Source organism: Clostridium sp. AM27-28 (assembly GCF_003480955.1).
Lineage (GTDB): Bacteria > Bacillota > Clostridia > Lachnospirales > Lachnospiraceae > Otoolea > Otoolea fessa.
In genome coordinates this window covers 705-110,784 of record NZ_QUJT01000012.1, presented here as the reverse complement: position 1 = coordinate 110,784, position 110,080 = coordinate 705, and the positions used below count along the sequence as shown (strand labels likewise).

The following is a 110,080-nucleotide window of genomic DNA, read 5'->3' as shown; positions in this document are numbered from 1 at the left end:
GCGCCGCCCTGTCACGGCGGAGGTCGTGGGTTCGAACCCCATCCGGGTCGTTTAGATACGACTATTTCAATTCTTTGAAAAATGAATATGGACTGGTGCAGTATCGTAGATGGGGTCTTAGCTCAGCTGGGAGAGCATCTGCCTTACAAGCAGAGGGTCACAGGTTCGAGCCCTGTAGGCCCCATTGTTACCAATGTTTTATGCCGATGTGGCTCAATTGGCAGAGCAGCTGATTTGTAATCAGCAGGTTATCGGTTCGAGTCCGATCATCGGCTTTTTAAAATGGATGGGTTCCCGAGTGGCCAAAGGGGGCAGACTGTAAATCTGTTGCGTCTCGCTTCGGTGGTTCGAATCCACCTCCATCCATTATTATTTTTACAATAATGGTTGTATTTTTCCAGAAATTGTATATAATAATAGAGTAAGAATTAGCGCGGGGTGGAGCAGTCTGGAAGCTCGTCGGGCTCATAACCCGAAGGTCGCAGGTTCAAATCCTGCCCCCGCAATTTTTTTATGCAATGAGAAGTGCACAGATAAAAATATAGAAGTTAAAAACATGCTTGCATGTTTTTTAACAGATATATTTTTAGATGTATACGGCGAATGCCGTAAGCGAAAGACCGCAGGTCTTGAGCTGAGCACTTCGGACTAAAAAAAGCGACAAGCAAACTTTTAATCCGCATAAAACCAAATAACCATTACGCCCAGATAGCTCAGTTGGTAGAGCAGAGGACTGAAAATCCTCGTGTCACTGGTTCGATTCCGGTTCTGGGCATATGGGGTATTAGCTCAGTCGGTAGAGCACTTGACTTTTAATCAAGTTGTCCGGGGTTCGAATCCCCGATGCCTCATGAAGATGAGAAGCCGTCACACTGGAGACAGTGTGGCGGTTTTTTGTGTAATAGGGAATTCCAAGGAATTTCCTATTACACAAAAAGGCACTAACGTGCCAATGATGCGCACTCGCGCGAAGCAGAAATAGGAAACTTCGTTTAACATTCATGTAAAGTAAAAAAGCCATTCAGACAGGAGTCTTTCTTGAATATATAATTTCTTGTTTTCGGATATGGCAGCTGTTATAATTGATTGAAAACAGAAGCAAATAGAAAACCAAAATGGAAGTAAGAATAGAAATAGGCAAATGCAGAAATTTTAAAATGGAGAAGAAAAATGGAGCCAAACAAGATGAAACAGAAACGCCGGAAATATTTATATGCAGCGGCGGCGCTTGGCATGACGTTCCTTTTGAACTTGAGCGGATGCAGCCACCGGTTCACGAACTATCCGGAGACAGCCGGAACGGTAGCAATCGTGGACAGTACAGAGCGGGAGGCTGTCCGAGATGAAAATGGAGAAAATCCAGATCAGCCGATTGATTTAGATAACCTAGGGGAACAGCAGTCGGCGGCAGAAATGGAAGCGTTAGCTGCGGCGGAGGCGGCGGAGCCGGGCGTGGAGGAGCCGTATCTGGACGGGGGAGAGCTTCGGCTTTTAGCGTGTGCGGATATCTGGCAGAACCTCTCCTGCGTCATGAAGACGAAGGAAGGCGCGGTGATCGTGGTAGATGGCGGTCGTGATGTCGATGCACCGCATTTGATTGAGGTTATTCAGGAGTTGGGCGGTCATGTGGATGCATGGCTTTTAACCCATCCGCACAGCGATCATGTGGGGGCGATCACGGAGATTTTAAACATGGATCCGATGCCGATCTCGATCGGTAAGGTGTATTATTCATTTCTGAATAAAGAATTTTTAGGTCAGGAGCAGGTTTCAAGACGGGATTCAGATTTGGAGTGTTATGATCGGATCACGGAAGCGATTGCGAAACTGCCGGAAGCAGAAAAATGCGGGACGCTTACGAAAGGGCAGAAGATTTCAGTGGCGGGCGCGGAGATCACAGTGATGAACGAGCCATTTGCCTGCACGGAAAATAGTTTTAATAACAGCTCGGTCGCGTACCGCGTGGAGATGGGCGGAAAACGGATCCTGTTTTTGGGTGATATGGGCTGGCAGGCAGGGGAAGATTTTCTTGCCAATCATACGCAGGAGGAACTGAAATCGGATGTGCTACAGATGGCGCACCATGGGCAGAGAGGTGTGGAAGAGGAGCTCTACCAGGAGATTTCACCGGAGGTCTGCTTATGGCCGACGCCGGACTGGCTCTGGGATAATGTGCAGGATGGCGTCGCGGGCGCTGGTTCGTATAAGACGCCGATTGTCCGTGGATGGATGGTAACATTAGGTGTGAAGAAAAATCTTTGTGTCAAGGATGGCGATCAGATACTGCGGTAGTTTTTTATAAAAGATTAAAATAAAATTTTAAAAAGTTGTTTTCAGGGAAATGAAATGCTTTTGGGATGCGGTGCAGCGGATAGAAATAAGACATGAACGAAAAAAGAGAGAAACAGAAGGAAGAAGAAAAAGTGAATAAAGACAGGAAAATGCGGTCGGAAACAATCATCCTACGTCCGGAAGTGCCGCTTTTAGAACGTTTATCCACCTATGCGGCGTCGGATGCCTACCCGTTCCACATGCCGGGCCACAAACGCCAGGTGAAAATGGGGATAACTTCCGTCCCGAATCCATTTTCGGTGGATATCACGGAGATTGATGGATTTGACAACCTGCATCATGCGGAAGATATTTTGAAAGAGTCGATGAATTCGGCGGCTGCGGTGTACGGAGCAGACCGGGGCTGGTATCTGGTGAATGGCAGTACGTGCGGGATTCTGGCGGCGATCGCGGCGGCGGTGAAGCCGGGGGAAAAAATCCTCATGGCTCGAAATTCCCACAAATCGGCGTATCACGCGGTGGTTTTAAACCAGCTGGAACCGGTATATTTATATCCGGAGGAGGTGCCGGAGTTTCAGATTCCGGGAGGGATCGAGCCAGAGCAGGTGGAACGAGCACTTTTGGAGCATCCGGAGATCCGGGCTGTGTTTGTGACTTCCCCGACTTATGAGGGGATCGTGTCGGATATCCAGGGGATTGCAGCGACGGCGCACCGGCATGGAGCGGCGCTGATTGTGGATGAGGCGCACGGCGCGCATCTGCCGTTTGGGGATGGGAACTATTTCCCGGATGGGGCGTTACAGGAGGGGGCGGACCTGGTGATCCAGAGTCTTCACAAGACGCTTCCATCTTTGACACAGACGGCGATTCTGCATCTGAAAAGCCAGATTCTGGATGCGAAGAAGGTGGAACAGTATTTATCGGTTTACCAGAGTTCCAGCCCGTCGTATATTCTGATTGCGTCGATGGAGAACTGCGTCCGGTATATGGCAGAAAAAGGAGCCGGGGAGATGGCGCGGTATGGCGCGCGATTGCGGGAACTCCGGGAAAAATTGGCGAAGCTAAAACATTTCCGGCTTCTGAAAGAGGAAATCTGTGGTGCGGCAGGTGTGTATGGATATGATCCGTCAAAACTGGTGCTATTTCCAGATTTTATGACGGGAACTAGACTGGCAGAGGTTTTGCGGACAGAGTACCATCTGGAGGCGGAGATGTCGAGCGGGCGGTATGTGCTTCTGATGACTTCGTTTATGGATACGGAGGAAGGATTTTCGCGTCTGGAGCGGGCACTTTTGGAGCTGGATGCGCGGGTGGAAAAGCTGGAGGCGGAAAGTGTTGGGCTGAAAGATGCAAAACAAGGCAGGCAGGAACCGTTTTCGGGAGCACAATTGAATCAGAAACCGAACCAAGAAAATGATTCAGAAAACTATCCACAGCAGATGTGTCTCCCCTGGCAGGCATGGCATGGGGATGGCATGCTGGTGCCGCTTGAGGAGGCGGAAGGAAGGACGGCGCGGACCTGCGTTACCATTTATCCGCCGGGGGTGCCGATGCTGATGCCGGGAGAGCGGATTGGAACAAGGGAGATCGCGCGGATCCGTGAGGATTGGAAGCTGGGACTTACGGTGGAAGGAATTTGTGAAAAATCAGACAAATTGAATTTGTGGATAGAGGTTGTTATTTAGCAGGTTCGCACATTTGCCATAAGAAACAGAGAAAAATCGGATTTATATATACGATGGAATGCGTGTGAAAATACTGGCTGGAAAGGCATAATAGGAAGATGGGACATATATTTTACGTGATGGGAAAGAGCGCGTCCGGGAAGGACACGATCTATAAGATATTGAGAGAGCGGCTGCCGCAGATCCGGACGGTGGTGCCGTATACGACCAGACCGATCCGGGCAGGCGAGCGGGACGGTGTGGAGTATTATTTTGTGACCGGAAAAAGGCTTGCGGATTTGGAGAAACAGGGAAAGATCATTGAAAAGAGAACCTACCAGACTATTTATGGACCGTGGAGTTATGCAACGGTGGACGATGGGCAGATCGATCTGGGATCGCATGATTATTTCATGATCGGGACGCTGGAATCGTATGAGGGGACGCGGAATTATTTCGGTGCGGATGTGCTGGTGCCGCTTTACATTGAGGTGGAGGACGGTGAACGCCTTCAGCGTGCGCTTGACCGGGAACGGCAGCAGACAGAGCCAAAGTATGCGGAGCTGTGCCGCCGTTTCCTGGCGGATGAGGCAGATTTCAGTGCCGAAAATATGGAAAAATGTGGGATCCGGGCGGAAAACCGGTTTGAAAACCGCGAGCTGGAAGCGTGTGTGGATACGTTGGTAAGGGAAATTCGGGCTCAGGGATTGGCACTTTTGGAACCGAAAGTGCCGTAAGAAAACGTGGTGGCAGCAGGAATTTGCCGTATTTAAATGCGAAGCCACGGCAAATTCCGTTACTGGGCACGTATGCGTGAACAGTAACAAATTCGGAATTTCATCGTACTAGGCAGAGGTTAAATCTTGTGTTATACTAAGATGATAGAGATTTACAAATAATAAAAGAAGGGCATGATAGAAGGGATCCCAACCGATCCATACGATTGAAACGATTTTAGAATTAAAATTCAGAGTCCAGCCCTGAAAGGAGCATCAAGATGGCAGGTTTTCACGATATTATTGGACATGAGAAGATAAAAGAGCACCTTCAGAAGGCGATCGGGTATCAGAGAGTTTCACATGCCTACATATTGTCGGGCGAGGAAGGAATGGGACGCAAGACGATCGCGAAGGCATTTGCCATGACGCTTTTGTGCGAGAAACATGGGACGGAGCCATGCATGGAATGCCATTCCTGTAAGCAGTTTTTGTCGGGCAATCATCCGGATGTGATCTGGGTGACACATGAGAAACCTGCGAGCATTGGTGTCGATGATGTCCGGATTCAGATCAATGATACGGTTTCGATCCGTCCGTATAGCAGTCCATATAAGATATATCTGGTCGATGAGGCGGAGAAAATGACGGTGCAGGCGCAGAACGCTCTTTTAAAGACGATTGAGGAGCCGCCGGCCTATGCGGTGCTGGTGCTTATCACGACGAACCCGGAGGTATTTCTGCCGACGATCCTGTCCCGCTGTATCCAGTTGAAACTTCGTCCGCTCAAGGATTCGGTGGTAAGCGATTACCTGACGGAGAAAATGGGTGTTTCGGATGGTCAGGCGGATATTTATGCGGCGTTTGCGAGAGGAAATTTAGGAAAAGCGATTCATCTCGCCTCTTCGGAGGAGTTTGCACTTTTGTACCGAGAGGTGCTGACGTTGCTTAAAAATATCAAGGACATGGATATTCCGATGCTTCTGGATTATATCCGCAAGCTGCAGGAGGACAATCTGGATCTGTATGAGTGCCTGGATTTCATGCAGCTCTGGTACAGGGATATTCTGATGTTTAAGGTCACAAAGGACATGAATTCGCTGATCTTTAAGGAGGAGTATTCGGCGGTCAGCAGTTGCTGCCAGAAGAGTTCCTATGAGGGGCTGGAAGAGATATTGAGTGCGATTGAAAAGGCAAAAGTCCGGCTGAATGCTAACGTCAACACCGATTTGGCGCTGGAGCTGATGCTTTTGACGATGAAGGAGAATTAAATTTATGATAAAGGTAATCGGAGTCCGGTTCCGCAAGGCCGGAAAGGTATATTACTTCGATCCGGCGCAGATGAAAATCAAGATGGGCGATCATGTGATCGTGGAGACCGCCCGCGGAATCGAGTTCGGAGAGGTAGTTCTTGGCGTCCGCGAGGTGGATGAGAAGAAGGTAATCCAGCCGCTGAAATCGGTCATTCGTATGGCGACGAAGAATGACGAGGAGCTGGAACGGAAGAATAAAGAAAAAGAGCATGAGGCATTCCAGATCTGTCAGGAAAAGATCCGCAAGCATGAATTGCAGATGAAGCTGATCGATGCAGAATACACCTTTGATAACAATAAGCTGCTGTTTTATTTTACGGCGGATGGAAGAATCGATTTCCGTGAGCTTGTCAAGGATCTGGCGGCGGTCTTTAAGACGCGGATCGAGCTGCGCCAGATTGGCGTCCGGGATGAGACGAAGATTTTGGGTGGCGTCGGTATCTGTGGTCGTCCGCTCTGTTGTCATTCATATTTATCGGAGTTTATTCCGGTTTCAATTAAGATGGCAAAAGAGCAGAACCTGTCCTTAAATCCGACGAAGATTTCGGGTGTGTGCGGTCGTCTGATGTGCTGCCTGAAATACGAGGAAGAGACGTATGAGGATCTGAACAGCCATCTGCCGAGTGTCGGCGATTACGTCACAACGGATGACGGGCTGAAAGGCGAGGTTCACAGCGTCAGCGTCCTGCGCCAGCAGGTAAAGGTGGTTGTGACGGTAGGACGGGATGAGAAGGAGATCCGTGATTACCGTGTGGATCAGCTCAAGTTTAAGCCGAAGCGCCGCCGTGACAGGGGAAATGTCAACGATGCGGAGCTGAAAGCGCTGGAGGCACTGGAGAAAAAGGAAGGAAAGTCGAAGCTGGATGATAATTAAAGAGGGCGAGCGGATCGATGAACTGCAGCGGAACGGATACCGGATCATCCAGAAGACGAACGGGTTCTGTTTTGGCATGGACGCGGTGCTTTTGTCCGGGTTTGCATCGGTGAAGCCGGGCGAGAAAGCGCTTGATCTGGGAACGGGAACCGGTATTATCCCGATTCTTCTGGAGGCAAAGACGGAAGGAAGCCATTTTACAGGTCTGGAGATCCAGGCGGAGATGGCGGAGATGGCATCCCGGAGTGTGGCGCTCAACAGGCTGGAAGAGAAGGTTTCGATCGTGCAGGGCGATATCAAGGAGGTTCCGACGCTGTTTGAGAAGGCATCCTTTGATGTGGTAACGACGAACCCGCCGTACATGAACGACAGCCACGGGCTGAAAAATCCCGATCTTCCCAAGGCGATTGCCCGCCATGAGGTTCTCTGCAATCTGGAGGATGTCGTGCGCGCGGCGGCTTCGGCACTTCGTCCCGGCGGACGACTCTATATGGTGCACCGTCCGAGACGGCTCATTGAGATTCTGATGGCGATGAAAAGTCAGAAATTGGAGCCGAAGCGGATGAAATTTGTCCATCCGTTTGCAGATAAAGAGGCAAATATGGTTCTCATCGAGGCGGTGCGCGGCGGCGGCGCGCTGATGACAGTGGAAAAGCCGATCATTGTGTACAAAGAGCCGGGCGTGTATACGGATGAGATTTATGATATTTACGGATATTAATGGAATAGGAGAACGATGGAAGGAACATTATATTTGTGTGCCACGCCGATCGGCAACCTGGATGACATCACATTCCGGGTGCTGGAGACGTTAAAGCAGGTGGATCTGATTGCGGCGGAGGACACGCGGCACAGTATTAAGCTTCTGAATCATTTTGATATTCATACACCGATGACGAGCTACCATGAGTACAATAAGGTCGAGAAGGCGCGTGTGCTGGTGGAGAAGCTGAAATCGGGCATGAATATTGCCTGCATCACGGACGCCGGGACGCCGGGGATTTCGGATCCGGGCGAGGAGCTGGTGCGCCAGTGCTGCGAGGCGGGAATTAAAGTAACCGCGCTTCCGGGAGCGGTGGCGTGTGTTACGGCGCTGATTATTTCGGGACTTCCGACGAGACGGTTCTGTTTTGAGGCATTTCTTCCGACGGACAAGAAGGAGCACCAGCGGGTGCTTGCAGAGCTTCAGAATGAGACGCGCACGATTGTGCTTTACGAGGCGCCGCACCACCTTCTGCGGACGCTCACGGAACTTTACGAGGCGCTGGGGGATAGAAAGGCGTCTATCTGCCGGGAGCTGACGAAGAAATACGAGACGGCATTCCGGACGACGCTTTCGCAGGCGGTGGCGTATTATACGGAAAATGAGCCGAAGGGCGAGTGCGTGATCGTCATCGAGGGCAAATCCGTCCAGGAGATCAAGGCGGAGGATCAGGCGCGCTGGCAGCAGATGTCCCTGGAAGAGCATATGGAACATTATGAATCACAGGGAAACAGCCGCAAGGAAGCGATGAAGCTGGTGGCGAAGGACCGCGGGGTTTCGAAGCGGGATGTGTACCAGGCGTTGCTGGAGGCGGAAGAGGCGTAGACACAAACGGAAAGCTGAAAAATGGGTAAGTGGAGTGGCGTTGGTGGAATGCCGGGGCGCTCCGGTTTGTGCAGATAAAAGAAAAATAGAATAAGATTTGAGAAAAGAACAAACTGTACTGATTAAAATATTTAAAAGTGTATATTTTAATCAGTACAGTTTTTGCTATAATTCCTACTAAGTTGATGCGGAAATGAATGTAAAAATACAGAATGTCAGTGAATTGTTTTTCGCAAGGCAGAATAGAAAGGCAGAAGAGGCGCTTGCCTGTGAATGATTCAGTGGATTCGGGTATTGATTGCAAGGATCGTAAGGACGCTTGGCTTACAAAGAAAAATCATATTCAACCACGGGAGGAATAAAAATGGCAGAGAATCGTTATGAACTGAATAAACAGCTGGCACAGATGTTAAAGGGCGGCGTTATCATGGATGTCACAACCCCGGAGCAGGCGAAGATCGCGGAGGCGGCAGGCGCGTGTGCGGTTATGGCGCTGGAGCGGATTCCGGCGGATATCCGGGCAGCGGGCGGTGTGTCCCGTATGAGTGACCCGAAGATGATTCGCGGCATTCAGGAGGCAGTTTCGATTCCGGTTATGGCGAAGTGCCGGATCGGTCATTTTGTGGAGGCGCAGATTCTGGAAGCGATCGAGATTGATTATATCGATGAGAGCGAGGTATTATCTCCGGCGGATGATGTGTACCATATTGACAAGACACAGTTCAAGGTTCCGTTTGTCTGCGGTGCGAGAGACCTGGGAGAGGCGCTGCGCCGGATCGAGGAAGGTGCTTCGATGATCCGTACCAAGGGCGAGCCGGGAACGGGCGATGTCGTACAGGCAGTCCGCCATATGCGTGCGATGAATTCGGAGATCCGCCGGGTTCAGAACCTGCGTGAGGATGAGCTTTACGAGGCAGCAAAACAGTTAAAAGTTCCGGTTCATCTGCTCCGCTATGTACATGACAATGGACGTCTCCCGGTTGTCAATTTCGCGGCAGGCGGTGTGGCTACCCCGGCGGATGCGGCTCTGATGATGCAGCTGGGCGCAGAGGGAGTCTTTGTTGGATCTGGTATCTTCAAGTCAGGCAATCCGGAGAAACGTGCGTCGGCGATCGTGCAGGCAGTAACGAATTACAAAGATGCAAAATTACTTGCTGCGATTTCTGAGGATCTGGGCGAGGCGATGGTTGGTATCAATGAGAATGAGATTGCGATTTTGATGGCAGAGCGGGGACAGTAAGATGGAGAAAAAACAGATAGGCGTGCTGGCGGTGCAGGGCGCGTTTGCCGAACACATTGCCATGGTACGGAGACTGGGCGCAGAGGCGTTTGAGATCCGGCAGCTTCCGGATCTGGAGCGGCCGATGGACGGACTGATTCTGCCGGGCGGCGAGAGTACCGCGATGCGTAAGCTCCTGGATGAGCTGGGGCTTTATGAGCCGCTTCGGGCAAAGATTGCGGCAGGGCTTCCGGTGTATGGAACGTGCGCGGGGCTTCTGCTTCTGGCCAAGGAGATCGAGGGCGGAACGCCGTGCTTTGCGACGATGGATGTGTCGGCGGTGCGGAATGCCTACGGGCGTCAGCTCGGAAGTTTTTACACGGAGGCTGAATTTGCCGGTCTGGGGACGATTCCGATGACTTTTATCCGCGCGCCGTACATCGCTTCGGTTCAGGAAAATGTTAAGGTGCTGGCGACAGTGGACGGAAAGATAGTCGCAGCCAGACAGGGAAACCAGTTTGCGACGGCATTTCATCCGGAATTGAATGAGGATGTGACGGTGCACCGGTATTTTCTAGAGGAAGTCTGTAAAGGAAAATTAAGAGGGTAATTGGTAGAAATTAGTGTGTGGTTGATGAAAAGTGAAACCTACTGGTAAGGGGAGCGAGAACTGCAGCCATTTAAAGCGGTCAGAATGGATGATATATTTCTGAAATGTGGGAAGATGTCATTGATTCTGACCGTTTTTTTATTTGTTTGGAAGGTACGGTCTGTGAAAAAACAAAAAATGTACCTTGATAGGTTTTTGCGCTGAGAAAGGAAAACGCCCGGTAAAATGGCGGACTGCATGGAATTCCTATTGACAAAGTAGGAATTCCGCATTACAATCACTGATAAACCAATTAAAACAATATGAAATAAGAAAATTATATAAAAAACGAATTTGCTGATATAGCAAATAGACACAGGAGGATGACATCGTGGCTTATCAGATAGAGACAACTTGTATTTGCGGAGATCCGGAAACTTCTAAAAACCATTCTTTTGGCGCTGTTTCAGTGCCGATTTACCAGACGGCGACTTTTGCCCACCCGGGTATTGGGGAATCAACCGGTCATAATTATACGCGTGAGAGCAACCCGACCAGAGACGAGCTGGAAAAGACTGTTTCGGCGCTGGAAGGAGCGGTTGATACCGTTGCCTGCACATCCGGTATGGCGGCGATCTCGCTGATGATGGAGCTGTTTGACAGTGGCAGCCATTTTGTATGTACCGAGGATCTGTATGGCGGTTCCGTCCGTATTTTTGAGGCACTGGAAAAGAAGCGCGGTTTTTCATTTTCCTATATAAATACAGCCGATGTGGAGGCGGTTGAGAAGGCGATCACGGATCAGACGAAGGCACTCTACATCGAGACACCGAGCAACCCGACGATGCAGGTGACCGATCTGGCGGAAATGAGCCGTCTGGCGACGAAGCACGGACTGCTTCTGATCGTGGACAATACCTTCCTGTCCCCGTATCTGCAGAATCCGATCGCGCAGGGCGCGGATCTGGTTGTCCACAGCGGCACGAAGTTTTTAGGCGGTCACAATGATACGCTGGCTGGATTTTTATGTACGCCGATCAAGGCGCTGGCAGAGCAGATCCGGTATCTGTTCAAGACGATCGGAAGCGGACTTTCTCCGTTTGATTCTTTCTTAGTCCTGCGCGGCATCAAGACTCTGTCAGTGCGTGTGGAACGGCAGCAGGAGAATGCGATGAAGATCGCAGACTGGCTGAAAGAGCAGAAAAAGGTAACGGATGTCTACTATGTAGGACTTCCGGAACATCCGGGTTATGAGATCAACCAAAAACAGAGCCGTGGCGCTGGCAGCATGATTTCGTTCCGTACAGATACGGAGGAGACGGCGAGAAAGGTGCTGGAGCGTGTGAAGCTCATCTCTTATGCGGAGAGTCTGGGCGGCGTGGAGTCTCTGATTACCTATCCGATGCTGCAGACACACGGCGATGTGCCGGTTGAGATCCGGGAGCGCCTTGGAATTACGGAGACATTTTTACGTCTGTCTGTCGGTATTGAAAATGTGGATGATCTGATTGCGGATCTGGAGCAGGCGTTAGCGTAAAAAGAGGGTAACTGTTCAGTAGGTCTGCGCATTTACTGCGCTGACCGTACGAAAACATGGGCCAGCAGGCAAAAATCCCATTGCCGTAGGCAATTTTTAATGGATTTTTGCGCGTGACTGTGAAGGGACTGAACAGTTACAAAAGAGGATAGATATGTCTGGTATCGGTTTTGCATGGGCAGTGGGATATGGGCATGGATGACAGGATGCCAGAGTGAAAACCGTTCATTGACAGGAACGATGGATTGGGAGGAAAATGCATGAAATACGATTTTGACAAAGTGGTGGACCGGCATGGTACCAACTGTTTAAAATATGATTTTGCCATCGAGCGAGGAAAACCAGCGGATATTTTACCGCTTTGGGTGGCTGATATGGATTTTCAGACGGCTCCGGCGATTTTAGAGCGGCTGGAAGAGACAGTAAAACATGGTATTTTCGGCTACAGTGATGGAAAAGAGGGCTATTTTGCGGCAGTCCAGAACTGGTACCGGGAGCGCTTTGGCTGGGAGACGAAACCGGAGTGGCTGGTGAAGACACCGGGCGTTGTATTCGCGCTGGCGGCGGCTGTCCGGGCGTATACAAAGGAAGGTGACGGCGTACTGCTTCAGCAGCCGGTGTACTATCCGTTTTCGGAAGTAATTACGGACAATGGGCGTAAGATTGTCAACAGCCCGCTGAAAATCACGGATGGCTATTACACGATGGATTTTGACGACCTGGAAACGAAGATCGTCGAAAATAAGGTAAAATTGTTCCTGCTTTGCAGTCCGCACAACCCGGTCGGACGTGTCTGGAGCGAGGAAGAACTGCGCCGGGTTGGCGAGATTTGCCTGCGTCACGGTGTGCTCGTGGTCAGCGATGAGATCCATAGTGATTTTACCCGCGAGGGACATCCGCACACAGTATTTGCGAAGCTGGGTGCAGAGTTTGAGCAGAACTGCCTGATCTGCACGGCACCATCCAAGACGTTCAATCTGGCGGGACTGCATATTTCCAATATCTTTGTGCTAAACCCAGAGCTTCGGAAGAAACTCTTAAAGGAGATCGCGGCGGCAGGCTACAGCCAGGTCGGTCTGATGGGACTGGTAGCATGCCAGGCGGCGTATGAAGAGGGAGCGGAGTGGCTTGCACAGCTAAAAGCGTATCTGGAGGAGAACCGGAAGTTTGTGAAGGCGTATCTGGAAGAGCATCTGCCGGAAATCCGTCTGATCGAGCCGGAGGGAACCTACCTTCTGTGGCTGGATTTTAAGGCGCTTCATTTGAATGAAAAAGAGCTGGAACATCTGATCGTGGACAAGGCACATCTGTGGCTGGACAGCGGCGCGATGTTCGGACCGGACGGCGAGGGCTTCGAGCGGATCAATATCGCATGCCCGCGGGTGACGGTGGAGAAAGCGCTGAAGCAGCTGGAAGCGGCGATCCGCGGATAAAATTGATTGGGTCACGAATCAGAACCCGTATAAATAAAACCTGCCGCAGGCAGACTGTATCCCCCATATAAACAGTCTGTCTGCGGCAGGTTTTTTGACTTCATAGGAACATTATTTTATGAGAACCGGAACACCGCAGTTCCATACGCCGGAAGCGGGTACGCGAAGGAGTATGGCTGTCCGTCACATTCGCTCTTGATGGAGCGGTAATGGCTGATCTTATCGCCGCGCTTGTAGTAGCCGTGTTCCTGGTCAAGCAGCAGCGTGTAGGTGCCGCGTTTCGGAACACCGACGCGGTAATCGTCGCGGTCTACCGGGGTGAAGTTGCAGATGAAGAGAAGATTCTTTTTCTGTGTTTCATCGCGGCGGATAAAGCTGAAAATACTGCGGTCTCCGTCGTTGGCGTTGATCCACTGGAAGCCGTCATACTCCTCGTCCAGGCGGTAGAGCGCCGGATATTTGTGGTAGAGCGTCAAAAGCCCTTTCACATAATTCTGGAGGTCGGCATGGAACGGCTCTTTCGTAAGGTACCAGTCGAGGGAGACTTTTTCATCCCATTCATGGAACTGACCGAAATCCTGTCCCATGAAGAGAAGTTTCTTGCCCGGATGTCCGAGCATGAAAGTGTAGCCGACTTTCAGGTTGGCAAATTTATCCTCGTATTCGCCCGGCATTTTGTTGATCATCGAGCATTTGAGGTGGACGACCTCGTCGTGCGAGAGCACCAGAATGAAGTTTTCGCTGGTGCAGTAGGTGATGCCGAAGGTCATTTTGTTGTGGTTAAATTTACGGAAATACGGGTCGAGCTTCATGTATTCGAGGAAGTCATGCATCCAGCCCATATTCCATTTGAAGGTAAATCCAAGACCGTCCTCCTCCGGGCTCTTGGTAACGTTCGGCCAGGCGGTGGATTCCTCGGCAATGATGATGGCGCCGTCCTTCCGGCCGCGGATCACGCTGTTTAAATGTTTGAAAAACTCGATGGCTTCGAGGTTTTTGTTGTCGCCATATTTATTTGGTACCCACTGTCCGTCCTGGCGCCCATAGTCTAAGTAAAGCATGGAAGCGACGGCGTCCACGCGCAGACCATCGATGTGGTATTCATCGAGCCAGTAGAGCGCGTTGGCGATCAGAAAATTGGATACCTCGTTTTTGGCATAATCGAAGACCTTGGTACCCCAGTCCGGGTGCTCGCCTTTGCGCGGGTCGGCATACTCATAGAGCGCCTGTCCGTCGAAATCGGCAAGTCCATGTGCATCCTTCGGAAAATGCGCCGGAACCCAGTCTAGGATGACACCGATGCCTTTTTTATGTAAGTAATTGACGAAATACATAAATTCCGTCGGGGTTCCGTAGCGGGAGGTCGGGGCAAAATAGCCGGTTACCTGATATCCCCAGGAGCCGTCATACGGATGTTCGGCGATTCCCATGAGCTCTACATGGGTGTAGCCCATTTCCAGGACATAGTCAGCCAGCTCATGCGCGGCTTCCATGTAAGTGTAATAACCGTCCTTTTCCGGGCGGTTTTTCTTTTTCCAGGATCCTAAGTGAACCTCGTAGATAGAGATTGGCGCCTTGACCGGATCGGTGCCCGCGCGCGATTCCATCCATTTGGAATCGTTCCATTTGAAGCCGCGGATATCGGCGGTCACGGAAGCGGTTCCAGGACGGTATTCTGCCGAAAATGCATATGGATCTGCCTTAAATAAAATCGTTCCTGTGTGCGTGGTGATGGCGAATTTGTAGAGCTGTCCCACGCCAAGTCCCGGTACGAAGAGCTCGTAAATGCCGCTGTCTGCGACCGGCTTCATCGGGGTTGCATCCGGATTCCAGGCGTTGAAGTCGCCGACCAGGCTGACGGCGGCTGCGTGCGGCGCCCAGACCGCGAAATAGTAGCCGTCCTGTCCGCGATATGTATAAGGGTGTGCGCCCAGCTTGTGGTAGAGCTGGTAGTGGCGGCCTTCTCCGAAGAGATACCGGTCAAGCTCGCCGATCACGCCGAGTCCCTCTGTCTTTTGTTTTTTCGATGTGGTTCGTTTAGTAGTGGAAGCTGCTTTTTTCATAAGGTTACCCCTCCGTGATTCCGAGAATAACAGCGCTGTTACCCTCTAATTCTATCTGAATTTTGTTTGTATTCTTATCGATCAAAAACGATTTTCCGGTAATCAGATCCGTAGCTTGTTCCGCTGTCGTGTGGAATGGAAGCGGAACTTGTAAATAAGCGGCGTTGTCATCGTTGTTGGCAGCGGTAAGGATCGCCTGGTGGTCACCGTGTCTGGCAAATGCGTACTGCCGGTTTGTCAGCAGAAGTTCCTGATAACGCCCACCGTGAAGCGCCGGTTCGGCGGCGTGGATGGCGGCGAGTTTCTGGATCAGAAGTGTAAGCGGTGTCACGGTGCCTGCGCTGGTATCTGTGTTTGAGTCTGTGGTGCTTGAAGTGGTTTGGCAGCAGGTGTTTGCGCCTGTGGCGCTCGAAAAGCTCTGGCAGTTGCCATCTGTGCGGATGCCTGTGTTTTGTCCGTCGCTGGTCTGCATTTCTTCTGCAAGCGGTCTCGGCGGCAGGATTTTCGGACGGAGTTCCGTATCAGAGTTGTGTCCGCGGCGTCCCTGAATGCCCCATTCACTTCCATAATAGATGGATGGAATTCCCGGAAGAGTGAACAGCAGCGTGTAAAGCGGCGCAAGATGTGCCGGATTTAACAGTTTGCTTGCGATCCGGTCTTCGTCGTGGTTGTCCACAAAGGTGTAGAGATCCCGCCCCACCGCTTCGAGGCGGCGGACATTGTGTGCCAGTTCGAAATAATTGTGGTCGTTGTGCGCGGAATAGATACTTTTGTGCATCTCGTAGTTGGTGACGGAATGAAGCATCTGCGGATTGACCCAGCGGGCGTATTCGCCGTGGATGACTTCGCCCATCAGCCAGAATTCCGGCTTGATTTCATTTGCCAGCCGGCGCAGTTCCTGCATAAATTCAAAGGAAAGATCGCCCGCGCAGTCGAGGCGGATACCGTCGATGTCAAATTCCTGCACCCAGAAACGGACAGTGTCAAGCAGATAGTTCCGCACTTCCGGGTTTCCATGGTTTAAGCAGGGAAGCTCCCAGATGCCGTGCCAGGATTCGTAGCCGAAGGAATCGCCGAGCGGGCTGCCCCAGCCGAAATTGACGTTCCTGTACCATCCGGCGTAAGGAGACTGGTCACGGTGCGCCTGCAGGTCGCGGAAGGCGAAAAATTCGCGACCGGTGTGGTTGAACACGCCGTCCACGACGACGCGGATGCCATGCTCATGGCAGCAGTCCACGAAAGATCGGAACGAGACGTTGGTCCCCAGCCGCCGGTCGATGAGCCGGAAATCGCGGGTATCATAGCCGTGCGTGGATGATTCAAACAGCGGTCCGATGTAAAGCGCGGAAATATGCAGGCTCTCTAAATAGGGAATCCACTGCATCAGTTCGTCCATGCGGGAATCGGCGGAAACGTCCCTGTTTGTGCCATCCGCTGCCCCATCGGAGACGGGGTAGGGATTGGCAAACGGTGCTCCGGTCATTCCCAGAGGATACATATGGTAAAAGATAGCTTTGTCGTACCAGGCTGTCATGAGAAAGGCCCTCCTTGTGTCGGTTAAATGGTATTTTCCTGTTGTTTAATATGTCGTAAAAGGAACTGATACCGGAGATGTGCGGCTTTCAGTTCGTAGATATAGCAGTCAATCAGAGTCGGATCGACGACCTCTTCAAAATGGTTGAAAACGGTGTTGATCGTGCTCATGGTCTGTCGCAGTTCTGTCAGCAGCTCTGGGTCAGGGTGGGCGGAAAAAATGTCCGTGCTGGTGATACCGGAGCAGTGGGTGCGGTTGTGCTTCATGGTTTGATGCTCTCTTTCTGAATCCTATAAATTGGTACAACGATCAGTATATTCAGAAAATGGAAAGATATGCATCCTGGTTCAGGCGTCCATGGAAAGCACGGATTCCAGCAGATGTCCGAGCTGCATCAGTTTCCGGGTGCTGTCTTCGATTGAGAGATAATAATAATTACAGGTTCCCTCCCGGTGGACATCGATCAGCCCGGCTGTCTTTAAGATCTTCAAATGGTGGGAAACTGCCGGGCGCGACAGGCTGGTCTGTTCGGTGATCTCCCGGACGTTTAAGCCATGCGGACGGGACTGGGCGGGCAGGCTGATTGGACGGTCATTGTTCTTATCAGGCTGATTTTTGTTCACATCGTTGTTTTTTTTGCGCCCCGTGAGGGCTTCGTCCGTCAGCGCTTCGATGATCGTCAGCCGTATTTCATCGCCCAGCGCGATAAAAAGAGGCATACAGGTATGAAAATGCTGTTTGAGTTCTATTCCTTTTTTCATCGCGGCTCCTCCTTCTATAATGGTTTAAAAATTTAAACTAATAGTATTTTACCATTTTTTGTTTCGTCAGTCAATGGAAAGGAAAATGCTGGAATGGGTATTTATAGATAAAAAATAAAGAGATATTTTGGCAATTATTTTCAAATAACGAAATTGTCTAGCTAAAATAATGGGTTCAGATGCACAAAGTTTTTGAGATGTTTTTGGCGCATATTTCGGGTGTTTTGGGATTGACTTTTGATCAAAAACTGTTCATAATGGAGGAACATTCATGGATGGGTTCTTCCATCTGTCACGGGAATCCGGATTTCCCGTTGATCTATTATTAAGATTCTAAAAGTTAAGTTCAGAGAAATGTTCGATAATTTTTCAGGAATGTTTGAAGTGCATACAGGAAATGAATGGAAAAAGGTGGCGGTAAAAGCTGGCGCAGGACTGGCAGCTATCGTTTGCGGCAGGAGTTTTGAAAAGAGGACATACTGTGCAGAAATTGTTCGTTTCATGTATGCGAAAGAGAAGGAGGGGATGGATTGACCTTTTTGCTGCTGTTGTTTACTGGCGGCTGTGCGTTTTGGGATTTGAAAAAACGCCGTATTCCCAATGGGATGCTTCTGCTTGGCGGCCTGTTGTTTCTTTTGATTCGGTTTGGTCTGGGGATGAAGATGGGATATACGGCCGGATGGGACGGGCGGCTGCCGGGATATGGGGCGGCGCTTATGATGGGGATTGGCGAGACTTGTGGATATTTGATTCGTAGCGGGAGTTTACTGATTGTCCTGTTCCCTCTGTATCTGTTTCGCATGATAGGTGCGGGGGACATCAAAATGGCAGCCGTCCTGTTTGGTGCCGCCGGGCTGCGGCAGGGCGGGCGGATTTTCCTGTGCGGGCTGGCAGCTGCCGGAATATGGTCACTTGTATTACTTATCCGGCGTGGGATTGCCAGGCAGCGGCTTACATATCTTGTGTTTTATTTGTACCGGTCCGCGCTTGGGGGAAGCGTCGAGCCGTACTATCTGGAAGCGCGGGATGGAAAAGAGGCATCTTTTTGTCTGGCACCGTGCCTGTTTTTGGGAGTGATTGGGGCGGAGCTGATTCGGTATCTGTAAGGAAAATGGCTTGTGATTAGGGAGGTGGCGGTGCGATGAAGCATATTCTGGCGGTGTATGATGTGGATCCGGTCTATGCGGCGCGGTTTGCAGAGGTAGTTAACCAGAAGGAAAAAATACCGTTTGAGGTGGTGGCGTTCAGCTCGATCGAGCGGCTGCGGGCATTTGCGGCGGAACACCCGGTAAAGCTTCTGTTGTTGGGCGAGCATGTTCCGGCGGAAGAAAAGGAGTCCATCCGGGCGGAAAAGGTTATTCTTTTATCGGATAATGGGGGAAAAACGGTCAGTCCGTCAGTTCCCTGTGTTTACAAATACCAGTCCAGCGATGCGATTGTGCGCGACGTGCTGACCTGGTATGGGGAAAGCCCGGGGGAGCTGCCGGAGGTGTCCGGGCGGGGGCTGGCGAAGGTCTTGGGGGTGTATTCGCCGGTTGGACGGTGTTTAAAGACCTCGTTTGCCCTGACAATGGGAAAACTTTTGGCACAGGAGGAGCGGGTGCTGTATCTGAACCTGGAGGAATTTTCCGGTCTGTCGGTTTTGATGAAAGAAGAATATAAGAGTGATTTGTCGGATCTGCTGTATTTTTACAACGGTGGAAGCTATAATTCGCTTCGTTTGAGCAGCGTTGTCCACACGATGGGGGAGCTGGACTATATTCCGCCGGTGCGCTATCCGGAGGATCTGGATCAGGCGGGAGAGGAGGCAATCGCGGGGCTTATACGGGCAATTGCCGGGGAGAGTGCGTATGATACGCTGGTAGTGGATATAGGAAGCGGGCGCAGGACGGCGCTTTCGGTAATGAAGCTGTGCCGGGTAATCTATATGCCGATCCGGGAAGATCTGGTGTCTTTGGCAAAGCTTAAGGAGCTGGAGCAGTATTTTTCACAGACAGGAAATGGCATGCTAAGGGAACGTATTAAACGCCTGAAGCTTCCGTATCACGGCAGTTTTGGACGGGGCGATTATATTGACCAGCTTTTATGGGGAGAACTGGGTGATTATGTACGGCAGCTGCTGCGGGGAAGCAGTGTGGGCGGATAATGTTCATTGTGGGTTAAATTAGAAGGGGCAAAGTCTTTTGACAGGGATAAATGGAGCGGGATTTTGCCAGTCATTCTAAAGAGTAAACGGTTGTGAGAGAAACAACTGGCAGGGGGAAGTATGCAGGAGCAGAAAATGGTTTTGAGGCAGCGTCTGATGGAGCAGATGGAGAGCCGTATGCAGGTGGAGGATGAGGAGCTGCGCGACCTGATCGACATGGCGATTCTGGAAGCGGCAGAAGGGGCGTATCTGCCGTTAAAAGAGCGGCTTTGTTTGAGAAAAGAGCTGTTTGATTCATTCAGACGGCTGGATATTTTGCAGGAGCTGGTCGATGATCCGACGATCACGGAGATCATGGTAAATGGCGCGGAGCACATTTTTGTCGAGCGGCAGGGGCGTGTGGAAGAATTAGAAAAGCACTTTGATTCGGTAGGGCAGCTAGAGGATCTGATTCAGCAGATTGTAAGCCGTGTCAACCGGACGGTCAATCTGGCGTCTCCGATTGCGGATGCGAGACTGGAAGATGGTTCGCGTGTTCACGTGGTGCTGGCACCGGTGGCGTTAAATGGTCCGATTTTAACGATCCGGAAGTTCCCGGAACCGATCACGATGGAACGTCTGATTGAGTTAAAAAGTATCAGCCGGGAGGCAGCGGCATTTTTGCAGAAAGCGGTCGAGCAGGGGCTCAATATCTTCATCAGCGGCGGAACCGGATCGGGAAAAACGACGATCTTAAACGCCATGTCCGGCTATATTCCACAGGAGGAACGCATCATCACGATCGAGGATTCGGCAGAGCTTCAAATCCGCCATGTAAAGAATCTTGTCAGCCTGGAAACAAGGGTGGATAACCGGGATGGTTCGCAGGAGATTTCCATGCGCGATCTGATCCGGGCGAGTCTCCGAATGCGTCCGGACCGCATCATCGTTGGGGAGGTCCGGGGCGGCGAGGCGCTGGAAATGCTGCAGGCGATGAATACGGGGCACGATGGCTCGCTCTCAACCGGACATGCAAACAGCGCAAAAGACATGCTCTCAAGACTGGAGACAATGGTTCTGATGGCGGCAGAGTTGCCGCTTGCGGCGGTCCGGAGCCAGATCGGTTCAGCGCTCGATCTGATGGTCCATGTCGGGCGGATGCGGGACCGGAGCCGGAAGGTACTGGAGATCACGGAGGTGATAGGCTATGAAAATGGGGAAATCCGCCTTTCTCCCATCTATCAGTTTCAGGAAAGCGGGGAGGCTGATTCCGGACAGGTGGAAGGAGCACTTATCCAGGTTGGCAGATTTGAAGGGCGGCGCAGATTCGCGGGAGGAAGTGCTTTCTGATTACCGGGTTTACCACCTGACGGGGCAGGAGTGGATACGTTACCTTCTGGAGGGAACAGCGGTGTGCGCCGTGACGGCGTATGTATTCTACCGTTCATTTCTGGCGTTCGTTCTGATGCTTCCGGCGGGGATGCTGCGGCCGTTTTTTAAGAGGCGGGAGCTCTGCCGCCGGAGAAAAGAGGAACTGCGGCTCCAGTTTAAGGAAGCGATTCAGATTGTGGCTTCGGCGCTGGCTGCAGGCTATTCGGTGGAAAATGCGTTTATCGCGAGCGTGCGCGATCTGGAAGAACAATACGGAAAAGAGGGGATGATTACCCGTGAGTTTTCATACCTGGCAAGTCAGCTTAAAATGAACCGGACCGTGGAGGTGCTGCTTTCTTCCTTTGCAAAGAGGAGTGGTCTGGATGAGGTGGAAAATTTCTCTGTTATTTTTACTGTATCCAAACGGAGCCGGGGTGAGCTGGCAAGCGTGGTTCACCATGTCGTTCACGTGATTTCGGATCGCATACAGGTGCGGGAGGAAATTCTCACGATGACGGCAGAAAAGCAGTTTGAACAGAGAATTATGAACCTGATGCCGTACCTGATTGTGCTCTACGTGGATTTGTCATCGCCGGGGTTTTTCTCACAGATGTATGAGACAGCGGTGGGGCGGGTGGTGATGACCGGGTGTCTGGTGGTCTATCTGCTGGCATGGAGGGTATCGGGGAAAATTCTTCAGATTGAGGTGTGAAACATAATGGGGAAAATGGGGAAAAAGCAGGTTTTATGCATTCTTTTGGGGATAATTCTGGCAGTTGTGGGATATCTGGTGGAAAAAAGGGATGGGGCGCTGGAAGAGGGGAACCGGCTGAACCGCTATGCATACGGAGAAGGGGAACGGCAGCAGGAAGTGTGGGTGCGCGGACTGTGGGAGAAGGAGATTCCGGTGGAGATTGCGCTCGGAGAGCGGGAATATGCGGAAGAGGATGCAAAAAAAGCATTGCTGGAGGCGGGAGGTAAACTGGCGGATTTAATTCGGGGAAACAATCCGTCCCTGCAGGAGGTAAGGGAAGATCTACATCTCGTTGGCTGGCTGGAAGAAGAGGGCATCCGGGTCCGCTGGACACCGGAGGATGCGGAATGGATTCAGACAGATGGGACAGTTTTAAATGAAGAATGCCCGGAGAAGGGGATTCAGACAGAACTGACCGCATCCCTGCAGGCGGGGGCATTCAGCCGGGAGTACCGGTTTCCGGTCATGCTATATCCGCCGCTTCGGACGAAGCAGCAGGAAAAAGAGGCAGGTTTTAAGCAGCTGTTAAAGCAGATGGATGAGGCGCAGAGAACGGAAGGTCAGCTGGTTTTGCCAAAGATGTATGAGGGGAAGAATTTATCTTACCGGGTGCGCGGAGACAGGGAATATCTGCTGTTTCCGGTGCTGGGGATTGCGGCGGCAATTCTGCTTCCTCTTTATGAAAAACAGAAGGAGAGTGAGGAGAAAAAGAAGAAAAAGCGGGAACTGATGGAAGACTACCCGGAGATTGTGTCAAAGCTGACCGTATTTTCCGGGGCGGGGCTTCCGGTCCGCCGGGCATGGGAACGGATTGTGCTGGAATACGAGGCGGCATGCCGGGCGGGAACACAGACGGAGCGGGCGGCATACCGGGAAATGGCAGCGGCATATCACCGGATGCAGCGCGGTGTCCCGGAACTGCAGGCATATGCGGAATTTGGTGCGGGCTGCCGTCTGAGACCGTACCGGAAGCTTTCCGGGCTTTTGGAGCAGAATGTCAGAAATGGGGCAGAAGGACTTCGAAAGGCGCTGGAGACAGAGATGGAGTCGGCGTTTGAAGAAGAGAAAGCACTGGCAAGACGCCGGGGGGAAGAGGCGTCCACAAAGCTGATGCTTCCATTGTTTCTGATGTTGATGATTATTATGGTGATGGTTTCAGTCCCGGCGTTTCTGGCGTTTGGGATCTGAAAAATGGGGAGAAAGGAGAAAAAGTATATGGATAAAGCGTATCTGGTAAGAGAAGTAAAATCGTTTCTGATGGACGAGGATGGCGTGGGGGTCATTGAATTAGTGCTGATTCTGGTGGTGCTGATAGGTCTGGTCATTGTCTTTAAAAAGCAGATTAATACGCTTCTTACAAATATCTTTAAACAGATCAACAGCAAGTCGAAGGAGGTATATTGATCCGGGCAGAACGGCACGTTGAAGCAGAAATGGACGTTTGCGGGGGGATCACAGTTTTCCTGAGTTTGATTCTGACCTGTATCTGTGCGCTGATGGGCGGGCTGTTTGAGTCCGCCCGGGCAGCCGGAAGCGGCTGGTATATGCAGATGGCGCTCAATTCCTCCCTGGATTCGCTGATGAGCTGTTATCACCGGGAGATTTGGGATAAATACCGGATTTTTGTGCTGGAATGTGCGGATAAAGAGCGCCTGGCGGCGGAGATGGAGCCGCAGATGGAAACATATCTGGCGGCAGCGCCCTTTTATCCGGTCAGCGGCGGCAAGGCACAGATCGAAGCGATGGATGCGATCACCGGCCATAATGGGGATTTCTTTGCGAAGGAAGTTACCGATTATATGAAAGTGGGTGTCTGGACGCTGGAAAGTGAGGAGTCTGAACTGCCTGAGATGGAAAAACGGATGACGGAAGCAAGGGCGGTTCATGGAATTGCGGAAGGATATCAGGAAAATGGCAGAAAAGTGCTGCGTCTGGAAGAGTCGATCGAGGCGATCGGAGCCTGCCTGCAAAAACAGGAGAAACATCTGGAGGAGATGGAGGCAGCGGTCAGCCAGGCGGATGGAAGCTCGTTCTTTCAATCGGCGGAAAGCTTAGAGAAAGAATTAAAGCAGATTCCGGGGCTGGTTGCGGCGTATGAAAAACAGGCGGACCGGCTTGCGAAAGAATTGCAGGGATCGGAGCAGGGGGCGCAGGAAGCCCAGCCGGATCTGGAAGAAGGCTCCTGGGGCATGGTACAGGAGGAGATGCGGGGGTATCGTTCGTATTTGGATGCGGATGGAGCGCGCCGCCAGGAGGTAAAAAAGACAGAAGAGACGGCTCAAGGAAATGAAGAGGTGGTTGCAGAAGCAGTCCGGAAAGGGAAGGAGATACAGGATTATATCGATGATTGGGAGCCTGACGATGAGGACGATGAGCTGGACGAGGAAGCGCTGTGGGCGCCGGTTCTGACGATCACAGCGGGTTTTCAGAAGGATGGACGTTTCCGGGCTCCGGCAGTCCGAGACAAGAAAAAAATGAATGTGCTGGAAGCAGTCAGCCGCCTGTCGGGGACGGATCTGCTGAGTCTTTGTGTGCCGGCGGGAACTGTGATTTCAGAAAACTGGATTTCGACCGCGGCATTTCCGTCGGCGTTGTATGCAGGCGGAGAGAGCGGAAAGCGGGGGACGACTGGGGATGTCTGGACAGCGGGGCTTGAACGGGCTCTTTTAGATGCGTATGCGGCGCATTTTTTTACCCGGTTCGGGCAGGAAAAGACGGGAAGTATCCATTATGAGCAGGAATATCTCTTACAGGGAAATGCGTCGGAGCGGGAAAATTTAAAACGCACCGTCAATGAACTTCTGGCTGTGCGCGAGGCGGTGAATCTGGCAGCTTTATATGCGGATTCTGAAAAACGGTCGGAGGCGGAAGCATTGGCGCTGGCAATCACGGGGCTGGCGGGAATCACACCGATCACGGCGGCGGCATCCTTCTTTATCATGACAGTCTGGGCGTTTGCAGAGTCGGTGGCAGATGTGAAGGTTCTGCTGGCTGGCGGAAAAATTCCTTTTTTCAAACAGCCGGGGGAGTGGCAGATTTCGCTTTCTGCTCTGACGGAAAAGGGCGCGTCCATCTTTCTGGAAACGGGGACGGATCCTTCATTGAAAAACGGGACAGACGACAGAGGGCTGGACTACCAGGACTGGCTGAAACTCTTTTTTCTGATACAGGGAAAGAGCCGTTTCTGTTACCGGATGATGGATATGATTCAGAACCGCATTTCAGAAAAAGAGCCGGGATTTCGGATGGATCAGTGCCAGTATGGGGTAAGTGTGTCCTATGCGGCACAGGGAACGTTGATACCGCTTCGTAGAACGTCCCAGAAGGAATATTAAACACAATTACAGGGGAGTGGAGGACAGTGTCCTTTTTCAGGAGATGATGCAAGTGAATGTGCCTCTCCAAGTACATAAAGAAAGCCAGTAAAAAAGATGATGACAACTAACCTAACAAAACGAATAAATGAAAGTATCTGTGCGGTCTGGATACCTGTCCTTCGGCGGCATAGAGCCCAAGTAACAAAACGACCCTGGAAAAGGGCATTGTCCTCTGCTTCCCTGTGTGCGAGCCTGACGATTGAGGCGGCGCTTAGTCTGACATTGTTTATGTTTACGGTGATTCTCCTGTCAGTTCCGATGGAAATACTGGATACTCAGAGAAAGGTGCAGACGGTGCTGGAAGTGACGGGGCGGGAACTGGGATGGCAGGTGTATCGGACATCCCATACGGTGCATCCGGCAGAAATGGAGGCGGGAAAAGCGGCAGAGGCAGAAGAAAAGGGAACGGGGGGCTGGTCAGAACTTCCGTCCGGGCTTATCCTGCAGGGATATTTAAAGGAGAAGATTCAGACAGCGGGCGGGAACAAAGTGTCCAATATCCAGTGTGGTGCCAGCCGCGTATCGGAAGATGGAGAATGGATTGACCTGCGCGCCTCCTATCAGGTGCGGCTGCCGTTCTCGGTATTTGCGCTTGACCATGTGACGCTTACTTCCCGGAGCCGGAAGCGGGGATGGATTGGGGCGGAAGGCGGGTATTTCTCAGAGAAAAACGCTTCAGAACCGGAGGAAAAATGGGTCTATGTGGGGCGGGACAGTACGCGCTACCATCTCTCACCTTCGTGCCATTATATATCGAATCAGATCACCGCGGCTGCGTATGCAGATGTAATTTCGGGGGTGCTTAGAAACAGCGGGGGATGCCGTTATAAGGCTTGCAGATACTGTGGAAAGACGGTGTCGGCGGGAGGTCTGGTGTATATTCTTCCGTCCGGCGAGGTTTACCATGGAAAGCAGGACTGTTCGTCATTGGCATATTATGTGCAGAAGGTGCGGCGATCAGAGGTGGAATATATGGGGGTGTGTTCATACTGTGGAAGTGGATAGGTGCGGATGGCGGAAAGAATCAAGGAGGGGTGAGAGGGCGGAGTGATGGAAAACAGTGCAGAGATAAGTTTCATGGGATTTACGCGGATGGATTTGGAAAGTGCAGTATGTTTCCTCTGTGCGGTTGTTTTTTCACTTTTTCTGATGGTCTTTTCCTGGCAGGATTTTCATAGAAAACGGATACGCGTAAGCTGGCTATATGGATTTGGAACGGCAGGAATGGCGCTTACGATGATACGGTGTGTGCTGTCGGTTATAAAAGATGGATGGGATTGGAAAAAAAGTGTGTTGCAGATAACGGTATGGCTTTTGGGAATGCTGCCGGGGATTTTTTTGTTCTGGATGGAGCGGCAGACGAAAGGTGCGGTCGGACTGGGAGATGGCTGCTTTTTTCTGATCACTGGGTGCTATCTGGGGGGATGGCGGACGCTTGAACTTTTGATGGGAGCTGTATTTGTGAGCAGTCTGGCAGGAGGTGTCTGGATGCTTACGGCACTGCTTGGCGGAAAGGGGAATGGTCTATGGGAGAAAATGCGGAAAAAGAAGTTGCCATTTCTGCCGTGTGTGCTTCCGGTGTGGATTTGGATGCTGATAGCATCTCTTGGATGAAGCGGGAGGTTTCTGCCAGTTATACGGTGGAAGCCTCGTTTGTGATGGCGGTTGCATTCTTTTTTATCGCGGCACTGTTAAATGGAGTGTTTGAGGTGCATGGCAGGATTACGGGGCGTTTTGTCCTGCAGGAGGCGATGGAATGGTGCCTGTATCGGGAGGAAAAAACGTTGCGGGGAGATGGAATGACTGTGGGGGAGATAAGCAGCAGAGCTGGACAGCGCCTGCATGGATTCTTCCGGTGCGGAGATGCAGTTTTGACGATCCGGGAAGATGGGGGAGACTTGGACGGAAGGGTAAAGAGCAGTACAGAGACGGAGATATCCCTGCGCGGACAGGAGCCGGAGCGGGCGATCCGTTTGCTGACAGTGTTGGAAAATGCAGAGTGATGGAGGATACGGGATGGAGATTCGGTACAGCCGGGAAATGAATCATAATTATATGATAATCGAAGCGCCGGAGGAAGAAACGGGCTATGCGGTACAGATGCTGTCGGCGAATGCCATCGAAGGGCTTTTGAAGTTCCGGGTCCGCCAGACGGAGGAGGCGAGAGAATATTATTATGAGATAACGTCGAGACAGCCACTTAGACGGGTGTTGGAAAAGCGGACCTTGTCGGGACAAGAACTCCGGTCGATTCTGCTTGGTGTGTTGGCGGTTCTGAAGCGGGTGGAAGAGTACCTGTTAAAAGAGGAACAGCTTTTGCTGGATCCGGAATATCTGTATCTGGAACCCGATCATTTTACTGTGGAATTATGTCTGGTTCCGGGGCATCGGGAAGAGGCGCCGCAGGCGCTCTCAAAACTGCTGGGGTATCTTCTGGAACGTGCGGATCATCAGGATCGGGAGGCTGTTGTATTAGCTTATAATCTGTACCAGATTAGTCTGCGGGAGAATTACGGAACGGCAGATCTGCTGCGCCAGCTTTCGGGGGAAGATCGGATCTTTTCGGCAGAAAAACGAAACGAGGATGAGGGGGATCCTGAGACGGCGGGAGTGTGGGCGGATCGGCAGGAGTGGCTTGAAGCGGAGCAAAATCGGAGGGATACGTTGGAATCTGGATCTGGGAAAATGGCTTTTGACACTCAAACGCCAGCCAGGAAGGATTGGAAATATAGGCAGGAAGCGTTGTATCAGGAGAAAACGACGAAAAAGAACCTGGAGTCGGTAGAGAATTCAGATGAAGTGGGGGAAAAGTCTGAAAGGGCAGGTGGAAAACAAAAGGGACAATGGCAGAACAGGTGGATAAAGGTACTTGGAAGCGTGGTGGCAGCTGGCATTGTGTATTGGTACGTGACAGGAGAAATGGATGTATGGCTGTATGCAATCAGCGGCGGCATCGGGGGAATCGTGTTTTTGAGGGAGACGTTGGCAGCCCGTAGAAAATGGCAGGTATATGGTGGCAGGAAGAAAAATCGAGGTCAGGGAGAGGATAGAGAGGAAAGCACGGAGGTGGATCTATCATATCAAGACTGGCATCAGACAACGCCTGAAAACCGCTGGCAGGTCTATCCGGAGAGTGAAGAAGCTTATCGGCAGGAACTTCGAAGAGAAGAAGAAGCACAGATAGAGCGGGCGAGAGAAGCGGGGACTACGCTTCTGTCTGCCTCAAAGAATGGGGAAGGAACGGTGCGCTTAGAGCCGGTGGAAGCCGGAGGAACAGTGATTCAGATTTCCTATATTCCATTTACACTTGGAAAACATCCGGGGCTGTCGGACGCATGTATTGACCGTCCGACCGTCAGCCGTCTTCATGCGCGGATCGATCAGAAGGAGGGCGTATACATTCTGACAGATCTCAATTCAACCAATGGAACATCGGTCAATGGCTATCCGCTTCAGGCAAATGAAACAGTCAGTTTGGGGAATGGGGATTCCATTTATTTGGCGGATGTCGGATATAAATTTTGGGAACACCGATAAATTGTCTGAAAATATGAAATAATAACCAAAAACACGAAATTGATGTGAATTATTTTGCAAGTACATCAATTTCGCGTTTCTGCAAATTTACATAGAACAAGCCATGGGGATATGCTATAATAAAGGCACTTGACATGGAAGTTTCAAGCCAAGTGACAAAAGAAAATACCGCTTTTCCAGGGAATGGAGAAGCATAGAGAGAAGGAGAGACCGACATGACAGACAAAGAATGTATTTTTTGTAAGATCGCTGGCGGAGAGATTCCATCCTCAACGGTTTATGAAGATGACGATTTTCGTGTGATTCTGGATTTAGGACCGGCATCGAAGGGACATGCGCTGATTCTGCCGAAGCAGCATTTCAAAGATTTATGTGAGCTGGATCCGGCGATTGCGGCCAAAGCTCTTCCATTAGCTGGAAAGATTGGTGCGGCGATGAAGAAAGCACTGGGCTGCACGGGTTTCAATGTGGTTCAGAACAATGGCATATCCGCAGGACAGACTGTTTTTCATTTCCATGTACACATTATTCCGAGATATGAAAATGGACCGGATATGGTGACATGGGCGCCAGGAAAAGCAACGCCGGAAGAGCTGGCAGAAATTAGCAGCTCCATCCGCGAAGAACTGACGCGATAGGAGTTTGGATATGCACCATGAGAATGAAAAAATGGCGCTTTTTGAAGCGCTTTACAGAGAGTACCTGGTACCGCTGAAGAAATATGCGTATAGAATTGGAGTAGGGTACGATGACATTGAGGATATGGTGCATGAAGCTTTCATTGAATATTACAAGCGCTATTCGTTAGATCTGGATCATAAAGTAAAGTTGGTTTTACTGATCCGCATTTTACGGAGCAAGTGGATCGATAACCGGAGGCAGATGCGGCGCCGCGAGATGCTGCATCTGGAAGATCCGGATGCGGAAGAAGAGATTATGAACCTTCTTTTGGAAGGGGAGATAGGAATTCAGCTTCTGGATCAGGAGGTTATCGATAGGGATATCTATTGGAACGTATGGAAGATTGTCAAATCTATGAAGAAGGACTGGCGGGATGTTTTGATTCTCCGTGTTCTGGAGGGCTTGACGGCGGAAGAAGCCTGTGCGGTTTTGAAAATCAAATCAACGGTATGCTGTACACGTCTTTACAGGGCAAAAGCAGAATTGCAGAAGCGCGTGTTGAGGGCAAAGCTGTTTGATATTTAAAAATCACATCGAAGCAGAGCCGTTTCGAATCTGTCCGATGTGATGATAAGCTTACATATTCAGTGTTTTAGTCTTGTACTATACAAACGTAGCAATGCTACTAACTGCGTGTGCAATCATGAATCAGCCCCATGATGGTTTTGACAGCATTGTTTAAGTGGCTTTCAGACATTTTATCAATGAACTGCTGGCGATTTTTATAGGTCTCTTCGATTGCCTGGCTGAGAGTATCTGCGGTTAAAACTTCTTCTTCCAGAACGGTGCTGAATCCCTGTTTTGCAAAGGAGTTGGCATTTAAGATCTGGTCGCCGCGGCTGGCAGCAGCCGACAGAGGGATCAAAATGTTCGGTTTGCGGAGTGCCAGAATTTCGCAGATGGAATTTGCACCCGCGCGGGAGATGATCAGATCTGCCGCTGCAAAGAGATGGCGGAGTGGTTTATCCACATACTCATACTGAACATATCCTTCGGTGCCGATGAGAGACTCATCGAGATTGCCTTTTCCGCAGATATGTATTACCTGATAGGTTTTCAGAAGCTGCGGAAGAATGCCGCGGACAGCCTGATTGACCGTGACGGAGCCGAGACTTCCGCCGATGATCAGAATTACTGGGAGATCGGCAGAAAGATGGGCGTACTGGAGTCCCGCCAGACGATCCCCGTGCAGAAGCTCTTCACGGATCGGGGAACCGGTCAGAACCGCCTTATCTTCCGGAAGATATTTAAGTGTTTCCGGAAAGTTGCAGCATACCTTAGAAGCGGCTGGAATACAGATTTTATTTGCCAGTCCTGGGGTCATATCGGATTCATGGATGATGACAGGCACTTTATAATGCTTGGCAGCCAGAACGACCGGAACAGCGACAAAACCGCCTTTGGAAAAGACGATATCCGGTTTGTATTTTTTCATAAGCTTGCGAGCCTCAAAGTATCCTTTCAGAACGCGAAGCGGATCTGAAAAATTCTTAAGGTCAAAATAACGGCGCAGTTTTCCCGATGAGATTCCATCGTAAGGGATGCTGGCTGCCTCGATCAGGCGGCGCTCAATGCCGTTATAAGAACCAATATAGTGAATCTCAAAGTCTTCCTCGCGCAGTGCCGGAAGCAGGGCGAGATTCGGTGTAACATGACCTGCAGTACCACCGCCGGTCAGAATGATTTTTTTCATAGTAGTTTCCTCCACACATCAGCCGCTGGTTACGGTGTGAGGGGACAACCATAACCTGAAAACAACTGTTTTTATGCTTTATCATACCCGCAAAGGGTTACATTTAGTATAGTAAACGGAAAAAAAGAAAAGTCAACCTAAAAGTTAGGACGAGGACAGAGAGGAGGGATAAAAAGTGAGCAGAAGCCGGCGCGGAAAAAAAGCTGGAGAAGATGCAGAGCGCCTGCTGCAGGAAGCGTTTGGAGTCAGCGAAGATCAGCTGTTGAAGGATTTTATCCTTGCACAGACGGAAGTAAAAGACAGCGACATACCTCCAGAACCAGAAGACGGCTTTGAGAGGTTGATGGCAAAGTTAGAAGCGGAGGTGGGAACAAGCCCGGAAAGTGAAAAAGAATCATCCAGCGAGAACATTGTCAAACTGCACGAAGAAGCTCGCAAACCACGCCGGCTGAAAACGATTGTGAAAGTCTCTGTAGCAGCCGCCGCTATCGCAGTGATGGTTGTGGCGATGGGGATTTCGGCTGGGGCGAAGAGGGAGTATCGGTATGTGGTTAGAGAAGAGGGGAGTGTGCGGAGTGATATTGTATTGAATAATGTGGATATGATTCAAACAGAAGATGCATTAGAAAAAGCATACACAGAAATAGCGAAAAAGACCAAAATCCAAGCGATTAGATTTGCATATATACCTGAAAAAATGCATTATATTAAAACAGATATAGCAAGTACCCGAGTTGTAATGTATTTTGAATATGATAAATATAGGGTAAAGATAATTCAACAGTTTCGGGATGGCGGAAATTCAACCAATATTATTTCTGATCGAAAAAAAGCAATGAAAGTGCATAATGACCTTTTGAATGAAGATATTAATATTCAACAGGCTAAAATAGATAGTGGAGAAATGGAATATAGCTCCATAGTGATAAAGGGGGCTACATACTATCAAATTTCAGGAATTATGCCTCAAAAAGAGTTTAAGAAAATAGTAGAAAATATGTATTTAGAGAAGTAGTACGGAGGGTTTATGAGAAAAAAATTAGTTTCATTTATTTGTGCGGCAGTTATGATGGCAGCAATACCAATGCAGGCTAATGCAGCGGAATTGACGAATGTTAATGGGGTTTCGATCGAAACAGCTGATTATAGTGATTCATATTTTTTGGAAGATGGATCCGCAGAAGGAATTGCAAAAGGTATAGAACAGAGAGGAAGTATCATTGATACAGCAACGGTTCAGATAAGTAATTTGGGAAAGGGAGATATTGGAATTATTATCGAAACATTAGCGCATGTAGAGTGTGATAAAATCAAAAATATTGCAATACTGCAAAGACAAGAGGACGGTAAATGGGTGGAGGTTTCAAGATATATATATGATGCCAAAAAAGAAGATTTTCCAACAGAAGATTTATCAGGAATGACAAATGAATTTACTGTGAAAAATCAAAAGACGGGTTATTATTATAGAGTGGTTGGCGTCCATTACGTTGAATCAAATGGAAAAGGGCAGTCTTTCATGACCAAAACAGATGGAATCAAAATCACCGAATACGGCGACTAATTCTAAACGGGGACCGTGTTACTAAATCTATATTTACAATACTAAATAGTATGAAAAAAGCGATCACATAAATACCCCCACCTGCAACCATCCAGGAATTTTTGGATTCAAAATTCCAGATGTTTTCAGGTGGGGGTTCTTAAACGGTTTTTCATTATGCCAACAGGCGTGAAAGAATCTCCTCAAAGATTCCTATTTCACGTTCGCCTTATACTCCTTCAACGCCTGTGCCAGCTGATCCGGGCAGGAAGTTGGGCGGAAGCCGCACTGGATGCCTTCGATGCGGGAGATTGCCTCGTCAATATCCATGCCATCGATCAGGCGGGCAACGCCCTGTGTGTTGCCGGAGCAGCCGCCGACGAACTGCACATTCTTTACTTTATTATCTTCTACTTCAAAATTAATCTCACGGGAACAGACTCCCTTTGTCTTGTATGTCATGGTAAAACCTCCTCAAAATGGTATGTGTTTTAATCTGCTGTGGCGGGAATCCACCGCAGTAAAATGATTATAGTCTGCCAGTAAAGGTGTTGTCAAGATAACAAAAATCCAGTATACTCATGAAAAGATACGGTGTTACTGTTTGTACAAGGTATACATGGTAACGATGCGGCTGCGCTATTATAAAGTAAATGAACGATTTTCAAATGGAAAATGATGGTGCAGGCACACACTGACTGTAGAGCCGAGTCAGCCAATGGATTTGAGGAAAGAGATGCAGGGGTATAAGCGCAGAAGATCAAATAGTAAGAATTTCTTTTTCTATAAATCTATAAAAGAAAGGCAGAAGAATAAAGAACAGAAAAACAGGAGGGCAAACAGATGTTAGGAATCATCGGAGCGATGGATGAAGAGGTGGCTCAGATCAAGGAGAAAATGACGGATGTTACCGTGACAAGTGTAGCCGGTATGGATTTTTATCAGGGCAAACTGGGCGGAAAGGACGCAGTTGTGGTTCGCTCTGGTATCGGCAAGGTAAATGCAGGTATGTGCAGTCAGATTCTGGCGGATCGGTTCCATATCAGTGCGATTGTGAACACAGGTATCGCCGGTTCCCTGCGTGCAGAGATCAACATTGGCGATATCGTTGTATCGACGGATGCGGTGCAGCATGATATGGATGCGAGCGGATTTGGATACCGGATCGGACAGATTCCGCGTGTAGATACCTTTGCATTTGAGGCGGATGAGAAGCTGCGCGAGCTGGCGATTGAGTGCAACCAGAAGGTAAATCCGGAGATTCAGGCATTTCCGGGACGCGTGGTAAGCGGCGATCAGTTTATCTCGGATAAGGCAAAAAAGGAGTGGTTGATCGAGCAGTTTAGCGCAAGCTGTACCGAGATGGAGGGCGCAGCGATCGCACAGGCGGCATATTTAAACGGAATCCCGTTCCTGATCATCCGTGCCATTTCGGATAAGGCAGATGACAGTGCGGGTATGGACTATGCGGCATTTGAAGCGCAGGCGATCAAGCATTCGGTAAACCTCTTATTAGAGATGGCATCTCGTTATGAGGCATAATTAAATTCATAAGCACGAAAATTTGAAAAACGGCACACCGCATTCTCGTTACTTTCGTGATGAGTTAGGTGTGCCAAATTTTTTGCAAAATACAGAACGTGTGTTTGCCATATGTGGAAACATATGGTATAATTTAATGATATTGCATGCTTAAACACCCATTAAAAATCGAATTAAGGCAGAATTTGACGAACGATTTTCCCCTTTCTCATCTTCACAAAGACTCTTTCGGCGGATATAATAAAGCCACGATGCAGGCGGGATTTGACAGGCGCAAAAAGCAGAATGCAAAAAGCAGATTGTAAAAAGCAAATTGCAAGAGATAAACTGCGAAGCGCCTAAACCTGACCTGTGGCAAGCCACCCGGAAGTGATCCGGAAGTAGAGAAAGGGGAGCTTTTTTATGCTGGAATTTTTACAAACTGGAAAAGCGCTGTCCGTTCTTGCGGCAATCGGAATGATCGGATTTGTCAGCAAGTTGATTACACGGAGCCTCTACAAAAGATTATTAAAAGAAACTGACAACATGGCGATGACCCGGAACAAGAATCTTCAAAATCTGAAGCAGCGGTTGGAAAATACCTGCCGCCTGGGACAGAACATCGTGAACACGCAGGCATATCTGGACAAGCAGATTGACGGATTTTCATTTTTACATATTTCGCTGGATGCGTGGAACGGCGTGTCAATGGAAATGGTGCTTTTAGGGCTTCTGACCGGAGCAGCGGAGGCATTTCTGGCATACTGGTATGAGCTGGATGCGAGCTATATTGTGCTGTATGCGTCGGCAGCTGTCATGAGCGGTCTGTTTCTGGCATTTATCGAGAGCTGTTTCCAGATTGACCAGAAACAGCAGCGGCTGGAAACGGCGCTTTTGGAGTATGTGGATAATTCGGTGTTTCTTCGGGCGGCACGTGAGAAGGAGACACGCGGACAGGAAATGTCCGGAGCTTCTGGTGTATCCGGCGGAATTGCTGGCGTGGACTCGAATGTGCGGGAAATGCCGAAATGGCTGCAGAGTACTCCGCGGGCAGATCGCGGCGTGAGTGGTCGGGATGGTGCTGAAACGGATAACCGGGATCTGGGAGAAACGGAGTTTGAAAAAGGAAAATCGCGGACAGCGATGAGAGTGAATCCGTTCCGTGAGCGGGATGCACGGGCACAGAATCTGATGCGGGCAGTTCGCACTGCACCGCGCGAACCGGAGGAACGGGACAAGCATGAGACAGATGGGCATCTTACGGATCGCCGGATGGTATCAGGAAATGAAACGGAAAACAATACGGGTCCCAGGCAGGAAGCGAAGGAGCGTCCCGGCGACAAGGAAATGGAGTATTTGAAGCAGAGCCTCGACCAGATTGCAGCAAGCCGGGATACGCGGAAAACACGAAATGGCGAGGCAAATGCGGGTGACTGGATGAAAGGTTTGAGCCGCGAGGAGGCGCAGGTTCTGGGGGATATTATGAGGGAGTATTTATCGGGGTTGTAAATGATGATTCCAACTGAAAACTGGTTGCACACGGGTGTCCAGATTGCTATAATAAAGATAAGTTAAGTTTTTGACAAAGTAATCACGCCGCCTGCGGACGGCTGAAATGCAAAGGAGAGGAAACATATGGGAAAAGATGTGATCTTTGATTATTCAAAAGCAGCTGCATTTATTCATGAGGAAGAGATCGCCGGTATCAAGGCGGGCGTGCAGGCGGCAAGAGAGACGCTGGTAGAAAAGACCGGCGCGGGCAATGATTTTCTTGGATGGATCGACCTTCCGGTGGACTATGATAAGGAAGAGTTCGGACGCATCAAAAAAGCGGCGGAGAAGATTCAGAAGGATTCCGATGCCCTGCTGGTAATCGGTATCGGCGGTTCGTATCTGGGCGCAAGAGCGGCGATCGAGTTCCTGTCCCATAGTTTTTACAATAATCTTCCGAAAGAAAAAAGAAAAACACCGGAGATTTACTTCGTTGGCAACAGCATCAGCAGCAAATACATCCATGATCTGATGGATTTGGTCGATGGAAAAGATTTCTCTATCAATATTATTTCCAAGTCCGGTACGACAACGGAGCCGGCGATCGCATTCCGTGTATTTAAGGAGATGCTGATTGAGAAGTATGGTAAAGAAGAGGCAAACAAGCGAATCTACGCGACGACAGACCGGGCGCGGGGCGCACTCAAGAATCTGGCAAATGAAGAGGGCTACGAGTCCTTCGTGGTTCCGGATGATGTTGGCGGTCGTTTCTCCGTCCTGACGGCAGTCGGTCTGCTTCCGATCGCGGTCAGCGGCGCGGATATAGATGCGTTGATGCAGGGCGCGGCAGACGCGAGAAAGAATGCACTGGAGACTCCGTTTGAGAAGAATTCTGCTCTGTTATATGCGGCGGTCCGCAACATTCTGCTCCGGAAGGGCAAACAGGTCGAGATTGTGGCAAACTATGAGCCGAGCCTGCACTATGTATCGGAGTGGTGGAAACAGCTCTACGGCGAGAGCGAGGGCAAGGATCAGAAAGGTATTTTCCCGGCAGCGGTTGATTTAACGACCGATCTTCATTCGATGGGTCAGTTCATCCAGGACGGCGCGAGAATCATGTTTGAGACAGTTCTGGAAGTGGCTGAATCTCCGGCGGAGATCATTTTGAAGAAAGAAGATGTTGACACGGACGGTATGAACTATCTGGCTGGCAAGAGCGTGGATTTCGTCAACAAGAGTGCGATGAACGGCACGATTCTGGCACATACCGACGGCAGTGTGCCGAACCTGAAAGTGACGATCCCGGCGATGGATGCGTACAGCTTAGGACAGCTCTTCTATTTCTTCGAATTTGCCTGCGGCGTCAGTGGATACCTTCTGGGCGTCAATCCGTTCAACCAGCCGGGCGTAGAGAGCTATAAGAAAAATATGTTTGCATTGCTTGGCAAACCGGGCTATGAGGAAGCGAGAGAGGCGCTGCTTAAGAGACTGTAAGGGGCAGGTCTGTAAAAGAATATGCGTTCTGCGGCGTTCACTCTGGCATGTTTCATGAAGGAAACTGCAGCCCGGATCTAAAAATAGAAAACGGAACATAGAATAAAAAACGCTTTTATCAGCAAAAACTGATAGAGGCGTTTTTTGTGTATAATAGGAAATTTCTTGGAATTCCCCATTACACAAAAAGGCACATTCTTTTATGCCGCAGAACCTCGAAAAAACAATTTTCAAAAATTATAGATAATTTTTACATAAATCGCCTCCTGCATTTTACAGACCATCTTTAAGATAGAATCTGGACACAGCACAAGTGATTTGACAGAAGAGAAGCGCGGCAAAGGACTCCCGATCACGATTTTGACATAGATGGCTGGTTCCAAGGTAAGAGAGACTGGGAGATGGGACACCGCAGCAGGAGGAGAACGAATGAAGGTAAGTATGAGACGTCTGATGGCGCTTGCGATGGCAGGCACGATGACATTGATGGCAGGATGCAGCCAGGCATCCAGCTCGGCGACAGGAAGCAGCGACACACAGATCGCGTCCGGAGAGAGCGGGGCAGAGAAGACGGCATCCGGCGATAAAACGGTGATTGAATACTGGCACTGTAACGCAGAAACCCAGGGAGGTCTGGTCGTAGACGATCTGGTAAAGAAATTTAATGAGGAAAATGACCACATCGAGGTAGTAGCGAAATACAACCCGGATATGTACAAAGGTCTGATGCAGAACCTGCAGGCGGAAGCGGCGACCGGAAATACACCGGCGCTTGTTCAGATTGGCTGGGCATTTCTGGATTATTTCTCCAATAACTTTGACTATGTGGCGCCGCAGGATGCGATTGATAAATTCGACAGCGAGGATGCAAATTTCTTAACCGACAATTTCCTTCCAAATGTCTTAGACCTGGCAGTCAACAGCAACGGCGAGCAGGTCGGAATCCCGTACTCCTTAAGCAGCCCGGTTCTCTACATTAATAAAGATCTCTTAAAAGAAGCGGGCCTTTCCGAAGATGGACCGGAGACCTGGCAGGAAGTACAGGAATTTGCCGAGGCAGTCAAAGAGAAGACAGGAAAATATGGTTTCTATATGCAGGAACCGGCAGACTTCTGGGCGCAGCAGGCATTGGTTGAGAGCGCGGGAGCGGATATGTTGACTGCGGATGCATCCGGCAAGAAAAAAGCAAGCTTTGCAACCGAGGACGGCATTGCGGCAATGCAAATGATGCAGGATATGGTAAAAGATGGTTCTGCCCTTCATGTTTCATGGGAAGAGGGCTGCCAGAGCTTTATCGACGGCAACTGCGCGATGCTTTACACCACCATTGCGAGACGCGCTTCCGTACAGAAGGGGGCACAGTTTGACGTAGCAACTGTGAAATCCCCGCTGTGGAACGACAAGGAGCGCAAGGTTCCGGCAGGCGGCTGTTTCTTAGCCATCACCGCGCAGAGCGACGAGCAGATTCAGGCGGCATGGGAGTTTGAAAAGTATCTTTACAGCGTAGAATCAATGGCAGCATGGACCGAGGGAACCGGTTATGTACCGCCGAGAAAAGATGTGGCAGAGGCAGAAAATGGATTGAAAGATTTTCTGGCTGAGAACACAATGATGAATGCAGCGATTGAGCAGATGGACGGCGTTGTATCATGGACCGCATTCCCGGGCGATGCAGGCCTTGAGGCAGAGCAGCTTCTTCTGGATATGAGAGACCAGATTCTGGGCGGTCAGGTATCTGCGAAAGATGGTATGACGAGCACACAGGATGCGATCAACCAGCTGCTGGATGCACAGTAGGGACAGGCAGCCTGACGCTTGGAACAGCTTTCGGGTGGCAGAAAAATCATTACAAAATTTAGGACAGAAATGAGAATGGGGTTGTTGCGGAATAGCAGAACGTGTTTTGGCAGAATGGACTGCGTGCAGATAAGACGCAGGAAGCGGCCGGAGCGCGAAAGAGCTGTTTGGCGGCAGCCCCTTCATAAAATGCAGGCTCAGGGTCTTTCCAACACCTGCTGTTGTGGCTGGGCAGGCGCCGAAAGATTCCGATAGTACATTAGAATGGAGGAAATAGTTTGAATCGGGAGGACAAAAAACAGGCAGCGCTTGGATATGTTTTTTTGCTGCCGTCGCTCGTCATGTTTGCGGTATTTATGTTTTATCCGCTTTTTTACACGCTGTATTTGAGTTTTTTTGAGTGGAACATGGTAAAGCCGGTCAAGAAGTTTGTGGGACTGGGGAATTATATTTCCGTTTTGAAGGATCCGAATACATGGAAAATCTTTGGCAATACATTCTGGTACATCGTGATTCTTCTGGTGTTTAACTTTGTGATGCCGTACATTTTATCATTCATTCTTTCGTGCGTCATCAAAAAGGGACAGAGTTTTTACAAGGCGGTTTTTTTCCTGCCGAGTGTGATTTCGCTGGTCGTCGGCTCGATTCTGTATACATGGATTCTGAATCCGATTTCGGGTCCGGTCGCGATTGTGGCAGGCTGGTTTGGGCTGAAACTGCCGTTTTGGTCGAAAACGGAGGGCTGGGTCATCGCGGTACTGTGCATTATCACGACCTGGAAGACGTTTGGCTACAATTTCATCAACATTCTGGCGGGCGTCTCCGGTGTCTCAATGGAGGTCATCGAGGCGGCGCGTCTGGAAAATGTGCCGATGTGGAAGATTTTTAAGGATATCGTCGTGCCGATGAGTTCTGCAACTGGGATCTATGTGTTTATTACGACGATCGTGCAGGGACTCCAGTATGTGTTCACGCCGATCAAGGTCGTCACACAGGGAGGACCGAACTATGCCAGCTCGAACCTGATTTATATGTCGTACCATGAGGCGTTTACACTCTATAAAACAGGAACTTCCTCGGCGGTATCGGTCATGACGATGGCACTCTTTATCATTCTTTTGGTGCTGGAATTCCGGTTTGTAGAAAAGGGGGTTTACTATGAAAACTAAAGACAGACAGATCGGCTGGCATCTGTTTCTGGTGGTGGTCGTTTTCCTCCTTCTTATGCCGATCGTATTTGCAATTTCCAACTCTTTCAAGACGATGCAGGAGGCGTTCAACACAGTTTTTCAGGTGATTCCGCTGCATCCGACGCTGGAAAATTACCGGCATGTATTTGACAAACTGCCGTTTGTGAAAATCACGCTGAATACGTTTCTGATTGCATCGACGGTCACGATTTTTAAGACAATCACGGGACTTCTGGCGGCGTATGCGTTCGTCTATTTCCGGTTTAAGGGAAAAGGATTTTTGTATTTTATTATGTTAAGCACGCTGTTCATCCCGTTTACGGTCACGATGATTCCAAATTATCTTCTGATCTCTAAGATCGGTCTGCGCGATCGCATCTGGGGCGTCGCACTGCCGCAGCTGGCGGATGTGCTGGGAATTTTCCTGCTGCGCCAGGCAATGCGTGGAATCCCGCTGGTACTCATTGAGGCGGCGCGGATGGAAAATATCCGGCACATGAAAATCATGCGCGACATTGTGATTCCGCTGGTGCGTCCGTCCATCATTTCCACCGGCATCATTTTCTTTATCAATTCGTGGAATGAATATGTGTGGCCGGTGCTGATCTTAAAATCCAAGGAAAATTATACGCTGTCGCTGGCATTGCAGATGTACATCAGTGCCGAGGGCGGTACGGAATTTACGATCGCGATGGCGGTGTCGGTGCTCACGATGCTGATTCCGCTGGTACTGTATATCATTTTCCAGCGCTATATCGTCAATACATTTGCGGCGTCTGGATTGAAGGGATAACGGGAGATTGCGCTGGACATAAGAAAGGGATAGATTAATTCGATGAAAAATATTGTATTTGAAAATGTTAAAAAAGCGTATGGCAAAAATGTGGTCGTGGAGGACCTCTGCATGGAGGTAAAGGAGGGCGAACGCCTGATTTTATTAGGTCCGTCCGGCTGTGGAAAATCGACGACACTTCGCATGATTGCGGGACTGGAAAATGTGACTGCCGGAAACCTATGGATGCGCGACCAGGTGGTAAATGATGTGCCGTGCGGCGAGCGCGGTGTCTCGATGGTGTTTCAAAACTATGCGCTGTTTCCGCATATGAGCGTCAAGAATAATATCATATATGGTTTAAAAGCGCACAAGATGGATGAGAACGAGATCAATGCGCGCTTAAAAGAAGTCCTCAAAATGCTGGAATTGGAAGGGCTGGAGGATCGGAAGCCGAAGGAGCTTTCCGGCGGACAGCGCCAGAGAGTGGCATTGGCGAGAGCCGTGGTAAAGCGCGCCGACTATTTCCTTCTGGACGAGCCGCTGTCAAACCTGGATGCACAGCTTAGGATGCGTGCGAGAAAAGAACTGGTAAAAATCCATGAAATGTACCACCCGACGTTAGTCTATGTTACGCACGACCAGATCGAGGCGATGACGGTTGGCGATCGGATCGCGCTCATGTACCGGGGCAAGATGGAAATGCTCGATACCCCGTCACACGTGTACAATCGTCCGGCAAGCGTGTTCTGTGCGAAGTTTATCGGTTCGCCGTCCATGAATATCGTGGAGGCGGAATATCATAACGGGGCGCTTGTCATCGGGAAACAGAAGGTAGAACTTCCGGGTATCTGGCAGCGGATCGCCGCGCAGTGCCCGTCGGGACTGCTGTACGCCGGTGTCCGCCCGGAACACGTGATGATGAGCCGCACCCCGCAGGAGCGGTCGATCGAGGGCGTGGTCCGTTACGTGGAGGATTACGGAAACCGGTACGGTGTTTATATTCAGGTTGAGGGAGACAAGAACGAGCTGATTGCCATCCGCGAGGGCGAGATTCCGCAGCCGGGTGAGAAGGTATACATCCATGTGGAGACGGAAAAGCTGCATCTGTTTGAACGCGGGACGGAGAAATCGCTCGGTTACCCGGAGATGGTGATCCGCGCACAGGAAAAGCTGGCGGTGCCGAAATTGGAAAAGGCGATCGCCCAGTAAGAATAGAGATAATAGAGCGAAAAAAGTGTTTTCAAAACAAGATTCTGAACGTATATTTTGAAGAGGAGACATGCAATCATGAGAAAAATTCTTATCAGTACTAATATGTATAAAGGCAGCGAGTTCGGTCAGGTTCTTCCGTACCTCAAACGGTTTCCGGGACAGGTGGGAGTCGAGGTGTTCCCGATGTTTCATGAGGAATGCTTTGAGAAGAACCTGCGGGACGCCATGCCGCTCTTAAAGGAAGTCCCGGTCAGTTTCCATGGTCCATATTATCAGGCAGAGCATTCGGCAGCGGAGGGGACTGTAGAGTATGCGCGCACGATGGAGCTGCTTGAAAAGACGCTTTCGTATGCGAAAGAGCTTTCAAGCAAATATCTCGTTTATCATCACAACAACTGCCGCATCATACCGGGCGAGAAGGAAGACCGCGTCCGCGTTTCCTGTGAAAATTATTACACCGTGAAACAGCTGTGTGAGGAGGCGGGAACCCAGGTGGTCGTGGAGAATGCCGGAGTTCTGGAGCGCGGAAACCGTCTCTTCGATGAGCAGGAATTTATCGATCTGTGCCGCCGGGAACAGTATGCAGTGCTTATCGACATCGGGCACGCCTGGGCGAACGGCTGGTCGCTTAAGCGGGTCGTAAACGCGCTGGCGGACCAGATTGTGGCGTACCATCTCCACAACAACGACGGTGTCCACGACAGCCATCAGAGGATTCATGAGGGAACACTTGATTTTGACGGCTTCTTAAAACTGGCAAAGCAGGCGACGCCGGATGCCGAGTGGGTCATGGAGTATGCGATGGATGTTTCTGGAAATGTGCGGGGGATTGAGGACGATCTGCAGTTTCTTTTGAAAATGGGAAGTGCTGCACGATGACACAGTGGCAGTGAATTTTGCCGAAAAGCCCCGCCTTGTCAACTCTTAAAAAAGCTGATATACTGGACATAAGATTGTGAGAAAAGATGTCCGGAGAGAACATCCGGACACGGTAAAAATGAAATTTGACAGCGGGAAAGGAACGGCAGGATGTTTCGTCTTTGGGGAAAAATGATGAAGGAAAACCGGATGCTTAGGGATATTGTGATCAGCAACGGTGATTATACAATGTCGAGAACGGCGATGGTGTTTGACGCGATCGACCAGATTTGCTATGCCTTTGATCTGGGGCATCCGGTCTGGCTGGATAAGACGATCGAGGAGTTCAAACGCCACGATAAGGCGCGTTTTACCCAGGACAACTTTATCGAGAGCATCGATTTCGATTATCTGGAGATACAGGTGCTGGAAGAATAAAGGGCAGGCAGCCGTTACAAAAAGACAAAGACCGGGAGGGGCGAGATGGCACAGGCGATAACGGATGTGAAAACATTTCTGGAAGACGCCAGACAGGCAGTGGTGGAGCTGGCGGAGTTTGAAAAACAGGAGGAGACGCTTGCTCAGGAAGAGAAAAAGCGTCTGCGCGTGCTGGAGACGGAGCGGAAAGCGGTGGCGGATGCCGTGAATTCGACCGTGAAAAAGCGCCGGGATGAGATTGAAAAAAGCTATGACGATGAGCTTGGGAAGCTGCAGGATAAGCTGAAACGCACGCGGACACGCCGCGAAAAGGCGAAAAACCAGGGCATCAAGGAGCGGATTAAGGAAGAAACGCAGGAGCTTCACGCGCACAACCGAGAGCTTGCCGTGCGGATGCGGACGCTGTTCCAGTCGGATCGTGTTCCATTTGTCTGCAAAAGCCCACTGTACTATGCGCTGTATTTTCCGAGGGGATTCAAAGAATTTCTGACGGTGTTGATTACCTTTGCGATCTGTTTCCTGTTGATCCCGTGCGGCATCTACAAGCTGCTTCCAGAACAGAAGACTTTATACCTGGCGATGATCTACGGCGTGGATGTGGTTGTTTTTGGCGGACTGTATATCCTGATTGGAAACTGGACGAAGGATCGCCATCTGGCGGCGCTGCAGGAAGGACGTTCGATCCGCAGTCTGATCGCGGCGAACAACCGCAAGATCGCGGTGATCACCTCCTCGATCCGTCGGGATCGCAGTGAAGCGCTCTACGATCTGGAAAAATACGACGATGAGATCTCCCAGATGGAGCAGGATCTGGAGGAGACGGCGAAGAAGAAAAAGGACGCATTAAACACCTTCGAAAATGTGACAAAAACCATCCTGACCGATGAGATCACCAGCAACAGCCGTGCAAAGCTCGAACAACTCAAAGAAGGCCATCAGGAGGTCGAGAGCCGCCTGCACTATACCGAGACGGTAATCAAGGAAAAGAGAATCTTTATCACAGATACCTACGAGTGCTACTTAGGCAAGGAATTTCTGAATCCAGAAAAGTTGGACGCGCTAAAACATATTCTGGATAACAGCACAGCCGTTAATTTAAGCGAGGTCATCGCAGAGTACCGCGAACGCGGCGGAAAGTAAACTGTGGAAATTATTTCATAAAAATAAATAATTAGATATAGGAACAACCAGAAAAAAGATGTGACACCGGGCGCTGTAAAGCTGCCTTCTGTCACATCTTTTTTCGTCCGTGTATATATCCTTCAATTTTCGCATAATTTCCTGCCACCCCGCCTATAATAAAGGTAAAACAACCCCTGTCCAACAGGCAGGGAGAAAACAGGACGGTGTGGGAGATGAACAGACGGGGACGCAGCCGGTTCGGTGGCAGTCCGGAGATATATTACTACAATTCAGCCCGCCGGGACGCGGTGGGAGAGCTGGCAGGGCAGTTAAGTGGGCTGATTCAGGAAGAAATGACCCGAAGGCATAAAAAGAAACTGGTTTTCCTCTGCATCGGCACGGATCGCTCGACCGGAGACAGTCTGGGACCGTTGATCGGATATAAACTCAAACAGGAACGGCGGCGCGGTACGCTGGTATTCGGAACACTTGATCGCCCCGTGCACGCGATGAACCTGGAACATTACGTGCAGGTTTTAAAAAATGGGTACCCGGATGCGCTGGTGGTGGCGGTCGATGCCTCGGTTGGCGATGAAAGCCACGTCGGCTATGTCACGCTGGGGCGTGGGGCTTTAAAGCCGGGGCTTGGCGTCTGCAAGGAGCTTCACGCGGTCGGAGATCTCTTTATCACCGGGATCGTGGCGGGCTGCAGCCATTACGATCCGATGATGCTGCAGAGTATCCGCCTGGCACTCGTCATGCAGCTGGCAGACTGCATCAGCGCGGGGATCGGGCTTGTCGAAAATTTTTGCCTGGATGCTGCCTCCGTTTGACAAATTTTGCATGCAATCGGCGTTATGATAGGCGGAAAGAAATTCATCATACTCCTGAAATTACGGAAAATCATGTTACTGTATTTGAGCAGGTATTTTCAGCACTGAAAATGCTGCACGGTGCAGCAATCAAATCATGGAAGCAAGTACAGACCCGGTTTCAGGAGAATCTATCATAGTGGGGTGAACATATGGGAGAATATTCTGGTTCCCGCGCAGAACTGCCGAAAAATATCCGGCAGATCGGCGAGCGGGATGAGGTGGTCCGGTTGTATGTGGAAGATTATGTAAACACGTATTTGAAACAGGTATATCCATCCGGCGGACCGGGACTCCGGGTCGGGCTGCTGCTCGGAAATTCGGATCCACAGCAGGAGGTTCCGTGCCTCTTTGTGGACGGGGCGCTGGAGATGGAGGAGGTTGTGCCGTCCGGGGAGAAGATTGTCTTTTCGGAGGCGGCATGGAAAAAGGCATACCAGCGGATGGAGGAGACATTTCCGAAAAAGACCGTGCAGGGGTGGTTTATCTGCGGCGCGCCGGGGTGTATGTTAAGTCCCCTGACCTACTGGCGGCTGCACAAGCAGTATTTCGGTGGGAAAAACCAGCTCATGTACATAAACAGCGGCGTGGACGGTGAGGCGGCATACTATGTGATGTCGGAGGACGGGTTTTACCGTTTGAAAGGATATCATATATACTACGAGAAAAACCAGATGATGCAGGATTATATGATTCTGCGGAAGGACGCCCGCCGGGTGGAGACAGGCACCGGCGATCGGGTGATCCGCGATTTCCGTAACCGGATGGAAGAGCGGCAGCAGGAGGCGGCGTCGCGTTACGGGACGATCCGGGCGCTGGGGACGCTGTGCGGCGTGCTTTCGGTCGCGGTGCTTGCCGGCGGCGTGGTGCTTTTCGGCAATTACCAGAAAATGCGCGAGATGGAGAGTGTGCTGGTATCCGTCCTTCCGGATGGTGTGCGGGGCACTGCGGACGGGAAAGAGGCGGTCACGGTGGAACAGCTCCGCGGCAGTGTGACGCCGCTTGAGAGCGGCGAGGCCGGCGCGGATGTGGATGCAGACGGAACAACAGCGCAAAACGGAGGACAGGCGCATAAATGGACACTTGAGAGCGCGGCGGATGGAGACACAGAGGGCACTGCCATAGCAGGCAGACAGAATGGACAGGCTTCCGGCGGGCAGAGCGAAGAGGACGGAAAAATGGCGGAGACGAAAGCCCCGTACATTTTGCCGGAGCCGGAGGCACAGCGCGACCTGCCGAATCCGGGCGGCAATTCGACGGCGGGACAGGACTATCCGGTCACAAACTTGAAGCCCGGCGGCACGTACACGGTCGGGGATGGGGAGACGCTCTATGGGATCTGTTTTAAGCTTTATGGCAATATCCGTCATCTGGACGATATCCTTGCAGTCAACCATCTGACCGATGAAAACCGCATTATCGCAGGGCAGACGCTGGTGCTGCCGGATGTGTCCGGAGAATAGCAAAAAGATAATGCCAAACCATCTAAAATAGTGTATAATCAAGATGGCAGTCCAGCTACAGGAGATAAAAAAATGAGTGAGATGAACCCGATTGAACGGGAACAGAAGAAAAAGCAGCTGAGAGGGCGTGTGATCGACACCGCCACGCAGGACATGTTTCCCCGCCGGGGCATAAGCCACGGGGAAAATGAGGAAGAGGTGGCGGAGAAAGCCGAGCGCCATTCCAGACGGAAACGTCTCCGCAAGGTGCTGACGGCGGTGTTAATCGCGGCGCTTTTGGCGGTTGGTTTTATGTATTATAAAGATAACCATGCCTACACGGACTATACGGTGGCGTGGGAAAAAGAGATTGCGGCGAGTGAGAGCAGCACGACGGAATTTGTCCCGTTTGGGGAAAATGTCCTGAAATACACGAAGGACGGAGCTTCCTATCTGGACAAGTCCGGCAAGGCAGTCTGGTCGATGAGTTATGAGCTGAAATCACCGATCTGCTATGTCAACGGCGATTATGCCGTGATCGGGGACCAGCAGGGCAATGATATTTATATTGTGGACAAGACCGGAAGCCAGGGACAGGCGACGACGCTTCTGCCGATCCTGCGCGTCAGCGTATCGGCATACGGCATCGTGGCGGCGCTGGTGGAGGACAGCAATGCTTCGTATGTGACCTTTTTCAAGAAAGACGGCAGCGAGCTTGACTGGGCGATCAAGACGGTTATGTCGGGAAATGGTTACCTGATGGACGTTTCCTTATCGCCGGATGGTACGCAGGTCATGCTTTCCGACCTGTATCTGCAGGACGGGGCACTCAAAAACCGGATTGTATTTTACAATTTCTCCGAATATGGAAAGAATTATCCAGACCGTCTGGTCGGAGGTTTTGATGAGCTGGGAGACAGCATCTGTCCGCGCGTCCGGTTTCTCGACGAGGATCACGCGTGTGCATTTGCGGATGATCAGGTGGCATTTTTCTCTTTGGAAAATGTAACAAGCCCGGCGCTGGTGCGCCAGGCGGAGATCGACGGGGAAGTCCGCGGCGTGGCATGGTCGAAGGACTATGTGGCGGTCATCTCGGACAACACCGAGGGCGGAAGTGAGAGCCGTTTGAGCATGTTTAAATCCGATGGAACCGCTATGGGTACGGCAGATTTCTCGTATTCGTGGCGTAACATAAATATACAGGGCGATTTCGTCATCCTAAATAACGAAAATTCCTGTCGGGTCTACAGTCTGTCCGGCAAGGAGCGGTTTGCCGGGGAGTTTGATTTCTCTGTGGCGCAGGTAACACGCGGCCGCGCGTTCAATTCATTGATTATCAGCGGCGGCGACCGGATGCGCGAGATCCGCCTCAAATAACACACGTTTAGTTTTTAAAATTAAGATACATAGCAGGAGGTTACTTATGAATCAGATTGACACATTATCCGTAAACGCGATCCGGATTTTATCCGCAGACGCAATCCAGAAGGCAAATTCCGGTCATCCGGGACTTCCGCTGGGATGTGCAGCAGCGGCTTATGAACTGTGGGCACATCATATGAACCATAACCCAGCTAACCCGAAGTGGGAGAACAGAGACCGTTTCATCTTATCCGGCGGTCATGGTTCCATGCTGCTGTACTCTCTGCTGCACCTGTTTGGCTACGGAAATCTTTCCAAAGAAGATCTGATGAACTTCCGCCAGTTAGATTCCAAGACTCCGGGACATCCGGAATATGGTCATACCGTTGGCGTTGAGGCGACGACCGGTCCGCTGGGCGCAGGTATGGGTATGGCAGTCGGCATGGCGATGGCTGAGGCACATCTGGAAAGTGTATTCAACAAAGAAAATTATCCGGTAGTTGACCATTACACCTATGTATTGGGCGGCGACGGATGTATGATGGAAGGCATTTCCTCTGAGGCATTCTCTCTGGCAGGTACCCTGGGACTTTCCAAGCTGATTGTTCTCTATGATTCCAACCGCATCTCCATCGAGGGAAGCACCGACATCGCATTCCGTGAGAATGTACAGGAGCGTATGCAGGCATTTGGTTTCCAGACGATCACTGTAGAAGACGGCAATGATATCGACGCGATCGGCAAGGCGATCGAGGCTGCAAAGGCAGATACCGAGCATCCGTCCTTTATCACCATCAAGACGCAGATCGGCTTCGGCTGCCCGGCAAAACAGGGCAAGGCGAGCGCACACGGCGAGCCGCTGGGCGTGGAGAATGTGGAAGCACTCAGAAAGAACTTAAACTGGCCGAGCGAAGAGCCGTTCTTCGTACCGGAAGAGGTATACAAAAACTACTCCGAGATCGCAGAGCAGAAGGCAGAGGTAGAAGCTGCATGGAACGTGATGTTTGCCGCTTACTGCGAGGAATATCCGGAGATGGAAGCGCTCTGGAACCAGTATCACAATGCAAAGGCGGGCGAGGCGCTGAAAGATGACGCCGGATTCTGGGCAAAACAGGAGAAACCGGAAGCAAGCCGTGCGATCTCCGGACGCCTGATCAACTACATCAAGGATGTTCTGCCGAACCTGTTTGGCGGTTCTGCTGACCTAGCACCGTCCAACAAGACTAACATGAAGGATGCGGGCGACTTCTCCAAGGAGGACAGAGCTGGACGTAACCTGCACTTCGGTGTCCGCGAGCTTGCGATGGCAGCGATCGGAAATGGCATCATGCTGCACGGCGGTCTGCGTGCGTATGTATCGACCTTCTTTGTATTCAGTGATTACTGCAAACCGATGGCAAGACTGTCTGCACTGATGGGCGTGCCGCTGACCTATGTATTTACGCATGACAGTATCGGCGTTGGTGAGGATGGACCGACCCATGAGCCGATCGAGCAGATGGCAGCGCTGCGTGCGATGCCGAACTTCCATGTATTCCGCCCGTGCGATGCGACCGAGACAGAGGCAGCTTGGTACAGTGCTGTTACTTCCGAGCACACACCGACCGCACTGGTGCTGACCAGACAGAATCTGGAGCCGATGGCAGGCAGCAGCCGTGAGGCATTAAAGGGCGGCTACATCATCGACGACTGCGAAGGCACACCGGAGTTAATTCTGATTGCCAGCGGTTCCGAGGTAGCTCTGGCGGTTCATGCAAAAGAGACTCTGGCAGCAGAAGGTCAGAAAGTCCGCGTTGTCTCCATGCCGTGTATGGATCTGTTCGAGGAGCAGAGCGAGGAGTACAAGGAGTCCGTACTTCCGAGAGAAGTACGCCGCCGTGTAGCAGTAGAGGCGCTTGGAAGCTTCGGCTGGGACAAGTACACCGGCTTAGACGGCAAGATCATCGCGATGGAAAGTTTCGGCGCCAGCGCACCGGCAGGGCTTCTGTTCAAGAAGTTCGGCTTTACCGTTGAGCATGTGGTAGAGGTGGCTAAGAGCCTGAAATAATGCTGATTTTGGTAAAAAAATAAGATAAAAGACAGGCACCTGTCTGTCGGCAGAAAAGAATGCGGTACCGCTTAAGCAGAAATGCGCCTTTCTCCGGCAGGCAGGTGTATTTTGCTTTCCAAACCTTGCAAAACGGGGATGCATTGCGTATAATAAGAGCCAGCGCAGAAAAAAGATGAGGGCATAGAAGAAAGGCTGCCGGTGCAGCCGTAAGGGAAGGGATCCAGACATGGAAAAAAAATGTATTGGGATAGACGTCGGCGGAACGACGGTTAAGATTGGTATTTTTGAGACGGACGGAACGCTTGTTTATAAGTGGGAGGTTCCGAGCCGCAAGGAAGAGAATGGGGCGTACATTCTTCCGGATGTAGCCGCTTCGATCAGGAAGAAATTGAACGAGCAGGGAATCCCGATGGACGCCGTGATCGGCGCAGGTATGGGATTTCCGGGTCCGGTGCAGCCGGACGGCTATGTGGAGGTCTGCGTCAACTTGGGATGGCGCGATCTGAACCCGCAGAAGATTTTGAGTGAGTTATTAGATGGAATGCCGGTCCGCTCCGGTAATGATGCTAATGTGGCGGCGCTCGGCGAGATGTGGCAGGGCGGCGGCAAGGGCTGCCATGATATCGTGATGGTGACGCTGGGAACCGGTGTCGGCGGCGGCGTGGTACACGATCAGAAGATCGTTGCAGGACGCCACGGACTGGGCGGCGAGATCGGTCATATCCATATCCGCGAGGGCGAGAAAGAAACCTGCAACTGCGGCGGACACGGCTGTCTGGAACAGGTAGCGTCCGCGACCGGTATCGCCAGGGAAGCGAGGCGGAAGATGGCGGCAAAGCCGGATGCGTCGGTGATGCGTGCCTACGGTGATGCGATCACCGCAAAAGATGTGCTGGATGCGGCAAAAGCCGGGGATGCACTGGCGCTGGAGGTTATGGACACCGTGTGCTATTATCTCGGATGGGCGCTGGCGACTATTTCGATGACCGTGGATCCGGAGATTTTTGTCATCGGAGGCGGCGTGTCAAAGGCGGGGACTTTTTTAACGGATTGGATTGACCGCTATTACCGTGAATTGACCCCGATCTCTGAGAATAAGGGCGAGGTTCGCCTGGCAACATTGGGAAATGACGCAGGTATCTATGGGGCGGCGAGACTGATCTTAGATTAGGCGCCTTGTTTTGAGTGACAGAGTGCAGGGTAAAGGGTCTGGACGTTTGAAGGAAATAGAGATAGAAAAGCGTTCAGATATGCCGAAAATATGCTGTAGACAAGAGGAGACCCCGGAGCGGTCAAGCATCCGAGGCAATTATGAAAAATCTATGTGCAAAATCACTATAAAACAAATTTGAAAAGTGAAATCTTTTATGCTTTTAGTATAAAAATAAGATATGAATAAAATATGAACACCGTGTAAACAGATTATGAAAATTGGAGATTTTGTACAAAAAAGTTTCACGAATCAGAGGTTTCTCTATCAAAACAGAGGATAGAAAGAAAAATGGCAGAATTTGCAGCGCACGGTGCGAATCAGGAGGAAAAAATGGCAGCAGAAAAAGCAAAGAAAACGATTGTAATTGGACATAAAAACCCGGATACGGATTCGATTTGTTCTGCAATCGGCTATGCGAATTTCAAAACACTTCAGACGGGCGGCGAATATGTACCGTGCCGTGCCGGAGAACTGAACCCGGAGACAACCTTCGTACTGGATTACTTTAAGGTAGATGTGCCGAAACTGATTAAATCCGTTAAAACGCAGGTCAAGGATATTGAGATCCGCGAGACTCCAGGTGTTTCCAAGAATATTTCCCTGAGAAAAGCATGGAACCTGATGCAGGAGGATGGTCTGGTAACACTTCCGGCTGTTACCGATAAGAATATACTGGAAGGTCTGATCACAGTCGGCGATATTACCCGTTCTTATATGAATGTATACGACAGCAGCATTCTTTCCAAGGCATGCACTCAGTATGCAAATATCATCGAGACCCTGGAGGGCGCGATTTTTGTTGGCGATGAGAAAGCGTACTTTGATAAAGGAAAAGTCCTGATTGCGGCAGCTAATCCGGATATGATGGAATATTATATTGAAAAGAACGACCTGGTTATCCTCGGCAACCGCTATGAGTCGCAGCTGTGCGCGATCGAGATGGGTGCAAGCTGTATCATCGTGTGTGAGGGCGCTGGCGTTTCCATGACGATCAAAAAACTGGCACAGGAGCGCGGCTGTACCGTCATCACAACTCCGTATGATACCTACACGGCAGCCCGTCTCATTAACCAGAGTATGCCGATCAGCTATTTCATGAAGACTGAGAAGCTGATCACCTTCGATACAGATGATTTCATCGATGATATTAAGGATGTGATGGCAAGCAAGCGTTTCCGTCATTTCCCGGTACTCGATAAAGAAGGCAAATACAAAGGCCTGATTTCCCGCCGTAACTTACTGGGTGCGCGCGGCAAGAACGTGATTCTGGTCGATCACAATGAGCGCGGCCAGGCGGTAGACGGCATCGAGAATGCCAATATCCTGGAGCTGATTGACCACCATCGTCTGGGTACTGTGGAGACAGTCGGACCGGTCTTCTTCCGTAACCAGCCGCTCGGCTGTACGGCAACAATCATCTTCCAGATGTACCGCGAACAGGGGCTGGAGATCGACAAGACCATCGCAGGTCTGCTCTGCAGTGCGATCATCTCCGATACGCTTCTGTTCCGTTCTCCGACCTGCACACCGATGGATCGGGCGGCAGCGGTTTCTCTGGCTGAGATGGCAGGCATCAAGCTGGATGAGTTCGCAAACCAGATGTTTGAGGCAGGCAGCGAGTTAAAGGGCAAGAGCGATGCAGAGATTCTGTATCTGGATTTCAAGAAATTCTCAGCTGGAAAGACAAACTTCGGCGTCGGTCAGATCAACTCCCTGAATGCAGAGGAGCTTGGAAAGCTGAAGAACCGTATGCTGCCGTTTATGGAGAAGGCGCGTGAGGACGAAGGTCTGGATATGCTCTTCTTCATGCTGACGAATATCCTGACGGAGACGACCGAACTTCTCTGTGTTGGACAGGGGGCGGCACAGGTTGTGGCAGATGCGTTCCACGTAGGTGATGCAAATGAAGAGCTGAAGCAGACGGCAACACTGCCGGGCGTTGTTTCCAGAAAGAAACAGCTGATTCCGGCACTGACAGTGACACTGGAGCAGTAAATCAGATGACAGTGCGCGGACGGGATTGTTTCATACGGAAAATCCAGTGATAGTTCGTGCAGGGCAGGAAGGTCGGACGGAAAGGAAGGATACCATGACATTTGTATATCCGGCGGTTTTTACGCCTAAGAAAGATGGAAAAGGGTATGATGCATATTTCCCGGATTTGGAGTGCTGCGAGGCGGAAGGTCCGGATCTGGAGGATGCGGTGGAAAATGCGCGGGAGGCAGCGTACAACTGGATCAGCCTGGAGCTGGAGGAAGAGGGCGATCTGCCGGCACAGACGCATATCGATGATATGAGCCTGCCGGAAGGAAGCATGGTGAAACAGATCATGGTCCGGATCAAACTTCTCCCGGACAACGATTAAGAGGATATAGGGATGGCACAGAAGAGAGCGGCTGGAAAGCCAGAAGAGCGTCGCCGGGGAGGAGCAAGGCAGAACCCGGAAGGACAGTTGAAAAAACGGATGGAGACCCGGAACACTCCGGGACCGCGCGCCCAGTGGAAGCCGGGCAATATGATTTATCCGGTTCCGGCGGTGCTGGTCACAGTGGCGGACTGCGAAGGAAACAGCAACATCATCACGATTGCCTGGACGGGCACGATCTGTACGAACCCGCCGATGGCGTACATTTCGGTGCGCCCGGAGCGCTATTCTTACCATATGCTGCGGGAGAGCGGTGAGTTTGTCATCAACCTGGCGACGGAGTCGATGGCGTATGCGACCGATTACTGCGGCGTCCGCTCCGGCAGGAATGTGGATAAATGGAAGGAGACAGGGCTCACACCGGTTCCGGCGCAGACGGTGAAGGCGCCGGTGATCGCCGAAAGCCCGGTCGCGATCGAGTGCCGGGTGACCGAAGTCAAGGAACTGGGGTCACATCATATGTTTCTGGCAGAGGTAACGGGTGTCAGCGTGGACGAGCAGTGGCTCAACGAGCGCGGCAGCCTGGAGCTTGCAAAGGCGGAACCGATTGTGTATTCGCATGGCGGCTATTATGGGCTTTCAGAGCTTCTTGGAACATTTGGATGGAGTGTAAAGAAAAAGAAGAGGTGCCAAAGATGAAAAATAATGTAACCTTGATTGGTATGCCGTCCGCAGGAAAGAGCACGGTCGGAGTGCTTTTAGCAAAGAGACTGGGCTATTCCTTTATAGATGTGGATCTGCTGATTCAGGAACAGGAAGGTAAGCGTCTGCGCGAGATCATCGAAGAACAGGGACTGGACGGATTTCTCGATGTGGAGAACCGCGTCAACGCGGGGGTGGAAGCCGAGCAGGCGGTCATCGCACCGGGTGGCAGCGTGATCTACGGAAAGGAAGCGATGGAACATTTAAAATCCATCGGACTGGTTGTCTATCTGAAAATTACCTATGACGAGCTGGTAAAACGCGTCGGCGATGTCAAGGACCGCGGCGTGGCGCTGAAAGACGGCATGACACTTCTGGATCTCTACCATGAGAGGATCTCGTATTTTGAGAAATACGCGGACATCACGATCGACGAGGAAGGTAAAGAGCTGGGGGCGGTGGTTGATGAGCTGCGCGAAATATTGGAAGAGCGCGGTTATGTGCTGGGAAGTGCGCCGGAGGAAGAGTAACAATTTCACATGAGAATGGGGGCAGCCGGTTCTGTCGGACGGGTTTCATAACGGGTTACAGTGAGAAAAAAATCAGTTGCAAAACAGTTGAAAATCCAATACAATAGAATAGTAACCATTTTTATAGAATGTTAACAGTCGGGGGTGCAAAGATGCGGAATCTTTTTTGCATCCCTTTTTTGAAAGGTGTGCGTATATGACTACAGTGAAATCTCTGTCCAGAGAGATGAAATTCTTTCTTCTGGCACTGATTCCGATCTATTTCATTTCAGTGGGGCTGATTATACAGCCGTTTGACTCCATTGTGACTGGTATCTATGAAATCATAAGGGAACCGGATTTCCTGATCACCGATTATATTGCGGTCGGCGGCATGGGAGCCGCGTTTGTCAATGCCGGGATGATGGCGCTTATCAGCATCTACTTTGTCTATAGTCTTGGGATGGAGATGGACGGGCATACGATCACATCCTGCTGTCTGATGTTTGGATTCTCTTTGTTCGGAAAAAATCTGATGAATATCTGGGCGATTTTTCTGGGTGTATTTCTCTATGCAAAATATCATAAAATGCACTTATCCAACTATATTTATGTCGGCATCTACGGAACGAGCCTGTCTCCGATCATCACACAGCTGATGCACGTGGTGGAGCTGCCGCTCTGGCAGCGCTTCTGTGTGACGATTCTGGTGGGAATCTGTATCGGATTCGTGCTTCCACCGCTCGCGACGCATTCCCACTATGCCCATAAGGGATATTCCCTTTATAATGTGGGATTTGCCTCTGGTATCATTGCGACGGTCCTGGTCTCCACGTTTAAGTCCTTTGGAATTGAGACGGAGGCGCGTCTTATCTGGTCCTCCGGCAATGATGCGATGCTTTTAGGGCTGCTATTTGTCCTGTTTGCAGGCATGTCGGTGGTGGCAGTGCTGTGGCGCGGAAAAGATACGCTTTTAGGGTATGAAAAACTCCTTGCGACAACGGGAATCGGCGGTACCGATTACCTGCTGGAATTGGGCGGTGCGGTGACGCTTCTCAACATGGGACTCAATGGTCTGTTTGCGACCTTCTTTGTGCTGGCAGTCGGCGGAAACCTAAATGGACCGACGATCGGCGGAATCTTTACCATCGTTGGATTCAGTGCGACTGGAAAACATTTGCGGAATATTTTCCCGATCATGGCGGGCGTCTGCATTGCGAGTACCGTCCGGGCGTGGGATATCACGAATCCGTCGGCACTTCTGGCGCTGCTCTTTTCCACGACGCTGGCGCCGATCGCCGGAGAGTTTGGAATTTTATGCGGCGTGTTAGCCGGTTTTCTGCACGCGTCGGTGGCGCTCAATGTCGGGATCGTGTATGGGGGCATGAACCTCTATAACAATGGATTTGCGGGCGGTATCGTCGCAATGTTCCTGGTGCCGGTGATCCAGTCGATCCGCGACCGGAGGGCGCGGGCGAAGGGAGATCTGTCGCTGTAAGATTTCCTCTTTTTAATGGAATCTTAACACGAAAGAGGCATAGAGATATTGTATCATTATAAAAACACCACATTTATGATACCTACTAAACATAGAAAGGAATGATACATATTTCAACTTCATTTGCGCTTCTGGTCGTAGCGATTATTATCCTTGTCTGCATCGCGGGAAGCCGTCTTTCGGGGCGGCTGGGGGTGCCGACGTTGTTTATTTTTATTATGCTGGGAATGCTGTTTGGATCGGACGGTATTTTTAAGATTCCATTCGGCAATTTTGCACTGGCGGAACAGGTCTGCTCGGTGGCACTGATTTTTATTATGTTTTACGGCGGGTTCGGCACGCGCTGGAGTGAGGCGAAGCCGGTCGCGGGGCGGTCGATTTTGTTATCCTCGGCGGGTGTAGTGCTGACGGCGTTTTTGACCGGGCTGTTTTGTCATCTGGTGCTTAAGATGGCATTGATGGAAGGAATGCTTCTCGGCGCAGTTCTTGGATCGACCGATGCGGCATCCGTGTTCTCGATCCTGCGTTCGCGCAAGCTGAACCTCAAATACGGCACGGCATCCATGCTGGAGTTAGAGAGCGGAAGCAACGACCCGTTTGCGTACATGATGACGGTGATTCTGCTGTCTGCGATGACGGGGAGTGTGAGCGGCGGTTCGGCGGTTCTGCTTTTGATCCGCCAGCTCGCATTTGGGCTTTTGACCGGCGCGGCGGTCGCGTGGCTGGTGACATGGCTTTTAAAGCGGTATGCCTTTTATGGCGAGGGATTTGACACGATCTTTGTCTTTGCGGCGGCAATCATTTCCTACGCGCTTGCATCCCAGATTGGCGGAAATGGCTACCTAAGCGTGTATCTGACCGGTATTATCCTTGGAAATCAGGAGCTGAAGAACCAGAAAGCGCTGGTTGGCTTCTTTGATGCGTTTACCGGCATGATGCAGATGCTTCTGTTTTTCTTACTGGGACTTCTGGCGTTTCCCTCGCAGATGCCGTCGATCGTGCTTCCGGCGATCGCAATCGCATTGTTTTTAACATTTGTGGCGCGTCCGGCGGCGGTTGGCTTGCTGCTCGCACCGTCGAAACCGCCGATCGGGCAGTATCTGGTTATTTCCTGGGCGGGTCTGCGCGGTGCGGCGTCAATCGTATTTGCGATCATGGCGACGCTCAATGAGGGATATATGAAATATGATATATTCCACATCGTGTTCTGCGTTGTTTTATTTTCCATCATTTTTCAGGGTTCGCTGCTTCCGAAGGTGGCAGAAAAATGCGACATGATCGACAACTCGACCGATGTCATGCGGACGTTCTCAGACTATACGGGCGATATGCAGATTCAGTTCGTGCAGCTTCCGATCGGGGACAATCATCCGTGGAAAAACCGTAAAATCTGTGAGATTGAGATGCTTCCGGGTATGTTAATCACAGTGATCCGGCGCGGCGCGCAGACGATTGTGCCCAAAGGGCAGACTGTAATTCTGGAAGGGGATACCGTCGTCTTGGGTGCAGAGGGCTTTACGGACAGCCAGGGAATCCTTTTAAAAGAGATTCTGATGACACCCGATCACCGCTGGTGTGGTAAGAAGATCGCGGAGGCGCGCTTCTATAAGAATACGATCATTGTGATGATAAAGCGGGGCAGCCAGATCGTCATTCCAGACGGCGGTACGCAGATACTGGAAGGCGACCGGGTGGTTGTATACTCGCAGAAACTGCCGCAGGTGGAAGGGCGTGTGAAACACGAAAGCGGATCGGTCGTATCGGCTGCTGTTCACAAGTAAGCACGTTTGCGTGAACAGTAACGCGGATTCATCGTTACTGTTCACGGGTAGGCACTTTTGGAACCGAAAGTGCCGTAAGAAAACGTGGTGGCAGCAGGAATTTGCCGTATTTGAATGCGAAGCCACGGCAAATTCCGTTACTGGGCACGCATGCGTGAACAGTAACGATTCATCGCAGGAACATGGAAATTTCAGGCAATACTTGCAGTTTGTTGAATTTTAAACTATACTAAAACAACAACGGTTTGCCGGAGGAAAAGAGTATGCAGCAGGGAAATACGAAGGAACGGATTGTAGAGGCTTATATCGAGCTGGAGTCGGAAAGACCGGTCGAGAAGATCACGGTTACGGCGCTGGTTGAGCGGAGCCGGATCACAAGAAAAACATTTTATTATTACTTTAAAGATATATATGATTTGATGGAATACCGGATGGAACGCGAGATGAAGCGCATCATGGAAGAGACGATGAGCCAGCCAGATCCGGAGAAGGCGCTGACACAGCTGTATATGTATATCATGGAAAACCAGAAGCATATCCGGGCATTGTCCGAGTCGGTACAGTTCATGGCGCTGCGCCGTCAGATGGGAGAAAAGGTGTACCAGTATTTTTATAACCATCTGGAGCGGATTGGTATGTTTAAGAACCTGACGATGCCGGAGGCGGCGATGGCGGTGCAGATCATCATTTTCTCGGTTATGGGAGTTGCGTTTGACGCGCCGTTTAAGGATGAGGCGGATGTGAAGGAGCGCGTCGCCACGTTCATGAGCGTGATCCGCAAATGCACCGGGTGCGACCCTATGCAGGTCCGTTAGGAAAGCAGGTTTCCGGCAGTTTTGAGAATTATTGTAACTGTTCAGTAGGTCTGCGCATTTACTGCGCTGACCGTACGAAAACATGGGCCAGCAGGCAAAAATCCCATTGCCGTAGGCAATTTTTAATGGATTTTTGCGCGTGACTGTGAAGGTACTGAACAGTTACGAATTATTGTCAATTAGAAAATGGAACAAGGAAACGCAGGAGGAATCAGCGGTATTTGGTTGGTTTTTCCTGCGTTTTTGCTTTCATGTATCCGGAAAAAACGGTCAGCGGCAGGAAAATTCGGGTTCTATGAAAAAAGATGAACATAGATGGATACATTTTGACAAATTTGTGTACACACCTGTCCGAACTTGGGAGTGGCAAAGTGTATACGAGATGAGTAAAATATAGACTGAGAAAAATTTTTACCAAGAACAAGCATAGATGGAGGAAATTATGAAAAAAAGAGGAAAGATTCTGGCGCTGGCTGCGATTGTAGTTGTTGGCGCTGTCGTTTTGTCCCGATGCGGTCATAAGAATACGGCGGTGGAATATGAATCCCGTCCAACCGTAAGAGTAGAAAATCCGGTTCGTCAGGACATCAGCTTGTACACGGATCTGACCGGACTGGTAGAGCCGCAGTCCCGCGCGAGCGTCATGCCTAAGATGAGCGGCGAGGTGCTGGAGGTTTACTTCCAGGCGGGCGATACGGTCCAGGCAGGGCAGGCGCTGTGCAAGATCGATTCCGACGCGTTGACAGCGTTAAAGCTACAGGTGGATGCGGCTTCCGTTGCCTTAAAGAATGCGGACAGCAATTTAAGCCGTACCCAGGCGCTCTTTGCTGATGGTTTTGTCTCCCAGGAGGCGATGGAGCAGGCACAAAACAGCGCACAGAATGCGAAGATTTCCTATGAATCTGCGAAGAACCAGTACGATCTGCAGGTGAAATACACGACCGTGACGGCGCCGATCGACGGTGTGATCGAGTCCCGGAGCGTCGAGCCGCATGATCATGTATCTCCGGCAGGCGAGATCTGCACGATCTCCGGTGCCAGCCAGTTACAGGTTAAATTCGGCATCACCGAGAAGATCCACCAGACGATGGAGTTGGGCGACAGCGTGACGCTGGAGAAAAATGGTGCGGATTACACCGGTACTGTAACCGAAATCGGATCTATGGTCAACGAGAGCAGCGGCCTTTATGACGCGCGTGCGATGGTGCCGGATGCAGCAGGTCTTACGAATGGTTCTCGCGTAAAAATGACGGTTATCATGGACCATGTCAGCCAGGTGCTGACCGTTCCGGTCGATGCAGTCAGCTATGACAACGGTGCCCCGTTTGTATACCTCTATGAGGATGGAAAAGCGGAGAAGACCGAGATCGAAGCAGGTATCTATGACGATGAAAATATGGAAGTAAAATCGGGTCTGACGAGTGACAGCCAGGTCATCGTGAGCTGGAGCAACGAGCTGGTGGATCAGGGAGAAGTCCTGTTAGCACAGGATACCGATGGCGCGCAGACAGACGGAAACAATGAGACAGCAGCGGAGACGACAGAGGCAGGTGACAAAGAATGATTCGACTGACAAAACTCGCACTGCGGCGTCCGGTTACCATCATTCTCTGTCTGATTACCATCGCGTACTTCGGCCTTCAGTCCGTCATGGGCATGAAGCTGGAACTGACGCCAGAGATGGAGATGCCGATGTTAATCATCGCTACGGTGTATCCGGGAGCCAGCCCGGAGGACGTAACCGATCTGGTTACCAAGAAAGAAGAAGATGCGATCACATCATTGGACTCGGTCGATAAGGTACAGTCCATTTCCCGTGAAAATGTATCGATCGTCATTGTCCAGTATGAGTACGGTACCAACATGGATACCGCATACATTAACCTGAAAAAGGCGATAGATGGCATTCAGAGCGATCTGCCGGACGATGCCAACGATCCGAATATCATGGAGCTGGATATCAACTCGATGGCGACGGTTACGCTGGCAGTCAGCGGCGACGCTGATCAGAACCTTTATACATATGTAGATGACAAAATTGTTCCTGAGTTTGAGAAATTAAGCTCGGTCGGCGAGGTTTCGATTGCCGGCGGTCAGGATAGCTACACCCGCGTGGAACTGATTCCGGAAAAACTGGCACAGTACCACCTGAATATGAATACGGTTGCACAGTTAGTCGGTGCCGCCGATTTCACGATCCCGGCGGGCGATGTCCGGGTTGGAAAACAGGATCTCGACGTCAGTGTCGGCAACGAATTTAAGAGCACGGAAAGTCTGAAAAATGTCGTACTTCCGCTGGCAAACGGTGAGACGATCCATCTTTCTGATATCGCAAATGTCTATGAGGCGCTGGAGGATGCAAGCTCGATCGGACGTTACAATGGCGAAGATGTTATCTCCCTGGGAATCAAAAAACAGCAGAGTTCCACCGCGATCGAGGTTTCCAACCAGGTAACCAAGAAGGTGCAGGAAATTGAAAAGCAGTATCCGGGTCTTAAAATCACCGTGGTAGATGATGCCAGTGACACGCTGAAACAGTCTTTAAGCAGCGTAATCCAGACCCTGATCCTGGCGATCATCCTGTCCATGATCATTCTGTTCTTATTCTATGGCGATTTGCGTGCGTCGGTCATCGTAGGTACGTCCATTCCGATCTCCGTTGTATTGGCGATCATTTGTATGGCGGCGATGGGATTCTCAATGAATATTATTTCCCTGACGTCGCTCGTTCTCGGTGTAGGTATGATGGTTGATAACTCGATCAACGTCCTCGACGGATGTTTCCGGGCAAAGGAAAAACTGGATTTCTATGATGCGGCGCTGGAAGGTACGCGCACGATGATCGGCTCGATCACCGGCGGTACGCTGACAACCTGTGTTGTATTTATTCCGCTTCTGATGTTAAATGGTATGTCTGGACAGCTCTTTACACAGCTCGGGTACACGATCATTTTCTGTATGACGGCTTCCTTATTCTCAGCAGTCATCATCGTGCCGCTCTGCTATATGTTCTGGCATCCGGTTGAGAAGGATCATGCGCCGGCAGGACGTATAATCAAAGGCATCCAGGGCTGGTATCGCAAGCATATGCCGCATGTCATCAAGCGCTATGCGCTTGTATTCGGAACGACTGCAGTGCTGGTTGTCCTGTCCATCCTCATGGCGTCCAGACTGAACCTGGAGCTGATGTCTTCGATCGATGAAGGTATCGTCACGATGACGATCAAGACGAAACCGGGTTATTCGGTATCGGCGATCCGTGACACTGTGCTCGATCTGGAAAATATGGTAGAGACAGACGAGGATGTGGATCATTACCTGATGACATATGGAAACAGTGGTGTCAGCATGACTTCCGGAAGTGATGTGACGCTGAATGCCTACTTAAAAGATAAGAGAAAACTTTCCACGGACGAGGTTATCGAGAAGTGGAGATATGCGACACAGAACTACGTTGATGCGACCATTACCTTGGAACAGGGCAGCAGCAGTATGAGCAGCAGCATGAGCAGCGGTGATTCAATTGAGGTGGATCTGCAGAGTACTGATTACGACACCCTAAAGAAGGCAGCGGATGATCTGGTAACTGAGCTTCGCAAGCGCGAGGATGTTATGCAGGTACATTCTTCTGTTGAGAATGCGGCGCCGGTTATCAAGGTAAATGTGGATCCGGTTAAGGCAGAGGCAGAGGGACTGACCCCGGCCAGCATCGGTTCGATGGTATACAGTAATTTAAGCGGTGTGAAAGCGGCGACGATCTCCGTCAACGGCAATGATCAGGACGTGAAGGTAGAATTTGCGCCGGATCGCTACGATTCCATCGCGAAACTGCAGGGCATGATGATCACGACGGCGACGGGTAATACGCTTCCGCTGGAGGATCTGGCAGAGATCTACTACCAGGATAGCCCACAGGAGATTTCACGAAAAGAGAAACAGTACCAGGTATCGATCACGATGCAGGCACAGGCAGATTATAAGAAGACGGCTGAAAAAGATGTCAAGAGCTTCGTGCAGAACTGGGAATTCCCGTACGGCGTTGAGATGGCGACCAATAGCCTGGATGAGTCGATGGGCGAGGAGCTTTCCGCGTTGGGAATGGCGCTTGTCACAGCGATCTTTCTGATTTTCATTGTCATGGCGATCCAGTTTGAGTCCCCGAAATTCTCCCTGATGGTTATGGCAACGATCCCGTTCAGTTTGATCGGTTCCTTTGGATTCCTGTTTCTGGCGGACTGCCCGATCAGTATGAACTCCATGCTTGGTTTCCTGATGCTGGTCGGTACGGTTGTAAACAACGGTATTTTGTATGTGGATACGGTCAACCAGCTACGGATGGAGATGCCGTTAGACGAGGCGCTGGTAGAGGCAGGTGCGATCCGTGTACGCCCAATCTGCATGACGACACTGACGACCATCATTGCGATGATCCCGAACTGTCTGGCATTTGGTAAGGCGGGCAAGATGATGCAGGGCTTAGCGCTTGTAAACGTCGGCGGTCTGGTTGCGGCGACGATCCTGACGCTGGTACTGCTTCCGTCCTTCTACCGAGTGGTTTATAACATGGGAAAAGGCAAAGAAGATGAGTATGATAAGCTGGACTGCGACTAAGGAAAAGCAGGTTAAGCAGTGAATCTGTCAGGCGGCGGACCCGGGGCGGGGAAGCTGCCTGTACTGATAGAAAAAGGGGGAGAAGAAGATGCCGTCGGAACGATTTAAGCGGTTGCCGGAGGAAAAACAGAAGAAAATCCGGGACGCGTGTATGGCTGAATATACGCGGACAACGATAGAAAAAGCATCGCTCAACCGTATGATAGAAGATGCCGGGATCTCCCGGGGCAGTTTTTATACGTATTTTGACAGTAAATGGGATGTTTTAGGATATCTGTGTGAGAGTTTTATCAATGAATTTTATGAGTGCGGCGTGCGCTGCCTTGAAGAGGCGCAGGGGGACATCTGGGAGATGTTAGGGCAGTTTTTAAACGGTTCGCTTGCCCTGTGCCGCGATGAGAGACGCACCGATTTCATCCGCAACATCATGGAGTGCAGCAGCCGTGAGGCGCTGCTCTTTGATATATTCAGCTCCGATCTGGACAGTCCACGCGCCGTGCGTGGACAGAAGCTGGAACGCGCCGCTTATGAGGCGTGCGTGGGAAAATCCCTGCGGAAGATGGGCTGGGAGGAATATATGAGCTTTTTCCGCATGGCGATGATGTCGATCGCGATGGAGATCAAGAGCTTTCACGACGGAGTCCCGGAAAACCGTATCCGGGAACGGTTTGTCCTGACACTCGGTATCCTGAAACGGGGCGCTGGGATAGAATCGGGAGCGGGCGCGCAGAGCGCCGAAAGGAAATGAAGATGAGTAAGATGAAGAAAAACAGGAAGAAACTGTTTGCCATTCTTTTACAGGCGGCGTTAGTCAGCACAGCTATGACGATGCCGGCATATGCGGCTAAAACACCGGGGATCGGCTCAGATGCGCGGATCGGTGACGATGCGACCGGTCCGGTGCTGACGGGCGGCAATACCGAGATGGAGGAGGAGACTTCCCCGTACACCAAAGAGCAGCTTGAGGACGGGACGCTGGAGTACGGTGAGATCGCATGGCGGATCGAGGGCTACAACAGCACGTATTTAAACCTGCGTTCCCAGCTCTACAGCCAGGCGACCAGCCAGTCGGCGGGAACTGCCCTGGCGGCTGAGGCAAGCGCCCTCATGGAAGATGCGATGGACCTGAAGTCCGACGATATGGATGCGGAGACGAGAGAGCTGTTTGAGGGCTACAAGGCGGCAGCGAGAGAGTTGCGCAAACAGGGGGCAAAGCTTACGAACAAGGAGCTTTCCGGCACCTACGCCCGGACCCTGCGCCAGACGAAGAATAAGTTAGTCAAGGCGGTGCAGAACCTGCTCATCCAGTATGAGGAACTGCTCCCGCAGGTGGAGACAGCGAAAAAGAATGTGGAGATGTGCCAGGTAAATGCGGATGCCGCACAGAAGATGCAGGCGCTCGGCCGTGCTTCCGCGCAGGAGGTTCTGACGGCGCAGAAGGCGCTGCAGCAGGCCAATTCCAGCGCCCAACAGGCAGAAAACGGGGCATTGCAGCTCAAACAGAATATTTTAATGCTACTTGGATTTGACGCGGATGCGTCGGTAACCTTTGCGGATGTGCCGGTTCCGGATGCGTCCCGGATCGCGGCGATGGATCTGGCAGCCGATACACAGGCGGCAGTCAGCGCAAATTATGATTTGATGTCTGTGCGTGCAGCGAAAGCGGAAGGGTCTTCCAACCGCACAGTCAAGAAGCGAAACGTCGCCTATACCGAGGATTCGGTGACGATCACGGTTCAGAACCTCTATGCGGCGGTGGTATCAAAGAAACAGGCGTATGACAGTGCGACGGCTGGATATCAGGCGGCAGCGCAGAGCTACGAGGCGGCAAAGCGCCAGAACGCACTGGGAATGCTCTCAAGAGCCAATTATTTGGGGCTTGAGTGTTCCTGGCTCAGCAGCGTGGCATCGTATAAGACCGCCGAGCTGGAATATACCAAAGCGGTGGAAAATTATGAGTGGGCAGTTAGAGGCCTGATTGTAAGCAAGTAGTTCGTCAGGAATTTGCCGTATTTAAATGCGAAGCCACGGCAAATTCCGTTACTGGACACGTATGAGTGAACCGTAACGTGAATGGGAACAGAAAGGAAGTAGGAACCGGAAATGAAACATAGAAGAAGGAAAACGGCGCTTCTGAGCGCAGCGGCAGCAGCGGTTCTGGTATTGCAGGGATCATTTGCGGCGCTGGCTGCCAGCCCGCAGTTCGCCTACGATGCGGATACATGGGCGAAGCTTCAGGACAATGTGATGGAATACAGCGAGCTGCCGTATCTGGTACAGGAGTACAACCCGACGTATTTAAACAACCAGACAACCTATCAGGCAGGACGCGATACAAAGAATGCGAAGGAAGTGCAGGATAAGCAGTACAATCAGGCAAATGACCTGTATGACAGCGCGGATAACCTGCGGGATCAGGCAGACCAGATTGAGGATTATCTGGCAGTGCCGGGCATGGCAAGTGCGTATGCCAGCCTGATGTCTGCATCGGTGATGGTCGAGCAGAATGCATTAAAAACGCAGCAGTCGGCCGATGCCTCCTACCGTGACAGCGAGATGGACCGTCTGGACTATATGAACAGCCAGGATGCGGTCGTGGTACAGGTAGAGGCAGCGTTTGCGGCGTATAATCAGGTCAAAAAGACAATTCCGCTGATGGAGAAATCGCTGGAACTGCAGGAACTGACACTGCAGATGACTCAGAAACGCCAGCAGCTCGGTCAGGCGACCCAGATTGATGTGTTAAATGCACAGAAATCGCTGCAGTCGCTTCAATCCACATTGACACAGACGAAAGCGGGGCTTCAGACCCAGCACCAGCAGCTCTGCGTCCAGACCGGCTGGACCTATGACGCGGAACCGGATATCCAGGATCTGCCGCAGGCGGATCTTGGACGGATCGCGGCAATGAACCTGGCGGCGGACACACAGACGGCGCTCCAACAGAACCTATCCTTACAGTCCAATAAGCGCGGCTATGCCAATATGGCAGAAGGTTCAGCTGATAAGAAAAACATGGACCGCACCATCAAGAACCAGGAGCAGACGATCCGCTCCAGTATGCAGACACTCTACAACGACATCATGCAGAAGCAGACAGCCCTGCAGCTTGCCGATGCGTCTCTGGCAGCAGAGACGCAGGCGATGAATGCGATGCAGAAGAAGCTGGAGCTTGGCATGGCGACTCAGATGGAGTACAAGAGCGAGGAAGTCTCCGTACTGGAAAAGCAGATCGATAAGGAGACAGCTAACATGAACCTGCAGCAGGCGATCGAGATGTATGAGTGGGCGCTGAAAGGTTATATGAAGTAGGGACAGAAGTTAAGTCTCTGGCACTTCCTCTGCGCGGGGGTTAACGTGGCGCTGGAGGAGCTGTGTATATCGAAAATGATATAATAAAATATTTATAAAACAAGAGGAAAAAAGCGGCGTTTTCTTTCGAATCGCCGCTTTTTTTGGGGAAAAAATAGGTGCATATTGTATGGATTTAACAAAAAATAGCCACAAACTACAGAATACTACCGATTCGGACTGGAAAATACTGGGTTAATAAAAAAATACTTTTGACAATTAACGCAGCATATGAGAGAATAAAAAAGATACTTTCAGTAAGGAGAGAAAATAAGATATGAACAAATCACAACAAAACAAAATCAAGTGGTATATGCTTTCCTTTATGTGTTTCTCCACCCTCTGGGGATTTGGAAACGTTTTAAATGGTTTCGTATACTTCAATGGAACACAGGTTATCTTCTCCTGGATTCTGATGTTCGCACTGTACTTTGTACCGTACGCACTGATGGTCGGAGAGCTTGGTTCCGCATTTAAGAATTCGGGCGGCGGTGTCAGCTCCTGGATTCATGAGACAACCGGCGCGAAGGCTGCATACTACGCAGGTTGGACCTACTGGGCTTGCCATGTCACCTACATCGCATCGAAGGGATCCGGCGGTCTGAAAGCGCTGAGTTGGATGATTTTCCAGAACGCAGAGAAGTATGCGTCCTTTAACACGAAAGCGGTTCAGTTAGTTACCTTTGCGGTACTGCTGTTCTTCTGCTGGGTTGCAAGCCGCGGCTTAAACCCGTTAAAGAAACTGGCTACCCTGGCGGGAACCAGTATGTTTGTCATGAGTATCCTGTACATTCTGCTGATGTTTGCTGCACCGGTCATCAATCCGAACGGTGGTTACCTGTCGGTGGATTTCAGCTTGAAAAACCTGATTCCGCATTTTGATTGGAAGTATTTCAGCAGCTTGTCCATCCTTGTATTTGCAGTCGGCGGCTGTGAGAAGATCTCCCCATATGTAAACAAGGTAGAGGATCCGTCCAAGGGATTCCCGAAGAGTATGATTTTTGCAGCGATCATGGTAATCGTCTGCGCGATCTTCGGTACAATCGCGATGGGTATGATGTTCGATGTATCCTTGGTTGAGGCTAATTTTGACTCTTACAATGCGAATGGACAGTACTGGGCATTCCAGAAACTGGGTGAGTATTACGGCGTTGGAAACCTGATTATGATCATTTATGCAGCCTGCAACGCGATCGGCCAGTTCTCGACGCTGGTAGTCAGCATCGATGCACCGCTTCGTATGCTGCTTGACAACGAGGATGCGCGTCAGTTCATCCCGACCAAGCTCTTAAAGAAAAACAAATTTGGCGCTTACGTCAATGGTATCTGGATGGTAGTCATCCTGTCCGGTTCCATCATTCTGGCTCAGGTTTTGGTTCCGAATGCGGATACGGTTCTGCGCCAGCTGACACAGCTTAATTCGGTTACCATGCCGATGCGTTATCTGTGGGTATTCTTTGCGTACTTCATGCTTCGCAAACATTCAGATAAGTTTGAGCGCGAGTATCGTTTTGTGAAGAACAACGGAGTGGCACTGGGCTTTGGCGCATGGTGCTTTATCCTGACCGCAGCCTGCTGCTTATTAGGTATGTACAAACAGGGTGATCTGTACACAACCATGCTGAATGTCATCACACCAGTCGTTCTGGTAGCACTGGGACTGATTTTACCGGCGATTAAGAAGAGAGAAGGGAAGTCTGCATGATGAATGCTGCGAAGGAATTATTGACTTTTATTGAGAACAGCCCGAGTATGTTTCATTCGATTGAGACGATCAAGGGAATGCTGGATGAGGCAGGTTTTACCTATCTGCCGGAGAGAACTTGCTGGGACGTGAAGCAGGGCGGAACGTATTACACGATCCGCAACCATTCCAGTATCATTGCGTTCCGCGTCGGAAAGGAACTGGGCGATTACCATTTCCAGATGTGCGCCTCCCACAGTGATTCACCGACTTACAAGATCAAGAATGTACCGGAGTTAAATGGTCCGGGCGAGTATCTGCGTCTCGATGTAGAAGCATACGGCGGCATGATCGACAGCACCTGGTTTGACCGCCCTCTGACTGTCGCAGGCCGTGTGCTGGTAAAGGACGGTCAGGGCGTGAGCGCGAGACTTCTGTACATCGATAAAGATCTGTTCATCATTCCGAACGTAGCGATTCATTTCAACCGTGAGGTGAACAATGGATACAAATACAACCGCCAGGTTGATTTATGCCCGCTGTTTTCTGCCGGAGCGCTGAAAAAGGGCGCGTTTGACGCGATGATCGCAAAAGAGCTTGGCGTGGCCGTGGAAGATATTTTAGGCAAAGATCTCTTCCTTGTAAACCGTCAGCCGGGTACGATCTGGGGTTATGCGGACGAGTTCGTTTCCAGCCCGAAACTGGACGACTTACAGTGCGCTTACGTTTCCCTGAAAGCATTTCTGGCGGCGAAGAATGAGCGCGATGTCAGCGTATATTGCTGCTTCGACAATGAGGAGGTTGGTTCCAATACGAAGCAGGGTGCGATGTCCACCTTCTTACAGGATGTCCTGCACCGCATCAACGGTGCGCTTGGCAAGACGCCGGAGGACTACTATCAGGCAGTTGCCGGTTCTTTCCTCGTAAGCTGTGACAACGCACACGCCGTTCACCCGAACCACGGGGAGAAAACGGATGCGGTCAACTGCTCCTGGATGAACAAAGGTATCGTCATCAAGGAGAGCGCGAACCAGAAATACACCACGGACGCATTCAGCCGTGCGGTATTTACGAATGTCTGCAATGAGGCAGGTGTTCCGGTTCAGGTGTTTGCAAACCGCAGTGATATTTTAGGCGGTTCCACCCTTGGAAACCTTTCCAACACGCAGGTCAGCGTCCATGCCGTCGATATCGGTCTGCCGCAGCTTGCGATGCATTCCTGCTACGAAACGGCAGGTGTGAAGGACGTTGAGTACGCAATCCGCGCACTGACGAAATTCTACCAGACCACTCTTCAGATTGAAGGGGCAGAGCGGGTTTGCTTTGAGTAAATATAGTTAAAAGAACAGCCGCTTCGCGAAGGATGAAATGAATCGCGGGGCGGCTGTTTTTGATAGAATGAAAATGGTTAGAAAACGGAAAAACGGTAAATCCAGCAGCGCTGAAACGTTTTGTTTTGATGTTTAATTCGCGAAAATTATTTCCGCAGCAGCTCCGGCGCCATCTCCTGAAACAGCTTCGCGAGCGCCATCGCCGCCCGCGAGCGGTATTTTCCAGCGGGCCAGGCGAGCGCCAGATCGAGGAAAATACCATCTTTCCCGATCCGCAGATAGCGGAACTCATCCCGCATGATGCGGCAGGAACGGTAGGTAAACGCGAGTCCGACCCCCTCCCGCGCCATCGCCGCAGCAAAGGAGGCGGAGAGGTAGGTGTCGAGTCCCAGCGGTTCCACGCCAGCCTCGCGCAGGGAGCGGCGGCCAGTCCGTCCGAGGACGGTGCTGGGCGGTCCCAGAATATACTCAAATGGTGCGGTGTCCTTTAGGTCGATCCACATCTGTTCCGGCTCCGATTCACATGGCTTCGCAAACGCCATGACCGGGTGGTCGGCGGTGGTGGCGATCATGATCTCATCCCGCATCAGGAAATCCACACCGTGTTTGATCCGAACCGGCGGCGCGGCGATCAGCGCCAGATCTAAAAGCCCCTCTAAAATCTTATTTTCCAGATCAATACTGTCCATCTCACAGATCTCCACATGAACCCGTGGATACAGGGCATGGAATTTTTTCAGGACCGGCGGCAGCAGGTAGGTTCCCCGGTAGGTACTGATGCCGAAGATGACAGTGCCGCCCTTTAAATTTTCAATATCCGAAGCCTCGCTGCGTGCCTCCTGGTACTGCTGTAAAATCTGTCTGGCATGGAAAATAAATGCCTCCCCGGCAGAGGTTGGACGGACCCCGCGGGCAGTACGGACGAAAATCGGCGTCCCCAGATCCTGTTCAAACAGGCGGACCGCCTGGCTTAAGCTCGACTGCGCCATAAACAGTTTTTCAGCCGCGCGGGAGATGCTTCCCTCGTTGGCGACGGTTACGATATAGTCTAGTTCCTTTAAATCCATGAAAATCTCCCTTACGAGGTATCGAAATTTCCGATATCTGGTATAACAAATCTTGCCTTTCTCCTATAACAAAAATAGTATAAGATAAAAACAAGCAAAAATCAATGGCAGAGACTGAAGCAGCGGCTGGAAAATCGAATAGGAATCCGGCGAGGGAACGCAGCTTTGAAAAAGTCTCTGTGGACGATTATAAATAGGAGGAATAAGCAAGATGAAACAGGATTTAATGAAGGGTGTTATCGACATGCACGTTCACACGAATCCGGATCTGCGTCTGCGGGCGTATGATGATTTCGAACTGATGGAGGCGGCGATCCGGGTTGGGGCACGCGCTATCGTCATCAAGACGCATCAGGGAACCACGATGGATCGGGCGTATCTGTGCAACCGCCACAACGAAATTGTACACGGGGAAACGAACAATTTTACGATGTTTGGCAGTATTACCTTAAATAAGGTAGTCGGCGGCATCAATCCGAAGGCAGTCGATGTGGCGCTTCGTCTGGGTGCTAAGGTAGTATGGCTTCCGACCCAGTCGGCAAAAAACCATATGCAGAAGATGAATCAGGATCTGAGCCAGTGCGTGGAAGTGGTGAAAGATGGTAAAATTGTACCGGAGCTGCGTTCAGTGTTGGAGCTGATTCGTGACCACAACGCTGTACTGGGAACCGCACATATTGCACCGGAGGAGATTTTCACTGTTGTGGAAGCTGCCCGGGATATGGGAGTAAAAAACATCGTTGTAACCCATCCGGAATGGTGGATTGTAGGCATGAGCCATGAGGATCAGCTTCGTCTGGTAAAGGATTATGACGTTATCTTAGAGCGCTGCTATGCACAGAACATGGGTGGCGGAAAGTACAAGAGCAATCTGGCAGATAACCTGGAGCTTATCAAAGAGGTTGGCTATAAAAATGTCATGGTTGATACCGATGGCGGTCAGACAGAAAATCCGCATTGGGAGCTGGCACTGGCGGAATATATGCAGTATCTGGTAGATCATGGAATTCCGGAGGAGCAGGTGTACCATATGACACACACTATTCCGGCAAAACTGTTGGGCATCGAAGAATAGGGGGACGCATCACATGTTAAGTGCAGTTTTGGTGGCATCCATTGCGGTTGCCGTTATATTGGGATATAAAACGAAAATCAATACGGGATTTTTCTGTATTGCCTTTGCATATTTGATTGGTTGTTTTGGCATGGGATTAAAAACAAAACAACTGATTGGCTTCTGGCCGGTCAGCACCATGTTCGTCATCCTGTCAGTATCACTGTTTTACAACTTTGCAGCTGTGAATGGAACCCTTGAAAAAATGTCGGCCAGTCTTCTCTATATGTGCCGTAAATTTCCGGGTATGCTTCCCTTTGCATTATTTTTTGTAGCAGTTGTACTTTCTGTTATGGGTGCTGCATACTTTACCGTTCTGGCATTCCTGGCACCGATTACCATCCTTATCTGTGAGGAAGCAAAGATGGACAAGCTGACTGGTGCGGTGGCGATCAACTGCGGTGCACTGGCAGGCGGAAACTTCCCCACAGCTTCGCTGGGCGTCGTATTCCGCGGTCTGATTGATACTGCTTATGAAGCAGAACCGGCATTTGAAGCAACGAATTCCTTTGTAGATGAAATGAAAATTTTTGGTTTCGCGATTGTATTTTCCCTGATTCTGATTGCAATTTTCCGCTTCGGTTTCAAGAGCAACCGCGGTATCGGAAAAGGCGTAACGTTCAATCGCCCGGAGCCGTTTGACAAGAAGCAGAAAACAACCCTGCATTTAATGATTCTGATGATGGTAATTGTCCTGGTATTCCCGCTCTTAAAGATGGCAGTTCCTGGTAATGAACTGATTGGAAAAATTGCTGGAAAGGTTGATGTAGGACTGGTGGCATTCTGCTTTACCATCATTGCACTGCTCTTTGACCTGGCACCGCAGAAGGAAGTGATTGCACGTGTTCCGTGGAACACCATCCTCATGATTGCCGGAGCCGGTATGCTTATCGCCGTTGCAGTTCAGGCCGGTACCATTGATGCATTATCCGCATGGATTGGCTCTAACGTTCCGACAGCCCTGATTCCGCTGGCATTCAGCTTTGTAGGTGCATTTATGAGTTTCTTCAGCTCTACAACAGGTGTTGTAGCACCGGCCCTGTTCCCGCTGATTCCGGGACTTGCGGCAGCAACCGGATTAAATCCGGCAGCACTCTTTGCCTGCACGATTCTTGGTGCACAGAGCAGTGCGATCAGCCCGTTCTCATCCGGCGGCAGCCTGATTCTTGGTTCCTGCGGAAACGAGGAAGACCGAAATCACTTATTCAACCGTCTTCTCTTTGTAGCAGTACCTATCAGCGTTATCTGCTGTGCGGTATATAACCTGATTGTAGCAGTTGTTCTGTAAGGGAAATTTGATTAAGAAGTTGTTTGTTCGAAAAGCTGTCAGCCTGTTCTGGCAGCTTTCGATGAAATATGAAGATTGGAAGTAACTGTTCAGTAGGTCTGCGCATTTACTGTGCGTGACTGTGAAGGTACTGAACAGTTACGATTTGGAAAATCAAGAAGGAGGATAAAGAAATGAGTCATAAAATTACAGTATTTCGCGGCGATGGTATCGGACCGGAGCTGGTTGATAATGTATTAAAAATCTTAAAAGCGGCAGATGCTCAGCTGGAATATGAAATTTTCAATGTTGGTGAGGATGAGTGGAAACGCAATGGTGCCTTGATTCCGGAGGAAGCATATGCTTCCTTCGAGCGCACCAAAGTACTCTTAAAATCCCCGATTACGACTCCGGTTGGAAAGGGCTTCCGCTCTTTGAATGTAACACTCCGCGGACAGTATGACCTGTATGCCAATATCCGCCCGGTTAAGTCCAACGCAGCAGTGAAAACGCCATTTAAGAATGTGGATATCGTGATTTTCCGCGAGAATACAGAAGGACTTTATGTCGGTGTGGAGGAGCAGGTAAATCCGGATACGGTTCATGCAATTAAGATTGTCACAAGACAGGCCAGCGAGCGCATTATCCGCGATGCATTTGAGTATGCGAAAAAGAACGGACGGAAGAAAGTAACCTGTATTCATAAGGCAAATATCTTGAAAATGTCCGATGGCATGTTCCTTTCCATCTTTAAGGAGATCGCAAAGGAATATCCGGAGATTGAAGGCGATGATAAAATCATCGACAATACCTGCATGCAGCTTGTTATGAACCCGAACCAGTTTGATGTTATGGTAATGCAGAACCTGTACGGAGATATTCTTTCAGACCTGTGCAGCGGTCTGATCGGCGGGCTGGGTCTGGTTCCATCCAGCAACATCGGTTCTGACTATGCTATGTTTGAGGCCGTACACGGCAGCGCACCGGATATTGCCGGCAAGCACCTGGCAAATCCGACTGCATTCCTGTGGTCTGCCTGCATGATGTTAGAGTACTTAGGTGAAAATGAAACAGCCGGACGCATCCGCAAGGCTGTGGATGATGTGTTGGCAGAGGGCAAGCACCTGACAAGAGATCTGCACGGAACCGCAACGACAGAAGAATATGTAGAAGCAGTCATTTCAAGACTGTAAAACTTCATACATTCATAGCAAAAGCCCCGGAGTTTTGTAATTCCGGGGCTTTCTATGTTATGCTAAATACTAAGCTTCTGCAATCTCCTGAAGGATCGCAATGATCACTTCTTCCATCCGATAGAAGGATTCCACGTTTACCTCCTTTTGGCTATAAAATAGGGTGATCGACCAGCGTATTTGTAAATGCGACAGCCCCCCTATTTGTGTATAAAAACAGATGACAGCATTATTTACCTATCCCCTTTACCATACACCGTTTCTTGAAGAAAGAAATTCCATAACAGAAAATTTCATCATAATTTCCCTCAAATTCTTTTGCATACATGCGTTCATCGATCTGGCGCAGGGCATTGTCACAGTCATCGCTGAGTTTTTTCAATGTTTTCGAATATTTCGCCTCAAAAATCGCCATTCGTCCACCGTGCAGATCATATACAATCACATCGCTTCGTCCTTCACCGTGTTCACGGTTTGATTCTACGACATATCCGGCTCCGGCAAAAATTCCGGCTAAAAAGGCGTGATAAAAATCTTCTTTATAATCATGGTAGCTGATTGTCATACGCAGCAGGGCATTCATCTCCTGTGTGAGCAGGTCGGTGTTGCCGTGCCATACAGCACAAAATAATTGTTCCCGATTCCAGGTTTGGGCGCTGTCGTTAAACCATTTTAGAATGGTACTTTCGAAGATTTCCCGGATTTCGGCATTCGGAATCATCAGGGCAGTTAAACCATCAGGAAGATTATCGATGCGAGCCTGTGTCAGGTAGCCGGTGAGATACAGGATACTCCACAGATTATCTTCGGAGGAATGGAGGTAATCATATGTCAGATTTTCCTCCACATGCTGGAGAATATAACCGCCAGACAAAAGAGTCTCCAGTTTCATTGTGATATTGCTTCCGGCATAGTCGATGAAAGAACGGATGATTGCATTATCACTGGTATTCTTCCAGTAGCCGATGGGTTTAGCCTGTGGCTTTTTCTGGCAGTCGAGGAGGTAATTCATCACATCCCATGGACAATAGACATCCGAAGCACCGAAGTGATAACCGTCGTACCAGTCTTTGATTTGAGATGCTCGTTCAATCATGCCGGCATCTGAAAGAAGTTTCTTCATATCGACCTGGGTAAATCCAAAATATTCATCCAGTGACGAAGATGAGATTGTATCAGAAACAAAGTTGTTGGTTCCTGTAAAGATACTTTCCTTTGCGATTTTCAGACAGCCGGTAATGGTGGCAAAACGCAGGGTACTGTTATCTTTCAGTGCTGTACTCATGAGAGATTTCATCAGTTCCAGCATCTGGGGATAATAACCATTTGCGCTGGCTTTGGCAAGCGGTACATCATATTCATCCAGAAGCAGAATGACGGGCTTCTGGAAATGTGCCTGCATCATACGCATCAAGAGCAGAATGCTGGTTTTTAACATAGTATCCGTCGGTTTTCCATCGACAATATCGGCAAGCTGTATAAACTCTTTCCGATCATTTTCATTAACCGAAGGGCTGTCTGCCAGATAGCTGTGTTCATTGCAGAGACGGGCAATCTGGGAGCGGAGCATATCCCTGGCAGAAGCATAATCCAGTCCGTCTACATCCTTAAAGGTCAGAAAGAGCGTCGGAAATTGATTCATCCATGCCTGGCATAGATCTGGACGAGATTCGATTTGAAGTCCGGTAAAAAGATTCTGGCTTTTTTTTCGAATATCAAAAAAATTGGCAAGCATACTCATCGCCAGTGTTTTTCCAAAACGACGCGGGCGGGTAATCAGGGTGACTTCCGAGTTGTTCGTCAGAAGATCAGCGATCAGCCCGCTTTTATCAATATAATAATAGCCGTCTTCGCGCAGCTTTTTAAAATCAGAAATACCAACAGGGATTTTTAGGGGTGCCATCGATGATGCTCCTTTCTGAAGATACGGAATTGTTACGAATAACTTTATCATATCATGGGGGAAAGTGGTTGGCAAGATTTTAAAAGAAAGCGGGATGCGCCCATATCCGGAAGAGGTGTATGGGTTTGGAAAATAGCTACTGACCCATCTGCTTCTCCCGTTACTGTTCACACACGTGTGCCCAGCAACGGGATTTTGCCGATGCTACGCATTCCAAATCGGCAAAATCTGCTGTCGGAACTGTATCGTACGGAATTTTCAGTTCAGAAAATTCCTACCTGTGAACTGTTACCTTCTCCCCCAGCTCCTCCGGCAGTGCCTCAAAGAAAATATCCTTCCAGGCACGTTTCAGCTGTTTTTCATGAACCACATAGGGCTGCACGCCGATATATTTGGGGACGTTATTGCTGACAAGGGATTTGGCGACTGCAAGAGCGGCCGCTTTTCCCTGGTCATATGGTCTCTGGGTGCTGAGTCCTTTTACAAATCCTTGATTCATTTCTTCTGCAATCTCAAAATCCAGATCTGTGGTAAAGACAGCAATATCTGTCCGGTTCAAAGCTTTTAGGGCCTTGATGGCGAGCAGGGCGGGGCGGTCCCAGCTCACATAGAGCGCCTGGATATCCGGGTGCTCGTTTATCATCTCATAGCATACCTTGTAGGCATTTTCAATTTGAATAAATCCCTTTCTGGCAGTGATTTCAATGTCGGGATAGGATTCCCTTAATATTTTTTCGGCACAGTTATCACGCTCGGTAGTGCCGTAAAACATGGCGCCGTGGATGATGAAGCCGACTTTGGCGTGCGGTTTTTCTTTCAGGTATTCGCCGATCATGCGCCCTGTATTGGTGCCATTTTCCCGCTCATTGACGGAGATACAGGAGACGTAATTGTTCCGGCTGAAATTCTGCGGGACATTGCTTAAAAAGACCAGCCGCGTCATTTTGGACAATTCCTGAAATGCCGGACCCGTCTGGACATCGTCGGTGGGGATGGCGATGACGGCGTCCGGGTGTTGCATTTTGATGCTTTCGAGCTGCATATTCTGGAGGGCAGGATCAAAATGGGCGTCCATGGTGGAAATAATATCGATTCCGTACTGTTCCAGTTCATCCCGGATGCCTTTCTGATGCAGGGCAGCCCAGGCAGTTCCAGTGTAGTGGAAGGAGATGGCGACGCGGTAATTTCCAGTTCGCAAAAGCTGTTTTTCCTCCTTGGAGAGGCGAATGCTGTCCGGGGAGACGGCGTGTTCACCGAGCGGACCGTTGTCGATGATCCGGGTGGAATCACGCAAAATCAGCTCTACATCTGCATAGCGGGTCAAAGGCGCGCCGGAGAGGTGGTTGATCTCGTCAAAGAGTGCCTGCGAGGTGAGTTCTGCCATCTGGTCGATGTCCCGGTGGATGCAGGATAGCGGTGGGGCGGTCAGCTCGCACCAGAGCATATCGTCAAATCCGATGATGGAAATATCGCGCGGACAGTCTTTTCCCAGCTCCCGCAGCGCCTTGAGAAGAAACATAGTCAGCCGGTTTCCACCGGCGATGATAGCGGTGGGGAGATACCGGGTGATGCTTTTCTGAATATTCAGGCTGATGGTATCACTGGACTGATACAGATTGATCTCCGCGATGCAGGAACTGCTCAGGGTATGGTTGGCGGAGAGAAGCGCCCGCTCATATCCGGCAATCTTGTCCTGTTTGGCGAGGCTGTCTGTTTTTTCTACCAGAAACAGCACATTTTCGTGTCCGCTCTCAAAAAAATAGGAAGTAGCGGAGTGAAATGCTTTGGTGTAATCAAAAAGGATCCGTGGAGTGACATCGTCATCGATGAATCGTTCGACACAGACAAACGGGATACCGGATTCATAGAGAAATGAATAGGCAGCCGGATTGCTGCTTGCCGGGGAGAGAAAGATGCCGATGGTCTTGGCACTGGAGATTAAGTTTTGCAGGATGCTTTTCTCCTCTTCCAGGTTGTCGTTGGTGACGGCGGTGTAAAACTGATAGCCCTGGCTGGTCGCGTAGGACTGCAGCTGATTGCACAGATCGCAGTAGAGCGCGCTCTTGATATTTGGAAAGACAGCGACAATCTGTGAACTGCGTCCGCTGCGGATTTTACGCACCTTTTTTTTGATTTTTTCAGAATATCCACTTTCTTCAATAATAGCTTCGATTTTATCCACCAGTTCCGGGCTGACATAGCGCGTATGGTTGATAACATGGGAAACGGTGGCGATGGAGACGCCTGCCTTTGCGGCGATTTCTTTGATGGTCATAAAACTCCCCCTTGCTGGTACGGATTTAGTCCGGCGGTTCCTGCGCGGCTGGATTTGGATTTGCCGCAGTTTTATATTTCTGTTTTTGATTATAGCACAAAAATTGGGGTAAAACGATAAGATGAATGAAATTTACGTAAAAAATTAAAAGGAACGGTAGAAATGCATAAATATCAATAAAACAGGATGAATATATCGCTGAAATTAGTGCAATATGCCACAAGAGTATTGACGAAAGGGCATGGAATAGAGTAATATCTAGATATCAGACAGGGAGACTCCTTCCAGAGAGAAAATTTTTTACGTAAAAAAACTATAACAATCCGTTTGAAATGCACTAAACAGTGATGAAGTAAGAGGAGGATCAGATTTATGAAAAAAAGTCTTAGATTTACAGCAGCAGGTCTTTCAGTTTGCATGATGGCAGCAATGCTGGCAGGATGCGGCTCTTCCAGCAGTACCGATACAACAGCGGCAGCCGATGCTTCTGAGGCAGCGGCAGATACGCAGGGGGCTGAGGCAAAGACCAGCGATTTATCGTTTGCATTCTGTACGAATACTTTAAACAATACTTTCCAGAGTTCCATTGATGCAAAGCTCAGCGAGCTGTGCAAGGAAAACGGCATTTCCTATACCTGCCTGGATCCGGATTATGATTTAAACAAGCAGCTCAGCCAGTTATCTGACTGTGCAAACAGCGGTTACGATGCAGTATTTGTTATCCCGGTTGACTCCGCAGGTATTACCTCCGGACTGGCTGAGATTGCAGACGCAGGCATTCCGATTTTCAACGTAGATACCGCAGTCATCGATGATGATATCGAACAGTTCGTGACACAGTTCGTTGGAACCAACGCATACATGGCAGGTCAGTTAGTGGGCGAGCAGATGACGAAAGATTATCCGGATGGCGCAAAGATTGCAGTTCTGGATTTCCCGTCCAATGAAAGCTGCGTGGATCGTGTCAATGGTTTCCTTGAGGGTCTTGGCGATCAGAAGGATAAATTTGAGATTGTAGCACAGCAGGATGGCGGTGCAGCGCTCGATCAGTCGATGGGACTGGCTGAGGATATCATCACAGCAAACCCGGATCTGGAAGCATTCTTCTGTATCAATGACCCGTCTGCCCTGGGTGCGGCAGCAGCTATCAAGGCAGCAAACAAGACCGGCGAGATCGGTGTATATAGCATCGATGCATCCCCGGATGGAAAACAGGCACTCTTAGACGGTGAGTTCACCGCAGTTGCATGCCAGGTTCCGCTTCAGATTGCAGAATATGCATTTGACGCAGCTGAGAAATATGTAGGCGGCGATACCGCAATCGATGAGAAGAAAGTATATCTGGATTCCCATCTGGTAGAGAAAGAAGAGGCAGAGAAGACTCTGAACGACTGGCAGTAATGAACTGCGAGGAAGCTTAATAGTTACGTGAAATAAAATAAAACATGGAAAATGCGGCGATGGGGTTCATTGCCGCATTTCTAAAAAACGGAGGGTTCTATGGGAAAAACAATTCTGGAAATGATAGATATCAAGAAAAGTTTTTCCGGGATCTATGCATTGTCAGGGATCAATTTTTCCCTGGAAATGGGCGAGGTTCATGCGCTTCTGGGAGAAAATGGAGCGGGTAAATCAACGCTTATCAAGGTCCTTGGAGGAATTTATAAACCGGACAGCGGAACAATCAAGATTAATGGTCAGGAAGTTGAGATAAATGGTGTTTCGGACGCCCAGGAGAAAGGAATCGGAATCATACATCAGGAGATCGTCCTGGTTCCGTATCTGACGGTCGCGCAGAACCTGTTCCTGGGACGGGAAATCAAGACGAAATTCGGCACCGTGGATATGCGGGAGACGAACCGCCGGGCAGGCGAGATGCTGGCAAACCTCGGGGTCAATATCCACCCGGATACGCTGGTAGAATCTTTGACGATCGCCCAGCAGCAGATGGTTGAGATTGTAAAGGCGGTATCCTTCGACGGACGGATCATCGTCATGGACGAGCCGACGTCCTCCCTTTCCAATGACGAGGTAGAACAGTTATTTGGAATCATTGAGAGATTAAAAGCAAAACAGGTAAGCATTATATATATTTCCCACCGTATGGAAGAACTGTTCCGGATCTCGGATCGGGTTACCATCATCCGCGATGGCGCCTATGTGGGAACGAAAAAAACATCGGAGACGAATGCGAACGAGCTGGTAGCCATGATGGTAGGACGGGAGTTAGAGAGCTTCTATGCCAGAGATTACAACGATCTGGGACATGCAGAAACGGCGTTGGAAGTGAAGAATTTAACCTGTGAGGGTGTGTTCTCAGATATCAGCTTCCGGGTAAGAAAGGGAGAGATCCTGGGATTTGCGGGTCTGGTCGGAGCCGGACGAAGCGAGATCATGGAATGTATCTTTGGAGCCAGAAAATACCAGAGCGGAACCATTCTTTTAAATGGAAAGGAAGTCCGCTTCACGACACCGATCCAGGCAATCAAGGCGGGCATCGGACTGGTGCCGGAGGATCGGAAAAAACAGGGACTTGTCCTTGGCGATACGGTCGGTTTTAACCTCACGCTGGCATCGATTGACTCTTATATTAACGGAATTGCCATCAGCGACCGGAAATGTCAGGAAGTGATTGATTATTATAAAGAAAAGCTTCATATCAAAGCAGTGGCAGACCGGGTGGAACTGGTGGAAGCGGGAAGTCTTTCCGGCGGAAACCAGCAGAAGATTGTCCTTGGAAAATGGCTGGCAATCAAGCCGGATGTCCTGATTCTGGACGAGCCGACGAGAGGCGTCGATGTCAATGCGAAGTTTGAGATTTATTCCGTTATTAATGAGCTGGCGAAGGCGGGTATCGCCGTTATCATGGTATCCAGCGAGCTGCCGGAGATCATCAATATGTGCGATAACGTATGTGTCATCAAGGCGGGAAAAATGACGGGAATGCTCGGAAGAGAAGAACTGGATCAGGAGAGAATCATGCAGTATGCAGCAGGAGGCGAAGAGTGATGAACGGAAAGAAAAGTACAGCAGGCAATTCGGTACTCTCGGTATTTACCGGAAATACAGGAATTATTGGAGTGCTGGTTATCTTATGTGTGGTAGTCGCACTGGCAACCGATAAATTTTTGACACCGAGCAATATCATTTCAGTGCTCAGACAGATTTCCATTAATACATACATTGCACTGGGAATGACGTTGATTATTATTCTCGGACACATCGATCTGGCAGTTGGCGCGATCGTAGCGATGAGCGGAACTCTGACCGTAGGATTTGTAGTTAATCAGGGACTTCCGATTGGCGTGGCGATTGCGGCTGGCATCATCATCGGTGTTGTGGCTGGTCTGATTGATGGTATGGTTGTATCGAAATTCCGTGTTCCGGCATTTATCATTACGATGGCAATGATGAATGTCTGCAACGGTATCGCGTATGTATATTCGGGCGGACAGTCCACCCGTATTACGGATAAGTTTTTCATTGCAATCGGAACGGGTTATCTGTTTAACATTATTCCGCTGCCGGTTGTCTATATGGTTATTTTAATTATCGTATTTAGTTTTCTGCTTTCTAAAACAAAATTTGGTACCTATGTGTATGCAATCGGCGGAAACCGTGAGGCGGCGCGTCTCTCTGGTGTTCCGATCAAGAAAGTCGAGATCATCGTGTTTACATTGTCGGGCGCCCTGGCGGCGTTTGCAGGTCTGGTTCTGGCATCGAGAATGTATTCCGGACAGCCGTCCGTCGGAAGTGGCTATGAGATGGATGCGATCGCAGCCTGTGTCCTCGGCGGAACCTCGATGGCAGGCGGACGCGGACGTATCAGCGGCACAGTATTTGGTGCGATGGTAATCGGTATTATTTCCAATGGTCTGAATCTGATCGGTGTCAGCTCCTACTGGCAGCTGATTGTAAAGGGTCTGATCATTGCCTGCGCGGTTGTACTGGATTCCCAGAAGGGCAATCTGGCACTCCTCAGAAAAAAGAAATGATTCCAAGAGCACATTTAGAAAGGCAAGGAGAGAAGAATGGACTTTTTCAGAAAAATGTCATTTGCGGATTCGACCGGTGACGCGATTCCGTTTTATCATGAAGGTAAATATCATATTTTTTCACTGACATCCCCGCCAGGAACCACGGTATATCCGGCGAGACTGCGTACTACATGGAGCCACTCTGTTTCGGAGGATCTGGTGCACTGGGAGGAGCTGCCGACAGCACTGTATCCGGGCGAGGGCGATGAGCCGGATGCGTCCGGCGTGTGGACGGGATCGGTTATCTACGGCGAAGGAAAATATCACGCATTCTATACGGGTTACTGCCTGACGGCAGAATATCAGCAGACGATCTGCCATGCGACGAGCGAGGATGGTATCACCTGGACGAAGGACGCGGCAAACCCGGTTATCACGCCGATGATAGAGTTATATGAAAAGCTGGACTGGCGTGATCCGTATGTATTTTATAATGAGGAAGATAAATGCTACTGGATTCTGATCTCGGCGAGACGGCTGGATATGCCGGTGACAAGACGCGGCTGTATCGTCCTGTACCGCTCGAAAGATCTGGTAAACTGGGAGTATTATGGTCCGTTGTATTCGGCAGGCAATACGAATTGTCCGGAATGCAGCGAGATGTACAAGATAGGCGATACCTGGTATCTTTCCTATTCCCGCTTTTCCGAGTTTGTCAACACGATTTACCGCACTTCCAAATCTCCGTTTGGACCGTGGAAAAAGCCGAAGAAAGACGGCATCGGCGGACGCCGCTTCTATGCAGCTAAATCCATGCAGGATGACAACGGGCGCCGTTTCTATTTTGCCTGGGCGCATGACCGTGCAGAAAACAGCGACCGCGGCGAGTGGTACTGGGGCGGCACGTTCTGTATTCCGCATGAGGTCGTTGCAACGGCAGACGGACAGCTGGACGTGAAGCTTCCGGAAGAATATGTAAACTGCTTTAAAGAGAAAGTTGACTGGAAATACCTTCCGGTCATGGGAGAATACAAGCTGTATGGAGATACAACGGTTGAGCTGGATGGATGCGGGACAACCTCGTATGGTTTCCTGGAGCAGCCGGAAGAAAAGTTCCTGTTTACCGGCACGGTGATCCCGAAAGAAGCGAATGATTCCTTCGGAATCCTGTTGAAATCCGACTGGGAGGCAAGCGGCTGCCTGTTCTTAGAGTTTGATGTGGCGATGCAGCGAGTGTCCCTTCTGTCCCTGCCGATGGGAGTTGACCCGTTCTGGGAGCAGTCCTGCCAGGCGGTTCCGAAAGCAACGGAACCGGGACCGGATGGCGTGCGCGTGGCAGAGAAAACCTTCGCGATTGAAAATGGCGCGGCAATCGACGTCAAGATTTCGGTGGATCATGACATGGTAGAGGTATTTGTGGGCGAGCAGGTGGCGTTTACCTATCGTATTTTCCGGAAACCGGAGTACGAGCTCGGTCTGCTGGCGCAGGACGCGAAAGTAGAATTTGCAAATATGGCGATTCGGAAGTAAAATTCCTTGTGAGAGACGAACGGATGTGGCTGTCCGCCTGTGAGAGGGCTGGATGGCGGCACCATTGATATAACTTGTAATACGGAGGATGATTCGTATGAGAATAAAAACAGACATCACAGCGCTGGGAGAGCTTCTGATTGATTTTACTCCAGCAGGCGTTTCACAGCAGGGAATGCGTCTGTTTGAGCAGAATCCGGGAGGTGCGCCGGCCAATCTGCTGGCGGCGGCTGCGAAATTTGGAAGGAAGACAGCATTTATTGGCAAGGTGGGTAAGGATATGCACGGTGATTTCCTGAAGGAAACCCTGATCCGGGCAGGTATCAATACGGACAACCTGATTCAGGATGAGAAGTATTTTACCACGCTTGCATTTGTAAGCCTGAAAGAAAACGGGGAGCGCGAATTTGCCTTTGCGAGAAAGCCGGGGGCAGATACGAATCTGTGCATGAAAGAGATCGATCCGGAGCTCCTGGAAAATACGAGAGTATTTCATGTCGGTTCCCTGTCGCTGACCGATGATCCATCCCGGACGGCAACCTATGAGGCGATCAATATTGCTAGAAACAGCGGTGCGGTGATTTCCTACGATCCGAACTACCGGGCGGCGCTCTGGAGTGATCCGGAGACCGCACAGCTTCGGATGCAGTCGCTGATTCCCTATGTAGATATGATGAAGATTTCGGATGAAGAATCCTCGCTTCTGACCCCGTATCAGGACCCGGAGGAAGCGATTCAGTATCTGCTCCGTCAGGGCGTGCACCTGGTGGCAGTGACGCTCGGAAGAGATGGCGCACTGATCGGCAATGAAAATGGAATCGTAAAAGCGGAGGGCTTTTCCTCCCATGCGGTCGATACAACCGGCGCTGGTGATTCCTTCTGGGGCGGTTTTCTCGCCTCCTATCTGCAGGAAGAAACCTCGCCGGAACACCTGACCCGGGCGCAGATGATTCAGTTTGGCAGGGTCGGCAACGCAGTGGCAAGCCTGTGCGTCGAACGCCGCGGCGGAATCTCGGCAATTCCGGAGATGGAGGAGATTGAAGAGAGGCTGAGAGGTTAGAAGAGAAGATAGAGTAAGTAGTTGGTAACTAGCCTCAGATTGGTCATCTGTGAATGACACAAAACCCCAGAGAGCGGCAACTCTCTGGGGTTTTGTTGTGTGACCGTTTGGATATATTAATATTCCTCCACATGCAGCAGATGATGTGCACGATCGGATAGAGGAGCTTCAAGATACTCGTCATACAGTGTCTGAACGGCCTTGTTTTCATGGCTGAAGCGGATTGCGCTGTTTACATCATAAGCACGCAGGCACTGGTCGCGGTCTGCGCAGTCCTTCGGCTTATTCTGGAAGGATGGGCGGATCGGCTGACCGCCGCCGTTGATACAGCCGCCCGGACATGCCATGACTTCAACGAAATCATAGTGGCATTCGCCGCGTTTCATCGCCTGAATGAGGCGTCTGGCCTCTCCTAGGCTGCTGAGTGCTGCACAGTGCAGTTTCACACCCTTGATATCGATTTCCAGTTCCTTAAAGGAACCGATCTGGCGCAGAACCTTCAGCGGACTCTGCTCGTCGATCTCCGGATTTTCACCGGTTACGGTGTGGTAAGCGGTACGAAGCGCTGCTTCCAGTACGCCGCCGCTGGCACCGAAGATCACACCGGCTCCGGTTGCTTCACCGAGAGGATCGTCAAAATCGCACTCCGGAAGTCTGGATACATCGATATGATCGGCCTTGATGAGACGGCATATCTCACGGGTGGTCAGAACATAATCAATATCTTGTCCGGTTCCGGCGCTGTCCATGCCCGGAAGAGTCAGTTCGCGCTTCTTGGACATACACGGCATGATGGAAACACAGGTGATATTTTCCGGTGCAATGCCTTTTTTCTGTGCAAAATAAGTTTTGATGACAGCACCGAACATCTGCTGCGGGGACTTGGCAGTGGAAAGCTGCGGCAGAAGCTCCGGATACTGGCTCTTTGCAAAGCTGACCCAGCCAGGGCAGCAGGAGGTGAACATAGGCCAGCTGTATTTATCCGGCTGCTGTAAGCGGGCTAAAAGCTCGTTGCTTTCCTCCATAATGGTCAGGTCGGCTGCAAAGTCAACATCGAATACATAGTCAAATCCAACGGATTTTAAGGTGGATACGAAACGTCTGTCAGTAGCAAATTCCGGCGAAAGACCAAATTCTTCACCCCATGCGGCCCGGACGGCCGGAGCTACCACTGCAACGGTTACCTTCTCCTCGTTTGCCAGTTCGCCGTGAATACCGTTGATGGATTCCACATCATCTCTCTCCTGCAGAGCGGCAGTGGGGCAGTGGGTTACACACTGTCCGCAGAGAGAACAGTCGGATTCTTTGATTTCCAGATTGTGGGAAACATCGACCGTGGTATGGGAACCGGTTCCGGATACATCCCATATATTTAAGGTCTGGATCTTATCACAGATCTGGACGCAGCGCATACATTTGATGCATTTTCCAGCATCGCGAATCAGTGGGAAAGTAGAAGTCCAGATCATTTCCGGATATTCGTTTTTATAACGGTCAACGGTCAGGTTCAGATCACTTGCCACCTGTTTTAATTCACAGTTGGAACTGCGCACACAGGTGGGACAGTTGGTGTGATGCTGGGAAAGAAGCAGTTCCACGTTGATTTTGCGGGCTTCGCGGACCCGCGGGGAGTTTGTGAGAATCTCCATGCCTTCCTGCACCTGGTTGTTGCAGGAGGTAACGAGATGGTGGATTCCCTTCACTTCTACAACGCAGACACGGCAGGCACCGATCTCATTGATATCTTTCAGATAGCAAAGATAAGGAACGTGAAAACCGTTGTCGCGGCAGGCGTCCAGAATCCGGGTTCCGGCAGGAACCTGCAGTGGTATATTATTAATTTTGATGGATACAAGATTCGTATTTACCATGATGTGGTCCGCCCTCCTTTGAAGTTTCCATAACCGAAGTGATCACAGCGCAGGCAGCGTCTGGCTTCCTGGCCAGCCTCCTTGAGGCTCATGCCGCATTCGGTAAGTGTAAAGTCACATTTGCGTTCTCCGGCAGGTCGCTCTGTCAGGTTGACACGCCCGCAAGGAGTACGGTCGGAGAGATCCGGTTCCGGAATCTTCACATCGCAGGTAATCTCGTGGTTGTAGCCGAGATACTGGTCGATGTTGGCTGCGGCTACCTTGCCGGCAGCGATTGCACGGATCACGGTTGCCGGTCCGGTTGCACAGTCGCCTCCGGCGAAAATACCCGGCATATTCTGAATGGAGGTCCATCCGGTTGCCTGGATGATGCCCCATTTTGCGTCGATACCCTGTTCTACGAAGTAACGGCTTTCGATGCCCTGCCCCACAGCTGCGATGACGATATCACATTCAACCGGGATAGAGTCGGTGCCGATAGCCTTCGGTGAAGGACGTCCGCCGCGGATTTCTCCCGGCATCTGCTGGCTTACCCAGAGAGCTTTTACCTGGCCGTCCTCGTCTGCTTCAATCCGCTCCGGTGCGTAAAGTTCCATGATCTCTACGCCTTCAGCCATGGCACTTTCAACCTCTTCCGGAAGAGCTGTCATATCAGCTTTGCGGCGTCTGTAGGCAACTGCCACCTTGTCTGCACCCAGGCGGACAGAAGAACGGGCTACGTCCATGGCTACGTTGCCGCCGCCGATGACACAGACCTTCTTGCCGGTAAGATCCGGATATTTGCCGTCACCGATGGCACGTAAGAATTCAACGGCTGAGATAACACCGTCGGCATCTTCTCCTTCGATACCAATCTTTTTATCACTATGAGCACCGATGGCGATGTAGATAGCATCATATTCTTTGCGGAGTTCATCCAGAGACAGCTGTCCTGGATCGTTTCCGACCGAAGTTTCAAGACGGACTTCCACACCGGTTTCCAGAATGACATTGATATCATCCTGCAGGCGCTCTCGTGGCAGGCGGTAGCTTGGAATTCCGTACAGCAGCATGCCGCCGAGTTTCTTGCGTTTTTCAAATACAGTGGTCTGATGTCCCATCAGCTGCAGATAATAAGCAGCGCTCAGGCCGCTGGGGCCGCCGCCGATGATCGCGATGCGCTTACCGGTGGAGGTTGGACAGACCGGTGCCGGTACATATCCTGCCATATCCACAGCTACACGTTTGATACCGCGGATATTGATAGAATTATCCAGCATGTTGCGGCGGCAGCGGGACTCGCATGGGTGCTCGCATACCAGCGCACAGGCGGTTGGGAATGGGTTGTCCTTGCGGATCAGGCGGACTGCATCGGCATAGCGTCCTTCGCCGGTCAGGGCGATGTAACCCGGAATATCAACTCCGGCCGGGCACAGAGCTACGCAGGGAACCGGCTGATCAAGATTACTGCGGCAGCGGTTGTGTAAGATATGTTCCATAAAATCCTCTTTGAAGCCGTCCAGTCCTTTTAAAACCATCTGGGCAGCGGTATAGCCGATGGCACAGTCAGCCGTGCTTTCGATGACACGGGCTGTTTCCTCCAGCATGGTTAAATGCTTCATGGTTCCTTTTCCGTTCAGGATGTCTTCCAGAAGATTGGAGAGCTGCGCGAGACCGATTCGGCAGGGAACGCATTTGCCGCAGGTCTGTGCATGGCACATTTTTAAAAATGCAGCGGTCAGGTCGACAGGACAAAGACCTGGCGGGCTGGCGATGATGCGCCGCTCCAGATCCTTATAAAGTCCCTCTACGACATTCTGAGCCTCGCTGTTGGTTGGAATGACGAGTCTGCTCATAGGGTGTGTAACTCCTTTCATAAGTGTGAAAAAATAAACGATATATTTTCGATAAAATATTGGTTTTAGTATAACATAAATAAGAGATTAGATACAAGGGTTATGATAAATTATCTAAAAAGATACAATTCATAGTGAGAAAAACAGAAAAAATAGACAAGAAAACAGAGGCAGGGAGGGAGAAAAAGAAGAAAAAACGGAAAAGTAGAAAAATGAAATGATTTCATAATAGAAAAATAGAAGTTCATTTGCATATAAAAAATTAAATTAAAAATCATAAAAGTGAAAATGTTTTTTGACTGATGAAATGTCCAGGCGGGAAACGCGGGTGCAGCTTGGAATAGGTGTGCCTGCAAATTGAGAAAATAAAAAAGGCAGGAGCCATCAAGCTGCGCTCCTGCCGTTATGTCCGCCGTGACCATTTTTATCCAGTCCACAGGCGTGTTCAAATTCGCGAAGTTTCTGTTCTGCCTCAGGGGTCAGATGGTTCGGAACATCGATCTGAACTGTCACGTACTGATCACCATGGATGGACGGATTCTTCATGGAAACAACGCCTTTTCCCTTTAATTTAATCTTGGTTCCCGACTGCGTCCCGGCTGCGATCTTGCACAGGACATTGCCGTACAGGGTGGAAACCAGCGCCTCACCGCCGAAGACTGCGGTGGTAAACGGAATGCGGACGGTCGAGTAAACGTCCATCTCCTTGCGCTCCCATCCCGGTTTTGCGGTGACGGTAATATTTAAAAGAAGATCGCCCGCCTCGCCGCCGCCCGTTCCCGGCATGCCTTTTCCTTTCAGACGGATAGATTTACCGGTATCGATGCCCGCTGGGATGTGAACCTGTAAAGACTGGCGCTTGCCGGTCTGTGGGTTCTGCAGAGTGATGAGCTTCTCGCAGCCGGATACGGCTTCATCAAAGCTTATGGTTACATCGGACGTGAGGTCAGAACCTTTCTCACGGAAATCGGCGCTGTGAAAGCCCTGACTGCCGCCGAAGCCGCCAAAGCCAGACCCGCCGCCAAAATGAGCGCTAGAACCGCCAAAACTGGAGCCACCGGTAAAATGAGTCCCAGAGCTGCCAAACCCGGAACCGCCCGTGAAATGTCGGCTGCGGGAACTGCCGCCCGAACTCTTGCCGTGGAACATGCCGCCAAACATATCTCCAAAAATGTCACCCATATCGTCCATGTCATCCCCGGTAAAATGGTATTCTGCATAACCGCCCGGACCGCTCTGATAGTGCCAGGAACCGCCCTGATCGGTACCGCCAAAGCCGGAGCCAAATGGACCATTTCCAGAAGCGCCGGCACCGCCAGCTCCGCCGTATGCGGCGCTGTTCGGGTCAAATGCGGCGTGACCGAAGCGATCGTAGAGTTTCTTTTTTTCTGGATCACTTAAGATCGAATAGGCTTCGTTGACATCCTTAAACATCTGCTCTGCCTGGGGATTACCGGCATTGGAATCCGGGTGATACTTTTTGGCAAGTTTCCGGAATGCCTTTTTGATCGTCTCCGCACTGGCGTCCCGCTTTATCCCCAGTATGTCATAATAGTCTCTTTTCTCTGCCATTGATTATCACCTCCGTAGATGCAGTGATTTAAGTTTCAATTATTTAGGTTATGATAAAAGATTGGGTATGATAGAAGCTGCCGCATTCCTGCGACAGCTCCTGAAGCTATCTGGCTGCTGGCAACACAATGTGTGAGCCGCAGCTGCCTATCTGATTATTAACCTTCGATGGAAACGAAATGCTTCTCTTCAACCGCTTTCTTTTCCAGCTCTTTCGGGAAGGTCAGGGTCAGAGTGCCATTTTCAAATTTGGCATGGATATCCTTTTCCTCTAGGTTCTCGCCGACGTAGAAGCTTCTGCTTACGTTTCCGCTGTAACGTTCCTGACGGATGTATTTAACCGGCTTCTGCTCGGCTTTATCATCTTTCTTGGAAGCATCCGACTCTGTGGTTTTGGCATCCTTCTGATTTTCCTTCGGCTCTTCCATGGAAGAAACTTCCTTCGAACCGCTGACGGTCAGATAACCATCTTTTAGTTCAATCTGGAGCTCTTCTTTCTTAAAGCCCGGCAGGTCGATGGAAACTTCATAATCCTTATCGGTTTCCTTGACATCCGTCTTCATCAGCTGGGAAGAGGAAGCACCATACAGTCTCTGGTTAAAGCTTGGGAAGGAAAAATCCATCCAGTTATCAAAGTTATCAAATACACTATTATTAAAAATACTCGGCATATACATAAGTCATCTCTCCTTTTCGTATTATCTTAACGTTACTGTTCACGCATACATGCCCAGTAACATCTTAACATCTATGTGAAAACATCGGCGGCAACAAGCTTGTTCTCATTTCCTTGTTCCTCTCCTTTGTTCTAGCTGTAATATAACACACATAATTAGCACTGTCAAGAGGTGAGTGCTAATTTTTTTGTGAAGAATTTGTGAACAGCGCAATTATTCAAGGATAGGCACTTTTGAAACCGAAAGTGCCGTGACGATAACAGGCAGACACCTTCGCTCTGAAAGTGCCTGCCTGTTACGGAGCAGTTCCTGTGTTTTTATATGATTTCTTCCACTGGCGGGTGCTGCTGTTTCCGGGTCCAGTAGATATAATATCCGATATTTAGTACAATGCCGACGATCGTAGAAACGGGGGCTGCGAGACCGATCTTGGTCAGGCTGGCATCCGGCTGGATACTCATGAAATACGCTAGCGGGAGACGCACCAGAAGTGTCTGGATGAGTCCCTGTGTCATAACCCAAAGTGTCTGGTTATTTCCGTTGAAATATCCGATCATGCTGAACAGAACCGCGGTCACGATGGACTCGAGTGCGAATCCTTTCAGGTAATCATAGCTGTTCTGGATGACCGCCGCATCCGTCGAGAAGAAGCCGGACAGGACATCGCCTTTTAGGAGAACCAGGGTAAAGACGATACAGCCGACGCACAGACCGACGCCGATTCCCGTAAAAAGGGTGTGCCTGGCACGTTTGACTTTCCCTGCCCCCACGTTTTGGGAGACGAAGGAAGCCATCGACTGCATCAGGGCGCTCGGGACAAGCATGGCGAAATTGACGATTTTGCATGCTACACCGTAACCGGAGGACGCTTCCAGTCCCAGTCGATTGACAAAGGCGCACAGGGCTAAGAAGGAAAGCTGGGTTAAAAATTCCTGAAGCGCCAGCGGCAGTCCGATGGAAAGAAATTTCGGACACTGGGTGTTGAAGCGGAAATCGTGCCGGGTGATCGTAAATGGCAGAGTTTTCTTAATTAAAAGAATAATCGCGAAAATAACGCTGAGCGCCTGCGCGGAGACGGTCGCGATGGCGGCACCGGCGGCGTCCATATGAAGACCAGCTACCAGTGCGAGGTCGCCGATCACATTGACGATGCAGGCAACCAGGACAAAGAGAAGCGGTGACTGGCTGTCACCGAGCCCGCGGAAGATGGAGGACAGCAGGTTGTAGGCGACGATGAAGAAAATGCCGCCTCCGCAGATGCGGATGTAGCTGGCGGTCTGATCCACCGCCGCCTCGGGTGCCTGCATGAGAATGGCGATCGGGCGGGCAAAAAAGACCATGACGACGAATAAAACGGCGGAAATGATCGTAAATACAATCGAAGCTCCGCCGACAACTGCGCCGATCTGCTGCGGTTTCTTTTCACCGAGATAGCGGGCGATCAAAACGGTGATACCCATAGCGAACTGAATTACGACGAAGGTGACGAGGTTTAAGACCTGGCTGCCCGTCGAAACGGCGGAAAGACCGGAGGTCGAACCGAACCGTCCAACCACCAGCAGATCGACCGCGCCGTATGCCGCCTGCAGAATCAGTGCACCGAGCACCGGAATCATGAAAGCGATCAGTTTTTTCAGGATACTGCCCTGTGTAAAATCAGCTTTATCATTATTCATGGGAATCCCTCCGTTTGCACATAATCTGATAAAATGTCTCCATCGTCTGAATCATCTGGCGGGCGTCCTCCTCAGTAATGGTGTCTAAAGACGGGGCGAGCGCGCTGAAGTATTCGGTGTCGTACGTCTGTGAGAGCGTCCTGCCCGCTTCGGTGATGGAAATGTAGGTAACACGCCCGTCGTTCTGCGAGGTTTTCTTTTGGAGATAACCGCCCGCTTCCATCTCCTTGACAGTCCGGGTCACGCCTGGGCGAGGCAGGTTCAGCGCATCGCTGATGTCCGATATTTTTACATGGATGCCGTTTCGCTCCAGCGACTGGATGACATCCAGATATTGAATATAGGAGGAAGTGACTCCCTTCGGCAGCGGCGGAAGCATATCCCGGATTCGTTTGCCCTGATAACAGGCGTCCAACATCCGCTTGATTGTTTCGATGGTCATATGGAAAGTCTCCTTATCAAATAGTTACTTGTGATAATTACCGTGGGTAATTATAGTGGAGGAGTGAGAATTTGTCAAGAAAAAATACCGCCAGCTCCCGGGATGGGCGCTGACGGCGCGTGTTGTTATAATGTAAGGGCAGTTGTGTTACGGTTATTTTACTTCAACCAGCTCAATCTTAAAGTTAAGCTCCTTACCAGCCATCTCATGATTGGCATCAAACGTGATATTTACCTCATTCTTTGCGATAACCTTGACCGGGAACGGCTGTCCCATCTGGTTGGTTAAGTATACCTGCTGTCCAACTTCCAGTTCCTCGGAACCTGGCAGTTTAGCGATCTCCAGTTCCAGAATGGCGTTCGGATCCGGCATGCCGTAAGCTTCCTCCGGCATCAGGTGAATCTCTTTCATCTCGCCTACTTCCATATCAGCGACAGCGGCATCGAAGCCTTTGATCATCTGACCGGCACCGCAGACAAACTCAAGGGGTTCGCCACGATCGTAGGAAGAATCAAACTGTGTTCCGTCATTAAAGGTTCCTTTGTAATGAGTGCGGCAGGTTTTGCCGACATTGCGTCCTGTGATTTCAGACATGATAAAATCCTCCAAAAGATATTGATATGCGGTAATGGGAAAATCCGCCTCAAACGGCCGTTTTCCGGTAAATTCGTGTGCATATGCTACCAGTATACTAAAAAATGCAGGAACATTAAAGCTCTTTTTCAGAACCTTCTTTGGCGGCGCATTCCTGGCAGAGGCCATGCAGCAGATCACCGCTGCATTGGAGCAGAAAGCCATGCTCTTCTAGGAGATGCTGACGGAGTTCATCCATGAAATCGCAGTCAAGGTGAAACAGGCGTCCGCAGCGGGTACATTTAAGATGAAGATGCTCCATACAGTGGGCACCTTCTCCGGCATATTGGTAAACGGCTTTGTCATTTTCAGCATCTGGATATTTGATAACGATGTGCTCTCGGCACAGTTTGTCTAAAAATCGGTAAATGGTGGTAGTATTGGTTTCTGCCCGTTTTTCTTTCAGATAATTTTGTATATCGGCAACGCTTACCGTGCTGGAAGCGTGCTCTTTCAGGTATTCGAGAATCTCAGTCCTTGTTTTGGTTGTATATGGTTTTCGGATCGAAGTCATACGGCAATATCTCCTTTGTCTGTTAGCTCCTATTTTAGCGGTGAAGGGAGGAAGCGTCAAGCCGCATAAGAATAAAATGCAACTCATTTGCAAATTAATCTTGACGATGTAAAAAAAGGGTGCTATATTAATAAACGCAAATTACTTGCATTTATTAATGTGTAGAGCAGAAGACACAAAGCCTGCTGTTGACAGGCAGGTGCTTCTGCAAATACTATGCGATAACCTACAGCTGAAAGGAGCAGACAGAATGAAAAAGAAAAGTGTGTTTATGGGAATGATAGCAATCTCTGCACTCGTGTGGATGACGGGCTGTGCCGGAAGGGCGGTGGAATCGTCCGATATAGAGACCGAACAGGAGGAGAAAGACGGAAGCGGGGAAACAGAGACGGATGTAATAAGCATCGATGGAGACAAGTTAAAGGTCATGGCGAGCTTTTATCCGATGTATGATTTTGCCCAAAAGATAGGCGGCGATCGGGTGGAGGTGACGAATATGGTGCCGGCGGGAACGGAACCTCATGACTGGGAACCGGCAGCTTCTGACATCAAGAAGTTGGAAGAGGCAGATATTTTTATATACAACGGAGCCGGAATGGAGCACTGGGCTGCCGATGTGCTTACGTCGCTGGACAATAAAAACCTGATTGCGGTGGAAGCATCTACGGGAATTGATCTGCTGGAAGGCTCAGAGCATGAGGAGGAAGAAAACGGAGAGAAGGATGAGCATGCAGAAGAGATTACCTATGACCCCCATGTGTGGTTAGCGCCGGAAAATGCGAAGAAGGAAATGGAAAATATAAAAGATGCACTTGTATCAGCGGATCCAGATCATCAGGAGTATTATGAGAAAAACTACCAGACCTATGCGAAGAAGCTGGATGATCTGGATGCAGAGTATCAGGAAAAATTATCGGATGTGAAAACACGGGATGTGATAGCTGCACATCAGGCATTTGGGTATCTGTGCCAGGCATACGGTTTAAACCAGAGCGGAATCGAAGGATTATCCGCAGATTCAGAACCGGATGCAGCCCGGATGAAGGAGATTGTGGATTTTGCAAAAAAACATCAGGTTAAGACCATCTTCTTTGAGGAGCTGGTAAGTCCGAAGATATCGGAAACGATTGCAAAAGAAATCGGAGCGCAGACAAAGATGTTAAATCCATTAGAAGGGCTTAGTGATGAGGAATTAAAAGCAGGGGCGGATTATTTTTCTGTAATGGAATCAAATCTTGAGACATTGGTGGAAGCACTGAATCAGTAAAGAAAAGGGAGCGGGCATGAAGATAGTGGATGTAGATCATCTTTCATTTGAATATGGGAACCGCAGAGTGTTACATAATTTAAATTTTTCAATCCGGCAGGGCGATTATGCAGTGCTGACAGGGGAAAATGGAAGCGGTAAAAGCACATTGATGAAAGTATTGTCGGGAGAGTTGGAGTCGGCAAAAGGAAGGGTTGTGATAGCAGGAAGTGATTCTTTGACAGCAGCGCTTCATCGAATCCGCATCGGCTATATGCCGCAAAATGGAACCAGCCGCAACGCATTTTTCCCGGCAACGGTGGAGGAAATCATGGAAACCGGAATGTATCATCCATTCTGGAAAAAGTGGGCTGTTAAAGATAAAAAGGAAAGAATATGCCGGACATTGGAAGAAATGGGAATGAAAGATGCGTTAAACCGGCGGATAGGGGAACTTTCCGGTGGCCAGCAGCAACGGGTTATGTTAGCACGTGTGTTGATTTCCAAACCTCAGCTTCTCCTTCTGGACGAACCGGCTGTCGGAGTGGATCAGGAGTCCCTTCGGCAGTTGGCAGCGGTATTAAAACGCAGAAATCAAGAAGAGGCGATGACAATTTTTTTGATTACCCACGGAAATCAAGCTGTATTTTCCGGAGCAAATCGCTTTTTTAAGATGGAAGAAGGAGGGGTAGAGGAAAAATGAGTATTTTCGAGTATGGATTTATGCAGAGGGCATTTTTAGTAGGAATTTTGCTGGCTGTTATTACGCCGCTGATTGGCATGACGGTAGTACTTAAACGGATGTCGATGGTGGGAGATGCACTGGCCCATGCTTCTTTAGCAGGGGTAGCGATCGGAATGCTGTTTGGAATCAACCCGGTAGCCGGAGCAGGCGGTATCTGTGTGGTGGCAGCGCTGGCAATTGAGGCGATTCGGCGTCGTCTTCCCCGGTATTCAGAAAATGCGATTGCGATCGTTATGTCTGCTGGAATAGGTCTTGCCGGAGTATTGTCCGGATTTGTTAAAAACAGTGCTAACTTTAACAGCTTTTTGTTTGGAAGTATCGTGTCAATCAGCACAGCGGAACTTTTGGGGGTATGTGCTGTCAGCGCAGCGGTACTGCTGCTTCTTATTTTATTTCGGAAGGAACTTTTTTATATAGGATTTGATGAAAATGCAGCCAGAATCTCGGGAGTTCCGGTGCGTAAGGTGAATTTTCTATTTACTGTTTTAACAGCATGTACCGTATCGATCGCATCAAGAACCGTGGGAACCTTAATTATTTCTTCGATGCTGGTGGTTCCGGTAGCGTTTGGAATGCAGATGGGAAACAGTTATCGGATGACGGTTCTGTGGTCTGTTTTGGCAGCGGTCGGGACAACGATTCTTGGATTGTTTATCTCGTACTATTGGGGAACAAAACCGGGTGGTACAATTGTACTTCTGGAAGTCGCGTGCTTTGTGGCAGCTCTTGGAATCAAAGGAAAGGAGATGGGACGATGACAACACCGGTTTATATCGTAGAAGGGTTTCTGGGCAGCGGAAAGACGAAACTGATAGAAAATAGTCTTCGTCTCAGACATTGCCGGAATGTACTGATTTTTCAGTTTGAAGAAGGAGAAGAGGTACTGGATACAAAGGAGGCAGAGAGGTGCAGTTGGAAAATCCGGAGCTGGGATCGGGATGAGCTGGAGACACATCTGGAAGAGGTAGCAGACAGAGTGGAGGTGGAGCTTGAAATCCACCGCTATGAAGAGATCTGGGTGGAGTGGAACGGAATGGAACGTTTTGGAACACTGGAGAAGCTTCTCCTGTCCAATGCGCTCCGACGAAGGATTCATATCGAAAGGGTAATGTATCTGGCAGATGTGGAAATGGCGGGAATGATGCTTGGACAGACCGGGGAAGGTCCGATTTCACAGGTAGCTTCTAGTGATGTGATTTACTTGAGAAATACGGAAGATGAAAACGCGGTAAAGCAGTTGGAGCATATGTGCAAAGCACTGGCGCCATCGACAGAAGTCTGGGAATATTCAAAAGAAGCCCTGTTGGATGAATTGGGAAAACAGAAGGGAAGCCCGCTGTTAGAATGGCTCGCTTTTGCGCTGCTTGCCTGTTTTTTACTGATGGTAGTGGCACTGGCAGAACAGCGAGGCGTGCCGTTGATCCGCTATTTTACTATTTTTATGGGAGTGTTTTTGCAGGCGGTTCCATTTTTACTCTTGGGTGTCCTGATTTCCTCGGCCATTCAGGTCTTCATTCCGGTAGGGGTTCTGGAGCGGATATTTCCGTCTAATCCGGTCTTTGCGATGGGAATGGGAATTGGAGCCGGATTTTTTTTGCCGGTGTGTGACTGTGCGTCGATCCCTGTTTTCCAAGGATTACTGAAAAAAGGGGTTCCGCTTCCGGCTGCCATCTGTTTTATGACGGCAGCACCAATTGTAAATCCCGTTGTACTTCTTTCAACGTATTATGCTTTTAATGGGAGTTTTCGGGCAGTTTTTTACCGGACCGGTCTGGGAATCCTCTGTTCCTTTTTGATTGGCACCAGCTTTTTCATCCGGAAACCGACGGATTATTTGAAAGGAGAAGCTGGAAACACTTCATTTTGTACCTGTGGCTGCTATCGGGAGAGCAGAAGCGGAAGGCTGGGCAGGGCAGAACAATTTTTGTGGCATGCCCGCATGGAATTTTACTCGGTTGCCAGGTATCTGGTTGTGGGAATTGCGGTATCCACCCTGTTTCAGGCGGTGAATCTGGGAGTTTTAAAAGAATGGGGGGCTTCCTGCCTTCCGGTGGCGTTGTTTGCGGCGATTCTGCTGGCATTTCTGCTTTCTCTGTGCTCGTCCTCGGATGCAGTGGTGGCGAGAAGCATGGCGGGAACTTTTTCAACGGTTCCGCTTCTTGGATTTCTCGTATTTGGACCCATGATGGATATCAAAAACGTGATGATGCTGCGAGGATATTTTAAAGCATCGTTTATTGTCAGGCTGGCGCTTACGGTATTTGCAGTCTGCTTTGGAGTGGTGCTTACAGCAGGACTTCTGGGAGGAGGAATGGCAGGATGAGAAGGCATTATATCAATCCGGGGGCACTCATTGAGGCAGTGATAAGCCTCCTCTTTGGACTGAAACTCTTCTGGATGGCGTATACAGGCCAGTATCTTCTCTTTGTGACTCCCAGGATGAAAGGGTATCTGTATTTTGCGGCGCTGGTAATGGCAGTCTGGGCATTTTCCTGCTTTGCCTGGATCGGGATACCGGAATACCGGCAGCATCTGAACCGGACGCTGGTTCTTCTAATCCCACTCATGGCGCTGCAGCTGCCATATCAGGCGCTGGGGGCATCGGGGAATATGTCCTATTCCAGCCAGGGACTGGTACAGGCGGGGCGTCCGAGAGAAGAAAGCGGACAGAATGAGAAGACGGATAAGCAGGCTGTGTCTGGCGAGAGTGAAGCGGCAGTGACACAGGCAGCGGATATGTATACCGGCTCGTCTGATGACGGGACAGAATCCCTAGAAGAAACACAGGGCGGTAATATAGATGAAACAGCAGGAGCACAGGAAGATTCAGAAAGGATCGAAACGCCTCCTGGGCTGGATACAGAAAACAGGCGGATTGTCGTGGATGATGCCAGTTTTTATCCGTGGCTGGTGCAGCTCAGCTATTATCCGGAGATGTACGAAGGATATGAAATCCAGATGCATGGAACTGTTTACCGGGATGATACACTCACAGTGGGGCAGTTTGGCTTGATCCGTATGCTGATGAGCTGCTGTGTGGCAGATCTGCAGCCCTGCGGACCGCTGTGTATCTGGGATCAGGCGGAAACTCTTTCACAGGATGAATGGGTGACAGTCACAGGAACCTATCATTATGATGAAGAGAAAGGAATGGAGATTCAGGTCTTGAAGGTAGAAAAAGCAGAGGCGGCAGAGGATGAATACGTATATCCGGTTTATTGATGTCGGCCGTTCGGCTTGAACAGGGAGAGGAAATGTTTGCGGAATATTTCCTCTCCCTGCTTTTTGCTTTATAGGAACGTGTGTCCGGAGTCTTCATACGGTGGGCTGCCTGCCATGCGTGAAGAAGAGGATAGAAGAAAATGCTTCGTCCTAATTCTCCCACCGTATCTGTTCCCCCTGTACCAGCGGAAATCTTGAAAGAGTCTCCCCGTCCAGGTTCTCCCGGTTCATATCCACTGCCGTGATCTGATGGTTTTCATATGTCGTGTAGTAGTAAATCCCCTTATCCGCGTTGCAGCAGGAGGTGTAGAGTGTGATTTCATATTTTCCATCGGAGACCTCGCAGCATCCGCGCTGCTGGTCAACCGAACCTAGGATATGGAAAAACTGGCTGACACTTTCTAGCTCGGATGCGCCGGAGCGGGCATTTGATTTTGTAAAAGCGACCCGTGCAAACCGGGAAGCGGAGGAGAGGTCTCCCGGAAGTCCGAGAGCGCCCATGCCGCGGCTGTAGGTTGTAAGCGGCAGATCGGCAGAAAATGTATTCTGCGGCTGCTTCGGGGACAAGTTCATGTAATTGTTGAGGGAGAACAGCTGCTGCGGGAACGGCGGATTGTTTGTCAGGACACCCACCGGATTGTCGTAGATATGCAGCCCGTCCGCCATCGGCTCGATGACGATGCATTCATTTTTATCGGCAAGAATCCAGTGAAGCTGCGCCGGGGCAAACTGCTCGTTGAATGGGGTGTCGGTCAGTAGCATCTGGGAGAGGCGGATGCGAGCCTCTTTCACGGACGCGCACTGGCTGAGAATCCAGGGGATGAACTCAAACTGTGCGATGTTGTCATGATCCTCCTGCGGCTTCTGGTAGGAAGCATTGCCGACGAAATTCAGTCCCGCCATGCAAAGCCCCTTCTCATTAAAAGCATCATAATAAAGCGGATAATCCCCCGCCACATGTGCCATGCCGATGATGGCATAGTGGGTAGAAACCGCGCTTGCGTGGCGGAAAGTAAGTGGATAGTTGCGAGGTGTGACGGTTACTTCGTCCCCGTAAGAAAATTCATAATCTAAGGTTCTGCCGAAGTAGAAATCGGCGGTTTTGTAAGTTGCGGCTGTACACATATATGGTCTCTCCTTTTTATCTCAGTCGAGAAGACTCCCACCTCTTCAGGTGGTGAGTAATAGCAAATTTGTCTCACGGACGTTCGACTTGAAATTAAAATTTTTTGTATTTTTAGTATAACAGATTTTTCAGCGAATATAAAAAAGAATATGAAAGTACATTTAAAAATTTCCGCGTTGCTTACAATCATGTTCCGGTGTATAATACACAAAACAGAGAAAAATAGTAGGAATTAGCGGGAGAGTAAAAAATAGATAGAAAAAAGAATGGAAAACAGGAGGAAGTCATCATGGCACAGATTGAGATAAACGAAGCCCGCATCCGCGCCGAATTCGGCGAGTTGGCGCGGATCGACTCGGAAAGTTTCGGGGAACGCGAGCTGGCGGATCGCCTGAAGGAAAAGCTCACAGAGCTGGGAATCCAGGCAAAGGAAGATGACACAGCCGAGAAAATAGGAGGCAATGCGGGAAATCTGTTTGGAACGTTAAAGGGCGGGCTGCCGGGCACGCCGATCCTGCTGTCCGGGCATATGGACACGGTCGCGCCGGGAATCGGAAAGAAGCCGGTTTTTCATGAGGACGGAACCATCACTTCGGATGGAACCACCGTGCTTGGCGCGGACGATCTGACCGGGGTAATCGCCATCTTAGAAGGCATCCGTGCCGTGCAGGAGGCAGGAATCCCGCACCGGGATATCGAGATCCTCTTTGCGGCGGCGGAAGAGCCGTTTACAAGAGGAAGCTCGGAGTTCGATTTCAGCCAGTTTATGGCTAATTAAAGGGAACAAAAAGAAAGGAAAAGCACAATCCAGACGGTATCAGCGGCAGGATACAAGAATAAATTGTGATTACACAAGATTGGTGTTATAATAAGAGAAAAGTTCCTGCCGGGGCAGCCGCCCCGGTGGTATGGATAAAAAGGCAGGAAAACAATATGCACATCAGCTATAAACCACTCTGGCATACACTGTTAGAGCGTGATATGAGAAAAGAAGATTTAAGGCTTGCCGCCGGTATGACAACGAATATGATTGCCAACATGAGCAAAGAGGGAAAGCACATCAGCATGGATACATTGGCCCGTATCTGCGAAACGCTGAATTGTGAGATTACCGATGTGATTGAGTTAGTACCAGACGAGCCTGCTTCCACAGGAGGTAAGGAACATGAGCGAATTGAAACCAAGAATAACGGAAAACGGAATTGATTATATCCTTGTCGGAGATTACTATATCCCAGTTTTGAAGCTGCCGGAGGAACACCGCCCTATCGGAAAGTACGGACGGATGCACCGGGAATATTTAAGAGAAGCCCACCCAGCCAGATTGAACACATTGACACTGACCGGGGAGTTATGGACATATCTTGCAGACCTGAACGAACAGGCACAGGAACGGTTAGACACCATCATGGAGCAGATGAAGGCTGCCGATGGTGTGACCGAGGAATTGAAGCGTACCCATCAAATGGAATGGGTGCAGCGTTGCAATAACATTCACAACCGGGCAGAAGAAATTATTTTGCAAGAGATGATTTATTCATAACGGTATGGTAGAATGATTATGACAAATCGAAAGTTGACAAGGAGTTTTGATAGCGTGAAAAAGTTTATGGAAGAAGTTTTAATTGATGATAATATGGTTTTTGATATTGATAATTTAAAAGGATTTCTTAATGATACCAGTTCATTTGGGTTTATAGCTAAAGAAAATAATAAAATTATAGGATTTGCATATTGCTATACACTTTTAAGACCTGATGGAAAAACAATGTTTTATTTACACTCAATAGGAATGTTACCTAACTATCAAGACAAAGGTTATGGTTCAAAATTATTATCTTTTATTAAGGAATATTCTAAAGAGATTGGTTGTTCTGAAATGTTTTTAATAACTGATAAAGGTAATCCTAGAGCTTGCCATGTATATGAAAAATTAGGTGGTAAAAATGATTATAAAGATGAAATAGTATATGTATATGATTATGAAAAAGGTGATAAATAAATGAATATAGTTGAAAATGAAATATGTATAAGAACTTTAATAGATGATGATTTTCCTTTGATGTTAAAATGGTTAACTGATGAAAGAGTATTAGAATTTTATGGTGGTAGAGATAAAAAATATACATTAGAATCATTAAAAAAACATTATACAGAGCCTTGGGAAGATGAAGTTTTTAGAGTAATTATTGAATATAACAATGTTCCTATTGGATATGGACAAATATATAAAATGTATGATGAGTTATATACTGATTATCATTATCCAAAAACTGATGAGATAGTCTATGGTATGGATCAATTTATAGGAGAGCCAAATTATTGGAGTAAAGGAATTGGTACAAGATATATTAAATTGATTTTTGAATTTTTGAAAAAAGAAAGAAATGCTAATGCAGTTATTTTAGACCCTCATAAAAATAATCCAAGAGCAATAAGGGCATACCAAAAATCTGGTTTTAGAATTATTGAAGATTTGCCAGAACATGAATTACACGAGGGCAAAAAAGAAGATTGTTATTTAATGGAATATAGATATGATGATAATGCCACAAATGTTAAGGCAATGAAATATTTAATTGAGCATTACTTTGATAATTTCAAAGTAGATAGTATTGAAATAATCGGTAGTGGTTATGATAGTGTGGCATATTTAGTTAATAATGAATACATTTTTAAAACAAAATTTAGTACTAATAAGAAAAAAGGTTATGCAAAAGAAAAAGCAATATATAATTTTTTAAATACAAATTTAGAAACTAATGTAAAAATTCCTAATATTGAATATTCGTATATTAGTGATGAATTATCTATACTAGGTTATAAAGAAATTAAAGGAACTTTTTTAACACCAGAAATTTATTCTACTATGTCAGAAGAAGAACAAAATTTGTTAAAACGAGATATTGCCAGTTTTTTAAGACAAATGCACGGTTTAGATTATACAGATATTAGTGAATGTACTATTGATAATAAACAAAATGTATTAGAAGAGTATATATTGTTGCGTGAAACTATTTATAATGATTTAACTGATATAGAAAAAGATTATATAGAAAGTTTTATGGAAAGACTAAATGCAACAACAGTTTTTGAGGGTAAAAAGTGTTTATGCCATAATGATTTTAGTTGTAATCATCTATTGTTAGATGGCAATAATAGATTAACTGGAATAATTGATTTTGGAGATTCTGGAATTATAGATGAATATTGTGATTTTATATACTTACTTGAAGATAGTGAAGAAGAAATAGGAACAAATTTTGGAGAAGATATATTAAGAATGTATGGAAATATAGATATTGAGAAAGCAAAAGAATATCAAGATATAGTTGAAGAATATTATCCTATTGAAACTATTGTTTATGGAATTAAAAATATTAAACAGGAATTTATCGAAAATGGTAGAAAAGAAATTTATAAAAGGACTTATAAAGATTGATTATATAATATATGAAAAGCTATTATAAAAGACATTAGTATTAAATAGTTTAAAAAAATGAAAAATAATAAAGGAAAAAAATATTTCTTAAAATTGTGATAGGGGTTGTTCTTGCTTGTATTTTATTTGTTTGTTTTCTTTATACGAACAATGAGATCGGCGTGACTTCATCTAAGCTGGAGGCAGATATTCGTTCGTCGCAGAAGATTAAGGATGATTGGACGGTCGATGGAAGCGTTTCCAGCACGATGGCTGCATATATTTCTTACCCTCAGGATTTGAGTGACCATTCTTTTTCCGTCTATGTCAATCGTCCAGGACTTTCCTTCGGATATTTTTTCCGTGGAGGTGGAACTCTTTCGGGGATTCAAAGAGGAATTGTGGAGTTTACTGTAGAGGGATATAATGAACGAGCATTTATTTCTATGAATCAACAGCAGGTGCAACAACTTGAAATAGATGATGGCAACACAATTCAAGTGGTTGATATTGACCGCAATAAACCTTTTGCGATTGTCTTGCCTATAAATGCGGGTAATATTACTTTTTATGATGTAAATAGAAATACTGTGGAATATTGGAATAATCCTCTTTGACAAATTCCAGTTTGTCGTGCTAAAAATTCAACTGAATAATCCCAGCAAAAACCGCTGCTACATGGAAGCCAACAAACCATGCAACAGCGGTTTTTCTTTATCGTTTTTTCCTCTGGCTGATAGGCGTTCCCATTTTCTTTGATTTTTTGAGAATCCGAATCAGCCAGCGAAATTCTTCATCTGACAGATTTTTATAGTTGATACCAAGCTGCTTACAGTAAAGGACAACCAGCTTTTCATCACGGCTGCCCTTGAAATTTTCAACCGCTTCCAGATTTTCTTTCAGTTCATCGGCAACGGTGGTCTGAGGTGCACTCTCGCTGTCCTTTTTATGGGCTTCCCGAATATCCCGGATAATCAGGTTGAGGTCATCCCGTACCATGTGACTGAAATATTCATCATCACTGATATGGGCGGCTTGCAACACTTTCAAATGGGGGTCATCTTCGCCGGGGCGATACCGTTCAATGATTTCATGCCGGACGGTATCGACAAGGGCGTTGAGGTTTTGAATCTGCATGGTGGCAATCCCATCCACATAAATCTCAATGTCCGCAAGAAACTTGATAAAGTCCTTATGGGTGGCAAGTTCGCACAGCAGACGGTTGTTAATCCGACCGCTTTTCAGAAGTGCTACCATCTCATCACTCAAATGCAGCTCCCTTAATGGCGTGTTGATCTCCGCCCGGTTCTCTGTCCGGCAAAAGAGATAATCGAGGGACACCCCATAAAAATCTGCCAGCAGGATAAGGTTGCCATGATTGATTTCCTTATAGTCGTCTTTTTCATAACTGCCAAGAGCCGATTTTGAAATACCCGTTTGCTCAGCCAGTTCTTCCAGTTTTAATCCTTTGTTTAATCGTAAATCTTTTAGCCGTTCCTGTATTGTAGTAGCTCCGTTCATTGAAGCAGTTCCCCCTTTCTAACGACATTTATAACCGTTGAATTGATTATACCATATCAATTCCGCAATCGTGGAAATTTCTGATTTTTACCCCGAATTCCTACTTTGTGGACATACGGCACAGGGCACAAAAATGTTCTATGATACAGGTAGTTCATCGATGGATTATTCCAATCGAATGACCAGCCTGTGTGGGATATGCTTCCCCGGCGATGTAGCGCCATGACTTTTGGCAGGGATGTGGAGGAACCCTGACCGAAACGAGCGTACCAAAGGGAGCGATACGCCGCTGTGAGATTCAGGGGAGGAACGACACCGGGGAGAACTGGCGAACTGACACCGAAATGATACCGAAACACAACAATCTGATAGGGGGACAGTCTACCCTATCGCTGATACTTCGGGAGATTTTAAGCGGCTCTATGGCTGTAATTTTACCGAAAATCGCCCCGAAACCATACACTAAAACGGGAGGAAGCGCAATATGCCGAGAATGAGCAAAAAGAGGAAGTATGAGCTTTCCTTTTACCTCAATGACCGGGGGCGTGTCACTTACAACGAATTATGCCGGAAATGCCAGCATGGGTGCAAGCAGAGCTTCCGGGCGGTTGTGATTGACTGCCCCTGTTATTTATCCAAACGAGCAAAGAAAAAGGAGGAACACACAGAATGAATTTTGAATTTATGACGATAGACACACCATTGCCGCCCTGTATGCCTTTTCCCAGAGCGTTGACAGGATTTCCAGTCAGCAGCACCGCAAAGGTCATGTACTGCCGGATGCTGGACGCTATGCTCTCCAAAGGGCAGGAGGACGAGAACGGAATCCTCTTTGTCTGCTTCCCTGTCACAGCCATTGCCGCAGTCCTGTCCCGCAGCTCCATGACGGTCAAGCGTTCTCTGAATGAACTGGAAACTGCCGGACTTATCATGCGGGTGCGTCAGGGCATTGGAGAACCAAACAGGATTTATGTGCTGATACCGGGAAAGGAGGACGCTGCCCTTGCCTGATACATCAAAGCTGGAAAAACTCAATCGGGAGTTGGAAAAAAGCGAAAAGAAACTGCGGAAAGCCATCAATGATGAAAAGGCATTGCAGCATCAGCTGAAGCAGCTTACCCGAAAAGAACGAACGCACCGGCTCTGTACACGTGGCGGTATGCTGGAAAGTTTTCTGCAAGAACCGGAACGCCTGACAGATGATGATGTCATGCTGTTGTTGAAACTCATTTTTCACAGACAGGACACGCAGGAACTATTGAAAAAACTGCTGGAACGGGAGATGCCGGAACCCCCTTAGTTTACTAAGGGCGCAATTATACACCACCCAGAGGTTGGTGCATTGCGTTCTCCGAAGGCTCCTCGCCGGAGGGCTGTGATTTTCCGCAGTCATGGTCTGCTCCAAATCATACAGGGGACGCTACGCTTCCCCTGCGCTGGCTGCCGCCAGCTACCCTTTTGTGAACTTGCCATCTGGGGACACCTTGCGTTGCAAGCTGTTCCCAGCCGACAAGTTTTACAAAATCTCTCTATACTTTGACGGTCGAATAAAGTATAATGAAGTCAACGACTAATCGGAATTTGGAGGTAATATGCTTATGAAAAAATTTCTTTCTTTGTTTTTGTGTCTTACTTGTGTACTGACTTTAGTTGCGTGTGGAAAAAAGGTAGCTCCTATTACGTTACCTCAAACCGACGAGATTACATCTATTGATATAACTTTTGGGGAAAATACAGTAAGTCATTCAGACAAAACTTGGATAAGTGAAATAATCGCCGATATTTCCAGTTCTGAACCGACTAAGAAGGAAAGTGTTCAAGACTGTCCACAAGTGGAAAGTTATATCAAAATTGACTTCCAGTTTGAGACAGGAACAAGTACTATCTTTGCGTATGAGGATAGTGGTAAATACTATATTGAACAGCCTTATCAAGGAATTTATAAAATTGATAGCCAACTATTCGAAAGGTTACAAGAAACTGATTAATTCCAGTTTGCCACCCACACATCGGGTCAACTTGTCCCGAACTTTTACAACTAAATACCCGCCGCCCACACAGCGGCACACCGAGCAGGAAATCTGAAAAAGGTCTCCTGCTTTTTTTCTGCCCAAAATGGGGTGGCAAAACGCCACCCCATCCACCGATTACCGAAAGGAGTGATACGAAATGCCCTGTCCGCACAACGAAATCACGATTGTTCAGCGCAGCCAGCGACAGTCTGCTGTTGCCGCCGCTGCTTACCAAAGCGGCGAAAAGCTGTTCTGTGAATACGACCAGCAAGTGAAGCACTACCCGGAAAAGCGTGGTATCGTCCACAATGAAATTCTGCTCCCGGCAAACGCCCCACGGTCGTATGCAGACCGCAATACCTTATGGAACGCCGCCGAAGCGGTGGAAAAGCAATGGAACTCCCAGCTTGCAAGGCGGTGGGTGCTTACCATCCCAAGAGAGATACCACCCGACCAGTATGCTGTCCTTGTCCGGGAGTTTTGTGAGCAGCAGTTTGTTTCCAAAGGCATGATTGCTGATTTTGCAATCCATGACCCCCATCCGCCGGGACACAATCCCCACGCCCATGTCATGCTCACTATGAGTTCAATGTACGAACATGGAAAATGGCTTCCCAAGAGCCGCAAGGTTTATGACCTTGACGAAAACGGGGAACGGATCAAACTTCCGTCCGGCAGATGGAAAAGCCACAAGGAGGATACGGTGGATTGGAACGACCAGAAGTATTGCGAAATCTGGCGGCATGAATGGGAGGTCATCCAGAACCGCTATCTGGAAGCCAATGACCGCCCAGAGCGTGTGGACTTGCGTTCTTATGCCAGACAGGGGCTTGATATTATCCCTACTGTCCATGAGGGAGCTGCTGTCCGGCAGATGGAAAAGCGGGGTATCCAGACGAACATCGGCAACCTGAACCGGGAAATCAGAGCCGCCAACCGCCTGATGAAGTCTATCCGGCAGCTCATTCAAAACCTCAAAGGCTGGATTACCGAGCTGGGAGAAAAACGAAAAGAACTGCTTGCACAAAAAGCGGCGGAGGAAGCGACACTTCTTCCCAATCTGCTGATGAAGTATATGGAGATACGAAAGGAAGAACGGAAGGACTGGACAAGGGCTGGACAGAACCGGGGGACTTCACAGGACTTAAAGGCAGTCAGCGAAGCCCTGTCCTATCTCCGTCAAAAGGGGATTTCTACTGTGGAGGACTTAGAAGTATTTCTGGAATCTTCCGGGAAATCAGCCGCAGATTACCGCAGTCAGATGAAGCCAAAGGAAGCCCGCAGCAAAGTGATTGACGGGATTCTTGCCAGCCGGACAGACTGCAAGGAATGTAAGCCTGTCTATGAGAAGTACCAGAAGATATTTTTCAAGAAAACAAAGGAGAAATTCAAACAGGAACACCCGGAGGTCGCCCGGTATGCGAAAGCCACCGCCTACCTTGCCAAGCACCCGGACGATAAGGACAGCACCCAAAAGGAACTGCAACAGGAGCAGGAAAAACTTCTCAGCGAAATCGCAGAGCTGAAAGTACCGCTGACAGAGGTACAGGAGGATTTGAAGAAGCTGCGGGACATCCGCTACTGGGTACGGAAAGCCACCCCCGGCACAGAAGAAAGCAAAGAGCCGCCCAAGAAGCAGCCCCTCAAAGAAGTCTTGCAGGATAAGGCGGACGAGAAAAAAGCACAAAGAACTGCCCCGGTGCAGACAAAACACAAACAACAGGATATGGAACTTTAACAGGCACTTGCCATTTTCAGATTGAGAATGTCAGGTGCTTTTCTTTTTTTCAAGGAGGGATAGATTTGAATGTATTTGAAGCTGTGAAGCAGTCCGTCACAACAAGACAGGCTGCGGAGCATTATGGAATCCATGTAGGTCGGAACGGGATGGCTTGCTGCCCGTTCCATAACGATAAAACCCCAAGCATGAAGCTGGATCGGCGTTACCACTGCTTCGGCTGCGGTGCGGATGGGGATGTGATTGATTTTGCCGCCGCCCTGTATGGGCTGGGAAAGAAAGAAGCCGCCGTACA

General features: G+C 49.6%; 100 protein-coding genes and 6 tRNA genes. 87 read left to right on the top strand and 19 right to left on the bottom strand.

Annotated elements, in window-relative coordinates; all coding sequences use genetic code 11:
• Positions 1 to 111: 111 nt before the first annotated feature.
• From DW720_RS13180 to DW720_RS13100, 17 genes are all read left to right on the top strand, one after another.
• Positions 112 to 184, top strand: a tRNA-Val gene (locus DW720_RS13180).
• Positions 185 to 202: 18 nt separating this feature from the next.
• Positions 203 to 275, top strand: a tRNA-Thr gene (locus DW720_RS13175).
• A gap of 9 nt (positions 276 to 284) precedes the next feature.
• Positions 285 to 366 (top strand) — tRNA-Tyr (locus tag DW720_RS13170).
• Between the two features lie 66 nt (positions 367 to 432).
• Positions 433 to 506 (top strand) — tRNA-Met (locus DW720_RS13165).
• A gap of 196 nt (positions 507 to 702) precedes the next feature.
• Positions 703 to 775 (top strand) — tRNA-Phe (locus DW720_RS13160).
• Positions 776 to 778: 3 nt separating this feature from the next.
• Positions 779 to 851: transfer RNA gene (locus DW720_RS13155), tRNA-Lys, on the top strand.
• A gap of 334 nt (positions 852 to 1,185) precedes the next feature.
• On the top strand, positions 1,186 to 2,292 hold the full coding sequence (locus DW720_RS13150; RefSeq protein WP_182436551.1) for an MBL fold metallo-hydrolase: 1,107 nt from the start codon (positions 1,186 to 1,188) through the stop codon (positions 2,290 to 2,292).
• Positions 2,293 to 2,384: 92 nt separating this feature from the next.
• The gene (locus DW720_RS13145) at positions 2,385 to 3,977 is read left to right on the top strand and encodes an aminotransferase class I/II-fold pyridoxal phosphate-dependent enzyme (protein ID WP_243023772.1); all 1,593 of its coding nucleotides are present in this window, start codon (positions 2,385 to 2,387) and stop codon (positions 3,975 to 3,977) included.
• 98 nt (positions 3,978 to 4,075) lie between these two features.
• Positions 4,076 to 4,693, top strand: a complete 618-nt coding sequence (locus DW720_RS13140) for a guanylate kinase (RefSeq protein WP_118652523.1) — start codon at positions 4,076 to 4,078, stop codon at positions 4,691 to 4,693.
• A gap of 260 nt (positions 4,694 to 4,953) precedes the next feature.
• Positions 4,954 to 5,943: a DNA polymerase III subunit delta' gene (gene holB / locus DW720_RS13135; RefSeq protein ID WP_117796592.1), complete on the top strand. Its 990-nt coding sequence runs from the start codon at positions 4,954 to 4,956 to the stop codon at positions 5,941 to 5,943.
• Positions 5,944 to 5,947: 4 nt separating this feature from the next.
• A complete protein-coding gene (locus tag DW720_RS13130) occupies positions 5,948 to 6,859 on the top strand; it encodes a stage 0 sporulation family protein (RefSeq protein ID WP_118749731.1) in 912 nt (303 codons plus the stop codon).
• Positions 6,849 to 7,580 (top strand): tRNA1(Val) (adenine(37)-N6)-methyltransferase, encoded by a 732-nt coding sequence (locus DW720_RS13125; RefSeq protein ID WP_107001771.1) that lies wholly within the window; start codon positions 6,849 to 6,851, stop codon positions 7,578 to 7,580. Before DW720_RS13130 ends, DW720_RS13125 begins: the two co-directional genes overlap by 11 nt.
• Positions 7,581 to 7,595: 15 nt before the next feature.
• Positions 7,596 to 8,447 (top strand): 16S rRNA (cytidine(1402)-2'-O)-methyltransferase, encoded by an 852-nt coding sequence (rsmI, locus tag DW720_RS13120; RefSeq protein WP_118743098.1) that lies wholly within the window; start codon positions 7,596 to 7,598, stop codon positions 8,445 to 8,447.
• Positions 8,448 to 8,811: 364 nt separating this feature from the next.
• Positions 8,812 to 9,687, top strand: coding sequence for a pyridoxal 5'-phosphate synthase lyase subunit PdxS (gene pdxS / locus DW720_RS13115; RefSeq protein ID WP_107001769.1), 876 nt, complete (start codon positions 8,812 to 8,814; stop codon positions 9,685 to 9,687).
• A 1-nt stretch (position 9,688) separates the two neighbouring features.
• On the top strand, positions 9,689 to 10,276 hold the full coding sequence (pdxT, locus tag DW720_RS13110) for a pyridoxal 5'-phosphate synthase glutaminase subunit PdxT (RefSeq protein ID WP_118684527.1): 588 nt from the start codon (positions 9,689 to 9,691) through the stop codon (positions 10,274 to 10,276).
• A gap of 370 nt (positions 10,277 to 10,646) precedes the next feature.
• A complete protein-coding gene (locus DW720_RS13105) occupies positions 10,647 to 11,792 on the top strand; it encodes a PLP-dependent aspartate aminotransferase family protein (RefSeq protein WP_207663864.1) in 1,146 nt (381 codons plus the stop codon).
• Positions 11,793 to 12,052: 260 nt separating this feature from the next.
• A complete protein-coding gene (locus DW720_RS13100) occupies positions 12,053 to 13,225 on the top strand; it encodes a MalY/PatB family protein (RefSeq protein ID WP_118743099.1) in 1,173 nt (390 codons plus the stop codon).
• Between the two features lie 116 nt (positions 13,226 to 13,341).
• Here the strand turns inward: DW720_RS13100 and glgB are convergent, their stop codons facing one another.
• The 4 genes from glgB to DW720_RS13080 form a co-directional block, all read right to left on the bottom strand.
• Complete coding sequence (glgB, locus tag DW720_RS13095; RefSeq protein WP_118482081.1) at positions 13,342 to 15,288, bottom strand: 1,4-alpha-glucan branching protein GlgB; 1,947 nt, start codon at positions 15,286 to 15,288, stop codon at positions 13,342 to 13,344.
• A 4-nt stretch (positions 15,289 to 15,292) separates the two neighbouring features.
• Entirely contained in the window at positions 15,293 to 16,822 is a 1,530-nt protein-coding gene (locus DW720_RS13090) for an alpha-amylase family glycosyl hydrolase (protein WP_243023773.1), read from the bottom strand.
• A gap of 23 nt (positions 16,823 to 16,845) precedes the next feature.
• Positions 16,846 to 17,088, bottom strand: coding sequence for a YaaL family protein (locus DW720_RS13085; protein WP_118482082.1), 243 nt, complete (start codon positions 17,086 to 17,088; stop codon positions 16,846 to 16,848).
• 81 nt (positions 17,089 to 17,169) lie between these two features.
• Positions 17,170 to 17,583: a metalloregulator ArsR/SmtB family transcription factor gene (locus DW720_RS13080; RefSeq protein WP_243015268.1), complete on the bottom strand. Its 414-nt coding sequence runs from the start codon at positions 17,581 to 17,583 to the stop codon at positions 17,170 to 17,172.
• Between the two features lie 384 nt (positions 17,584 to 17,967).
• On the opposite strand from DW720_RS13080, the gene DW720_RS15765 reads away from it, so the two are divergent.
• From DW720_RS15765 to DW720_RS13010, 14 genes are all read left to right on the top strand, one after another.
• Positions 17,968 to 18,117 (top strand): hypothetical protein, encoded by a 150-nt coding sequence (locus DW720_RS15765; protein WP_182427988.1) that lies wholly within the window; start codon positions 17,968 to 17,970, stop codon positions 18,115 to 18,117.
• Positions 18,114 to 18,689: a prepilin peptidase gene (locus DW720_RS13070; protein WP_182427989.1), complete on the top strand. Its 576-nt coding sequence runs from the start codon at positions 18,114 to 18,116 to the stop codon at positions 18,687 to 18,689. Before DW720_RS15765 ends, DW720_RS13070 begins: the two co-directional genes overlap by 4 nt.
• A 35-nt stretch (positions 18,690 to 18,724) precedes the next feature.
• The gene (locus DW720_RS13065; protein WP_118626992.1) at positions 18,725 to 19,729 is read left to right on the top strand and encodes a hypothetical protein; all 1,005 of its coding nucleotides are present in this window, start codon (positions 18,725 to 18,727) and stop codon (positions 19,727 to 19,729) included.
• Between the two features lie 120 nt (positions 19,730 to 19,849).
• Positions 19,850 to 21,058, top strand: coding sequence for a CpaF family protein (locus DW720_RS13060; RefSeq protein WP_347559450.1), 1,209 nt, complete (start codon positions 19,850 to 19,852; stop codon positions 21,056 to 21,058).
• Positions 21,009 to 21,791 carry a type II secretion system F family protein gene (locus tag DW720_RS13055; protein ID WP_243015269.1) on the top strand — a complete coding sequence of 261 codons (783 nt, stop codon included), beginning with the start codon at positions 21,009 to 21,011 and terminating at the stop codon, positions 21,789 to 21,791. Before DW720_RS13060 ends, DW720_RS13055 begins: the two co-directional genes overlap by 50 nt.
• Positions 21,792 to 21,797: 6 nt before the next feature.
• Complete coding sequence (locus DW720_RS13050; RefSeq protein ID WP_118482083.1) at positions 21,798 to 23,021, top strand: hypothetical protein; 1,224 nt, start codon at positions 21,798 to 21,800, stop codon at positions 23,019 to 23,021.
• A 27-nt stretch (positions 23,022 to 23,048) separates the two neighbouring features.
• Positions 23,049 to 23,237, top strand: a complete 189-nt coding sequence (locus DW720_RS13045) for a Flp1 family type IVb pilin (protein ID WP_022360416.1) — start codon at positions 23,049 to 23,051, stop codon at positions 23,235 to 23,237.
• Entirely contained in the window at positions 23,234 to 25,168 is a 1,935-nt protein-coding gene (locus tag DW720_RS13040) for a DUF5702 domain-containing protein (protein WP_243015275.1), read from the top strand. Before DW720_RS13045 ends, DW720_RS13040 begins: the two co-directional genes overlap by 4 nt.
• Before the next feature lie 207 nt (positions 25,169 to 25,375).
• Entirely contained in the window at positions 25,376 to 26,215 is an 840-nt protein-coding gene (locus tag DW720_RS13035) for a hypothetical protein (protein WP_118472975.1), read from the top strand.
• A gap of 45 nt (positions 26,216 to 26,260) precedes the next feature.
• Positions 26,261 to 26,824 (top strand): prepilin peptidase, encoded by a 564-nt coding sequence (locus tag DW720_RS13030; RefSeq protein ID WP_117796599.1) that lies wholly within the window; start codon positions 26,261 to 26,263, stop codon positions 26,822 to 26,824.
• A complete protein-coding gene (locus tag DW720_RS13025) occupies positions 26,821 to 27,213 on the top strand; it encodes a hypothetical protein (RefSeq protein ID WP_117796600.1) in 393 nt (130 codons plus the stop codon). The genes DW720_RS13030 and DW720_RS13025 overlap by 4 nt, the downstream gene beginning before the upstream one ends.
• Positions 27,214 to 27,226: 13 nt before the next feature.
• A complete protein-coding gene (locus tag DW720_RS13020; RefSeq protein ID WP_118743100.1) occupies positions 27,227 to 28,747 on the top strand; it encodes a DUF6382 domain-containing protein in 1,521 nt (506 codons plus the stop codon).
• 215 nt (positions 28,748 to 28,962) lie between these two features.
• On the top strand, positions 28,963 to 29,385 hold the full coding sequence (locus DW720_RS13015) for an HIT family protein (RefSeq protein ID WP_107001757.1): 423 nt from the start codon (positions 28,963 to 28,965) through the stop codon (positions 29,383 to 29,385).
• Between the two features lie 10 nt (positions 29,386 to 29,395).
• Positions 29,396 to 29,953, top strand: coding sequence for an RNA polymerase sigma factor (locus DW720_RS13010; protein WP_227589698.1), 558 nt, complete (start codon positions 29,396 to 29,398; stop codon positions 29,951 to 29,953).
• A 100-nt stretch (positions 29,954 to 30,053) separates the two neighbouring features.
• Here DW720_RS13010 and DW720_RS13005 read toward each other — a convergent pair whose 3' ends face one another.
• Entirely contained in the window at positions 30,054 to 31,121 is a 1,068-nt protein-coding gene (locus DW720_RS13005; protein ID WP_107001756.1) for an undecaprenyldiphospho-muramoylpentapeptide beta-N-acetylglucosaminyltransferase, read from the bottom strand.
• A 175-nt stretch (positions 31,122 to 31,296) separates the two neighbouring features.
• On the opposite strand from DW720_RS13005, the gene DW720_RS13000 reads away from it, so the two are divergent.
• A complete protein-coding gene (locus DW720_RS13000; protein WP_107001755.1) occupies positions 31,297 to 32,136 on the top strand; it encodes a DUF4367 domain-containing protein in 840 nt (279 codons plus the stop codon).
• A gap of 12 nt (positions 32,137 to 32,148) precedes the next feature.
• Entirely contained in the window at positions 32,149 to 32,685 is a 537-nt protein-coding gene (locus tag DW720_RS12995) for a hypothetical protein (RefSeq protein ID WP_107001754.1), read from the top strand.
• Between the two features lie 192 nt (positions 32,686 to 32,877).
• Here DW720_RS12995 and DW720_RS12990 read toward each other — a convergent pair whose 3' ends face one another.
• A complete protein-coding gene (locus tag DW720_RS12990; protein WP_022360027.1) occupies positions 32,878 to 33,126 on the bottom strand; it encodes a TIGR03905 family TSCPD domain-containing protein in 249 nt (82 codons plus the stop codon).
• Between the two features lie 381 nt (positions 33,127 to 33,507).
• Between DW720_RS12990 and DW720_RS12985 the strand changes: the two genes are divergently transcribed.
• From DW720_RS12985 to DW720_RS12845, 29 genes are all read left to right on the top strand, one after another.
• Positions 33,508 to 34,206, top strand: coding sequence for a 5'-methylthioadenosine/adenosylhomocysteine nucleosidase (locus tag DW720_RS12985; protein WP_022360026.1), 699 nt, complete (start codon positions 33,508 to 33,510; stop codon positions 34,204 to 34,206).
• A gap of 402 nt (positions 34,207 to 34,608) precedes the next feature.
• Positions 34,609 to 35,694 carry a hypothetical protein gene (locus tag DW720_RS12980; RefSeq protein WP_118743101.1) on the top strand — a complete coding sequence of 362 codons (1,086 nt, stop codon included), beginning with the start codon at positions 34,609 to 34,611 and terminating at the stop codon, positions 35,692 to 35,694.
• 126 nt (positions 35,695 to 35,820) lie between these two features.
• Entirely contained in the window at positions 35,821 to 37,170 is a 1,350-nt protein-coding gene (locus tag DW720_RS12975) for a glucose-6-phosphate isomerase (RefSeq protein ID WP_118743102.1), read from the top strand.
• Between the two features lie 429 nt (positions 37,171 to 37,599).
• The gene (locus DW720_RS12970; RefSeq protein ID WP_107001752.1) at positions 37,600 to 38,967 is read left to right on the top strand and encodes an ABC transporter substrate-binding protein; all 1,368 of its coding nucleotides are present in this window, start codon (positions 37,600 to 37,602) and stop codon (positions 38,965 to 38,967) included.
• A 278-nt stretch (positions 38,968 to 39,245) separates the two neighbouring features.
• Positions 39,246 to 40,136: a sugar ABC transporter permease gene (locus DW720_RS12965; protein WP_022360022.1), complete on the top strand. Its 891-nt coding sequence runs from the start codon at positions 39,246 to 39,248 to the stop codon at positions 40,134 to 40,136.
• On the top strand, positions 40,126 to 40,950 hold the full coding sequence (locus DW720_RS12960) for a carbohydrate ABC transporter permease (protein WP_118749730.1): 825 nt from the start codon (positions 40,126 to 40,128) through the stop codon (positions 40,948 to 40,950). Before DW720_RS12965 ends, DW720_RS12960 begins: the two co-directional genes overlap by 11 nt.
• Positions 40,951 to 40,992: 42 nt before the next feature.
• Complete coding sequence (locus tag DW720_RS12955) at positions 40,993 to 42,141, top strand: ABC transporter ATP-binding protein (RefSeq protein WP_107001750.1); 1,149 nt, start codon at positions 40,993 to 40,995, stop codon at positions 42,139 to 42,141.
• A 78-nt stretch (positions 42,142 to 42,219) separates the two neighbouring features.
• A complete protein-coding gene (locus DW720_RS12950) occupies positions 42,220 to 43,023 on the top strand; it encodes a sugar phosphate isomerase/epimerase (RefSeq protein ID WP_233430282.1) in 804 nt (267 codons plus the stop codon).
• Positions 43,024 to 43,173: 150 nt separating this feature from the next.
• Positions 43,174 to 43,440, top strand: coding sequence for a hypothetical protein (locus tag DW720_RS12945; protein ID WP_107001749.1), 267 nt, complete (start codon positions 43,174 to 43,176; stop codon positions 43,438 to 43,440).
• Between the two features lie 45 nt (positions 43,441 to 43,485).
• Positions 43,486 to 44,580 (top strand): hypothetical protein, encoded by a 1,095-nt coding sequence (locus tag DW720_RS12940; protein WP_117796611.1) that lies wholly within the window; start codon positions 43,486 to 43,488, stop codon positions 44,578 to 44,580.
• A 215-nt stretch (positions 44,581 to 44,795) separates the two neighbouring features.
• Positions 44,796 to 45,395 (top strand): spore protease YyaC, encoded by a 600-nt coding sequence (yyaC, locus tag DW720_RS12935; RefSeq protein WP_107001747.1) that lies wholly within the window; start codon positions 44,796 to 44,798, stop codon positions 45,393 to 45,395.
• 191 nt (positions 45,396 to 45,586) lie between these two features.
• Positions 45,587 to 46,897: a LysM peptidoglycan-binding domain-containing protein gene (locus DW720_RS12930; RefSeq protein WP_118293725.1), complete on the top strand. Its 1,311-nt coding sequence runs from the start codon at positions 45,587 to 45,589 to the stop codon at positions 46,895 to 46,897.
• A 72-nt stretch (positions 46,898 to 46,969) separates the two neighbouring features.
• Positions 46,970 to 48,253: a DUF5711 family protein gene (locus DW720_RS12925; RefSeq protein ID WP_107001745.1), complete on the top strand. Its 1,284-nt coding sequence runs from the start codon at positions 46,970 to 46,972 to the stop codon at positions 48,251 to 48,253.
• 46 nt (positions 48,254 to 48,299) lie between these two features.
• Positions 48,300 to 50,285 (top strand): transketolase, encoded by a 1,986-nt coding sequence (gene tkt, locus DW720_RS12920; protein WP_022360014.1) that lies wholly within the window; start codon positions 48,300 to 48,302, stop codon positions 50,283 to 50,285.
• Positions 50,286 to 50,514: 229 nt separating this feature from the next.
• Positions 50,515 to 51,459 carry an ROK family glucokinase gene (locus DW720_RS12915; protein ID WP_107001744.1) on the top strand — a complete coding sequence of 315 codons (945 nt, stop codon included), beginning with the start codon at positions 50,515 to 50,517 and terminating at the stop codon, positions 51,457 to 51,459.
• Between the two features lie 372 nt (positions 51,460 to 51,831).
• On the top strand, positions 51,832 to 53,496 hold the full coding sequence (locus tag DW720_RS12910) for a putative manganese-dependent inorganic diphosphatase (protein ID WP_107001786.1): 1,665 nt from the start codon (positions 51,832 to 51,834) through the stop codon (positions 53,494 to 53,496).
• 94 nt (positions 53,497 to 53,590) lie between these two features.
• Complete coding sequence (locus tag DW720_RS12905) at positions 53,591 to 53,866, top strand: type II toxin-antitoxin system HicB family antitoxin (protein WP_107001743.1); 276 nt, start codon at positions 53,591 to 53,593, stop codon at positions 53,864 to 53,866.
• Between the two features lie 12 nt (positions 53,867 to 53,878).
• Positions 53,879 to 54,565 carry a flavin reductase family protein gene (locus tag DW720_RS12900; RefSeq protein WP_333489860.1) on the top strand — a complete coding sequence of 229 codons (687 nt, stop codon included), beginning with the start codon at positions 53,879 to 53,881 and terminating at the stop codon, positions 54,563 to 54,565.
• Positions 54,562 to 55,098 carry a shikimate kinase gene (locus tag DW720_RS12895; RefSeq protein ID WP_022360009.1) on the top strand — a complete coding sequence of 179 codons (537 nt, stop codon included), beginning with the start codon at positions 54,562 to 54,564 and terminating at the stop codon, positions 55,096 to 55,098. Before DW720_RS12900 ends, DW720_RS12895 begins: the two co-directional genes overlap by 4 nt.
• Before the next feature lie 196 nt (positions 55,099 to 55,294).
• The gene (locus DW720_RS12890) at positions 55,295 to 56,575 is read left to right on the top strand and encodes a DUF1576 domain-containing protein (RefSeq protein WP_107001742.1); all 1,281 of its coding nucleotides are present in this window, start codon (positions 55,295 to 55,297) and stop codon (positions 56,573 to 56,575) included.
• Positions 56,576 to 56,676: 101 nt separating this feature from the next.
• The gene (locus DW720_RS12885; RefSeq protein ID WP_118743103.1) at positions 56,677 to 58,356 is read left to right on the top strand and encodes a potassium/proton antiporter; all 1,680 of its coding nucleotides are present in this window, start codon (positions 56,677 to 56,679) and stop codon (positions 58,354 to 58,356) included.
• A gap of 263 nt (positions 58,357 to 58,619) precedes the next feature.
• Positions 58,620 to 59,171 carry a TetR/AcrR family transcriptional regulator gene (locus tag DW720_RS12880; protein WP_117796615.1) on the top strand — a complete coding sequence of 184 codons (552 nt, stop codon included), beginning with the start codon at positions 58,620 to 58,622 and terminating at the stop codon, positions 59,169 to 59,171.
• Between the two features lie 442 nt (positions 59,172 to 59,613).
• Positions 59,614 to 60,735: an efflux RND transporter periplasmic adaptor subunit gene (locus DW720_RS12875; protein WP_227589701.1), complete on the top strand. Its 1,122-nt coding sequence runs from the start codon at positions 59,614 to 59,616 to the stop codon at positions 60,733 to 60,735.
• Complete coding sequence (locus tag DW720_RS12870) at positions 60,732 to 63,782, top strand: efflux RND transporter permease subunit (protein WP_107001739.1); 3,051 nt, start codon at positions 60,732 to 60,734, stop codon at positions 63,780 to 63,782. The genes DW720_RS12875 and DW720_RS12870 overlap by 4 nt, the downstream gene beginning before the upstream one ends.
• Positions 63,783 to 63,870: 88 nt before the next feature.
• Positions 63,871 to 64,530: a TetR/AcrR family transcriptional regulator gene (locus DW720_RS12865; RefSeq protein WP_118293719.1), complete on the top strand. Its 660-nt coding sequence runs from the start codon at positions 63,871 to 63,873 to the stop codon at positions 64,528 to 64,530.
• Between the two features lie 2 nt (positions 64,531 to 64,532).
• Positions 64,533 to 65,774: a TolC family protein gene (locus tag DW720_RS12860; protein WP_182427990.1), complete on the top strand. Its 1,242-nt coding sequence runs from the start codon at positions 64,533 to 64,535 to the stop codon at positions 65,772 to 65,774.
• Between the two features lie 111 nt (positions 65,775 to 65,885).
• Complete coding sequence (locus tag DW720_RS12855) at positions 65,886 to 67,094, top strand: TolC family protein (RefSeq protein WP_118743105.1); 1,209 nt, start codon at positions 65,886 to 65,888, stop codon at positions 67,092 to 67,094.
• 316 nt (positions 67,095 to 67,410) lie between these two features.
• A complete protein-coding gene (locus DW720_RS12850; protein WP_107001735.1) occupies positions 67,411 to 68,838 on the top strand; it encodes an amino acid permease in 1,428 nt (475 codons plus the stop codon).
• Positions 68,835 to 70,148: a M18 family aminopeptidase gene (locus tag DW720_RS12845; protein ID WP_347560724.1), complete on the top strand. Its 1,314-nt coding sequence runs from the start codon at positions 68,835 to 68,837 to the stop codon at positions 70,146 to 70,148. Before DW720_RS12850 ends, DW720_RS12845 begins: the two co-directional genes overlap by 4 nt.
• A 146-nt stretch (positions 70,149 to 70,294) precedes the next feature.
• Here DW720_RS12845 and DW720_RS12840 read toward each other — a convergent pair whose 3' ends face one another.
• Positions 70,295 to 71,215 (bottom strand): LysR family transcriptional regulator, encoded by a 921-nt coding sequence (locus tag DW720_RS12840; protein WP_118652648.1) that lies wholly within the window; start codon positions 71,213 to 71,215, stop codon positions 70,295 to 70,297.
• A 211-nt stretch (positions 71,216 to 71,426) separates the two neighbouring features.
• Here DW720_RS12840 and DW720_RS12835 point away from each other — a divergent pair, with 211 nt between their 5' ends.
• The 3 genes from DW720_RS12835 to DW720_RS12825 all read left to right on the top strand — a co-directional run bounded on the left by DW720_RS12835 (position 71,427) and on the right by DW720_RS12825 (position 74,789).
• Positions 71,427 to 72,290: a DUF6282 family protein gene (locus tag DW720_RS12835; RefSeq protein WP_107001733.1), complete on the top strand. Its 864-nt coding sequence runs from the start codon at positions 71,427 to 71,429 to the stop codon at positions 72,288 to 72,290.
• 13 nt (positions 72,291 to 72,303) lie between these two features.
• The gene (locus DW720_RS12830) at positions 72,304 to 73,617 is read left to right on the top strand and encodes an SLC13 family permease (protein WP_118749729.1); all 1,314 of its coding nucleotides are present in this window, start codon (positions 72,304 to 72,306) and stop codon (positions 73,615 to 73,617) included.
• A gap of 173 nt (positions 73,618 to 73,790) precedes the next feature.
• The gene (locus DW720_RS12825) at positions 73,791 to 74,789 is read left to right on the top strand and encodes an isocitrate/isopropylmalate dehydrogenase family protein (protein WP_118743106.1); all 999 of its coding nucleotides are present in this window, start codon (positions 73,791 to 73,793) and stop codon (positions 74,787 to 74,789) included.
• Positions 74,790 to 75,018: 229 nt separating this feature from the next.
• On the opposite strand, the gene DW720_RS12820 is transcribed toward DW720_RS12825, so the two are convergent.
• Together DW720_RS12820 and DW720_RS12815 are read right to left on the bottom strand one after the other, a co-directional pair.
• On the bottom strand, positions 75,019 to 76,692 hold the full coding sequence (locus DW720_RS12820; protein WP_118743107.1) for an AAA family ATPase: 1,674 nt from the start codon (positions 76,690 to 76,692) through the stop codon (positions 75,019 to 75,021).
• Between the two features lie 274 nt (positions 76,693 to 76,966).
• Positions 76,967 to 78,967: a LacI family DNA-binding transcriptional regulator gene (locus DW720_RS12815; protein WP_118743108.1), complete on the bottom strand. Its 2,001-nt coding sequence runs from the start codon at positions 78,965 to 78,967 to the stop codon at positions 76,967 to 76,969.
• A 372-nt stretch (positions 78,968 to 79,339) separates the two neighbouring features.
• Between DW720_RS12815 and DW720_RS12810 the strand changes: the two genes are divergently transcribed.
• The 5 genes from DW720_RS12810 (at position 79,340) to DW720_RS12790 (ending at position 85,534) form a co-directional block, all read left to right on the top strand.
• Positions 79,340 to 80,368 (top strand): sugar ABC transporter substrate-binding protein, encoded by a 1,029-nt coding sequence (locus tag DW720_RS12810; RefSeq protein ID WP_107001728.1) that lies wholly within the window; start codon positions 79,340 to 79,342, stop codon positions 80,366 to 80,368.
• A gap of 99 nt (positions 80,369 to 80,467) precedes the next feature.
• On the top strand, positions 80,468 to 81,976 hold the full coding sequence (locus DW720_RS12805; RefSeq protein WP_118743109.1) for a sugar ABC transporter ATP-binding protein: 1,509 nt from the start codon (positions 80,468 to 80,470) through the stop codon (positions 81,974 to 81,976).
• Positions 81,976 to 82,962 (top strand): ABC transporter permease, encoded by a 987-nt coding sequence (locus DW720_RS12800; RefSeq protein ID WP_107001726.1) that lies wholly within the window; start codon positions 81,976 to 81,978, stop codon positions 82,960 to 82,962. Before DW720_RS12805 ends, DW720_RS12800 begins: the two co-directional genes overlap by 1 nt.
• Positions 82,963 to 82,998: 36 nt before the next feature.
• A complete protein-coding gene (locus tag DW720_RS12795; RefSeq protein WP_118743110.1) occupies positions 82,999 to 84,474 on the top strand; it encodes a glycoside hydrolase family 32 protein in 1,476 nt (491 codons plus the stop codon).
• A 97-nt stretch (positions 84,475 to 84,571) separates the two neighbouring features.
• Positions 84,572 to 85,534, top strand: a complete 963-nt coding sequence (locus tag DW720_RS12790) for a carbohydrate kinase (RefSeq protein ID WP_182427991.1) — start codon at positions 84,572 to 84,574, stop codon at positions 85,532 to 85,534.
• Between the two features lie 116 nt (positions 85,535 to 85,650).
• Here the strand turns inward: DW720_RS12790 and DW720_RS12785 are convergent, their stop codons facing one another.
• The 8 genes from DW720_RS12785 to DW720_RS12750 all read right to left on the bottom strand — a co-directional run bounded on the left by DW720_RS12785 (position 85,651) and on the right by DW720_RS12750 (position 94,754).
• Positions 85,651 to 87,405 (bottom strand): [FeFe] hydrogenase, group A, encoded by a 1,755-nt coding sequence (locus DW720_RS12785; RefSeq protein WP_118749728.1) that lies wholly within the window; start codon positions 87,403 to 87,405, stop codon positions 85,651 to 85,653.
• Entirely contained in the window at positions 87,399 to 89,240 is a 1,842-nt protein-coding gene (locus tag DW720_RS12780; RefSeq protein WP_118743112.1) for an NAD(P)-binding protein, read from the bottom strand. The genes DW720_RS12785 and DW720_RS12780 overlap by 7 nt, the downstream gene beginning before the upstream one ends.
• A gap of 384 nt (positions 89,241 to 89,624) precedes the next feature.
• Positions 89,625 to 90,812: a J domain-containing protein gene (locus tag DW720_RS12775; RefSeq protein WP_118749727.1), complete on the bottom strand. Its 1,188-nt coding sequence runs from the start codon at positions 90,810 to 90,812 to the stop codon at positions 89,625 to 89,627.
• 158 nt (positions 90,813 to 90,970) lie between these two features.
• Positions 90,971 to 91,489, bottom strand: coding sequence for an Hsp20/alpha crystallin family protein (locus tag DW720_RS12770; protein WP_118743114.1), 519 nt, complete (start codon positions 91,487 to 91,489; stop codon positions 90,971 to 90,973).
• A 317-nt stretch (positions 91,490 to 91,806) separates the two neighbouring features.
• The gene (locus DW720_RS12765; protein WP_117796633.1) at positions 91,807 to 93,165 is read right to left on the bottom strand and encodes an MATE family efflux transporter; all 1,359 of its coding nucleotides are present in this window, start codon (positions 93,163 to 93,165) and stop codon (positions 91,807 to 91,809) included.
• Positions 93,158 to 93,607 (bottom strand): MarR family transcriptional regulator, encoded by a 450-nt coding sequence (locus tag DW720_RS12760; protein WP_117796634.1) that lies wholly within the window; start codon positions 93,605 to 93,607, stop codon positions 93,158 to 93,160. Before DW720_RS12760 ends, DW720_RS12765 begins: the two co-directional genes overlap by 8 nt.
• Before the next feature lie 153 nt (positions 93,608 to 93,760).
• Positions 93,761 to 94,201 carry a peptidylprolyl isomerase gene (locus tag DW720_RS12755; RefSeq protein WP_117796635.1) on the bottom strand — a complete coding sequence of 147 codons (441 nt, stop codon included), beginning with the start codon at positions 94,199 to 94,201 and terminating at the stop codon, positions 93,761 to 93,763.
• A gap of 115 nt (positions 94,202 to 94,316) precedes the next feature.
• Complete coding sequence (locus DW720_RS12750) at positions 94,317 to 94,754, bottom strand: transcriptional repressor (RefSeq protein WP_117796636.1); 438 nt, start codon at positions 94,752 to 94,754, stop codon at positions 94,317 to 94,319.
• Positions 94,755 to 95,004: 250 nt separating this feature from the next.
• Between DW720_RS12750 and DW720_RS12745 the strand changes: the two genes are divergently transcribed.
• Genes DW720_RS12745 through DW720_RS12725 form a run of 5 tightly spaced genes read left to right on the top strand, consistent with a single transcriptional unit; the run spans position 95,005 to position 99,967 of the window.
• On the top strand, positions 95,005 to 96,021 hold the full coding sequence (locus DW720_RS12745; protein ID WP_117796637.1) for a metal ABC transporter substrate-binding protein: 1,017 nt from the start codon (positions 95,005 to 95,007) through the stop codon (positions 96,019 to 96,021).
• Between the two features lie 16 nt (positions 96,022 to 96,037).
• Positions 96,038 to 96,703, top strand: coding sequence for a metal ABC transporter ATP-binding protein (locus DW720_RS12740; protein WP_117796638.1), 666 nt, complete (start codon positions 96,038 to 96,040; stop codon positions 96,701 to 96,703).
• A complete protein-coding gene (locus tag DW720_RS12735; RefSeq protein WP_117796639.1) occupies positions 96,700 to 97,503 on the top strand; it encodes a metal ABC transporter permease in 804 nt (267 codons plus the stop codon). Before DW720_RS12740 ends, DW720_RS12735 begins: the two co-directional genes overlap by 4 nt.
• The gene (locus DW720_RS12730) at positions 97,500 to 99,068 is read left to right on the top strand and encodes a permease (protein ID WP_117796640.1); all 1,569 of its coding nucleotides are present in this window, start codon (positions 97,500 to 97,502) and stop codon (positions 99,066 to 99,068) included. The genes DW720_RS12735 and DW720_RS12730 overlap by 4 nt, the downstream gene beginning before the upstream one ends.
• Positions 99,065 to 99,967, top strand: a complete 903-nt coding sequence (locus tag DW720_RS12725) for a TIGR03943 family protein (RefSeq protein ID WP_118743116.1) — start codon at positions 99,065 to 99,067, stop codon at positions 99,965 to 99,967. Before DW720_RS12730 ends, DW720_RS12725 begins: the two co-directional genes overlap by 4 nt.
• 150 nt (positions 99,968 to 100,117) lie before the next feature.
• Here the strand turns inward: DW720_RS12725 and bsh are convergent, their stop codons facing one another.
• On the bottom strand, positions 100,118 to 101,092 hold the full coding sequence (gene bsh / locus DW720_RS12720; RefSeq protein ID WP_118638433.1) for a choloylglycine hydrolase: 975 nt from the start codon (positions 101,090 to 101,092) through the stop codon (positions 100,118 to 100,120).
• Between the two features lie 290 nt (positions 101,093 to 101,382).
• Here bsh and DW720_RS12715 point away from each other — a divergent pair, with 290 nt between their 5' ends.
• The 6 genes from DW720_RS12715 to DW720_RS12690 all read left to right on the top strand — a co-directional run bounded on the left by DW720_RS12715 (position 101,383) and on the right by DW720_RS12690 (position 105,131).
• Entirely contained in the window at positions 101,383 to 101,871 is a 489-nt protein-coding gene (locus DW720_RS12715; RefSeq protein ID WP_118749726.1) for a M20/M25/M40 family metallo-hydrolase, read from the top strand.
• 155 nt (positions 101,872 to 102,026) lie between these two features.
• Positions 102,027 to 102,299 (top strand): helix-turn-helix domain-containing protein, encoded by a 273-nt coding sequence (locus DW720_RS12710; RefSeq protein ID WP_002593556.1) that lies wholly within the window; start codon positions 102,027 to 102,029, stop codon positions 102,297 to 102,299.
• A complete protein-coding gene (locus DW720_RS12705; protein ID WP_118749725.1) occupies positions 102,259 to 102,636 on the top strand; it encodes a TnpV protein in 378 nt (125 codons plus the stop codon). Before DW720_RS12710 ends, DW720_RS12705 begins: the two co-directional genes overlap by 41 nt.
• A 66-nt stretch (positions 102,637 to 102,702) precedes the next feature.
• Positions 102,703 to 103,095 (top strand): GNAT family N-acetyltransferase, encoded by a 393-nt coding sequence (locus tag DW720_RS12700; protein WP_000393259.1) that lies wholly within the window; start codon positions 102,703 to 102,705, stop codon positions 103,093 to 103,095.
• On the top strand, positions 103,096 to 104,535 hold the full coding sequence (gene aph(2'')-Ia / locus DW720_RS12695) for an aminoglycoside O-phosphotransferase APH(2'')-Ia (protein WP_001028144.1): 1,440 nt from the start codon (positions 103,096 to 103,098) through the stop codon (positions 104,533 to 104,535). It begins immediately after the preceding gene.
• Positions 104,536 to 104,615: 80 nt separating this feature from the next.
• A complete protein-coding gene (locus tag DW720_RS12690) occupies positions 104,616 to 105,131 on the top strand; it encodes a hypothetical protein (RefSeq protein ID WP_051395754.1) in 516 nt (171 codons plus the stop codon).
• 97 nt (positions 105,132 to 105,228) lie between these two features.
• Here the strand turns inward: DW720_RS12690 and DW720_RS12685 are convergent, their stop codons facing one another.
• A complete protein-coding gene (locus tag DW720_RS12685) occupies positions 105,229 to 106,035 on the bottom strand; it encodes a helix-turn-helix transcriptional regulator (protein ID WP_006573790.1) in 807 nt (268 codons plus the stop codon).
• Between the two features lie 484 nt (positions 106,036 to 106,519).
• Here DW720_RS12685 and DW720_RS12680 point away from each other — a divergent pair, with 484 nt between their 5' ends.
• The 6 genes from DW720_RS12680 to DW720_RS16035 all read left to right on the top strand — a co-directional run.
• Positions 106,520 to 106,708: a hypothetical protein gene (locus DW720_RS12680; protein WP_005927683.1), complete on the top strand. Its 189-nt coding sequence runs from the start codon at positions 106,520 to 106,522 to the stop codon at positions 106,706 to 106,708.
• Positions 106,705 to 107,046: a DeoR family transcriptional regulator gene (locus tag DW720_RS12675; protein ID WP_005927681.1), complete on the top strand. Its 342-nt coding sequence runs from the start codon at positions 106,705 to 106,707 to the stop codon at positions 107,044 to 107,046. The genes DW720_RS12680 and DW720_RS12675 overlap by 4 nt, the downstream gene beginning before the upstream one ends.
• A complete protein-coding gene (locus DW720_RS12670) occupies positions 107,039 to 107,335 on the top strand; it encodes a DUF3847 domain-containing protein (protein ID WP_005927679.1) in 297 nt (98 codons plus the stop codon). Before DW720_RS12675 ends, DW720_RS12670 begins: the two co-directional genes overlap by 8 nt.
• A gap of 298 nt (positions 107,336 to 107,633) precedes the next feature.
• Complete coding sequence (locus tag DW720_RS12665; protein ID WP_029731695.1) at positions 107,634 to 108,023, top strand: DUF5301 domain-containing protein; 390 nt, start codon at positions 107,634 to 107,636, stop codon at positions 108,021 to 108,023.
• A 181-nt stretch (positions 108,024 to 108,204) separates the two neighbouring features.
• On the top strand, positions 108,205 to 109,785 hold the full coding sequence (gene mobQ / locus DW720_RS12660) for a MobQ family relaxase (RefSeq protein WP_118749724.1): 1,581 nt from the start codon (positions 108,205 to 108,207) through the stop codon (positions 109,783 to 109,785).
• A 65-nt stretch (positions 109,786 to 109,850) separates the two neighbouring features.
• A partial coding sequence (locus DW720_RS16035; protein WP_243099733.1) for a CHC2 zinc finger domain-containing protein occupies positions 109,851 to 110,080 on the top strand: 230 nt, incomplete at its 3' end.

Excerpts from the sequence above, each read along its gene's own strand:
- DW720_RS13150 (WP_182436551.1), top strand. The coding sequence starts at position 1,186 with ATGAAACAGAAACGCCGGAAATATTTATATGCAGCGGCGGCGCTTGGC.
- DW720_RS13145 (WP_243023772.1), top strand. The coding sequence starts at position 2,385 with ATGAACGAAAAAAGAGAGAAACAGAAGGAAGAAGAAAAAGTGAATAAA.
- DW720_RS13140 (WP_118652523.1), top strand. The coding sequence starts at position 4,076 with ATGGGACATATATTTTACGTGATGGGAAAGAGCGCGTCCGGGAAGGAC.
- holB (WP_117796592.1), top strand. The coding sequence starts at position 4,954 with ATGGCAGGTTTTCACGATATTATTGGACATGAGAAGATAAAAGAGCAC.
- DW720_RS13130 (WP_118749731.1), top strand. The coding sequence starts at position 5,948 with ATGATAAAGGTAATCGGAGTCCGGTTCCGCAAGGCCGGAAAGGTATAT.
- DW720_RS13125 (WP_107001771.1), top strand. The coding sequence starts at position 6,849 with ATGATAATTAAAGAGGGCGAGCGGATCGATGAACTGCAGCGGAACGGA.
- rsmI (WP_118743098.1), top strand. The coding sequence starts at position 7,596 with ATGGAAGGAACATTATATTTGTGTGCCACGCCGATCGGCAACCTGGAT.
- pdxS (WP_107001769.1), top strand. The coding sequence starts at position 8,812 with ATGGCAGAGAATCGTTATGAACTGAATAAACAGCTGGCACAGATGTTA.
- pdxT (WP_118684527.1), top strand. The coding sequence starts at position 9,689 with ATGGAGAAAAAACAGATAGGCGTGCTGGCGGTGCAGGGCGCGTTTGCC.
- DW720_RS13100 (WP_118743099.1), top strand. The coding sequence starts at position 12,053 with ATGAAATACGATTTTGACAAAGTGGTGGACCGGCATGGTACCAACTGT.
- glgB (WP_118482081.1), bottom strand. The coding sequence starts at position 15,288 with ATGAAAAAAGCAGCTTCCACTACTAAACGAACCACATCGAAAAAACAA.
- DW720_RS13090 (WP_243023773.1), bottom strand. The coding sequence starts at position 16,822 with ATGACAGCCTGGTACGACAAAGCTATCTTTTACCATATGTATCCTCTG.
- DW720_RS13085 (WP_118482082.1), bottom strand. The coding sequence starts at position 17,088 with ATGAAGCACAACCGCACCCACTGCTCCGGTATCACCAGCACGGACATT.
- DW720_RS13080 (WP_243015268.1), bottom strand. The coding sequence starts at position 17,583 with ATGAAAAAAGGAATAGAACTCAAACAGCATTTTCATACCTGTATGCCT.
- DW720_RS13065 (WP_118626992.1), top strand. The coding sequence starts at position 18,725 with ATGAAGCATATTCTGGCGGTGTATGATGTGGATCCGGTCTATGCGGCG.
- DW720_RS13060 (WP_347559450.1), top strand. The coding sequence starts at position 19,850 with ATGCAGGAGCAGAAAATGGTTTTGAGGCAGCGTCTGATGGAGCAGATG.
- DW720_RS13050 (WP_118482083.1), top strand. The coding sequence starts at position 21,798 with ATGGGGAAAATGGGGAAAAAGCAGGTTTTATGCATTCTTTTGGGGATA.
- DW720_RS13045 (WP_022360416.1), top strand. The coding sequence starts at position 23,049 with ATGGATAAAGCGTATCTGGTAAGAGAAGTAAAATCGTTTCTGATGGAC.
- DW720_RS13030 (WP_117796599.1), top strand. The coding sequence starts at position 26,261 with ATGGAAAACAGTGCAGAGATAAGTTTCATGGGATTTACGCGGATGGAT.
- DW720_RS13025 (WP_117796600.1), top strand. The coding sequence starts at position 26,821 with ATGAAGCGGGAGGTTTCTGCCAGTTATACGGTGGAAGCCTCGTTTGTG.
- DW720_RS13020 (WP_118743100.1), top strand. The coding sequence starts at position 27,227 with ATGGAGATTCGGTACAGCCGGGAAATGAATCATAATTATATGATAATC.
- DW720_RS13015 (WP_107001757.1), top strand. The coding sequence starts at position 28,963 with ATGACAGACAAAGAATGTATTTTTTGTAAGATCGCTGGCGGAGAGATT.
- DW720_RS13010 (WP_227589698.1), top strand. The coding sequence starts at position 29,396 with ATGCACCATGAGAATGAAAAAATGGCGCTTTTTGAAGCGCTTTACAGA.
- DW720_RS13005 (WP_107001756.1), bottom strand. The coding sequence starts at position 31,121 with ATGAAAAAAATCATTCTGACCGGCGGTGGTACTGCAGGTCATGTTACA.
- DW720_RS12995 (WP_107001754.1), top strand. The coding sequence starts at position 32,149 with ATGAGAAAAAAATTAGTTTCATTTATTTGTGCGGCAGTTATGATGGCA.
- DW720_RS12990 (WP_022360027.1), bottom strand. The coding sequence starts at position 33,126 with ATGACATACAAGACAAAGGGAGTCTGTTCCCGTGAGATTAATTTTGAA.
- DW720_RS12985 (WP_022360026.1), top strand. The coding sequence starts at position 33,508 with ATGTTAGGAATCATCGGAGCGATGGATGAAGAGGTGGCTCAGATCAAG.
- DW720_RS12980 (WP_118743101.1), top strand. The coding sequence starts at position 34,609 with ATGCTGGAATTTTTACAAACTGGAAAAGCGCTGTCCGTTCTTGCGGCA.
- DW720_RS12975 (WP_118743102.1), top strand. The coding sequence starts at position 35,821 with ATGGGAAAAGATGTGATCTTTGATTATTCAAAAGCAGCTGCATTTATT.
- DW720_RS12970 (WP_107001752.1), top strand. The coding sequence starts at position 37,600 with ATGAAGGTAAGTATGAGACGTCTGATGGCGCTTGCGATGGCAGGCACG.
- DW720_RS12960 (WP_118749730.1), top strand. The coding sequence starts at position 40,126 with ATGAAAACTAAAGACAGACAGATCGGCTGGCATCTGTTTCTGGTGGTG.
- DW720_RS12955 (WP_107001750.1), top strand. The coding sequence starts at position 40,993 with ATGAAAAATATTGTATTTGAAAATGTTAAAAAAGCGTATGGCAAAAAT.
- DW720_RS12950 (WP_233430282.1), top strand. The coding sequence starts at position 42,220 with ATGAGAAAAATTCTTATCAGTACTAATATGTATAAAGGCAGCGAGTTC.
- DW720_RS12945 (WP_107001749.1), top strand. The coding sequence starts at position 43,174 with ATGTTTCGTCTTTGGGGAAAAATGATGAAGGAAAACCGGATGCTTAGG.
- DW720_RS12940 (WP_117796611.1), top strand. The coding sequence starts at position 43,486 with ATGGCACAGGCGATAACGGATGTGAAAACATTTCTGGAAGACGCCAGA.
- yyaC (WP_107001747.1), top strand. The coding sequence starts at position 44,796 with ATGAACAGACGGGGACGCAGCCGGTTCGGTGGCAGTCCGGAGATATAT.
- DW720_RS12930 (WP_118293725.1), top strand. The coding sequence starts at position 45,587 with ATGGGAGAATATTCTGGTTCCCGCGCAGAACTGCCGAAAAATATCCGG.
- DW720_RS12925 (WP_107001745.1), top strand. The coding sequence starts at position 46,970 with ATGAGTGAGATGAACCCGATTGAACGGGAACAGAAGAAAAAGCAGCTG.
- tkt (WP_022360014.1), top strand. The coding sequence starts at position 48,300 with ATGAATCAGATTGACACATTATCCGTAAACGCGATCCGGATTTTATCC.
- DW720_RS12915 (WP_107001744.1), top strand. The coding sequence starts at position 50,515 with ATGGAAAAAAAATGTATTGGGATAGACGTCGGCGGAACGACGGTTAAG.
- DW720_RS12910 (WP_107001786.1), top strand. The coding sequence starts at position 51,832 with ATGGCAGCAGAAAAAGCAAAGAAAACGATTGTAATTGGACATAAAAAC.
- DW720_RS12905 (WP_107001743.1), top strand. The coding sequence starts at position 53,591 with ATGACATTTGTATATCCGGCGGTTTTTACGCCTAAGAAAGATGGAAAA.
- DW720_RS12900 (WP_333489860.1), top strand. The coding sequence starts at position 53,879 with ATGGCACAGAAGAGAGCGGCTGGAAAGCCAGAAGAGCGTCGCCGGGGA.
- DW720_RS12895 (WP_022360009.1), top strand. The coding sequence starts at position 54,562 with ATGAAAAATAATGTAACCTTGATTGGTATGCCGTCCGCAGGAAAGAGC.
- DW720_RS12890 (WP_107001742.1), top strand. The coding sequence starts at position 55,295 with ATGACTACAGTGAAATCTCTGTCCAGAGAGATGAAATTCTTTCTTCTG.
- DW720_RS12885 (WP_118743103.1), top strand. The coding sequence starts at position 56,677 with ATGATACATATTTCAACTTCATTTGCGCTTCTGGTCGTAGCGATTATT.
- DW720_RS12880 (WP_117796615.1), top strand. The coding sequence starts at position 58,620 with ATGCAGCAGGGAAATACGAAGGAACGGATTGTAGAGGCTTATATCGAG.
- DW720_RS12875 (WP_227589701.1), top strand. The coding sequence starts at position 59,614 with ATGAAAAAAAGAGGAAAGATTCTGGCGCTGGCTGCGATTGTAGTTGTT.
- DW720_RS12870 (WP_107001739.1), top strand. The coding sequence starts at position 60,732 with ATGATTCGACTGACAAAACTCGCACTGCGGCGTCCGGTTACCATCATT.
- DW720_RS12865 (WP_118293719.1), top strand. The coding sequence starts at position 63,871 with ATGCCGTCGGAACGATTTAAGCGGTTGCCGGAGGAAAAACAGAAGAAA.
- DW720_RS12860 (WP_182427990.1), top strand. The coding sequence starts at position 64,533 with ATGAGTAAGATGAAGAAAAACAGGAAGAAACTGTTTGCCATTCTTTTA.
- DW720_RS12855 (WP_118743105.1), top strand. The coding sequence starts at position 65,886 with ATGAAACATAGAAGAAGGAAAACGGCGCTTCTGAGCGCAGCGGCAGCA.
- DW720_RS12850 (WP_107001735.1), top strand. The coding sequence starts at position 67,411 with ATGAACAAATCACAACAAAACAAAATCAAGTGGTATATGCTTTCCTTT.
- DW720_RS12845 (WP_347560724.1), top strand. The coding sequence starts at position 68,835 with ATGATGAATGCTGCGAAGGAATTATTGACTTTTATTGAGAACAGCCCG.
- DW720_RS12840 (WP_118652648.1), bottom strand. The coding sequence starts at position 71,215 with ATGGATTTAAAGGAACTAGACTATATCGTAACCGTCGCCAACGAGGGA.
- DW720_RS12835 (WP_107001733.1), top strand. The coding sequence starts at position 71,427 with ATGAAACAGGATTTAATGAAGGGTGTTATCGACATGCACGTTCACACG.
- DW720_RS12830 (WP_118749729.1), top strand. The coding sequence starts at position 72,304 with ATGTTAAGTGCAGTTTTGGTGGCATCCATTGCGGTTGCCGTTATATTG.
- DW720_RS12825 (WP_118743106.1), top strand. The coding sequence starts at position 73,791 with ATGAGTCATAAAATTACAGTATTTCGCGGCGATGGTATCGGACCGGAG.
- DW720_RS12820 (WP_118743107.1), bottom strand. The coding sequence starts at position 76,692 with ATGGCACCCCTAAAAATCCCTGTTGGTATTTCTGATTTTAAAAAGCTG.
- DW720_RS12815 (WP_118743108.1), bottom strand. The coding sequence starts at position 78,967 with ATGACCATCAAAGAAATCGCCGCAAAGGCAGGCGTCTCCATCGCCACC.
- DW720_RS12810 (WP_107001728.1), top strand. The coding sequence starts at position 79,340 with ATGAAAAAAAGTCTTAGATTTACAGCAGCAGGTCTTTCAGTTTGCATG.
- DW720_RS12805 (WP_118743109.1), top strand. The coding sequence starts at position 80,468 with ATGGGAAAAACAATTCTGGAAATGATAGATATCAAGAAAAGTTTTTCC.
- DW720_RS12800 (WP_107001726.1), top strand. The coding sequence starts at position 81,976 with ATGAACGGAAAGAAAAGTACAGCAGGCAATTCGGTACTCTCGGTATTT.
- DW720_RS12795 (WP_118743110.1), top strand. The coding sequence starts at position 82,999 with ATGGACTTTTTCAGAAAAATGTCATTTGCGGATTCGACCGGTGACGCG.
- DW720_RS12790 (WP_182427991.1), top strand. The coding sequence starts at position 84,572 with ATGAGAATAAAAACAGACATCACAGCGCTGGGAGAGCTTCTGATTGAT.
- DW720_RS12785 (WP_118749728.1), bottom strand. The coding sequence starts at position 87,405 with ATGGTAAATACGAATCTTGTATCCATCAAAATTAATAATATACCACTG.
- DW720_RS12780 (WP_118743112.1), bottom strand. The coding sequence starts at position 89,240 with ATGAGCAGACTCGTCATTCCAACCAACAGCGAGGCTCAGAATGTCGTA.
- DW720_RS12775 (WP_118749727.1), bottom strand. The coding sequence starts at position 90,812 with ATGGCAGAGAAAAGAGACTATTATGACATACTGGGGATAAAGCGGGAC.
- DW720_RS12770 (WP_118743114.1), bottom strand. The coding sequence starts at position 91,489 with ATGTATATGCCGAGTATTTTTAATAATAGTGTATTTGATAACTTTGAT.
- DW720_RS12765 (WP_117796633.1), bottom strand. The coding sequence starts at position 93,165 with ATGAATAATGATAAAGCTGATTTTACACAGGGCAGTATCCTGAAAAAA.
- DW720_RS12760 (WP_117796634.1), bottom strand. The coding sequence starts at position 93,607 with ATGACCATCGAAACAATCAAGCGGATGTTGGACGCCTGTTATCAGGGC.
- DW720_RS12755 (WP_117796635.1), bottom strand. The coding sequence starts at position 94,201 with ATGTCTGAAATCACAGGACGCAATGTCGGCAAAACCTGCCGCACTCAT.
- DW720_RS12750 (WP_117796636.1), bottom strand. The coding sequence starts at position 94,754 with ATGACTTCGATCCGAAAACCATATACAACCAAAACAAGGACTGAGATT.
- DW720_RS12745 (WP_117796637.1), top strand. The coding sequence starts at position 95,005 with ATGAAAAAGAAAAGTGTGTTTATGGGAATGATAGCAATCTCTGCACTC.
- DW720_RS12740 (WP_117796638.1), top strand. The coding sequence starts at position 96,038 with ATGAAGATAGTGGATGTAGATCATCTTTCATTTGAATATGGGAACCGC.
- DW720_RS12735 (WP_117796639.1), top strand. The coding sequence starts at position 96,700 with ATGAGTATTTTCGAGTATGGATTTATGCAGAGGGCATTTTTAGTAGGA.
- DW720_RS12730 (WP_117796640.1), top strand. The coding sequence starts at position 97,500 with ATGACAACACCGGTTTATATCGTAGAAGGGTTTCTGGGCAGCGGAAAG.
- DW720_RS12725 (WP_118743116.1), top strand. The coding sequence starts at position 99,065 with ATGAGAAGGCATTATATCAATCCGGGGGCACTCATTGAGGCAGTGATA.
- bsh (WP_118638433.1), bottom strand. The coding sequence starts at position 101,092 with ATGTGTACAGCCGCAACTTACAAAACCGCCGATTTCTACTTCGGCAGA.
- DW720_RS12715 (WP_118749726.1), top strand. The coding sequence starts at position 101,383 with ATGGCACAGATTGAGATAAACGAAGCCCGCATCCGCGCCGAATTCGGC.
- DW720_RS12710 (WP_002593556.1), top strand. The coding sequence starts at position 102,027 with ATGCACATCAGCTATAAACCACTCTGGCATACACTGTTAGAGCGTGAT.
- DW720_RS12705 (WP_118749725.1), top strand. The coding sequence starts at position 102,259 with ATGAGCGAATTGAAACCAAGAATAACGGAAAACGGAATTGATTATATC.
- DW720_RS12700 (WP_000393259.1), top strand. The coding sequence starts at position 102,703 with ATGGAAGAAGTTTTAATTGATGATAATATGGTTTTTGATATTGATAAT.
- DW720_RS12685 (WP_006573790.1), bottom strand. The coding sequence starts at position 106,035 with ATGAACGGAGCTACTACAATACAGGAACGGCTAAAAGATTTACGATTA.
- DW720_RS12680 (WP_005927683.1), top strand. The coding sequence starts at position 106,520 with ATGCCGAGAATGAGCAAAAAGAGGAAGTATGAGCTTTCCTTTTACCTC.
- DW720_RS12675 (WP_005927681.1), top strand. The coding sequence starts at position 106,705 with ATGAATTTTGAATTTATGACGATAGACACACCATTGCCGCCCTGTATG.
- DW720_RS12665 (WP_029731695.1), top strand. The coding sequence starts at position 107,634 with ATGAAAAAATTTCTTTCTTTGTTTTTGTGTCTTACTTGTGTACTGACT.
- mobQ (WP_118749724.1), top strand. The coding sequence starts at position 108,205 with ATGCCCTGTCCGCACAACGAAATCACGATTGTTCAGCGCAGCCAGCGA.